This window comes from Streptomyces sp. NPDC037126, from assembly GCF_055605965.1.
Genome location: NZ_JBVJTD010000017.1, coordinates 111,926 through 205,511, shown reverse-complemented (window position 1 = coordinate 205,511; position 93,586 = coordinate 111,926). Strand labels below are relative to the sequence as shown.

75 protein-coding genes and 3 tRNA genes (1 of these 78 only partly in view) are annotated in these 93,586 nt (G+C 71.6%); 42 read left to right on the top strand and 36 right to left on the bottom strand.

The features are described from left to right. Window positions 1-507 precede the first annotated feature (507 nt). A complete protein-coding gene (locus tag ACZ7FF_RS31890) occupies window positions 508-765 on the bottom strand; it encodes a hypothetical protein (RefSeq protein WP_470816548.1) in 258 nt (85 codons plus the stop codon). Between the two features lie 327 nt (window positions 766-1,092). On the opposite strand from ACZ7FF_RS31890, the gene ACZ7FF_RS31885 reads away from it, so the two are divergent. Next, window positions 1,093-3,621, top strand: coding sequence for a helicase associated domain-containing protein (locus ACZ7FF_RS31885; RefSeq protein ID WP_470816546.1), 2,529 nt, complete (start codon window positions 1,093-1,095; stop codon window positions 3,619-3,621). Between the two features lie 1,263 nt (window positions 3,622-4,884). Here ACZ7FF_RS31885 and ACZ7FF_RS31880 read toward each other — a convergent pair. The 3 genes from ACZ7FF_RS31880 to ACZ7FF_RS31870 form a co-directional block, all read right to left on the bottom strand. Then, a complete protein-coding gene (locus ACZ7FF_RS31880; RefSeq protein WP_470816545.1) occupies window positions 4,885-5,118 on the bottom strand; it encodes a hypothetical protein in 234 nt (77 codons plus the stop codon). Between the two features lie 326 nt (window positions 5,119-5,444). Then, window positions 5,445-5,954, bottom strand: coding sequence for a hypothetical protein (locus ACZ7FF_RS31875; protein WP_470816542.1), 510 nt, complete (start codon window positions 5,952-5,954; stop codon window positions 5,445-5,447). Between the two features lie 90 nt (window positions 5,955-6,044). After that, window positions 6,045-6,782, bottom strand: a complete 738-nt coding sequence (locus ACZ7FF_RS31870) for a Crp/Fnr family transcriptional regulator (protein ID WP_470816540.1) — start codon at window positions 6,780-6,782, stop codon at window positions 6,045-6,047. Window positions 6,783-8,580: 1,798 nt separating this feature from the next. On the opposite strand from ACZ7FF_RS31870, the gene ACZ7FF_RS31865 reads away from it, so the two are divergent. Together ACZ7FF_RS31865 and ACZ7FF_RS31860 are read left to right on the top strand one after the other, a co-directional pair. Then, window positions 8,581-8,658 (top strand) — tRNA-Met (locus ACZ7FF_RS31865). A 321-nt stretch (window positions 8,659-8,979) separates the two neighbouring features. After that, entirely contained in the window at window positions 8,980-9,198 is a 219-nt protein-coding gene (locus tag ACZ7FF_RS31860) for a hypothetical protein (RefSeq protein WP_470816539.1), read from the top strand. A gap of 172 nt (window positions 9,199-9,370) precedes the next feature. Here the strand turns inward: ACZ7FF_RS31860 and ACZ7FF_RS31855 are convergent, their stop codons facing one another. Beyond that, complete coding sequence (locus ACZ7FF_RS31855; protein ID WP_470816537.1) at window positions 9,371-10,147, bottom strand: hypothetical protein; 777 nt, start codon at window positions 10,145-10,147, stop codon at window positions 9,371-9,373. A gap of 647 nt (window positions 10,148-10,794) precedes the next feature. On the opposite strand from ACZ7FF_RS31855, the gene ACZ7FF_RS31850 reads away from it, so the two are divergent. Next, on the top strand, window positions 10,795-13,914 hold the full coding sequence (locus ACZ7FF_RS31850; RefSeq protein WP_470816535.1) for an AfsR/SARP family transcriptional regulator: 3,120 nt from the start codon (window positions 10,795-10,797) through the stop codon (window positions 13,912-13,914). Here ACZ7FF_RS31850 and ACZ7FF_RS31845 read toward each other — a convergent pair. The 13 genes from ACZ7FF_RS31845 to ACZ7FF_RS31785 form a co-directional block, all read right to left on the bottom strand. Further along, window positions 13,887-14,087 carry a hypothetical protein gene (locus tag ACZ7FF_RS31845; protein ID WP_470816534.1) on the bottom strand — a complete coding sequence of 67 codons (201 nt, stop codon included), beginning with the start codon at window positions 14,085-14,087 and terminating at the stop codon, window positions 13,887-13,889. The genes ACZ7FF_RS31850 and ACZ7FF_RS31845 overlap by 28 nt on opposite strands. 82 nt (window positions 14,088-14,169) lie before the next feature. Continuing rightward, window positions 14,170-14,385, bottom strand: coding sequence for a hypothetical protein (locus ACZ7FF_RS31840; RefSeq protein WP_470816532.1), 216 nt, complete (start codon window positions 14,383-14,385; stop codon window positions 14,170-14,172). A gap of 126 nt (window positions 14,386-14,511) precedes the next feature. Next, entirely contained in the window at window positions 14,512-15,912 is a 1,401-nt protein-coding gene (locus ACZ7FF_RS31835; RefSeq protein WP_470816530.1) for a helix-turn-helix domain-containing protein, read from the bottom strand. Between the two features lie 137 nt (window positions 15,913-16,049). Beyond that, window positions 16,050-16,727, bottom strand: a complete 678-nt coding sequence (locus tag ACZ7FF_RS31830) for a PIG-L deacetylase family protein (RefSeq protein WP_470816529.1) — start codon at window positions 16,725-16,727, stop codon at window positions 16,050-16,052. Then, window positions 16,724-17,641, bottom strand: a complete 918-nt coding sequence (locus ACZ7FF_RS31825) for an NAD-dependent epimerase/dehydratase family protein (protein WP_470816528.1) — start codon at window positions 17,639-17,641, stop codon at window positions 16,724-16,726. Before ACZ7FF_RS31825 ends, ACZ7FF_RS31830 begins: the two co-directional genes overlap by 4 nt. 89 nt (window positions 17,642-17,730) lie before the next feature. After that, window positions 17,731-19,062, bottom strand: a complete 1,332-nt coding sequence (locus ACZ7FF_RS31820; RefSeq protein WP_470816526.1) for a UDP binding domain-containing protein — start codon at window positions 19,060-19,062, stop codon at window positions 17,731-17,733. A gap of 85 nt (window positions 19,063-19,147) precedes the next feature. Further along, window positions 19,148-20,407, bottom strand: a complete 1,260-nt coding sequence (locus ACZ7FF_RS31815) for an ATP phosphoribosyltransferase regulatory subunit (protein ID WP_470816524.1) — start codon at window positions 20,405-20,407, stop codon at window positions 19,148-19,150. A gap of 23 nt (window positions 20,408-20,430) precedes the next feature. After that, a complete protein-coding gene (locus ACZ7FF_RS31810; protein WP_470816523.1) occupies window positions 20,431-21,303 on the bottom strand; it encodes a hypothetical protein in 873 nt (290 codons plus the stop codon). Then, window positions 21,296-22,051, bottom strand: coding sequence for an ABC transporter permease (locus ACZ7FF_RS31805; protein ID WP_470816522.1), 756 nt, complete (start codon window positions 22,049-22,051; stop codon window positions 21,296-21,298). Before ACZ7FF_RS31805 ends, ACZ7FF_RS31810 begins: the two co-directional genes overlap by 8 nt. Next, on the bottom strand, window positions 22,051-22,989 hold the full coding sequence (locus tag ACZ7FF_RS31800; RefSeq protein WP_470816521.1) for an ABC transporter ATP-binding protein: 939 nt from the start codon (window positions 22,987-22,989) through the stop codon (window positions 22,051-22,053). Before ACZ7FF_RS31800 ends, ACZ7FF_RS31805 begins: the two co-directional genes overlap by 1 nt. Before the next feature lie 3 nt (window positions 22,990-22,992). Beyond that, the gene (locus ACZ7FF_RS31795) at window positions 22,993-24,114 is read right to left on the bottom strand and encodes a hypothetical protein (protein ID WP_470816519.1); all 1,122 of its coding nucleotides are present in this window, start codon (window positions 24,112-24,114) and stop codon (window positions 22,993-22,995) included. After that, entirely contained in the window at window positions 24,111-24,995 is an 885-nt protein-coding gene (locus ACZ7FF_RS31790; RefSeq protein WP_470816516.1) for a hypothetical protein, read from the bottom strand. The genes ACZ7FF_RS31795 and ACZ7FF_RS31790 overlap by 4 nt, the downstream gene beginning before the upstream one ends. Further along, window positions 24,992-26,221, bottom strand: a complete 1,230-nt coding sequence (locus ACZ7FF_RS31785; RefSeq protein ID WP_470816515.1) for a M16 family metallopeptidase — start codon at window positions 26,219-26,221, stop codon at window positions 24,992-24,994. Before ACZ7FF_RS31785 ends, ACZ7FF_RS31790 begins: the two co-directional genes overlap by 4 nt. Window positions 26,222-26,775: 554 nt before the next feature. Here ACZ7FF_RS31785 and ACZ7FF_RS31780 point away from each other — a divergent pair. From ACZ7FF_RS31780 to ACZ7FF_RS31725, 12 genes are all read left to right on the top strand, one after another. After that, window positions 26,776-27,687, top strand: coding sequence for a nucleoside-diphosphate kinase (locus ACZ7FF_RS31780; RefSeq protein WP_470816514.1), 912 nt, complete (start codon window positions 26,776-26,778; stop codon window positions 27,685-27,687). Next, window positions 27,684-29,366: a class I adenylate-forming enzyme family protein gene (locus ACZ7FF_RS31775; protein ID WP_470816512.1), complete on the top strand. Its 1,683-nt coding sequence runs from the start codon at window positions 27,684-27,686 to the stop codon at window positions 29,364-29,366. Before ACZ7FF_RS31780 ends, ACZ7FF_RS31775 begins: the two co-directional genes overlap by 4 nt. Further along, a complete protein-coding gene (locus ACZ7FF_RS31770) occupies window positions 29,363-30,280 on the top strand; it encodes a sugar phosphate isomerase/epimerase family protein (RefSeq protein WP_470816510.1) in 918 nt (305 codons plus the stop codon). The genes ACZ7FF_RS31775 and ACZ7FF_RS31770 overlap by 4 nt, the downstream gene beginning before the upstream one ends. Before the next feature lie 9 nt (window positions 30,281-30,289). Continuing rightward, window positions 30,290-31,717 carry a pentapeptide repeat-containing protein gene (locus tag ACZ7FF_RS31765; protein ID WP_470816509.1) on the top strand — a complete coding sequence of 476 codons (1,428 nt, stop codon included), beginning with the start codon at window positions 30,290-30,292 and terminating at the stop codon, window positions 31,715-31,717. Next, window positions 31,714-32,916: a DapH/DapD/GlmU-related protein gene (locus ACZ7FF_RS31760; protein ID WP_470816507.1), complete on the top strand. Its 1,203-nt coding sequence runs from the start codon at window positions 31,714-31,716 to the stop codon at window positions 32,914-32,916. Before ACZ7FF_RS31765 ends, ACZ7FF_RS31760 begins: the two co-directional genes overlap by 4 nt. Further along, a complete protein-coding gene (locus ACZ7FF_RS31755) occupies window positions 32,913-33,722 on the top strand; it encodes a class I SAM-dependent methyltransferase (protein WP_470816506.1) in 810 nt (269 codons plus the stop codon). The genes ACZ7FF_RS31760 and ACZ7FF_RS31755 overlap by 4 nt, the downstream gene beginning before the upstream one ends. Then, window positions 33,719-34,900 (top strand): pyridoxal phosphate-dependent aminotransferase, encoded by a 1,182-nt coding sequence (locus tag ACZ7FF_RS31750; protein ID WP_470816504.1) that lies wholly within the window; start codon window positions 33,719-33,721, stop codon window positions 34,898-34,900. The genes ACZ7FF_RS31755 and ACZ7FF_RS31750 overlap by 4 nt, the downstream gene beginning before the upstream one ends. Beyond that, window positions 34,897-36,021 (top strand): DegT/DnrJ/EryC1/StrS family aminotransferase, encoded by a 1,125-nt coding sequence (locus tag ACZ7FF_RS31745; RefSeq protein WP_470816503.1) that lies wholly within the window; start codon window positions 34,897-34,899, stop codon window positions 36,019-36,021. Before ACZ7FF_RS31750 ends, ACZ7FF_RS31745 begins: the two co-directional genes overlap by 4 nt. 16 nt (window positions 36,022-36,037) lie before the next feature. Further along, window positions 36,038-36,802: a YggS family pyridoxal phosphate-dependent enzyme gene (locus tag ACZ7FF_RS31740; RefSeq protein ID WP_470816502.1), complete on the top strand. Its 765-nt coding sequence runs from the start codon at window positions 36,038-36,040 to the stop codon at window positions 36,800-36,802. A 70-nt stretch (window positions 36,803-36,872) separates the two neighbouring features. After that, window positions 36,873-38,174 (top strand): histidine--tRNA ligase, encoded by a 1,302-nt coding sequence (hisS, locus tag ACZ7FF_RS31735; RefSeq protein ID WP_470816500.1) that lies wholly within the window; start codon window positions 36,873-36,875, stop codon window positions 38,172-38,174. Between the two features lie 419 nt (window positions 38,175-38,593). After that, window positions 38,594-38,917, top strand: a complete 324-nt coding sequence (locus ACZ7FF_RS31730) for a hypothetical protein (protein WP_470816498.1) — start codon at window positions 38,594-38,596, stop codon at window positions 38,915-38,917. A 179-nt stretch (window positions 38,918-39,096) separates the two neighbouring features. Further along, window positions 39,097-40,011 carry a trypsin-like serine peptidase gene (locus tag ACZ7FF_RS31725; RefSeq protein ID WP_470816497.1) on the top strand — a complete coding sequence of 305 codons (915 nt, stop codon included), beginning with the start codon at window positions 39,097-39,099 and terminating at the stop codon, window positions 40,009-40,011. A gap of 194 nt (window positions 40,012-40,205) precedes the next feature. On the opposite strand, the gene ACZ7FF_RS31720 is transcribed toward ACZ7FF_RS31725, so the two are convergent. The 4 genes from ACZ7FF_RS31720 to ACZ7FF_RS31705 form a co-directional block, all read right to left on the bottom strand. After that, a complete protein-coding gene (locus ACZ7FF_RS31720) occupies window positions 40,206-40,694 on the bottom strand; it encodes a CAP domain-containing protein (RefSeq protein ID WP_470816495.1) in 489 nt (162 codons plus the stop codon). 166 nt (window positions 40,695-40,860) lie between these two features. Beyond that, window positions 40,861-41,157, bottom strand: coding sequence for a DUF6233 domain-containing protein (locus ACZ7FF_RS31715; RefSeq protein WP_470816493.1), 297 nt, complete (start codon window positions 41,155-41,157; stop codon window positions 40,861-40,863). Window positions 41,158-41,255: 98 nt separating this feature from the next. After that, window positions 41,256-41,891 carry a hypothetical protein gene (locus ACZ7FF_RS31710; protein ID WP_470816492.1) on the bottom strand — a complete coding sequence of 212 codons (636 nt, stop codon included), beginning with the start codon at window positions 41,889-41,891 and terminating at the stop codon, window positions 41,256-41,258. Between the two features lie 135 nt (window positions 41,892-42,026). Continuing rightward, on the bottom strand, window positions 42,027-42,191 hold the full coding sequence (locus tag ACZ7FF_RS31705; RefSeq protein WP_470816491.1) for a hypothetical protein: 165 nt from the start codon (window positions 42,189-42,191) through the stop codon (window positions 42,027-42,029). Between the two features lie 657 nt (window positions 42,192-42,848). Between ACZ7FF_RS31705 and ACZ7FF_RS31700 the strand changes: the two genes are divergently transcribed. The 5 genes from ACZ7FF_RS31700 (at window position 42,849) to ACZ7FF_RS31680 (ending at window position 47,373) form a co-directional block, all read left to right on the top strand. After that, on the top strand, window positions 42,849-43,412 hold the full coding sequence (locus ACZ7FF_RS31700; RefSeq protein WP_470816490.1) for a hypothetical protein: 564 nt from the start codon (window positions 42,849-42,851) through the stop codon (window positions 43,410-43,412). Between the two features lie 318 nt (window positions 43,413-43,730). Then, window positions 43,731-44,171, top strand: coding sequence for a M91 family zinc metallopeptidase (locus tag ACZ7FF_RS31695; protein ID WP_470816489.1), 441 nt, complete (start codon window positions 43,731-43,733; stop codon window positions 44,169-44,171). Between the two features lie 10 nt (window positions 44,172-44,181). Next, window positions 44,182-44,442 (top strand): hypothetical protein, encoded by a 261-nt coding sequence (locus ACZ7FF_RS31690; protein ID WP_470816487.1) that lies wholly within the window; start codon window positions 44,182-44,184, stop codon window positions 44,440-44,442. Between the two features lie 739 nt (window positions 44,443-45,181). Continuing rightward, window positions 45,182-45,436: a hypothetical protein gene (locus ACZ7FF_RS31685; RefSeq protein WP_470816486.1), complete on the top strand. Its 255-nt coding sequence runs from the start codon at window positions 45,182-45,184 to the stop codon at window positions 45,434-45,436. Between the two features lie 65 nt (window positions 45,437-45,501). Then, entirely contained in the window at window positions 45,502-47,373 is a 1,872-nt protein-coding gene (locus ACZ7FF_RS31680) for an ABC transporter substrate-binding protein (protein WP_470816484.1), read from the top strand. A 204-nt stretch (window positions 47,374-47,577) separates the two neighbouring features. On the opposite strand, the gene ACZ7FF_RS31675 is transcribed toward ACZ7FF_RS31680, so the two are convergent. From ACZ7FF_RS31675 to ACZ7FF_RS31650, 6 genes are all read right to left on the bottom strand, one after another. Continuing rightward, window positions 47,578-49,737: a hypothetical protein gene (locus ACZ7FF_RS31675; protein WP_470816482.1), complete on the bottom strand. Its 2,160-nt coding sequence runs from the start codon at window positions 49,735-49,737 to the stop codon at window positions 47,578-47,580. A 750-nt stretch (window positions 49,738-50,487) separates the two neighbouring features. After that, a complete protein-coding gene (locus ACZ7FF_RS31670) occupies window positions 50,488-51,249 on the bottom strand; it encodes a G1 family glutamic endopeptidase (protein WP_470816480.1) in 762 nt (253 codons plus the stop codon). A gap of 697 nt (window positions 51,250-51,946) precedes the next feature. Continuing rightward, window positions 51,947-53,152, bottom strand: coding sequence for an RNA-guided endonuclease InsQ/TnpB family protein (locus tag ACZ7FF_RS31665; RefSeq protein ID WP_470816478.1), 1,206 nt, complete (start codon window positions 53,150-53,152; stop codon window positions 51,947-51,949). Window positions 53,153-53,422: 270 nt separating this feature from the next. Next, complete coding sequence (locus ACZ7FF_RS31660) at window positions 53,423-54,313, bottom strand: S41 family peptidase (RefSeq protein ID WP_470816476.1); 891 nt, start codon at window positions 54,311-54,313, stop codon at window positions 53,423-53,425. A gap of 8 nt (window positions 54,314-54,321) precedes the next feature. Further along, window positions 54,322-54,393, bottom strand: a tRNA-Ser gene (locus tag ACZ7FF_RS31655). 763 nt (window positions 54,394-55,156) lie between these two features. Beyond that, a tRNA-OTHER gene (locus tag ACZ7FF_RS31650) sits at window positions 55,157-55,269 on the bottom strand. A gap of 506 nt (window positions 55,270-55,775) precedes the next feature. On the opposite strand from ACZ7FF_RS31650, the gene ACZ7FF_RS31645 reads away from it, so the two are divergent. From ACZ7FF_RS31645 to ACZ7FF_RS31630, 4 genes are all read left to right on the top strand, one after another. Beyond that, the gene (locus ACZ7FF_RS31645; protein WP_470816474.1) at window positions 55,776-57,431 is read left to right on the top strand and encodes a ricin-type beta-trefoil lectin domain protein; all 1,656 of its coding nucleotides are present in this window, start codon (window positions 55,776-55,778) and stop codon (window positions 57,429-57,431) included. A 367-nt stretch (window positions 57,432-57,798) separates the two neighbouring features. After that, window positions 57,799-58,863 carry a DUF6424 family protein gene (locus ACZ7FF_RS31640; RefSeq protein ID WP_470816472.1) on the top strand — a complete coding sequence of 355 codons (1,065 nt, stop codon included), beginning with the start codon at window positions 57,799-57,801 and terminating at the stop codon, window positions 58,861-58,863. Between the two features lie 22 nt (window positions 58,864-58,885). Further along, window positions 58,886-59,392 (top strand): phospholipase effector Tle1 domain-containing protein, encoded by a 507-nt coding sequence (locus tag ACZ7FF_RS31635; RefSeq protein WP_470816470.1) that lies wholly within the window; start codon window positions 58,886-58,888, stop codon window positions 59,390-59,392. A gap of 436 nt (window positions 59,393-59,828) precedes the next feature. After that, window positions 59,829-60,080, top strand: a complete 252-nt coding sequence (locus ACZ7FF_RS31630) for a hypothetical protein (RefSeq protein ID WP_470816468.1) — start codon at window positions 59,829-59,831, stop codon at window positions 60,078-60,080. Window positions 60,081-60,162: 82 nt separating this feature from the next. Here ACZ7FF_RS31630 and ACZ7FF_RS31625 read toward each other — a convergent pair whose 3' ends face one another. Further along, the gene (locus ACZ7FF_RS31625) at window positions 60,163-60,744 is read right to left on the bottom strand and encodes a TetR/AcrR family transcriptional regulator (RefSeq protein ID WP_470816467.1); all 582 of its coding nucleotides are present in this window, start codon (window positions 60,742-60,744) and stop codon (window positions 60,163-60,165) included. Window positions 60,745-60,858: 114 nt separating this feature from the next. On the opposite strand from ACZ7FF_RS31625, the gene ACZ7FF_RS31620 reads away from it, so the two are divergent. The 4 genes from ACZ7FF_RS31620 (at window position 60,859) to ACZ7FF_RS31605 (ending at window position 63,844) form a co-directional block, all read left to right on the top strand. Continuing rightward, entirely contained in the window at window positions 60,859-61,239 is a 381-nt protein-coding gene (locus ACZ7FF_RS31620; protein WP_470816466.1) for a nuclear transport factor 2 family protein, read from the top strand. Between the two features lie 186 nt (window positions 61,240-61,425). Continuing rightward, window positions 61,426-61,854, top strand: a complete 429-nt coding sequence (locus ACZ7FF_RS31615; RefSeq protein WP_470816464.1) for an LmeA family phospholipid-binding protein — start codon at window positions 61,426-61,428, stop codon at window positions 61,852-61,854. Window positions 61,855-61,912: 58 nt separating this feature from the next. After that, on the top strand, window positions 61,913-62,425 hold the full coding sequence (locus ACZ7FF_RS31610) for a GNAT family N-acetyltransferase (protein ID WP_470816463.1): 513 nt from the start codon (window positions 61,913-61,915) through the stop codon (window positions 62,423-62,425). Window positions 62,426-62,812: 387 nt separating this feature from the next. Then, a complete protein-coding gene (locus tag ACZ7FF_RS31605; RefSeq protein ID WP_470816462.1) occupies window positions 62,813-63,844 on the top strand; it encodes a DUF8017 domain-containing protein in 1,032 nt (343 codons plus the stop codon). 492 nt (window positions 63,845-64,336) lie between these two features. On the opposite strand, the gene ACZ7FF_RS31600 is transcribed toward ACZ7FF_RS31605, so the two are convergent. From ACZ7FF_RS31600 to ACZ7FF_RS31585, 4 genes are all read right to left on the bottom strand, one after another. Then, window positions 64,337-64,501: a hypothetical protein gene (locus ACZ7FF_RS31600; RefSeq protein WP_470816460.1), complete on the bottom strand. Its 165-nt coding sequence runs from the start codon at window positions 64,499-64,501 to the stop codon at window positions 64,337-64,339. A 63-nt stretch (window positions 64,502-64,564) separates the two neighbouring features. Then, window positions 64,565-66,025, bottom strand: coding sequence for a hypothetical protein (locus ACZ7FF_RS31595; protein ID WP_470816458.1), 1,461 nt, complete (start codon window positions 66,023-66,025; stop codon window positions 64,565-64,567). Then, a complete protein-coding gene (locus tag ACZ7FF_RS31590) occupies window positions 66,022-67,830 on the bottom strand; it encodes a hypothetical protein (protein ID WP_470816456.1) in 1,809 nt (602 codons plus the stop codon). Before ACZ7FF_RS31590 ends, ACZ7FF_RS31595 begins: the two co-directional genes overlap by 4 nt. A gap of 1 nt (window position 67,831) precedes the next feature. Further along, window positions 67,832-71,677: a hypothetical protein gene (locus ACZ7FF_RS31585; RefSeq protein ID WP_470816455.1), complete on the bottom strand. Its 3,846-nt coding sequence runs from the start codon at window positions 71,675-71,677 to the stop codon at window positions 67,832-67,834. A 1,139-nt stretch (window positions 71,678-72,816) separates the two neighbouring features. Here ACZ7FF_RS31585 and ACZ7FF_RS31580 point away from each other — a divergent pair. The 8 genes from ACZ7FF_RS31580 to ACZ7FF_RS31545 all read left to right on the top strand — a co-directional run bounded on the left by ACZ7FF_RS31580 (window position 72,817) and on the right by ACZ7FF_RS31545 (window position 84,663). After that, on the top strand, window positions 72,817-74,109 hold the full coding sequence (locus ACZ7FF_RS31580; RefSeq protein WP_470816454.1) for a cytochrome ubiquinol oxidase subunit I: 1,293 nt from the start codon (window positions 72,817-72,819) through the stop codon (window positions 74,107-74,109). 286 nt (window positions 74,110-74,395) lie between these two features. Continuing rightward, window positions 74,396-75,418, top strand: a complete 1,023-nt coding sequence (locus tag ACZ7FF_RS31575) for a cytochrome d ubiquinol oxidase subunit II (RefSeq protein WP_470816452.1) — start codon at window positions 74,396-74,398, stop codon at window positions 75,416-75,418. A gap of 15 nt (window positions 75,419-75,433) precedes the next feature. Further along, entirely contained in the window at window positions 75,434-77,146 is a 1,713-nt protein-coding gene (cydD, locus tag ACZ7FF_RS31570) for a thiol reductant ABC exporter subunit CydD (protein ID WP_470816450.1), read from the top strand. Beyond that, window positions 77,140-78,891 carry a thiol reductant ABC exporter subunit CydC gene (cydC, locus tag ACZ7FF_RS31565; RefSeq protein WP_470816448.1) on the top strand — a complete coding sequence of 584 codons (1,752 nt, stop codon included), beginning with the start codon at window positions 77,140-77,142 and terminating at the stop codon, window positions 78,889-78,891. Before cydD ends, cydC begins: the two co-directional genes overlap by 7 nt. 399 nt (window positions 78,892-79,290) lie before the next feature. Then, the gene (gene asnB / locus ACZ7FF_RS31560) at window positions 79,291-81,093 is read left to right on the top strand and encodes an asparagine synthase (glutamine-hydrolyzing) (protein ID WP_470816447.1); all 1,803 of its coding nucleotides are present in this window, start codon (window positions 79,291-79,293) and stop codon (window positions 81,091-81,093) included. Further along, a complete protein-coding gene (locus ACZ7FF_RS31555; RefSeq protein WP_470816446.1) occupies window positions 81,090-82,136 on the top strand; it encodes a PrpF domain-containing protein in 1,047 nt (348 codons plus the stop codon). The genes asnB and ACZ7FF_RS31555 overlap by 4 nt, the downstream gene beginning before the upstream one ends. Continuing rightward, window positions 82,115-83,266, top strand: a complete 1,152-nt coding sequence (locus ACZ7FF_RS31550; protein ID WP_470816444.1) for an acyl-CoA dehydrogenase family protein — start codon at window positions 82,115-82,117, stop codon at window positions 83,264-83,266. The genes ACZ7FF_RS31555 and ACZ7FF_RS31550 overlap by 22 nt, the downstream gene beginning before the upstream one ends. Beyond that, the gene (locus tag ACZ7FF_RS31545) at window positions 83,254-84,663 is read left to right on the top strand and encodes a dihydroorotase (protein ID WP_470816443.1); all 1,410 of its coding nucleotides are present in this window, start codon (window positions 83,254-83,256) and stop codon (window positions 84,661-84,663) included. The genes ACZ7FF_RS31550 and ACZ7FF_RS31545 overlap by 13 nt, the downstream gene beginning before the upstream one ends. Window positions 84,664-84,870: 207 nt before the next feature. Here ACZ7FF_RS31545 and ACZ7FF_RS31540 read toward each other — a convergent pair whose 3' ends face one another. The 3 genes from ACZ7FF_RS31540 to ACZ7FF_RS31530 form a co-directional block, all read right to left on the bottom strand. Continuing rightward, window positions 84,871-86,097, bottom strand: a complete 1,227-nt coding sequence (locus tag ACZ7FF_RS31540; RefSeq protein WP_470816440.1) for an ATP-grasp domain-containing protein — start codon at window positions 86,095-86,097, stop codon at window positions 84,871-84,873. Next, on the bottom strand, window positions 86,094-87,383 hold the full coding sequence (locus tag ACZ7FF_RS31535; RefSeq protein ID WP_470816438.1) for an MFS transporter: 1,290 nt from the start codon (window positions 87,381-87,383) through the stop codon (window positions 86,094-86,096). The genes ACZ7FF_RS31540 and ACZ7FF_RS31535 overlap by 4 nt, the downstream gene beginning before the upstream one ends. 76 nt (window positions 87,384-87,459) lie before the next feature. Continuing rightward, complete coding sequence (locus tag ACZ7FF_RS31530; RefSeq protein WP_470816436.1) at window positions 87,460-88,275, bottom strand: helix-turn-helix domain-containing protein; 816 nt, start codon at window positions 88,273-88,275, stop codon at window positions 87,460-87,462. Between the two features lie 215 nt (window positions 88,276-88,490). On the opposite strand from ACZ7FF_RS31530, the gene ACZ7FF_RS31525 reads away from it, so the two are divergent. The 5 genes in view from ACZ7FF_RS31525 to ACZ7FF_RS31505 are tightly spaced (at most 4 nt apart) and all read left to right on the top strand, a layout consistent with a single transcriptional unit that may run on beyond the window. Further along, the gene (locus ACZ7FF_RS31525) at window positions 88,491-89,537 is read left to right on the top strand and encodes a PLP-dependent cysteine synthase family protein (protein ID WP_470816435.1); all 1,047 of its coding nucleotides are present in this window, start codon (window positions 88,491-88,493) and stop codon (window positions 89,535-89,537) included. Then, window positions 89,534-90,625 (top strand): methyltransferase, encoded by a 1,092-nt coding sequence (locus ACZ7FF_RS31520; protein WP_470816433.1) that lies wholly within the window; start codon window positions 89,534-89,536, stop codon window positions 90,623-90,625. The genes ACZ7FF_RS31525 and ACZ7FF_RS31520 overlap by 4 nt, the downstream gene beginning before the upstream one ends. Window positions 90,626-90,628: 3 nt before the next feature. Further along, the gene (locus tag ACZ7FF_RS31515; RefSeq protein WP_470816431.1) at window positions 90,629-92,026 is read left to right on the top strand and encodes an ATP-grasp domain-containing protein; all 1,398 of its coding nucleotides are present in this window, start codon (window positions 90,629-90,631) and stop codon (window positions 92,024-92,026) included. Window positions 92,027-92,030: 4 nt separating this feature from the next. Beyond that, complete coding sequence (locus ACZ7FF_RS31510) at window positions 92,031-92,909, top strand: TauD/TfdA dioxygenase family protein (protein ID WP_470816429.1); 879 nt, start codon at window positions 92,031-92,033, stop codon at window positions 92,907-92,909. A gap of 2 nt (window positions 92,910-92,911) precedes the next feature. Continuing rightward, on the top strand, window positions 92,912-93,586 hold the 5' portion of the coding sequence (locus ACZ7FF_RS31505; protein ID WP_470816427.1) for an HpcH/HpaI aldolase family protein. It continues 105 nt past the right edge of the window; the window shows 675 of its 780 coding nt (coding positions 1-675); its start codon is at window positions 92,912-92,914; its stop codon lies beyond the right edge, outside the window.

Here is a 93,586-nt window from a genome sequence, read left to right as displayed (position 1 = left end):
CCCCGCGGAGCGGGTCCCATCGCGCTGCGCGCGATGCAAGCGAACCCCCGTGCTGCGCACGGGGGTTGCGCTCCCGCTCCGCGTGAGCGCTAGCGGCTCGCTGCGCTCCCCACGCCATCCTGCTTGCTTCGCAAGCAGGATGGCGTGCCTTCCGCTGCGCTCCAGGCACGAGGCCGCATGCGCGGCCAGGCCCGGTGCTCGCATCGGGCCTGCGGTTCTCCGCTGCGCTTCGCACCGCAAGCCTTGCGCTGCGCGCAAGGCAACGGGCCACGCTCCGCGCGGCCCGAGCTGGCAGCAAGAAGGGGTGGTCTGTGCCCGAGCGGGGGCTTGAAGGTCAGGTTCGTTCCTGCTTGATCGGCGGTGCCCACGGCTTCACCGGGGGCACCGGGCCCTCCAGGGCGCTACGGAACTTCTCCTTCAGGCCTTTCGGTGGTGCTTCCTTCTCTTCCTGTGAGTGCATGAGCCGGGCTGTGGTCACTCGTATATGACACTCGCGGTGGCCCTGCCTCAACAGCACTGTCCACGCACCGTCCTGAGCGAGGAAAGCGTGCCGGGCCGGCTCGTCTCCCGGCCGCGCGTGGCGGGCCAGGCCGCCCGGCAGGTAGTCAGCGCCGCATCCTCGGCCGCCGCAACCGCCTGCGCCTCATCCTGGCCGATGTGGTGCGCGCCCACCAGCATCCACCGGTGCAGCTTCAGTTCCATGCCGTCAGGGCGCTCGGTTATCCGGGTGTCCTCTTCGATGAGGACGTACCACTCGGTGGTCATGGCCGGCGTCTACCTGTCTTCCCGGGGCCTGGCATGCCCACTTTTTTCTATGCACTGGGCGGGCGATAGAAATGACCCCGTGGCTGGAAACTATCATGTCGGCGTGTCCTGCTCTGTGCTGCTTCATTTTTGAACTGCGATAGACTTTGGAATTGAACAAGGCTACCGTTGATGGTGTCAGAAGGCGTGTTCCAGCTACCAGTCGCCGAGTCCGATCGGCCTGGTGCCCGTGCTTCGTCTTGGCCAACGCGCCGTCAATCACCAGCAGACCAAGGCATTCTTGCTCCACTGGTACCGCATCCGACACACAGCAGAGGGCCGGCCGGCATGGCAGTGAAGGAACTCCGACCCCATCAGCGAGAAGCCGTGGACGCGGTACTCCGTCACCTCGAATTCTCTGCACGATCGACGGTGCCAGAGCGGGGGCTGCGGACTCAGGTGGTCATGGCGACCGGGTCCGGGAAGACCCTCGTCGCGGTGCGCAGCGCGCAGGAGCTCCGAGCGGGCCGGGTTCTGGTGCTCGTGCCCTCGCTGGACCTGCTCGCACAGACGGAGGCCGCCTGGCGTGAGGGCGGCCGCACGGGACCGATGATCGGGGTCTCGTCCCTGCGCGGGGACGAGGTCGGCTTCCCGAACACCACGGACGTGGACGAGCTGATCGACTGGGTGCGGCCCTTCGACCGCGTCACGGTGTTCGCCACGTACGCCTCGCTCGGGCTCGGTACGCTCGAGCGCGCGCACGCCGCGGGCCTGCCGGGCTGGGATCTCATCGTGGTCGACGAGGCACACCGGACCTCGGGGCGGATCGGCAAGCCGTGGGCGGTCGTGCACGACAACACCCGGATCCCGGCGCTGCGCCGGCTGTACATGACGGCCACACCTCGGCTGTGGCAGCTGGACGAGGATGCCGAGGGCGCGCCGGGTGAGCTGGTCGCGTCCATGGCAGACGATCCGGACGGGCCGTTCGGCGCCCGCTGCTACACACTGACCCTGTCGGAGGCGATCGGCCGGGGGATCTGCGCGCCCTATCAGGTGGTGTGCGTGGACATCACCGACACCCAGCTCCAGGCCGCGCAGCTCCTCGGCGCCGAAGCACGCTCGGACCAGGTGCGTGGGGCCCGTCTCGCCGCGCTGCAGACCGCGCTGTTGAAGGCGTCCTCGGAGGAGGACTTCCGGCGCACTCTCGTCTTCCACCACGTGGTCAAGGAGGCCGAAGCCTTTGCGGCCGGCCTCTCCCAGGTCGCCGAGCAGCTGCGCGCCAGTGACCCCGGGCAGTACCCGCGCACCGTCTGGGCCGACTGGCTGTGCGGTGACCACCGGGCCGACCACCGCCGACGTGTGCTCGGTGAGTTCGCCGCCGGCACCGCCACCGACGGCACCGTGGTGCAGAAGAGCTTCCTGGGCTCGGTGAAGGTACTCGGCGAGGGCGTCGACACCCGGGAATGCGACTCCGTCTACTTCGCCGACGTCCGCGGCTCCATGCCCGACCTCGTCCAGGCCGTCGGCCGCGCCCTACGCCTGCACCCCGGCCAGGGCAAGACCGCCTCCCTCGTCGTCCCCGTCCTGCTCGGCCCCGGCGAGACAACCGACAACATGCTCACCAGCCGGGCCTACGGCGGCCTGGCCATGCTCCTGGAAGCGCTCAGAGCGCACGACACCCGGGTGGTGGAACAGCTCGCCGTACAGCAGGCCCGCAGCCGTGTCCACGGTGTCCAGAGCCGCAGCGGGGCCGAGGACGAGGGGACAGTAAGCGACCGCAGCGACCGGCTGTCCCTGCCGGCCCGAGCACTGCTGAAGTTCAGCACGCCACGTGATCCGGCCGCGCTCGCCGCGTTCATCAACCTGCGCGTCCTCAACCCCGAACACGCCTACTGGCGCCGCGGTATCGAAGCCGCCACCCTCTACACCCGCGAATACGGCGACCTGCGCGTGCCCTTCACCTACCGCGTCCCCCGCGGGGATGACGGCCAGGCGGTGGAGGCCGGCGGGTGGCCGGCCTCGCTCGCCGCCTTCCCGCTCGGGCAGTGGATCGCCGACGCCCGCCGCTTCCACGCCCGCGGCCGTCTGGACGCCGACCGCATCCACCAGCTGGAGAACCTCGGCATGGTCTGGAGCCACTACGACGTCGCCTGGGAACAGGGCCTCGCTGCCGCACGCGGATGGGCCGCCGAGACAGGCCACCTCCTGGCACCGACGGACGCCACCCACCGGGGCTACCGGATCGGTATCTGGCTGAAGAACCAAAGGGCCGCCGCCCGACGAGCAGCGGAGAACGAACAGCGGCGCGCCGAAGGGCTGCCCGTGCAGTCGTCGGTCGGGGCGCTGTCCGAGGAACGGCGCGAGCAGCTGGACGACATCGACCCGGCCTGGTGCCCGGCCTGGCCCGTGGGATGGCAACGCGCCTTCCACCTTGCCCGGCTCCACCTCGGGGCCGGTGGCACGCTGCCGGCCGAGCCCGGTGCCGTAGTGCACCAAGGCGAAGACCTCGGCAGGTGGGTGCGGACGGTCCGGTACGGCTGGGACAAACTGACAGGCGTCCAGCAATGGATGTGTGAGCAGGTCCTCGGGATCGAGCCCGAGGCCGAGGACGAGAAGCCGCCCCCGCGCCGCACGCAGGCCGACAGGTGGGCCCTCAACTACGCGGCCGCCCGCCAGTACTACGAACGCGAGGGACACCTACGGGTGCCGAGGAAGCACCTCGAACGCATCGTCGTCGGAGACGGCGGCAGCGGCGAGGACCAGGAGGAGCGGGAGCTCCGGCTTGGCGCCTGGATCGGGAACCAACGCAGCCGGGCCGCGACGCTGTCCCCGGAGCGGATGGTGCAGCTGTCCGCCATCGGCATGCGCTGGACATAGCCGCAGGACGCCACAAGCCGCCTTCGTACGAGTAGAAAGTCACAACGTAGCGAGCTTCGCCCCTCGTAGGCGTAGAAGGGTCAGTAGTCGATCACCGTCGTTCCTCGAGCGCTGAAGGCCCTCGTCTCACCGAGTCGAGGATCGGAGCCTGGATCGGCAACCAGTGCTCCCGGGCCGCAACGTTGGCGCCGGAACGGGTAGAACAGCTGTCCCGCATCGGCATGCGATGGACGTAGATGGGCGCAAGCTGGCCCGAACATCAGGCGTTGATTCCCCCGTCACCTCTGTGTAAGGTCCATCGGCGCCCTGGATCCAGATCGCAAGTCTCTCGGTGGCTGGTGCTGTACCGGCTGGGGCGTGAGCGCTAGCCCGTCGACTGCGGTCTGTCGGACTGCATCTGCCCGCTCTTTTCGTGGCCGAGATTTCGGCTGCGGCCCCGGACGCGGCGTCGTCGGTGGTGACGGGCGCGGCGGTGAAGCCGAACCGTGCGCGGCTCACCGACGCGCCCGCGCTTCAGCAGCCACCCGCGTGGATGTCGATGACCGTGTCCTGCGGACCTGCACCGACCGTGATCGCCCACGGCCCGTCCGGCGCCCTGCCGCTCCCGACGCTGTTATGCCCGCTCCTGAGGCGGCGCGCCCAGGAGCGGTGGGGGGTGGTGGCTTACACCTTCTCCGCTGTGGCGGCTCCTGGAGGTGCTGGCGTGGACGCCTGGGGCGTGCGGCCGGGTCGGGGTCGGGAGGTAGTGCCTCGTCGGTGGAACGCCGGTTGCTTCGACGAGCACGGTGATGCGGTCGGCGAAGTCGGAGCCGGGCAGGGGGATGTCTGAGTCGGGCGCGCGGAGTTCATCACGCATCTGATCGCGCAGGGCGCCCACGAGGGCATCGCGGAGGCCCGTGTCGGGGCGAGCGCATCGGACGGTCTCCGGGCATGAACGCGGAGCAAATCCGCCACGCGCGCGCCCTGTTTGCGCGGCCGGAGAACGCGATCACCTCGATTTGCGAAGCTGCTCGGGGTCTCCCGTACGACCTTGTACAAGTACGTGCTGGAGCTGGCGGCGGGGCGGGACGCGCTGGCTCCCGGGGTGGTTCCCTCGCCTGTCTGGTCCCGGAATCCCAGCTCGGACACGAGGGAACAACTAACCGGCCGGTAGCTAGGGCGAATCGGGCGTGATGCCCTGACCGTCGTATGCCGACCTGCGGAAACGATCGCAGGGGCCCGGGGATCCCCCGGGCCAGTATGAACGGCCTGTCCGGGGCGGGTTCAGCTGTGCCTGGTCTCTTGGGCGTCGCCGCGGGCCGGCGCCTCTGTGGTGCTCTCGGCCACCGGCTCAGCGGCGGCGGCCCGGCGCTTGCTCCACGTGTCATAGGCCACGGTCCCGGCGACGGTGAGGGCGCTGCCGATGATGACGCCCTGGCCGCGGTAGGAGTACCGCAGCGCGACGGGACCGCCGCGCTTGGCTGCTTCCTTGGCCAGTTCCGCATAGGCCCACGCCATGGTGCTACCTCAGTTCGTGTCGCTCGCTCGGAGACGGGTCGATGATCGCAGACGGACGCGCCGCGGGTGGAACGTTCGCGGATGCTCGTCCGGTGCGCGCCGCTCCTCCGCAGCGGGCCTGGCCCCCGCGCCGCTGCGCGACCCGGGCGCGCCGGAGCTGGGCGACGCTGGCACCGGAGTGAATCGAACAGCTCTCCAACATCGGTGTGGGCTGGTCTTGAGGGCCCGCAGAACCCGGGGCCGGGGATGACGCGGTGCGGAGACGGGGGTGGGCCGCACGGAGGATTCCGTGCGGCCCAGCCTCGCGTTCAGCTCGATGGCGTCGGTCAGACGCGCCGGAGCACGTTGATCTTCTGCCGAGCCGTGCTGATGGCACGCTCCAGCTCGATGCGGGCGGACTCCTGCTTCATGGCCCAGGTCATCTGGGTGCGGACCTCGGCGGGCGGGATCTTGGCCGCCGCCGGCATTTTGGGCAGGGCCGTGTCGAGGTAGATGGCCGCGCACTTGACGACCTTGTCCAGCTCGTCGCGGATGGACTCGGGGTGCTCGCGGCCTCTGATCATGTTGACGATCCGGGTCACCTCCGCGAAGTCTTCTGCACCGCACGGCGTCCTCGCGAGGCCGCACTGTTGCTTGTACAGGGCTTCGAGGTCCTCGGCGGGCACGACGAGGTCGGCTGTGTCCTCCTCCTTGCGGCGGACCTTCTGCACCCAGGCGAACGCCTTCTTGTGGTGGGTCAGCGTGAGCGAGCCGAGCCCGCCGGCGACGAACGACGAGATGCCCGTCGCGATGAGAGTGGCGTCGCCGGGGTCGGCGACGATCGAGCTGAGCTGCATGAGGGGTTCCTTGTGTAGGTGCTGAGGGCCGCACGCCCGGAGGTCGGGGTGGTGGGTGCGGCGTTGGGCGGTGGGTCCGGACGGTGACGATCAGGTGCAGACGGCGTTGTGGTGCAGGGCATCGAGATCGTGGACGGTGAACTTGCGGTATCCGGCTTCGATCGCGCCGTGGCGCCGCAGGCTGCCGATCGCGTTCTCCACGGTGGACACGCTGAGTTGGAGCGCTGCGGCCAGGTCCTTCTGGGTCAGGCCGCTGATGGTGGTGCTGCGCGAGACCGTGGGGTCGGGCTGGCCTGCTGTCTCGGCGAGGTGGGCCAGGAGCATGCTGACGCGCTGGAACGGGGGCTGCGCGAACATGGCGTAGATCCGCTCGTCCTGCCGGTTGCGGTCCTCCAGGCTGCGCAGCAGCGCCAGTTGGACCTCCGGACGCTGGCGCTGCAGGCGGTGCATGTAGCTGACGCGCCAGGGGACGACGTACGTCTTGGACATGCACGTGGTGGTGACCGACGAGTCGCGCGTGATCAGCTTCGCTTCGCCGACGACCTCACCGATGCCGCGGAACCGGGTGATCGTGGGGGTGCCGGGCACGGCGCCGAGAGGGTGGCGCTCTTGGCGGACGCATCCCTGCACGATGATGAAGAGGTGCTTGTCGTCCGCGGTGAGCGGGAGCATCTCGTCCCGGTTGTAGGAGCGGGCGCGCTGGTCCCAGTCCTTGCTCATGGTCTGCCAGGTCGACGCCGGCAGGTGCTTGAGGAAGCTGCCCTCGGGCATGGTCGTGCGGCCGAGAAGGAGGTCGCTCAGCCGGGGCGCGCTGGCCTTGACGGGCATCCGTCACACCCCCCTGCGGCGGTGCGGAGTGTTCCGGGAGGGGTTCAACGGCGCGGCGGGGCGCGCATCGTGACGGTGCGTTGCTTGCTCACTTCGGTGGATCGCGCGGCGCGGGGTGCGTGCGGCGATGCCACCGTTGACGGCGGTACGCATGGCGGCCTGTCCCTATGGGTGATGTAGGTAGGTGCGCCCCCGTGGCGGGGGCGCACCCGGTTTGGTGGATCCAGCGCCCTCTCCCGCGGGGTCCGCCGAGCCGTCGTGCTGTGGTGTGGCCGGGCGGCGCATGGTGAGAACGTCAGGCTCATCACGCTACCCCCAGCCGCAACGAAATCGCCACTTTCCTTCTGTCCGGTGCCCGCCTTTCCGTGGAACATCGGTGAAGAGTGCCAGACACCCTGATTCTGGGGTTTTTGGACCGGCTCCCGAGACTTGTGGAAGTGGGATGCATCACAGTGTCTTGGAATTCAGGGAAACGCCAGGCTTATACAAATATTCACGGCAGCCATTTCCTGCATATGCGCAGACGCGTACCGGAATGCCTATCAGATGAGCGCCACAAGACCCATATGAGGCGCGCCACATAATGGGGGAGGCCTCGGAGCACCACACTCCGAAGCCTCCCCAGAGGGCCTGGACCCACCAAGGCTCAGACCGGTACCCAGTTAACCATCGCGCACCAGCCAAGGACACGCCGACGCAAATCTCGCCCCCAAAGAAGCCCCAGTATTGGGGCGTTGCCCGGTCCCGTTTGCGCGAGCTTGGCCACCAGGACATCCGATCCGATGTGGAGCGTAACGTGGTCCGTTTTGTGAACTTAGCGTTTTAAAGTATTTATGTCCGCACATTCGGTCCCCGCGATCGCGACCACCGAAGAGCACTCCTAGCCATTTATGATCACCGTTTACTGGCCGACAGGAACTAGGAAGGGTGACCTAACCGTAGCCAACCTAAGGCCAAAGGTTCGGGGCCGGAACATGAACCCCCGGCGCAAATCGCACGCAAGCGGTAATCAATCAAAACCAAGGAATGACCGTCCAGCAATTCATACCCTTTCACGCGAGAAGAAAAAAGAATGACCAAAGCGTCGACGGGCATATCCTCGCGAACGTCCGAAGATGTGCCGCCGGCCATAATGTCGACTCATAGCCTTGACCACATCCAGCAGCCCAGCCGGCGACGCGGGGGCGCGCAGAAACTTTCCGCCCGTCAGAAGCGCTCGACAAGCGACCAGTTATCGCCAGACGGCGCCCCCACAGACTCACAAGTCACAGAAAATGTAAACCACGTCACTCCGCGTCACCGGCGCACAAGCAGCCGCACGCCGCCCCACAGGCAGCCGCCGCACCACCGGGTGCGCCATCGCAGCGAACCGCACGCCGCCGGCACGGCTGCAGCCCGAAGACCCCACTGCCGAGGGTGCACGCCGCCCCGGTGCTCCCGCCAGCCGTCGTCACGGGCCCGGTCGCCCTCCTCTCCGGGAAGACCGCACACAGGCCGCCACCCTCGCGTCGCTCCGGGACACGTAGGTGCACACACAGGTCGCCGCGAACGGCGTGTGCAACGCCGACACCGCCACGGCCGCGGCCGCCTCCCCGCCGCCGGAGTACCCGATGACATCCGGACACGACCTGCTGCGCCGTGCGCACCGAGAGAACTGTCGCCGCGTACCCGGCCCGCCGGCCGGTGCCACCGGGCCTGCGCCCCAGGGCCGGACGGAACCAGATACAACCCTTCGCCGCGCACAGCGCGAAAATCCCCTGCCCTGGCCCGACACCGTCCCCTACGCTGGGAAGCCCGACGCGGGGTGGAGCAGCTCGGTAGCTCGCTGGGCTCATAACCCAGAGGTCGCGCGGTTCAAATCCCGCCCCCGCTACCACCAGCCGGCCCTCTTCCGACCACACTCGTCCGGCAGCTTCCCCGCGCGCCGACGCTGGCGTCGCCCCGGCCTGCTCGCCGGTGGACAAGCGTGCGCGCTCCCGGGGGGACGCAGGCGGTTCATGTCCGGACGGCGTCGATGTCACCGGAGTTGACCAGCGCCGTCCTCAGCTCCCGCGTACCGACGGCGTGTTCGGCCCGGGCAGGACCACCGCGGCGTCCAGCAACAGCCGGCCTGCCGTCGCACGACCACGTCCCGCCACGTCCGGGCGGGGTGGGCCACCAGGCGCACGGCGAGCAACAGCGCGTCCACAGTGCCGGGGTGGACAGCAGCACACCCGACGACCAGGCCGGCGTCGGATTGGCGCGGGCAGTGCTCGGCGCTCACCCGCGCCAACTTCAACCCCACAGCCTCGCCGACGGCCGCACCGGCGAACGCGCTCGCCGCGGCCAGCGCTCCGGCGGACAGAGCGGCCGTGAGCGCGGCACGCCCCAGAGCCACGGCCGTGTCCACCTGCGCGGCCGCAGCCGACGGGAGTGAGCAGCCGACACCCGGCATCCAGGCGGCGATCATATTCAGCCGCCGGCGGGCGTCGTCCGCTCCGCCCGGGCCCGCCGCCAGGTCGACCCACAGGGCATCCGGATCGCCCAAACCTGTCGCGTGCTGGACGCCATACGCGCCGGACACCTCCTGACCGACGGGGGGACACCCGTCACTCCGTGCGGGTGTGACCGTTCTTGAGCACCCCGTAGTAGTCGCTGTAGGTGAGTTCCAGCTTGAACACCAGGCCGTACCGTTTACGGATGGCGGCGACCGTGGCGGCCTTCGGGTCACGTGCCACGCGGGACACGGGTGGGTCGTCGACGAGGCCGGCGTAGGGCTCCTCGACCAGCCGGCGCGGGGCGCCGTCGCGTGTCGTGTCCCAGGTCAGCGTCTGTCCGGAGGCGGCCAGCCTGGTCGGCTCGGGGGCCTTGAGGCCCTGGGGGTTCGGGCCGTGCCCCCGGTAGTAGGCGACGAGTTGCTTTCCGTGGTCGTCGTGCGTGAACGGGACAGGACTTCCGGATCCCGCCGACCGGGGACGGGCGTGGTCGCCCGCGGTCAGGATCCCGTCGAGGGTGTCGCTCACGTGCCTGGGGGCGGCGCCGTAGTAGGCGGTGATGTTCATCGAGCAGACGATCTTGTAGTCGTCGGTCTTCTGCTGGAAGAACCAGCCTGGTCCCGATCCCGGCACACACACGTCGTGCACCAGGACCAGGCCGAGCGACAGGGGCGTGCGGTCGGCGTACGCCCGCGCCACGTCCCGGAGTCGTTGCTCCGCCCGCTGCCGGGCCTGCACCGCCCGGCCGCTCTCCCCGAGCTTGCGCAGCTGCTTGTCGCTGACGGCACGGTCCGGGGTAGTGGAACAGGCCGAGACGGCGAACAGGACGATCACCGCCAACGAGCCCCACACGCTCTTCGAGCCGGCGGCACGCCGCGCGGAAGTCCTCATGCTTGTCCGCCCCCCCATCAGCAGCTGTCTCGACGTCGTCGTAGGCCCGGCCCGACCGTCACCGTGCACCAGGGCGGCCGGGCCGGGCATGAGTACGTGTACTCAGACGGCTACAGGCTCATGCCGATGCAGGGCCCTTGGGCGCGGAAGCGCGCGCGGGTTGCCGGTCAGGGCGTCGCGCCGTCGTGGCCGGAGCAGCCGAGGTCGTGAGTCGGGCCTTGGTCTGTCGTTGATCAGTGTCAGCCGCCCGTACGTCTCATAGCGTTCGCGGCTGTCCTCGCCGTCTATCAGATCGCCTGCGGGTTCCTGCTTGGTGCAGCATGCGAGATCCGCGCGCGCATCGGCGCGTTCCTCCGTTGGAGGAGCTCGTTGGCGAGTTCGGCTTCGGCTGGGGAGTCGGCGTGATCGGCTTGCGGATGTAGTCAGGTCTCCGACCGCTGCGTGCATCGCTGAGGATCGGCAGCCGGATCCTCCAGACCGGCACACCCGTTCCTCAGTCGCGCACCAAGTCGTGAAAGGTTGGATCCCCGGCCCGGCCGATGGCGTCTTAAAGGTGTCTGCGAGCGATCCTGTCTGCTTGTCCTACTGACCGTTGCAAGGGGAAACACCGGGTGGCTGGAGCATTCCGTTTCGAGATACTTGGCGCGGTGCGCGCGTACCGGGGGGACGTCGAGCTGCGTGTGGGACCGCCGCAGCAGCAGGCGTTGCTGTCGTTGCTGCTGCTGCGCGCCAACCAGCCCGTGTCCATGGCCCAGATCGTCGGCGCGCTGTGGGCGGACGCGCCGCCGACCCGGGCGGTGACCACCATCCGCACCTACGTCTGGCGGCTGCGCAAGCTGCTGGAGGCGGAGGGCGCGGCGCCGACCGTGCTGGAACTGGCCGGTGACGGCTACCGGTTGGCGGTGCCGGACGGGGCGCTGGATCTCAACCGTGCCGAGGAGCTGGCCGCCGGGGCCGCCCGCGCCGCGGCAGACGACCGGGTGCCGGAGGCCGCGGGGCTGCTGGCGCGGGCCCTGGACCTGTGGCAGGGGGAGCCGCTGGCGGGGGTGCCCGGGCCGTTCGCCGAGCGGCAGCGCGTCCGGCTGGAGGAGTTGCGGCTGACGCTGTGCGAGAAGCGCTTCGAACTCGCTCTGGCGCTGGGCCATCACCGTTCGGCCGTCCCGGATCTGGTCGAGCTGACCGATGCCCATCCGCTGCGGGAACGCCCCTACGGTCTGCTGATGCGTGCCTTGTACGGGGCGGGCCGTCAGGCCGACGCCCTCGCGGTGTTCAGCCGGGTGCGGGACCTGCTGATCGAGGAGCAGGGCATCGAGCCCGGTCCCGAACTGGCCGAGGTGCACCGGCGGATCCTGGCGGGCGATCCCGCGCTGGCCGGACCCGACCGGGACCTGCCGAGGCCGGCGCGGCCTCGGCCGCCGCGGGAGGGCGGCGAGGGCGGCGAGGGCGGGGGCGCGCCCGGGCGGGACGGCTGCGGGGACGGCGGGGGGACGGCGGCGGCGACGGCGGCCGTGTCCTTGGCGTGGCAGCCGGTGCCCGCCCAGCTGCCCTACGATGCGCCGGACTTCGTCGGCCGGGCCGAAGAGGTCGACGCCTGGCTCGCGCTGCTCACCGAACCGGTGCGCCGGGCGCCGGTCGTGCTGGCCGCCGCCGGGATGGGGGGTGTCGGCAAGACCTGCCTCACCCTGCACATCGCCCATCGGGCCCGGGCCCACTACCCCGACGGGCAGCTGCACACCGATCTGCGGGGCAGCGGGGCCGACCCGGCGAAACCGGGCTTCGTCCTGGCCGGGTTCCTGGCCGCGCTGGGCGTGCCCGAGGACGAGGTGCCCGACGGCGTCGAGGACCGCTGCCGGCTGTTCCGGTCGCTGGTGGACGGGCGGCGGCTGCTGATCGTCCTGGACAACGCGCGGGACGCCGCCCAGGTCCGCGAGCTGATCCCGGGGTCGTCGAGCTGCGCCGTCATCGTCACCAGCCGATCGCCCATGTTCGACCTTCCGCTGACGGCCCAGCTGCTGCTGGAGCCGTTCCGTTCCGGGGAGGCGCTGGACCTGCTCGGCTCGATCATCGGCCCGAAGCGGCTGGCGGTGCAGCGGGAGGACGCGCTGAAGCTGGTCGAGGCCTGCGGCCATCTGCCGCTCGCGGTGCGCATCGTGGCCACCCGGCTGGCGGCGCGGCCGGCCTGGACGGCGGCGACGCTGACCGCGCGGCTGGCGGACGAGCAGCGGCGCATCGCCGAGCTGCGGATCGGGGCGCTGGCGATCGACGCCGTCTTCGAACTGGGCTACGAGCAGCTCACCGTGGCGCAGGCGCGGGCCTTCAGGCTGGTCGCCCTGGCCGGTGCGGCGGACATCGGGGTGCCGGCGGCGGCTGCCGCGATGGGTGTCGACGAGGCCAGCGCGGAGGTGCTGCTGGAGTCGCTGACCGACGCGGCGATGCTGAAGTCCGCCAAGCCCGGCCGTTACGGGTACCACGATCTGGTGCGGGTCTTTGCCCGGCAGCGTGCGGAGTCACACGACCCTGGGGAGGCGGCGGCGGCTCTCGGCAGGCTGCTGGACTTCCTGCTGGCGACGGCCGTCAGCGCGTTCCCGCACGCGATTCCCGGGGACGCGGTGGCGGAGGCGTTCGGCCCTGTGAGATCGGCCGGGCTGGAGTTCCGTGACGTGCACGCCGCGCGTGCCTGGGTGGCGGCCGAGATCGACGGTCTGGTCGCGGCGGCGTTGAGCGCCGTCACGCTGCGGCTGCCGGACGCGACGCAGGACCGGCTCGGCAGTGCGGTCGACCTGCTGCTCGCGGTCAGCCCGTTCACCCATGCCGTGTGGTACGAGCGGATGACCCCGGTGGCGCTGGCGCTGGCCGAGACCGCGGAACTGACCGGCTGTCAGCGGATCGTGGGGCGGGCGCGGATGCTCTGCGGGGGCATCGCGTTGCGCGCGGACCGGATCGAGGACGCGGGGCGGCACGCGGGGCTGGCCGTCGAGGCGGCCCGTGTCGCGGGAGACGTGTACACGCTGCGTCAGGCCCTCAACGATCTGGGGCTCGTGGCGCAGTTCCTGCGTCGTTTCGAGGAGGCGGCGGCCTGCTACGACGAGGCGATCGCCCTGGCGCACGCCCTGGGCCATCACTCCGGTGCGGCGGTGACGACCGTCAACGCGGCGCTGGCCCGGGTGCGCAGCGGGCGGCCCGAGGAGGCCATTTCCTCGTGCGAGTCCGCGTTGTCGCTGATGCGGGAGCTGGGTGACAGTGTGGGCGTGGCCTATGCGCTGTATGTGCTCGCCTTGGCGCTGCACGAACTGGGCCGCTACGAGGAGGCGGTGGCCCGCTACGGCGAGGCGCTGACGGTGTGCCGGGCGGCCGGGCTGCGGGAGCGGGAGGCGCAGGTGCTCTACCGGTTGGCGGAGACCCTGCGCAGCACCGGGCGGCAGCGGGAGGCCGTGGAGCATGCGGCCGCGGCGGTCGCCCGCTGCGAGGAGGCGTGTTCCGAACGGGACCGGGCGCAGGCCCTGGTCGTCCTGGGGCGGGCGCTGGCCGATCTGGGGGAGGCGGAGCGGGCCAGGGAGCGTCTGGAGTCGGCGCGCGGTGTCTTCGCCCGTCTGGGGTTGCCCGACGCGGCCGACGTGTCGAAGCTGCTGGTCGGGCTGGCGGGGCGCGACGGCGGGGAGCAGGGGGGCGGGGCGGCGTACGGGGACGGCCGCCCGGGGCGGGAGGTGTCCGCGCCGGACGGCCGTGTGTCAGCCGTGGATCACATCTTCGCGTTCGGCGGGTCGTAGCTCGATCCGGTGTTGTTGACGTCGGTGCGCCAGTCGGCCTGGACGACGCTGTGCTCGCCTCCCGGCGTGCGGGTGTGCGCCGGGCCGGCGAGGGCGGAGCCGACGGTGCCGAGGGCGGTCGCGGCGAGCAGCGTCAGGCCGAGTGCCGTACAGGCGCGGGGCAGCTGAGACATGGGAGGTCCTCCTTGGCGGTCACCACCGGTGGTCTGCCGGTGGTCGATTTTGGGGGGGGTGTGCTGCTGCGGGCGGGTCGTGTCAGCAGCAGAGGGGGATGTCGTTGGTGGGCGAGGGGCTGTGGATCGCGGTCAGTGCGTCGCGGAACTCCGGTGCCGGCGCCGTGGTGAGCGCGGCGGGGAGCGCCGCCAGCAGCAGGGCCAGGACCGCCGTCCGGACGGCTCGGTGGTGCAACGGGCCGGTGACGGCCCCTCCGGGCGTGCGGGCACCCGTGGGGCGGGTGGAGGCGTTCGGCATGCGGAGCATCTGCTTTCGTCGGGGGAGGAACCGGTGAACGGTGCCGGGAAAGGGGCGGCCGCCCCTTTCCCGTGCGGTCTCCTGCGACGTTAGGCGCCGGCGATCAACGGGGATTCAGCAACCGATCTACGACCGGGTCGCGCGCCGGTGAGCGGTAGGTTCTTCGGCGGCTGCCGGTGCGCCGGGCTCCCCCGCGGTGGCGGCCCGGCCGATGGCGGGGAGCAGGCTGCTGCGCTGGCCGAGGCAGCGCAGGCTCTGCCGGTAGGCGCCCAGGGCGCGGTCGGTGTGTCCGGCGCGCTCCAGCAGGTCCCCGAGGTCGTTCCAGGCGGAGGCCGCCTGCCGGTCCGCCTCGGAGGCCTCCAGCAGCAGCGCGGCCCGTTCGCAGCCGGCCTCGGCCGCCGCCGCATCCCCGAGCTGCAGTTGGGCGCCGGCCAGCACCAGGAGGGTGCGCGCGCTCTCCAGCCGGTGTTCGCCGCCCAGCAGTTCCAGTGCCCGCCGGGCGTGCCGCTCGGCCTGGCCGGCGTCGGACTCCAGCAGGCACGCGCGGGCCAGCGCGGTCTCGCAGTACGCCCTGTCGACGGTGCTGCCGTGGTCCGCGAGGCTCTCGGCGCTGCGGGTCAGCTGCGCCTTGGCCTGCGCAAGGTCGCCGTCCTGCGTCTGCATCAGCACCGACGCGTAGGCGTTGCGCAGCCGGGACAGTGCCCGGGCGTCGTCGCCCTCGGAGTAGATGGCCAGGGCGCGTTCCAGCAGCAGCAGGGCGTCGGCGCAGGCGCCGTTGCGGTGGGCGACCACTCCGGCGTTCCAGTAGGCGGCGCCCAGGGCCTTGCGGTCGCTGATGCCCTCCGCCTCCTCGATGGCGGTGCGGGCCAGGGCGGCCGCGCGGTGCAGGTCGCCGCGCTCGCAGTGCAGGCCGACGAGTGTGGCCAGCAGTTCGACGCCCAGCACGGTCGGGGTGAGCTGGAGGCCGCGGGCCTCCTCCAGGGTGGCGGTGGCCAGGTCGATCGCGTGGGCCAGATCGCCCATCTCCCGGTAGCAGCGGCACAGTGCCACCGCCACCGCGAGCCGCGGGATCAGGGACTGCCCGTAGCCGGCGTGGTCCAGCAGCGCCTGGTAGCGGTCGGCGGCCTCCTCCAGCCGGCCCGCGTGCTCCAGGGCCTGGGCCACGCCGTACTCGGCGGACAGCCGGACATCGTCCTTCCCCGCCGCGGCGGCCTCGTCGCGGACCGCCGCGTAGGTGTCCAGGGCCGTCTTCGGGTCGCCGTTGCGCAGGCTGATCTCCGCGTAGCGCAGATCGGTCTGGAGGCTGTCGTGCCGTTCACTCGCGAGCAGTTCCAGCAGGTGTCCCGGGGCGCAGCCGAGCCGGGCGGCGATCTGTTCCAGGACTTCCGGGGAGGGGGTCCGCTTGCCCGCCTCCAGCAGCGAGATGTAGCTCGGGGAGAGTGTCGTGCCGGCCAGGTCCGTCTGCGACAGACCTGCCTCGCGGCGCAGCCGGCGGATCCGTGAACCCAGGGCCTGCGATTCCGCCATGATGCCTTCCCCTTATTGTGACTGACAGCAGGACATAGTGAGTGAATATACTCGGTCAATGCCTGGTGTTGCCAGGCCTGCATGTCGGCCGACAAGCGGGGTCGAGATTGAGCCGCTGCGGGGTCGTCTCCTACGGTTCAGCCGGCGGGGAGCAGCCCTCCGAGTCCGTGGGCACGCTCCACGACGAATCCCTCGGCGCGGTCGGTTCCGCTCAGGCTTCCGTGGAAGCGGTCCGCGGCCTCCACCGCCGCCAGGTCGAGGGGGCGGAAGCCCGGCCGGGCGGCACCGAAGGGTTCAAGGGCGCTCCGCTTGGCCGCGGCGTGGGCGGTGATGTCGACGAACGCCTGAGGGGCGAAGCGGGAGAAGGCGGGGGTGCGCATCTCGCCGGGCCGCATGCCGTAGAGGTCGGCGCGGCAGGTGCGGGTGGCGGCGGCGACCGCCCGGGCGGTGAGGCGGTGGTCGGCGTGGCCGTCGCCGCTCCAGTGGGTGAGCACCGCCCGGGGGGCGACTTCGGCGATCAGCCGGTCCACCGCGGCCACCAGGGCGATCTCGCCGATGTCGGCGACCTGCCGGTTCTCGCCGCCGGTCGGCCAGCGCAGTTCGTAGCCGAGGGTCGCGGCCGCCTGCTCGGTGTGGCGGGTGCGCTGCTCGGCTCCGGCGCCGGACTCCGGCAGCGAGAGGACGGCGGTGACCACCCGGACGCCGTGCGCGCCGAGGTGGGCGATGGTGCCGCCGGCGGCGATCTCCGCGTCGTCGGGGTGGGCGACCACCACCAGTACGGAGGCCGGCCGGTGCCCGGCGCCGTGTGCGGTCACACCTGCCATCCGTAGAAGGCCACGGTCTTGTCGATCTGTTCGGCGGGCAGCCGGGCGTACCACTCCAGGGTCTCGGCCAGGGAGGTGGTGTAGTCGCTCAGCCGCAGGTCGCCGAGGACGTCGCGCAGCTCGGTCATGTCGGCGGTGAGGACGGTGCGGGGCACCTCGCCGGGGCGCATCGGCAGGTGCTGGATGCCGGCGGCGTTGCCGAAGTGCTCGTTGACCGCGGTGGCCACCTCGTTGACGCTGACGCTGATGCCGCTGCCGCAGTCCGGGATCACGTCGGTGCGCTCGGTGCGGGTGAAGCGGATGGTCATGTCGGCGAGGTCGTGGGAGAAGACCATGTCCACGATCTGCTCGCCGTCGCCGTACACCTGGATGGGCAGGCCCCGCATGGCCTGGGCGGCGAAGGCGGGGACGATCTTGCGGATGGGGAGCAGCGACTGGCCGGGGCCGTAGGCGTTGTAGTAGCGCAGGGAGCAGATGCGGCTGGGGGCGGAGTCGTTGGCCATCTGGGCGAAGGACTCCGCCGCCGCCTTGGTGATGGTGTAGGTGTTCAGCCAGACGTTGGGCTTGCCGGGGTAGAAGACCCGGGGCACTCCGCAGGTGCCGGCCGCTTCGAAGACCTTGACCGTGCCGCCTATGTTGACGTCGATGGCCTCCTGCGGGGTCTCCTGGAGTTCGGAGGTGCCGAGCACGCCGGCCAGGTGGTAGACCTCCTCGGCGCCTTGGAAGGTCTTCATCAGCAGTTCGGAGTCGCGCACGTCGCCCTGCACGAAGCGGGCGTCGGGACTGAGGGCCTTGGTGCCGATGGGCACCAGGTCCAGGACCGTGACGTCGTGGCCCTCCTCGATCAGGCGGCAGGCGATGGTGCTGCCGAGGAATCCGCTTCCGCCTGTGACGACGGCTTTCATGGGGGTCTCCTTGGGTGGGTGTGCGAACGGACGGACGGGGGGCGGGCGGACGGGGGCGCGCCGCCCGGGGGTTCAGGGCCGGGGGCGGCTCAGGGCCGGGCGGCGGGGGTGCCCCATTCCGCGTAGGGGACGGCGGTGCCGCGCAGCGCGGCGCCGTAGCCGCCGAGGTTGTCCACCAGCGCCGGCGGGTCCTGGAGTGCGGAGAGGCGGGCGGGCAGGTCGGCGTAGAGGTCGTGCGGGGTGGCGGCGACCAGGGTGGCGAGGCCGCTGAGGTCGTCCGGCCAGTGCAGCGGGCGGGCGCCGGTGAGGGCGGTGATCTCCTCGGGGGTGAAGTAGGGGTCGTGCAGCAGGACGTCGGCGCCGCGGGCGAGCAGGTGCTCGGCGACTCGCGCGGCGGGCGAGCCCTCGACGATCCTGGCGTTGGGCGCGTAGCTGAGGCCGAGGATGCCGATGGGGCCGTCGGCGATCCGGAGGATCGATTCCGCGACGCGGGCCGGGTGGTCGCCGTCCCAGGCCATCGCGGCGGCGACCAGGGGCAGCGGGGTGTCCTCGTCCGGGCCGGCGGTCCCGTCGACGGCGAACCGGGGGCTGAGCGGGATGCAGTAGCCGCCGATGCCGATGGAGGGGTGGAAGGTGGGGACGTTCCACTTGGTGCCGGCCAGCCGCAGCACTTCGGGCACGTCCAGGCCGGGGTAGGCGTCGGCGAGCTGGTTGGTGAGGACCAGGTCCAGGTAGCGGTAGAGGTTCTCCACGGGCTTGGTGAGCCCGGCGTGCCGCCAGTCCGGAGCGGGGTGGACGACCTCGCTGATCGCCCCGTACAGCTCCCGGGCCAGCGGCAGGGATTCCGGTCGGGCGGTGCCCACCACCCGGGGCAGGGTGCGCAGGTTCATGTCGGGCGAGAGCATCCAGTCCCGGCGGGGCGCGGCCACCAGGTGCAGTGACGCGTCGTCGGCGGGGGCCGCGCCGAGCGCGGCGGGCACCAGGTCGTCGAGCCAGCGCAGGCTGACGGTGCTCTCCAGGGCGACGAGGGTCTCGCCGCCGGCGCGGGCCCGGCCGACGGCGGTCAGCACCGTGGTCAGCGGCCCGGTCACCGGCCGGCCGGCACGGTCGGTGTTGACGCAGACCAGGTGCACGCGGGCGGCGACGGCCGCGGTGTCGTCGGGGGACGCGGCGCGCAGCCGTCCGCCGCAGCGGGCGGCGGCGAGGGGGATGACGTCCTCGAAGCCCGGCAGCGGGACCACTCCGGCGTTGATCTCGCGCACCCGGTGCTCGTCGGTGTCGAGCACCGTGCAGGGGAATCCCGCCTCGGCCAGCGCGCACGCGGCGGACAGACCGATGAAGCCCGCCCCCCACACCGTGACGGGTTCCGTCCGGTCCTGCAGCGCCGCGATGAGCGGGCGGGGGGACGTCGAGGGCTGCATCGGCCTACTCCCTTGGGTCGAATCTAATTGACTGAATGATATTGACAGCTTTACAAGGCAGTCAATATCGCAGTCACAAACATTGTCAGCGGTGTTCGGACGCGGTCTGCAGTTCGGGCAGGTCGAGGTTTCTCGTGACCCCGGTGGTGGCCGCGTTCTGCAGGGTGAGCCGCCCCGTTTCGGCCTCCTTCTCCCCCACCAGCGCGAACCAGTGGGTAGGCCGGGCCGGGACCTGGCGGAGCTGGCGGCCCAGCCTGCGGGGCCGCCAGTGCTCCAGCACGTCGTACCCGGCCCCGCGCAGGTGCCGGGCGGCGTCCATGAAGGTGCGCAGGTCGGCGGAGGGCATGCGCATCAGGTGCACGCACTCCGCCTCGGGCACCGGTCCCAGCTCGGCCAGCAGGTTGACCGAGGCGCTGGTGCTCCAGCAACTGCTCAGCCCGATGTCCAGGGTGCGCACCATGTGGTGGTAGCCGCCGCCGTCGCCCAGCGTGCGGCCGTCGCCGGCGCGGGCCAGGAAGCACAACCCCGCCTGGTACTCCGGCGCGTGCTCCCAGTCCAGGCCGAACTCCACTCGGACCCCCAGCTCGTGGGCGATCGTCAGGACGGTCCGCAGGTGGGCCGTCCGCTCCACGGCCGCCGGCTCCGCCGCCGCCACGCGCCGGGGGGCCTCGTCCGGCGGCAGCCCCCGGCAGAGTGCGGAGAGGCGGTCCAGGCGCCGCAGGAACCGTTCGTGGGACGGCGCATCCGGCTGCGCCTCACGCGGCTCCCCGGTGCCGCGGCGGCGGCGGTGGAGCGCGGCGCGGGCCTCGGCCGGGCTCAGGCCCTCGTCGGCGGCGATCGCGTCGAGCACCCCGTAGTCGCAGTACTCCAGCCGGCCCCCGGCGACGGGTCCCAGGATCTGGAAGATCTCGGCCCAGAGCCGCAACAGGGTCAGGTCGGCGGCGAGTTCGTCGGTCTCGTTGCAGATGACCGCGACCGCCTGACTCCAGCCCCGGTGCCGCTTGCGCCGGTAGCGCGCGATGGGCACACAGGCCGCGCCGAGGGCGCTGGCGCCGCCGGTCAGCCGCCCCGACCCGGCCAGGGCCCGCAACACGGCCACCAGGGAGTCCGCGGTCAGGGCGAGCCGCCGGCCGGAGAGGTCCTCGAAGGCGAAGATGCGTCCGGTGGCCGCGGAGCCGAACTGCTCGAAGGTCTCCGCGTACCCGACCGGGGCCACCGTGACGGGCGCGAAGCCGAAGCTGCGCGTCACCGAGCGGAACGTCGCCTCGGCCCACACCCCTTGGGCGGCCTCCTCGCCCACCAGGTCGCTGAACCCGCGGGGCAGGGCCTCGAACGTGTGACTCATGTGTACCTCCCCTGGGAGCGCGCTCAGCGCAGCGACAGTGATCCGGTGCGGACGGTGTGCCGCAGCGCCCTGGTCAGCAGCAGCCAGGCCAGCAGGCCCCAGCCCGCGGCGACGGCGGCCTCGCCGGCCACCGCGCCCAGGTCGAGCGGGCCGCCCGCGGCCAGCGTCCGGGCGGCCGACAGGCCGTGGGTGAGCGGCAGGACCCGGGCCAGCAGGCCGGCGGCCCCGGACCCGGGCACCGCCGTGGTGACCCCGGCGAGCAGCATCAGCACGATGGTGGTGCCGGCGGTCAGATACATCCGGGAGCCGGGCCTGCGGACGCTGACGCTGGTCATGCACAGGGCCAGGCAGTAGCAGGACACGGTGCTGAGGCAGAGCACGGCGAGGATCACCGGCAGCGCCGCCCAGTGCAGCGGCACCCCCAGCAGCGGGGAGACCACGCACAGCGCGATGGTCGATGTCAGCAGGCCGTCCGCCATCCAGTGCAGGCCCCGCGAGGCCAGCACCAGGAAGGTGCTGCCCCGGCTGAGCAACAGGAACTGCAGGGTGCCGGAGACCCGTTCGCCGACGGTGGAGGAGACCACGCCCAGCGCGCCCAGCGGTCCGAGGACCGCGGCGTTGCCGAACGCGAGGTAGGCCTCGGCGGAGGGCGAGCCCACCAGCCGGCCCAGGCCGGCGAAGAACAGCACCTGGCAGATCAGGCGCACGGTCCAGCCGAAGAGCCAGGTCCGCAGGGTGAACATCGCGCGGTAGTCCTGGTAGCTCGCCAGCGCGCCGTAGGCGACCTGGCGTGCGGCGGCGCGCAGCCGCGCGGCCGGTGCCGGACGCCGGGCGGGGACCGGATCCGGGGCGGGGCCGCCGGGAGCGGGGCCGGTTCCGAGAGCGAGGTCAGTCATGGAGAACCACCCGTCCACTGCGTACGAAGGACAGCACCCGGCGTACGGCCCACAGCCCGGCGGCGGCCTGGAGGGCGACCAGGGCGCACAGCACGGCCAGCCGGGCGCCGAGGTCGCTCACCGGGCCGGCGGCGGCGTCGCGCAGCAGCTGCGCTCCCCAGGAGAGGAAGAAGCCGCGGGCGATCCAGCGCAGCGGCTCGGGGAGCGTCGCGACCGGCAGGATCAGCCCGCCCAGCAGGTAGAAGGGGTAGGTCAGGGCGTTCTGCAGGCTGCGGGCGGCGCGGACCAGGATCATCAGGCCGCTCATCAGCAGCGCCGTGGCCGCCACCCCGGTCGTCACCAGCGCCGCGACCAGCAGGGTGAGCCCCGGCCGGTCCACCCGGATCGGCAGTCCGAAGACCCAGCGGCCGACGAGGAACATCTCCCCGAGCACGGGCAGTGCGAGCGAGGTGGTCAGCAGGGTCCGCAGGGCCAGCGCGAGCAGGTAGCGGGAGGGCGTCAGCAGGGAGAGGCTCAGGGTGCCCTGGGCCCGGTCGTCGTCCACCGCCTGCGAGGCCACGAACACCGCGTGGGACCAGGCTCCCATCAGGAAGGCGGTCAGGGCCGTGGTGGTGGCCAGCCCGCCCTGGTGGTGCCCCTTCAGGAAGTGGAAGAAGACCAGCGAGTAGCACGGGATCACCACCAGGGTGGCGAAGAGCTGGGGTGAACGGATCAGCATCTGCGCCTGGGCGCGTACGAAGTGGAGCATCAGACCGCGAACTCCCGGTCGGTGATGACCGTGCGGTACAGCTCGGTGAGTCCCGGCGGGGCCACCGCGATCTCGGTGGCCCCGGCCTCCAGCAGGAGGGCCAGCGCCGCGGACTGGGCCTGCGGGCCGTCGAGCCGGGCGGTGAGGGAGCCCTGCTCGGTGACCTCGGTGCTGCCGGGCAGTTCCGCGATCCGGGCGGCGACCTCGGCACGGACGCCCTCGGCCCGGATCGTGCGCGGTGCGCCGATCCGGGCGAGCAGCTCGCCGGCGGCGCCGATGTGCAGGATGCGGCCGTGGTCGATGAGGGCGATGCGGGTGCAGACGTCCTGGGCCTCGTGCATGTCGTGCGTGGTCAGGACGACCGTGCAGCCCGCGTCCTTCAGTTCGTGCACGAGCTGGCGGAAGCCGGCCCCGGCGTGCGGGTCCATGCCGTTGGTCGGCTCGTCCATGATCAGCAGCGGGGGGCTGCTCAGCAGGGCCCGGGCGAGGTGGACGCGCTGGACCATGCCGCGCGAGAAGAGCTCGACGCGGTCGTCGGCGCGGGCACCGAGCCCGAAGCGCTCCAGCATCTCGTCGGTCCGCTGCCGGGCCTGCTTGCCGCCGAGGCCCTGCAGGGCGCCCCAGTACAACAGGTTCTGACGTGCCGTCAGGCGGCCGTACAGGCCCCGGTCGCCGCCCAGGACCAGGCCGATCAGCCGGCGGACCTCCTTGGGCCGGCGCACGACGTCGTGGCCGCCGATCCGGGCGGTTCCGGAGGTGGGCAGCAGCAGTGTGGTCAGGATGCGGGAGAGGGTGGTCTTGCCGGCGCCGTTCGGGCCGAGCAGACCGAGCACCTCCCCCTCCCCGATGCTGAAGGTCACCCCTTCCAGCGCGGTGACCTCGGCGCCGCGGCGGGGGGTGAACACCCGGCCGAGGTCTTGTACGTCGACGATCGCCACGGCTCAGCTCCCGCTTCCCGCGGGGGCCGCGGCCGTGCGCGGGGCGGGGCGTTCGGGCCACGGGGCGAGCGCGGACAGCGCGGCCTGTGCGGCCTCGTGGTCGGCGGGGTCGACGAGTTCACCGGTGACCAGCAGGAGGTCGGCCACCGGGGTGCGGCGCAGCAGCACCCCGTCGAGGTCGTGGTCCTCCATCGTGTCCCCGGTTCCGCGGCGCAGCGGTTCGGTGAGCTGGAAGCCGTACAGGCGCGGTGCGCCGGCGAGGGGTCCGGCGGCGGCCCGGCGGGCGCGTTCGAGGCGGGCGCTCTCGCGCAGGCCGTCCAGCAGCCGTGCCGGGACGACGGGTGCCAGCGCCGGGTGGCCGGTGGCCTTGAGGCAGAGCTCCTCCAGCTCGGGCGCCAGCGCGTGGTCGGCGGCGACCCGGGCCAGCGTGGCGGGGTCGGGGGCCGCGGGCGAGGTGAGGACGCAGACGAGGTCCAGTACGTCCTTCAGGGTGAAGTCGCGCTGGAAGCGCTCCTCCGCGACCGCCAGCACATCGGCGTGCACCTGCTCGGCGGGCAGTTCGGGCCGCAGCGGGACGCCCTGTTCGGGCAGTCCGCCGTAGGCGAAGGTGGTGACCTCCACCCCGCGGTCGAGGTCGAGCATCGGGTCCTCGCCGAGCCACCACACCGAGACCAGCAGGTCCCGCCGGCCGTCCGCGTCCAGCTGCGTCATCAGGACCTCGACCGCCTCCTGGCGGTCGAGCACCTCGGCCAGCACCCGCCACAGCGTCGCCTCGTCGGGGACGACGACGTCGAGGTCGCCGACCGAGCGCAGCAGGCCCTGCGGGTAGTAGCGGTTCAGGGAGGGGCCCTTGACGGTGCGTGCCCCGGGTACCGCGCGGACCGCCGCGTCCAGTTCCCGGTAGAGCTCGCACCTGCGGGTCATCCGGGCCAGTTCGGCCCGGGATCCCTCGCCCAGGGCCACCCCCTCGCGTTCGGCCAGGGAGAGCACCAGGGTCGAGACGACGGCGCCCTCCTGCCGTGCCCGCCGCAGCAGGTGGCGGGGGGCGAGGTCGCGGTCGACGTCCAGCAGCTCGTACAGCAGGTCGAGGCTGAGGGGGAAGGCGGAACGAGTCGGTGGGTTCACTGGGTCTCTTCCTGGTCCTGGGGTGCGGCCGCGTCCTTCGCGCTCGGGCGGGACGCGTGGCGGTACTGGTGGGTGCGGCGCCAGCCGCGGGCCTCCAGGGCCGCGGCGACGGCTCCGCTGCGGCCCGCTTCGTCGAGGCCGTGGCAGACGTTGCCCAGCAGGGGCAGCCCGAGGTCCTGCGCCAGGAGGGCGGAGGCCCGCACCAGGGCCGTGATCGCGCCGGGGCGCAGGACGGGGTCGTCGATCAGGATGTCGACGAGGTCCACGAAGTCCGTGCCGCTGGGGTCGTCGTGGGCGTCGACGCAGAGCGTGGCGTGGCCGACGGGGTGGTCGCCGCCGTCGGCGTACACGACGAAGGTGCGCCGGCCGGGAGAGTCCAGCAAAGCCTCCACGGCGGCCCGCACCTCCTGCGGCCGGGTGGTCAGGCCGCGGCCCGCGGCACCGGTGACCATGGCCCGGCGCAGCCAGTCGTGGACGGCGCGGTCGTGCTCGCGGGTCTCGTCCGGGGCGATCCTCGGCCCGGGGGAACGCGTGTCCCGCGGGGCGGGTGCGGCGTCGAAGGGCAGGGACAGGTAGCTGAGATGGGGGGTGAGTGCGGGGTGCGGGTCGTCGGCGCCGGGCACCCGGACGACCGCCTCGGTGCACTGCGGGAAGCGGGCGAAGAGGGCTTCGAGGAAGGCCGGCGCCGCGTGGAGCAGGCGCGGGTCGGCGTGCTCCACCAGGCACTGGTCGATTCCGGTGAGCGGCTCGTGGTAGGCGCCGGCCACGTAGACCAGGCCGTCGATGCGGTGGAGCAGGCCCGCCTCGTCGGCGGCGGCCAGGTAGTCGTCACAGGCGGTCAGGGCCGCGGTGGGCGCCGGGGCGGCGGGGTCGGCGGTCACGGGGCTCGGTCCGCCTCGGGCCGGACCACGGCGACCAGTTCGCGCGCCACCGCGGCCGCCGCGGCGGCGACCTCGTCCTCGGTGACCCGTGCGAGGGCCTCGATCTCCTGCTCGGGCAGGGTGACTTCGGCGGCCAGCACCCGGTCGGTGGCCAGCGCGACGGCGGCCTCCTGCTGGGACTCGGCGCGCAGCACGACCTCCACCACGGCCTGCCGGACGGCTGCCGAGAAGGCCTCCTCGCCCGGCCCGTCGGAGGCGATCTCGGCGAGCAGCGTGCGGAAGGAGTCCAGGAGCCGGGGGCCGTTGGCGGGGTCGACGCCGGCCAGCATCCGCCAGGCGCCGGTGTCGCTGTAGCTGCGGGACCAGGACTGGAAGGAGTAGGCGAGCGCCTCGTCGTTGCGGATGCGCGCGTAGAGCAGGGAGGCGGGGCTGGCTCCCATCAGATGGCCGAGCACGGTGTAGGCGTGCCGGCGCGGATCGCCGAGGCGTGGCGCCCGGCTGCCCGCCTGCAGCCAGCAGAACTCCTCGGGCCAGCGCTCCGGGGTGGTGGTGCGGACGGGCGGCGGGTCCTGGAGGGGGCGGGCGCCGAGGGGCGGCGCGGCCGGGAGGGTGCCGAGGTCCGCCTTGTCGAGGGCGGCGAGCAGTTCCTCGACGGGCAGTCCGCCGACGGCGCTCACCGCGACGGGCGCGCCGGACAGGGCCTGGCGGTGGGCGTCGCGCATGGCGTCCACCGTGATGCGGGCGATGCTCTCGGGGTCACCGCCGACCGGGGAGCCGAGCGGGTGGCCGGCGAACAGCCGGGCCAGGAAGGCCTCCTGGACCGCGTCGGCGGGGTCGGAGGCCGCGGCGCCCAGTTCCTGGAGGACGACCTGGCGCTCCCTGTCCAGGTGGGCGGCGGTGAGTTCGGGGCGGAGCAGGGCCGCGCCGATCCAGTCGATGACCTGTGGCGCGTCCTCGTTGAGCACCTGGGCGTAGATCACCAGGAGTTCGGGGCTGGTGAGGGCGTTGGAGTTGCCGCCGAGCCGCTCGATGCGCTCGCTCAGCGAGGGGCCGCCGTCCAACGGGACCGACATGACGAGGTGTTCGAGCATGTGTGTGGCACCGGCGACCCCCTCGGGGTCGTGCCGGGCACCCGATCCGAGGGCCACGCACACGGTGGTGGTGCGGCTGCCGGGGGTGTGGTCCACCAGTACGGGGACGTTCTGCATCAGGAGCTGTTCGGTCACGAGGGGAGGTCTCCGTCGCTGCGCGGTGCGGGCGGGGTGGGGCTGCGGGCGGTCCCGTCCGGGAGGCCGCCGGGAGCACCGCCGGGGACCGGGCCCGCGGACACGGCCGGGAACGCGGCGGCCGGGCTGCCGCCCGAACTGGGTCGGCAGCCCGGCGCTGGTCCTGCTTACTTGCCGGCGCGGACCTTGATCTTGTCGAGACGGGGGCGCAGGCCGACAGCGTGGTTACGGGTCATGATGACTCCTTCATTGTGTGAGTAATCCGCAAGGCATTCGTTCCCTTGCCGACGAAGCGATATGACCATGACCGAGACCATTGAGTCAAGTAGCTCTGTCAATAATCTCGGGAGCGGTCACACAGGCAACGGCACGGGCGGGCGCCGACACCCCAACAGAGCTGCGATACAGCAGCGTTGACCCATCGGGCGCCGCACACAGGGACGCATCCACCCGCCGTACAGGGAACTTGACTGCGTTTATTGACTAACCATGGCATGCCATGTCAATCTCGCGGTGCCAAGCATGCGAACGTAAAGGGGAATCCGTTGGGAAGCATGTCGGAGAGTCAGCACTCCCTGCTCCTGATCAAGCCGGACGGGGTCTCGCGGCGCCTCCAGCCCTTCATCCTCGACACGGTGCGCGACGCCGGGCTGACCGTCCTGTGCCACCACCGGATCCTGCTGGACGAGGACGACATCCGCCGGGCCTTCGCCGACATGCGACGCAGCGAGAACCCGCTGGAGCACCTCACCCTCGACCTCTGGTACGCGCACCGGCCCATGGAGGTGATCGTCGTCCGCGGCGGCGACGACACCATGGAGACGGCCGCCGCCGTCAAGCGCAAGGCACGCGCCGCCTACCGCCTCGGTGTGTGGGCCAACGTGGTCCACACACCGGACCACTGGGAGGAGTTCGCGCTCCAGCTCTCCGTCTTCGGGCAGGACTGCGCGGACTGCCAAGCCCTGCTGGGCGACACCGACTTCGGGCACTACCAGGACGTCCCGCAGGCCTACCCGCCCGGGATCCTGCTGCCCCCGCGGTGGCGCGATCCCGAGGCCCTGAGCACGGTCGTCGAGCCGTTGTGGCGCGACCCGGCCTCCTGCGTCTGGCGCCCCACCTACCCCCGTCTGTACGAGGCGCCGCACCCCGCGGACGGGCCGCGCGACCACGCCGTGTGCGTCACCCGCTCGCCCAACCAGCTCTCCTTCGACAACCTGGTCGCCGCCGTGATGGCCGCCCTGCCCGGCATGGACTTCCCGCAGGCCTTCGAGGTGATCTTCACCTCCCTGCACCACGCCGAGTTCCCGCTGGCCGCCGGCACGCTCGCGGAGTGCGAGGGCTACGCGGCGTCGCTGTGGGACACCGGCCTGCGCACCGTCGTCCGCGCGCTGGACGACGACTTCGTCTATCCCGCCGAGGACGGGCCCGGGCACCGGACCGCGGCCGCCCGGAAGGTTCCGGCATGAGGGCCCCCGCCGCCACCGCGCTCGCGGACACCGCCCCCCGGCGGCTCGACGCGCTCCTCGGGCGCGCCTGCGCCCGCTTCGCGGACCGCGTCGCCCTGGACGACGGCGAGGACGTCCTGGACTACCGCACCCTCGGTGAGCGCGGCCGCGGCATCGCCGCCGCGCTCACGCGGGCCGGACACCGGCGCGGGGAGCCCGTGCTCGTCGCCGTGGACAACCGGTGCGGCGACCTGGTGTGCGAACTCGGCGCCTGGGCCGCCGGGGCGGTCGTGGTCCCGGTGCACCGCGACTCCCCCGCCCTGGTGCTGCGTTCCACCGCCGAACGGGTCGGCGCCCGCCTGCTGCTCGGCGATCCGCGGCACCGCCCCGCGGCGTGGGAGGACGCCACCGGCCCGGCCGGCCATCCCTGGATCGGCGGGATCGTTCCCGACGCAGGGGCCGGTCCCGGTCCCCGCGGCGGCGCCCTGCCGCGGGTGCCGGCCGAACTGGACGCCGACCAGGCGCTGGTGGTCTTCACCTCCGGCTCGACCGGCCGCCCCAAGGGCGTGGTGCTCTCCCACCGCGTCCTGCACACCAAGCTCCGGGCGATCTCCTCGACACTGCCGTTCGAGGAGGGGCACAGCGCCCTGCACCTGCTGCACCTCAACTTCAGTTTCGGGCAGTGGACCTCCCTGCTCACCCTGGCCACCGGCGGGACCCTGCTGCTCACCCCGCGCTTCCGGGCCCGCGAGGTACTGGAGCGCCTCGCCGAACGGCCCGTCGAGCGGACCGCCGTCGTGCCCAGCATGCTGCGGCTGATCCGCCGCGAACTGGACGGGTCCCCGGACGCGGCCGCCCTGCTGCGGCGGCTTGCCGAGGTGGGCTCCCCCGGCACGTGGATCTGCGGCGGCGAACCCCTGCCCGCCGGACTGGGCCGCGGGATCAGGGCGCTGCTGCCGCACGCCGGGATCGCCGACGTCTTCGGGCTGAGCGAGAGCGCCACCTCCGACTTCATCCTCACGCCCGACCGCTACGACGACGAGGCCGGCACCATCGGGCGCCCCTCCCCCGGCGTGGAGTACCGCATCGTGCCGCCGGGCGGCGCCGCCGGCACCGGCCCGGACGCCGCGAGCGCCGCCGGCCCGGACAACGGTGCGGGCGTGACGGCAGCGGGCACCGGCGTGGCCGGTGAACTCTGGCTCCGCACGGACCATCTGATGACCGGGTACCTCGACGATGTGGCCGCCACCGCCGCCACCATGGCCGGGCCCTGGCTGCGCACCGGCGACCTCGCCCGGCACCGGCCCCAGGACGGCCTGGTGGAACTCGTCGGCCGCGCCAAGCAGCTCATCGTGCGCGGCGGCGCCAAGATCTCCCCGCTGGAGGTGGAGGAGGCCTACGCCGACCACCCCGACTGCGCCGCCGGCGTGGCCGTCGGAGTCCCCGACGCCCTGCTGGGCGAACGGCTGCACCTGCTGTTCGTGCCCCGCGCGGGCCGCACGCCCACCGAGGAGGAGCTGCGGGCCCACGGGCTGCGCCGGCTGGAGGCCCACAAGGTGCCCGAGCGGGTGCACCTCATCGACGAACCGCCGCTGGGGCGCACCGGCAAGACCGACCGGGCCGCGGCCGCGCGCATCGCCGCGGCATGTGCCGCCGCGGCGACCCCGGCCCCCGATGCCGCCCCGCGGGGTGCGGCATGACCCTGCTGGGCGTCTCCACCGGGGTGCTGGCCGACCGTACCGATCTGGCGGGGCTGCTCGCGTACGAGCCCGATGTCGTCGAGTTCTACAACTACCCCCGGTCGATGCTCGGCGCGATCGGCCGGTTCTGCGACCGCCACGGCATCCGGCCCGCGCTGCACACGCCCGTCCCCTACGACGAGCCGCGCCCGCTGCGCCGGTTCGCCCCGACCGGTCCGGACCCGGACGAGGCGGCGGCGGCGCTGCGCATGACCGGGGCCACGGTCCGCTGCGCGGCCGACCTCGGCGCGCTCCACGTGGTGGTGCACTTCCCGAGCCCCTATCCGCCCTACCCGGCCGCGGGGTTCGACAGCTGGTGCCGTGACTTCCTGGACGCCGTCTGCGGGCTGGCCCGCGAGCACGGGGTCCTCGTCCTGGTGGAGAACCTCTCCGCGCACCCGCTGCTGCACACGGCGGCGGACTACCGCGACGCCCTCGCCGGCCGCCCGGAGCTGGGGCTCTGCCTGGACCTCGGCCACGCCCACCTGCTCGGCCCCCGGCAGGGTCCGCTCGCCTACGCCAGGGCCCTGGGCGCCGCGGTGCGCAGCATGCACCTGTACAACACCACCGTCGCGCGGTATCCCGAGCACGGCCACGAACCCGCCCACGCCGGGCAGTCGGCCGCCGAGGGCTACCTGCCGATCGCCGAGGTGCTGCCCGCGCTGCTCGCCCTCACCGGCGCCCCCGCCGTCGTCCTGGAGCACCGGCCCCTGGCAGCCGGTGACCCGGGGCCCGGGGAGATCGGCCGGTGGATCCGGTCGGTGATCGGCCGCCGCCGGCCGGGCCCCCCGGAGGAGGACGGCCCTCCCCCGCGCGCGCCGGACGGTCCCGCCCGCCTCGCGCCCACCGGACCTCCCTGTCCCGCCCAACCCTGAGGAACCCCGATGCCCGACACCCCTTCGCTGGAACTGCTGCGGCGTCTGGCCGCCGCCGACGACGACCTGCGCCCCGCGCTCCTCAAACACGTCTCCGAGGCCACCCAGCGCCTGATCGACCGCACCGGCCGCGGCATGGACCTCACCGAGGCCGACCTGAGCGGTCTCGACCTGCGCGGGGCCGATCTGCGCCGTGCCACCCTCAACCGGGCTCTGCTGCACAGCACCCGCCTGCAGGAGGCGGACCTCTCCGAGGTCACCATGGTGTGTCCCGGTATGGAGCGCACCAACCTCGCCGGGGCCAGCCTGCGCTCCGCCTACGTCCACGCCCTCGCCGCGCAGACCTGCGTGTTCGACGGCGCCGACCTGACCGGGCTGCGGGACGCCACCGGCACCCTCTTCCACGGGTGCAGCATGCGCGGCACCCACCTGGACGACGGGCACCTGTCCGGCTCCTCGTTCTACCAGTGCGACCTGTCCGACGCCTCGATGCGCAACATGAACCTCCAGGGCGCGCTGATCAGCGAGTGCCTGCTGGACTCCGCCGCGCTGGACGGCTCCTGCGTCGACCAGCTCTCGATCACCAAGTCCAGCCTGCGCGAGGCCTCGCTGCGTTCGGTGGCCGGCCACGGTCTGGCCCTGCAGCGGCTCACGGCCGCCGACGGCCTGGTGCTCGCCGACGCGGGAGTGCCCCAGCTCCGGCTCACCGGCATCCAGGCGCACGGCTGGAGCGCGGCCGGGCTCACGGCACCCGACGGCGACTTCACCGACCTCGCCGTCACCGCCGCCGACCTCAGCGGCGCCCAGCTCACCGGGGCCCGCTGGGTGCGCTGCACCCTGCCGCAGGTCCGCCTCGGCGGGGCGTCGCTGAACAACGGCAGCATCGTGGAGAGCAGCCTGCGCGGGGCGGTCCTGACCGCCGCCCGCGGCGAGAACCTCCACATCGTGGAGAGCGACCTGTCCGACGCCGAGATGAGCACCTTCCTGGGCCGCTGCCTCACCGTGCGCGACTCCAGCCTCGCCGGGGCCAACCTGCGCCATGCCAACCTCTACCGGGCGATGATCACGGGTGATCCGCCGCGCGGCATGAGCCTGCGCCGCGCCGTCCTGGACGGTGCCACCCTCGTGCAGGCCTATGTCGCCGCGGACCTGCGCGAGGCCGGCCTGGTCGGCGCGAACTGCGCCTACAGCCGGTTCAGCCAGTCCGACCTGTCCGGTGCCCGGCTCGACGGTGCCGGGATGTACCAGTCCACCTGGGTGAAGACCGTGGTGACCGGCGCCAGTCTGACGGGTGTCAAGGCACCGGTGTTCACCGACCGCTGCCCGGGGCTGGCCGAGGCGCTGGAGCGCGACGGCGGGCCGGCCGCGCGCGAGTTCGCCGCCTTCGTCGCCAGCCTGGGCGCCGCGCTGGCGAAGGGCCGCAAGGGTTCGACGTGACCATCGACCAGAGCCCCGACGACGGATCGGCCGGCCGGCGCCGGCTGATCGAGGCCGGAGTGACGCTGGGGCCGGGCGTGCGCGCCTGGCTCGGCGCCAATGTCCTCATCGGCCGTGACGTGACCATCGGCGCCGGCACGGTCCTGGCCGCGGACACGCTCACACTGGGCGACGGCGTCACCATCGGGGAGAACTGCGACCTGCGCGCCGGGACCCTCTTCCTGGGGGACGCCGGCGAGTTGCAGGACTCGGTCACCGTGCTGGTCGCCGACGCCTTCGAGATCGAGGGCGGCGGGCGCATCGAGTCCGGGACCCGCATCACCTGCCGGTCCTTCCAGGCCGACCGGCTGCTCTACCTCGGCCAGGGCACCAGTGTCGGCTACGGCGGCACCACCGCCTCCACCTCGCACGTCGTCCTCGGCTCCCGGGTGGCGATCGGGCCGCACAGCATCCTCAACGCCAACCACCCCATCATCCTGGGCGACCAGGTCGGTTCCGGCTCGCACCTCACCGTGTGGACCCACGGATTCCACTTCGGTCACCGGCTCCTGGACGGCTACCCCGCGACCTTCGCGCCCGTGCGCATCGAGCGGAACGTGTGGCTCGCCTACCACGCCACGGTGCTCCCCGGGGTGACCATCGGCGCCGACACCATCGTCGCCTCCGGCAGCGTGGTCAGCCGCAGCCTGCCCGCCGGGGTGCTGGCGGGCGGTGTGCCCGCCGCCGTCAAGCGCACCCTGGATCCCCGGCCCCCGCAGGGCGCCGACGCCCACCGGTGCGTCGACGCGCTGCTCGACGACTGGATCGCCGAGCTCCAGTGGAAGGGCCTGACCGCCGAGCGCACCGCCGACGGCGGGATCGACGTCGCTGACGGCCACCGTGTGCTGCTGGTCACCGAGGACACCTGTCTCGACACGGTCAACGCCCACGCGGCCGACCGGCGGGGCTTCCATCTGCTCGCCGTGGAGGACCGTCCCGACCTGCGCCCCTGGACCGGCCGCAGCCGTGCCCTGTTCGAACTGCGCTCCGGGCGGCTGACCGGCGGCCTCGACGAGATCGGCCACGACCTGCGGGACTTCCTGCGCCGCAACGCCCTGCCCTGCGGCGACCAACTGCCCTTCCGCAGCCTGCCCGTCGAGGGATTCGCCCGGCTGGCCGCGCTCACCCGTAAGCCCACGACCACCGGGAACGGCCGATGACCACCACACCCCGACCCGCGCGGCACACGGACCTGCCCGGGCCCGCCGGCGGCCCGCGCAACCTGGACCTGCGCTACGCCGAGCGCCCCGTGGACAAGGACCACCCGCACTACTTCCCCTTCGTCGTCGACCACGCCGCGTCCTGGCTGGAGGACAACCCCGGCACAGCGGTGTGCGAAGTGGGCTGCGCGGCCGGAGCCTTCGCCCACTACCTCCTCGAACGTCACCCCGGAACCGACCTGACCTGTGTGGACATCCAGCCCGCCCTGGTCGAGCAGGCCCGGCTGCGGGTACCCGGCGCCCGCTTCGTGACCGGCGACGTACTGCGGCCCGACACCCTGCCCGCCGGACCGTTCACCACCGTCTTCATGGTGGCCCTGCACAGCCACTTCGACGACCCCCGGCAGTGGATCGACGCGCTGACGCGCCTGACCGCGCCCGGCGGACGCGCCTACGTCTTCGGCCTGTTCAACCCCGAGCCGGTGGACGTCGTCGTCCGGCTGCGCCACCCGGACGGTGACCCCGAGTGGCTGCCCGGCTGGAACCAGTTCTCCGTGCGGACGGTCGGCCGGCTGCTGGAGGAGGCCGGACTGCGGCACGTCTTGCACCGCTACCTGCCCGCCGCGGCCCGCGCACGACGGCCCGGGGACCCGCTGCGCTCGCACACCGTGCCCGACCCCGAGGCCGGCGCCGGAGCGGACCCGGCGCTGGTGTTCCTCAACGGCAGCCAGATGCTGCACCGTTTCGCGCTGCTGGAGATCCACCGGCCGGCGTCCGCGGCGGCCGGCAGCGGCGGCCGGCCGTGACCGGCCCGCGGCACCGGCCGCCCGGCGGTCCGCGGCGCGGCCGCCTCGCCGCCCACGGGCACAACGTCTTCGCCGAGATGTCGGCCCTGGCCGCGGAGCACGACGCCGTCAACCTCGGCCAGGGCTTCCCCGACACCGCGGGTCCCGACGCCGTCGTCGAATCCGCCGTGCGGGCCCTGCGCGCCGGCCACCACCAGTACCCGCCGGTCCCCGGCCTGCCCGGCCTGCGCCGCGCCGTCGCCGACCACCAACGGCGCTTCTACGGACTGGACATCGATCCCGGCCGGGAGGTCGTCGTCACCACCGGCGCCTCCGAGGCCCTGGCCGCGGCGCTGCTCGCGCTGACCTCGCCCGGTGACGAGATCGTGGCCCTGGAGCCCTTCTACGACTCCTACTCCGCCTGTGCCTCCCTGGCCGGGGCCACCCTGGTGCCGGTGCGACTGCACGCACCGGACTTCACCTTCGACACCCGGGACCTGGCCGCGGCGATCACCGGGCGCACGCGGGTCCTGCTGCTCAACACGCCCCACAACCCGACCGGCGCGGTCCTGTCCGCCGAGCAGCTGCACGAGGTGGCCGCGCTGGCCCGCGCCCACGATCTGCTGGTGATCTCCGACGAGGTCTACGAGCACCTGGTCTTCGAGGGGGTCCACCAGCCCGTCGCGGCGCTGCCCGGCATGTTCGAGCGGACCCTCACCGTGTCCTCGGCCGGCAAGTCCTTCTCCTTCACGGGCTGGAAGGTCGGCTGGGCGACCGGCCCCGCCGACCTGGTCACCGCCGTCCGCGAGGTCAAGCAGCACCTCTCCTTCGCGGGCGGCACCCCCTTCCAGCACGCCGTGGCCGACGCCCTGCGCCTGCCCGGGGAGTACTTCGCCACCGCCACGGACAGTCTGCGGCGGCGCCGGGATCTGATGACCGACGGGCTGCGCGCCCTCGGTTTCGACGTCCGGCCGCCGCGGGGCACGTACTTCGTCACCGCCGACATCACGCCCCTGGGCGAGCGGGACGGGCTGGAGTTCTGCCGCGCGCTGCCCCTGCGCTGCGGTGTCGCCGCCATCCCCCACCAGGTCTTCTACACCGACCCGGACGCCGGGCGCCGCCATGTCCGCTTCGCCTTCTGCAAGCGCGAGCGCGTGCTGCGCCAGGCACTGGACAGGCTGAAGGAGGGGTTGGGGTGATCCCGCCGCAGGCGATCCCGCCGCAGGCCGGGCCCCGGCACCCGGCCGGCGCAGCGCAGACCGGGCCCGTGGTCCCGCACAACGGGCCGCTGGTCACCGAGGACGACATCGCCGCCGTGACCGAGTCGCTGCGCTCGGGATGGCTCGCCTCCGGCCCCCGGACCGCCGCCCTGGAGGAGGCGTTCGCCGAGCGCTTCCGCCCCCGCCACGCCTGCGCCGTCTCCTCGGGCACCGCGGGGCTGAGGCTGGCGCTGCACGGCGCCGGGCTGGACGGCACCGGCGCCACCGTCGCCGTCCCCACCTACGGCTGCTCGGCCCTGCTCGACGCCGTGCTGGCCGCCGGCTGCACGCCGGTGGTCGTGGACGTCACCGAGCGGACGCTCACCCTCGATCCCGCACGGCTCGACCCGGCGGGCCGGCTCGACGCCGTCATCGCCGTGCACACCCACGGCCACCCCGCGGACCTGGACGCCCTGCGCCCCCTGGCCGCGCTGCTGGTGGAGGACTGCTGCCAGAGCCTGGGCGGCCTGGACCGGCGGGGGCGCCCCCTCGGGGGCATCGGGGACGCGGCGGTGTTCTCCTTCTACGCCACCAAGACGCTCGCCGCGGGCGAGGGCGGGATGCTGCTGCAGGCCGACCGCGCGGCCTGGGAGCGCGTCCGCGTCCACCAGGACCCGGCGGCCCGCGAGGTCTACACCCCGCGGTTCAACCACCGCCTCTCCGACCCGGCCGCCGCCCTGGCGCTCAGTCAGTTCCGGCGCCTGGACCGCATCACCGCGCACCGGCGCGCCCTGGCCGCCCGCTACACCGCCGCCCTGCCGCCGCACGTCGCACCCCCGCCCGGCCTGGCTCCCGGCCAGGTGCCCTACCGCTACTGCCTGCGGGCCGCCGGCCGCGGCCAGCAGCAGCGGTGGATCGGCCACCTGCGCGCCGCGGGCGTCCGCGCCGACCCTCTGATCCCCGCCCGGCACCTGCTGCACCGGCAACTGGGCCTGGAGCCGGGGGACTACCCGGTCGCCGAACGCGTCGTGGACAGCACCGTCTCGGTGCCGCTGTTCGCCGCGCTGACCGAAGAACAGGCTCACCGGGTGGCACAGGCCCTGACCGGCCTGCCGGACTGAACGAGGAGGAACCACTGTGACGACACCCCTGCCCCCCGCCCCCGACCGACACCTGGAACCCGGCGCCCGGACAGACCGGCGGGCCGTCCTGGCCCAGCGGCTGGCCGCCGTCCGCGCCCGGATCGCGGACGCCGCCCGGGCGGCCGGACGCGACGGCTCGGGGATCACCCTCATCACCGTCACCAAGAACCGGCCCGCCGAGGACGTCCGCCTGCTGGCCGGGCTGGGCGTGCGCGACGTGGGCGAGAACCAGGACCAGCAGGCGTCCGCGAAGGCGGCGGCCTGCGCCGACCTCTCCCCCGCCCCGTCCTGGCACTTCATCGGCCAGCTCCAGACCAACAAGGCCGCCTCGGTGGCCCGTTACGCCGACATGGTGCACTCCGTGGACCGTTCCTCCCTGGTGTCCGCGCTCGGCAAGGCCGCCCGCCGCGCCGAGCGGGAGCTGCGCTGCCTGATCCAGGTCAGCCTGGACGCGGGCCCCGGACGCGGCGGGGCCCACCCCGACGAGGTCCCCCGGCTCGCCGCGCTCATCGCCGAACAGCCCCTGCTCACCGTGGCCGGGGTGATGGCCGTCGCCCCGCCCCTGGAGCCGGCCGACCGGGCGTTCGCCCGGCTGCACGACGTCCGGGAGCGGCTGCTCGCCGACCACCCGGACGCCGGGGTGATGTCGGCCGGCATGAGCGGGGACCTGGAGGCCGCGATCGCCGCAGGTGCGACGCACGTCAGAGTGGGATCGGCCGTGGTGGGACCCCGCACGCCCGCGGGGACTCCCGCACCATAACTCTGACACCACGTCAATACCCCTTGTTACAATGCCCTTCACTACGCGTGACCCCCATAGGAGCCCCTCCGTGAGTCGTCTGCTGCCCACCGCTCCCTACCGCGGCACCAGGGATTTCCTCCCTGCCGAGATGTCCGTCCGACAGCAGGTGTTCAGCCATCTGTACGAGACGGTGGAGCGCTACGGCTACGGCCGCTACGACGGGCCGATCCTGGAGTCCGCGGAGATCTACGAGGCGAAGTCCGGCCAGGAGATCGCCAACCAGCAGCTGTACTCCCTCACCGACCGCGGCGGCCGCCGGATCGCGCTGCGCCCGGAGATGACCCCCTCGGTGGCCCGGATGATCGCGGCCAACGCCAACAGCCTCCAGTTCCCGGTGCGTTGGTACAGCCACGTCAACTGCCACCGCTACGAGCGGCCGCAGCGCGGCCGCACCCGTGAGCACTGGCAGCTCAACGTGGACATCTTCGGGTCCGACAGCCCGAACTGCGAGATCGAGATCTTCGAACTCATCCACGACGTGATGAGCTCGCTCGGCGCGACCCGCGACATGTGGCTGCTGCGGGTGGGCGACCGCGCCGTCCTCAACAGCATCCTGCGCGACGTGGTGAAGGTGCCCGAGAGCGCGCACCAGCAGACGATGGCCCTCATCGACCGCTGGGAGAAGGTGCCGAACGAGAAGCTGCGCGAGGAGGCCGCGGAGTTCGGCCTCGACGCCCGGATGTTCGACCTCCTGGAATCCACGCTGCGCTCCGGGGCCGAGGTGCTGTCCGCCCTCCCGGACGAGGTCCGCGAGACCTCCGCACTGGCGCAGGTGATGAAGAGCGAGGCCAGGGACCTCTTCGTCTTCGACCCCTTCATCGTGCGCGGCCTGCAGTACTACACCTCCACCGTCTTCGAGGTGTTCGACCGCTCGCCGGACAACAACCGCTCGCTCTTCGGCGGCGGCCGCTACGGCGACCTGGCCGGCCTCTTCACCAACCAGCGCATCCCCGGCATCGGCTTCGGGATGGGCGACGTCACCCTGCACGACTTCCTCGGCACCCACGGCCTGCTCCCCGAGGCCCGCAGCGAGGTGGACGTCAGCGTGATCCCCGTCGACGACGACCTGATCCCCGCCTCCCGCGAGGTCGCCCGCCGGCTCAGGCAGGCCGGGATCCGCACCTCGACCACGCTGGAGCCGCGCAAGCTGGGCAAGGAACTCTCGCGCGCCGACCGCGACGGCTCCCGCTTCGCGGTCATCGTCGGGCGCGACGAGTGGCAGCGCAAGGCCGTCGTCCTCAAGGACCTCAAGGGCGGCGCGCAGCACGAGATCGGGCTGGCCGACGTGGTCACCCACCTCACGGAGCGCCTGGCGGCTCCGGGGGCCTGACCCGCCCCCCCCGAGGCTGCTGTCCCGAACCCCACGCCCCGCTTGACGAAGGACACAGAGGCACCCCCGGGGAGCCGGGCTCTCCGCCCCTGCGCGCAGGCACCGCCGTGAAGACGCCCGCTCCCCCGGGGCCGCCGGACCTACCCGACGCACCCGGGGCACTCCCCCCTCCCCCACACCTTCCGGCGAACGCGGCCACGGCGGGCGGGGCCGCACGCCTCGGTCCGCCGAAGGAGTCCGGCCGCGCCGACGCTCCCGCATCGCTCCGCGGCCGACAGGCGCAAGCCCGAGACGACCCGGCACGTGCCGGGCAGGGGCCGGACACCGCGCTCCCCCGTCGCGCTCGACCGGCCCCCTGCTCCCGGCCGGACGTCGGCCGCCGCCCCCTTCCCTCTGAACTCCTGGAGAGTGAGCCCCAGATGAACGACGAGAAACGCCCGACCGGCGACGAACTGGTGGAAGGACTCCGCAAGGCGCTCGATGCCGACAGCGGCTGGATCCCCGCCCTCGCGGGCCCGAGGGGACCTGCCGGCGTGAGCACCGGTTCGGCGCTGGACGTGGTCGTGGCGCGGTTGTGGAAGTTCGCGACGGCGCCGACCACCCCTGAACACGTCGCCCGTCCGCTCGCGCGCGCGGCCGAGGCGGCCGACGCCGCCCTCGTCACGGACGGCGCAGCACGGTACGGGGCCCTGCACGCAGCGCACGGATGCGTGCTCCAGGCCTGGCAGGCGGCGGCCCGCTGAACCGGCCCTGAGCGGCAGAGGCGTTCACCGGCCCGGCGGCCCGGGCGTATCGGGGGCATGGCAGGGTTTGCCGCGTCCGTGGGGCGACATCGCAAGGATCGACGGCCGTAGGGGGTTCACGGGAAAATCTCGGTCAGTCGCAGCGCGTCTCTCACTTTCGTAAGACAGAGTCATCGGTGATGGAGCGCATCTCACGCATCATGGTCACCTTGCGTCCCGCGTTGCTCAGCGCCGTGGTGATGCTCACCCTGACCTCGTCCGTGGCGGCCGCCCAGGTCAGGTCCAGGTTCTCAGGGCCTGTGCCGGAGGTCCCATCCGCGCGCAGGGCAGGACCCGGGGCGTTTGGTGCATGCGGTCGCGAGGCGGTGAAGCGCCCGACAACGCAGCGCGCGTGCGTGCCGGCGATCGCGGAGCAGACGGGCCCTCCTACTCAGGCCCCGGGCACCACCGGCGCCGTCGTCGCCGATCGGCAGACGGTACGGGTCGGCGCGCTGTTCGGCGCGGACCGGGCCGACGATCTGTCCGGCGGGCACCTGTGCACGGCCTCGGTCGTGCACAGCCCCCAGGGCGACCTCATCGTCACCGCCGCACACTGCGTGAGCGACACCAGCACCGACCTGGTGTTCGTGCCGGGCTACCGGGACGGGCACGCGCCTTTCGGGGTGTGGAAGCTGGGGCACCGCTATCTGCCCGACGGATGGATCAAGGACCAGGACGATGACAGCGACCTGGCCTTCGCCACCGTCGGTGACCAGGACGGCAAGCCCATCGAGGACGTCGTCGGAGCCAACCGGTTCACGACCGGCACGGCCACCGGCACCACCGCCGTGACCGTCATCGGCTACCCCGACTCCCGCGAGACGCCCATCAGCTGCACCAACAAGCCGACCTCACACAGCAGCACCCAACAGCGCATCAACTGCCCCGACTTCACACACGGCACCAGCGGCAGCCCCTGGATCGACAATGAGGGCCAGGTCGTGGGCGTCCTCGGCGGCTACGACGAGGGCGGCGACACCGACGACGTGTCCTACAGCGTGACGCTGGGCGGCCAGGCGGCCGACCTGTACACATCAGCGATCCGTGCTCCGTGATCCGCGCGATGGCGCGGACATGACGGACGCCTTCACGCAGATCCGGGCGGCCGCACTCGCCCAGCTGCCGGCGGGCACCGGCCTCGATGGGGTTATGTGACCTGCCGGCCTGTCTCGGCCCGTTGATGTCTCATGCCGGACTCGGGGCCCGCTCGGGCGAAGGGCTCAGCCATCCTGAGGCGGATCGTCCACGTTCAGCGAGCACCGGCGGTGATGACAGCCGTCCATTTGGTGCCATCGGTGGTGTAGACGGCGCCAGCGTCCGTGGTTGTGCAATCCGTGAAGGCATTGCGGTGGGCATCTTGAAGCCATAGTCCGATCGCGGTCTGTGGCGAGGCGGAGCCCACGCCTCCAGCTTGGATCTCACCTATCGAGGCGCCGGTCCAGCCGTTGGCGGCGGCGCGGGACCCCGGGGTGGAGCCATCCGAACCGGTATGCCCGTCCTTCGTGCCATTTTGCATGATGTCGTCGGCGTGCGACTGTGCCGCAGCTTGCAGCCCGGGATTCAACACCCAGGCGGGACACCCGTTTTTCGCTCGTTCAGCGTTGGCTGCGGCGAGCATTCCGCCGTCATCCGCCCGGGCCAGTCCCGCACCGCCGAAAAGCAGAATCGCCGGTGCCGCAACGGCTGCGCTCACCGCCCAGACGACCAATCTGTTCTTCCGTTCGAGGGTGGTGGTCATGAGGTGCTCCTTTCCCACTCCGTGATTCGCGAGCGGCCTGGCCGAGCTGCTGTCTGCCCCAGAATCTGCCTGGAGTGCCTCGGCCACCGCGGCATAGGTGGGGATCAGCCGGTCCAGGCCGCAGACGGGCCACATCCTGACCGTCGCCTCGCCCAGGCAGCCGCGATCAACCTGCCGGTTCCGGCCGGCAGTGCGGACAGGCGGCAACGCCATCGGCGAGCGCCCGCAGCACAGTCGCCCGGTCTGCGCCCTTGTTGCGGCCGCCTGCATCGCAGCAGCCGCCGGCGTGCTCGTACACGGCGGCCGTATCGCGGTCGAGGCCGAGTTCGAGCAGCCAGTCCGGCGCGGGTGGCCGGCCCGCTGCACCCTGCTGGCGCCGCTGTTCGCACCGTTGTGCTCCTCGACGATGCGGCGGGGCGAAGCGCAGCGCCTCCAGACACGTCAGTGGCCGCTCATCGCTCATCTGCCTCGCCCTTCTCCTCCTCCGTCCGGTCCCAGCTTGCTCAAAAATTCGAACAGAAGGTCACCCAAGGGGCGGCGAGTACCCGGCCCGAGCGGGCTTCAGTCGATCCTGACGCAGTAGACGAACGGAACGCTGGCCGTGCTTCGACCCGACGTCAGATCGACTGCGTGAACCTGGGAGTTCGGGTTTCCGGGAGCGCACCGTCCAGGGAAGCCGGGGACGGAACCGAAGCTCCCGCCTGCGAATCCGGAGTGCCTGGCGGCCGTGACCGTCGAGGACTTGCTGACCGCGCCGGAGAACACGATGCGGACCGGGCTGTCTATGTTGAAGTGGTCGCCGCTGACCTTGAGGGTGCCGTTGTGTGAAGTGATCCACAGCCGCACCGCCAACCGCCGGTCATCGGCCTGACTGTTGTCGTAGCGCGCCTGCGCGCGGCTCTGCGGGGTCACGCAGGTGAGGTCGTCGGAGCCCCATGCCTCACGCCAGACATAGCCCTGCTCGCAGTAGCCGTTCGGGAGGGTCCGGCCGGGGGCAAGAGCCTTGTCGTTGGCGGTGTCCGTACGCGTCTGCGGTGTGACGCACACGAGATCGCTGGCACGCGCGACCCGCCAGACATATCCCTGTCTGCAGGTGTTGGGCCCGTAGTCCTGAGCGTTGGCGGCCGATGGTGCGATCAGCCCGCCGCCGATCCCGGCGGCAACCGCCATCGCCGAGGCAATGGATCGCCTGAACATAGTCATACCTCCACAGTTCCGAGGTCGCTATGGTTTTATCGTCCGCTTTCGTTGTGGAATCATCAAATCCTGCGGGTGGAAGTCCGGTCAGGCCTCACCGTACGACGCCACCCGACTCGGCCATCCGCAAGACCGTCAAGCGTCCGCGATCATCGCCGCGACGTCGTGCGCCCCGGACGGCAGTGCGGCCAGGAACTGGCCGTGCACGGCGTGGCGTTGGAGCGCGTAGCCGTGGGCGGACGCACGCAGGAGCGTCCCCTGCGTGGACGAGGCGCGGATCGCACCGGACAGGGCCGGCATCGCGCAGGCCGTATTCCAGGGCGTGCATGTGCGGCTCGATCAGAGCTTCAGGCGCGGGCAGCAGACCGGGGTCCGTGACCGTCACCGGCCTACGGCCGACTCCTCGAGCCCGGATCCGCCCAGCCTGCAAAGGCCGCCCCGACAGCGCCGTGACCAAGCGCGGCGGCCTCGCCGGCCAGGTGGACCCGACGGCACCGCCCAGCCAGTTGAGGAAGCAACTGATCGAACATCAACACCCGTACACCGAGCAGTAATTCAAATACAGGACCCCGCACTTCCGGAGTACTGCCGCTGCACCCGCCCGAGCGGACCTTCACGTCGCCTCAACAATGGATGCGTCTACTATCGAGAGTTCAACTTCTTTTGTGGGGCGGGGGTTGCGAAACAAAATCGTTCGAGGTTACCTGGATATGGGTGATAAGCCCCGGGAGCTGCATGCGTTCGCATGGATGGGGTCCCCCGCACACACAGCAACGCCGCCCCGAATCCTGACAGCACAGGACTGCGGCATGGAGACGCGGCCCAGTGCGGGTGGCACCGGGAACAGCCCCGAGGGGCACGATGCCAATCCAGTGCGGTCGTTTCCGCCAGGCCGGACAGCCGCCCTTCCAGGCGACGCAAGCTCGTTCAACAATGGCAGTCAGGAAGTGCGTAGCCATGATGAGCACTCTCAAGCGTTATGGCGGAACCGCCTTTGCCTCAGTGCTGTTGGCAGGGAGCATCGGCCTGCCGACCACGGCGGCCGCGGCCGATCCAGGCCTGTCGATGAAGCCGACCAACCTGGCAGGGTCGGTCACCCTCCCCCAATACACCGACAATTTCACCGTCAGCCGCGACATCAGATTCAACGGCGGCGTCCCGGTCGGCGGCTGGTCAGCCCTGACCCTGCACTCCGACGGGACATTCAACTGGACCGGACACGTACACAACTCAGGCGGCGTCGGATACAACTACAGTGAGGCTTGCGTTGTCCGCTTCGAAACGGGCGAGACCTACATCTTCGATGTCGGTGGAAGCATGGGCGGAATCTTCGGCAGGTCCCGCGACTTCAACTGGCAGCGGGACGGACAACTGCGAACTCTCCCCCGGGTGTGGAACGAGGCCTCGGGCTACACGGCGAACTGCTCGGCGCGAGCCAGTCTCGACGTCGACGGCACAGTCAAGACGGCGAAGGACGCCATCCCTTACGTCATGACGGTCCTCGCGGTCGTCGGCGCCTGATCCGCGCGGAGGGGCGACTGCGGTGCGATCAGCCCCTGAGGACAGCGCCCAGCACAGCAATGCCCCAAGGCAGGATCTTGACAGTCGTCGTACCGGACTCGGATGCCGAAGGAGGGCGAAGTCATGGGAAGTGCCCTCGAGCGTCATGGTGCTGTAGTCGTTGCTTCGGCATTCCGTTCCCGGCGCAGACCCCCCTCATCAGCGCGCTTCGCACTGCTGACGGCCCTCTCCGTCGCCGCCCTGATGCTGGGTACCGCCCCACAGGCCCAGGCCGTGATCAGCGTGAGCCCCACGGCGGCCACGGCTTTCAACAGGTGCATGAACAAGTACCGAGCCGAGGACGACAGCGGCGACCCCGCCAATATTGTCCGGTACCTCGAGTTCTCCCCGCACAAGGCGTCGATCGCCCTCAGCAACGGCGACACACTCACGAGGCCCGACAGCTGGGACGACGCGCAGAACGGGACGGGCACCAACAGCACCATCGCGTGGAACAGCACGAACACCCGGCCGCTGAGCGACGGCACCCCGAGCGATCCGTGCGCTCAGCTGTATCATGAGATGGCTCACGCACTGGACATGTCGCGTGGCACCCTCAACCTGCAGTGGTGCCGTGGAGCCCCCCGCATACAGACCGATGAGGTCGTAGCCGTCTTCGCGGAGAACGCGTACCGCTCGTACCAGGGCCTGCCCGTACGTACCGCGTACGGCACTGAGTCCGGCCCAGCGCAGCTACCAGACTCCGTGGACGACTGCTGATACTGCACAGATGCTCGGTGTGTCAGGGAAGGTACTCGTCCACTCGTGCGCCAGGCCGTCACAGGGGTGGCTGACAAAACCCGACACCGGGGACTGCCGGGCGGCGGCGAAGAGCGGGCGCTGCCGCTCGGCCGGCCGCCAGCAGGCGCTCGACGCGCTGCGCGGCCAGGTCGCGCGGCTGCTTCAGCAGGCGGGCCGGGTCGATGGTGAGGGGGAAGGGCTCGGTGAGGACATCGGACAGGTACCGCTCTTCGGCGACACGGCACGGTGAGCGGCGCCTCGGACACGGGCACGGCGAACGAAGCGCGCGCCGTCCTGAGCGCGCGCCATCGAAGTTCGAGCAGGGCGCGAGTCGGCGCACACCGGAGCGGATCGAGCGGCTCTCCGCCATCGGCATGCGCTGGGCGTAGGGGACGCACCGAATCTCGTTCCGGCTGAGCTGAATTGCGTGCCGGCTTCGACGCACGGAATTCGGTGCGGGCCGGAACGGCTATGTGCTCTTTGCCTGTCGAGACAGCGGTGAGGGGGCTCCAGCCGGTAATCAGGAGCCCCCTCTTCCTCCGCCGGTGGCACTGCCGGGACCCAGGAAGGGGAGGACGGCGGTTCGGTGGCGGAGATTCCACTTGTCCAGCTCACCATCGCCCCGACCGTCATGCAAGATCTTTTCGAGTTCGGAAGGGTTCGGAACAACGAAGATGCAGGTCAGCGCAGGTTTCCGGTCTACCATCCACCGGTTGCTGCCGCAGTTCCCGCATCATGAAGGCCCCTGGTTCCCGCCCGAACGGTTCGACTTCCTGTGGAGCAGGTCGCGGAGATGGGTTACGAACCGAGCGAAAACGAAAGCAACGGTCCGGTGAATGACGCCGGATGTTCGGGCTGTTTCCAGTCAGGCTCCCGGGGTTACCACGCCTTCCGCGTCGGCATTACAACTGGGTGGTGCCCGCAGCACGGCCGGTAACCGTCTGCGGGTATTCCTCGGCGCCTTTGCCGAGCCCAGGAAGGGGAGGACCATGTCACGACGTTCCACACGCCTGCGCCACCCGCAGGTCACTTCATCGAGCCAGGCCCTGTGCGGGGCCCAGCTCGCACCCGCTCACCGCATCACCGTCTACATCCTGATCCTGCTGGTGGTGGTCGTGCTCGTGAGCAGCGGGCACTCCGCCGGCGACGCCATCGGGCTGGTGGTGGCGGCCGGCGCCGCGGCCGCGCACACCGATTCCTGGCTGAGCGGACAGCGTCCCGCCGGCTCTGCCGGGGGTGCGTGATGACACAGCCGCCCGAAGACCAAGCCTCTCAGGACGGACAGGGCCTGTGGCCGGACCCGTCACGGGTGCGCCATGCGAAGGAGTTCCGCGAGGCGCTGACCCAGTTACGCAAGAGCCGCGACCTCAACCTCCGCGACCTGGAGAAGGCCAGCGACGACGGCACCAGGAAGCTGGCGACGGCCACGGTGTCGACGGTGCTCAGGATGGACGCGCTGCCCACCCGGGAGTTCACCGTCAAGTATCTGCGGGCCTGTGGCCTGAGCGAGGCAGAGCTCGAACCGTGGCTCACGCGGTGGGAACATCTGAACCGCGAGCAGACAGGCCACGCGCCGCAGGACAACGCGCCGGCGCCAGAAGACCGGGCCGGGACGACGAGCCGGCTTCGCATGCGCCTCAGGCCGCTTCCGGGCGGCCGCTGGGGGCTGCGTGCGGGCCTGGGCGCCTGCACCGTGATCGCTCTCGCCGCCGGGGTGGGCGCATGGCGGTTGCACGACCACCACGCGCACGAGAAGAAGATGCAGCAGGTGCGGCAGCTCGAGCGGTTCAAGAAGCAGCACTGCGACAGCCTCGACCCCGGCCTGGTCACGACCGGCCCGGAGTGCACCGGCATCACCGACGGCAGGCAGGACTCCGGCGTCTTCGGCGGCGACCTCGAGCCGGTCATGACCGCCATCGGCGCGGAGAACACCCACGTGGTGGCGGGCCGCGACTACGTCACGATCGCGTTCTTGACTCCGCTGACCTCCACGAGCGCCAACAGCCTCACCCTCGGCCAGGACGTCGCCGAACTGGAAGGCGCCTACACGGCGGTCGAGGAGGAGAACGCGAAGGACAGCAGGCCCAAGATCCGGCTCGTCGTGGCCAGCATGAGCAGCAGCGAGAAGTACTGGTCCCAGGCCGTCGACCGGCTCATCGACATGAAGCAGAAGGACCACCTGGTGGCGGTGGCCGGGCTCGGGCTCAGCCAGCAGGAATCGGTCGACGCCGCCCGGGCGCTGAGCAAGGCCGATCTGCCCATGGTCAGCGACCTCATCACCGCCGACGGATTCGACGCCACCGGCACCGTCGACGGCAAAGGGCCCATCAACGGACTGGCCGGGGTCGCCCTGACCAACGCGGACCAGCTCACCGCCATCGGCAAACAGCTCACCGGAGAACACACCGCCGCCCTGGTCAGCACAGACAAGACCCCCGGCGGCACCACGGACCTCTACACCGAATCACTCACCCACGACTTCCGCACCATCCAAGGACTGAAGAAATACCTCGACGACGCCGCCGACTTCTCCTTCGACCCGCGCGGCGGACCGGCCTCCGTCCTGCCCTCCATCAGCCAGAACCTGTGCAGCGCCGGCAAGACCGTCGACACCGTCTACTTCGCCGCCCGGCTCAAGTACCTGCCCGACTTCCTCGACGCACTGACCAACCGCTCCTGCCACACCCAGCACATCACCGTCATCACCGGATCCGACGCGGCCGCCCTCGACCCCAAGACACCGGCCCTGCACCAGGCCGACGCGCCCATCACCGTCCTGTACGCCTCCTTCCCCAGCCCCACCCAGCTCCACAGCACCGACAACACCGACCACGGCCTCTACGACACCTTCGTCAAAGACTTCACCTCCCCCCACCACGGCCGGCAGTTCCCCGCAAGCCGCCTCACCGACAGCTACTGGCCCCTCGTCGCCCACGACGCCGTCCTCACCACCGCAACAGCCCTGCACAACGCCGCCGCGAACGGCGCAGACACCGCAGCCGGCCTGCCCAACCGCTACGCCGTCAAAAACGAGCTCTACACCCTGCGCAACAACGCCGTAGCCGGAGCCAGCGGACACTTCGGCATCGACAAGAACGGCGACCGAACCAACACGGCCACCATCACCACCGTCCACCGCCTCGGCCCGCCCCTCGACGACAACACCCCGCACTCCGGCTGAACCACAGCACCAACCGTGCACGGCAAGACCCCACCCCAGGTCTGCCCCGGCCTTCGTCGTTGTCACCACCGCAACAGACGGCGCTCAGCCTCACCGGGCCCAACGGGTCCGGTGAGGCCGGGTGTCGTGGGTGTTCACGGCGGACCTGCCGCCACCGCAACCGAGATCGTCGCCGCGGGCCACGGCCTGAGCAGCAGCACCTGATCAGGCGCCCTCATGGGGTGCCCGGTCGAGGACAGACGCCAGCGCGGCACGCAGCCGTTCGTCCTCGCGGATCATCGCGTGGTCGGACCCGGAGACGACCAGGCGGCGGTCCCCGGTGGCGAGCGCGGCCAGCCGGTCGTGCTGCTCCGGCGTCAGGGCGGCGGCGCCGAGCGCCCGCAGGGCCTGGCAGGCGCCCTTGAGGTCGGCGCGGGTCTCGGCCGAGTGCAGCGCCGCCTCGGCGAGCCGGGCGCGGTCGAGGTCGGCAGGATCGGCGACGGCGAGCAGCCCGAGGACGGCCGAGGGTGCTTGGGCCGGGTCGTCGAGGAGAGCTTGGAGCCGGGCCGTCAGCGGGCGCCCGGCCGGGCCGAGCACGGCGATCTCGCGGGCGGCGCGGGCGGCCGTCCAGTGGAACCACTGCCGGCCCTCGCTTCTGTCGAACACCGAGGCCAGCACCGGGACGACCTCGGCCGCCTCACCGGCGATCCGCCACAGGGCGAGCGCCAGGGCGAGGTCGGTGTCCACCTCCGGCGTGGTGTCGCGGTCGATGGTGCGGCCGAGCGCCGTCCGCAGGGCCGGGGTGAGGCGGGCGGCCGCCGGGCCGAGGCCGGCCAAGGCGCGGGCGCCCTCGATGACGCCGCGCGCACCGGTGGCGAGCGCCGCCTCGGCGGCGGCGAGCAGCGGCCCGGTCTCACCGGTCAGCTCGTACAGGGCCTGCGCCACGAACAGCTTCCGGGCGTCGGCCCGCAGGGCGGTGGCGGTCTGCTCGCGCTGCTCCGGCCCGATGTCGGCGGCGACGGCGGTGATTGCGGTGGCAGCGTACTGGAACCGGGGCAGGACGGCGCACAGTTCGGGCAGCGCCTCGACGGCCTGTGGGCCCCATTGCCGCAGCAGGTGGACCAGCTGGGCGGTGTCGTTGTGGTCCTCGGTCGTCGAGCAACCGCAGTCCTTGCACCCCTCGGGACGCTCCAGCGCCTTGGCGGCCAGGCGAGCGCGGACCGCGGCGAACAGTTCCGGATCGAACGGGAAGGGCGCATCGGCCGGCGCGTGGGACCCGGCGGCGCACTGCATGGCGCGCGGGCGCCGGCCGAGGGCCCGGGCCAGCAGCGGGGCGGCGGCCTGCGGCGCCACCAGGACGAGGGCGGCGAGGGCCCGGTCGGCCGCCTCGTCGTCCGGCTGCGCGGCGAGTTCGGCGAGGACGGGCGCGGCCTCGGCGGCCGCCGGGCCGATCTTGCCCAGCAGCTGGGCGGCCGCCCAGTCGGCGGCGAGCGGGGCGATCGCGGGGATCAGCCGCTGCGGGGCGCTGCGGGACAGGGTGCAGGCGCGGTCGGCCGCCCACAGGGCCTCGGCCCGCACCTCGGGGCGCTCGTCACGCAGCGCGGCGTCGAGCAGCACGAGGGCACTCTCGCGGTCGGCGTCGGTGTCCCGCCCCAGCAGGATCCCGACGATAGAGCGCAGCGGCTCCCGGTGCTCGTCCGCGTAGCCGGACCTGGCCGTCTCGCGCGCGGGCAACAGGCCGAGGACCGCGTCGCGGTGCGCAGCGAGCCACGGCTCCTCGGCGTCCAACGCGGCGAACACGGCGGCCAGGCGCAGCGGCGCGGGCGTGTCCGGGCCGAGCAGGGCACGGGCCTCGGCGACGGCGCCCACGCGGTCCAACCGGCCGTACGCGGTGAGGAGTTCGGCCCGGACGGTGGACTCGGTCTCGGCGGCCAAGCGGGCACGGACGGCCGGCAGCGCGGTGCAGGTGTCCCGAGTGTGGCCGACCGTCCAGCCGGCCGCCTGCCGGACGGCGGCGTCCTCGTCGGCCAGCAGCGTGATGAGCAGCGGCAGTTGGGCGGCTACGGCGGCCCGGACGGCGCCCGGCTCGACGCCGTATTCGTCCTCGCTCTCCGCGAGACAGCCGAGCAGTCGGAGCGCGTCGACGGTCTGCCGGCCGGAGGCGGCGATTCGGGCGAGGTACGGGGTGGCGTCGACGCTGGCCGCGTACACGGTGCCCTGGTGCACGATCGAGCCGTACAGCTCGTCCAGTGCCTCCTCGGCGTCCGCACCGCCCTCGGCGAAGGTGCGCAACAACCCGGGCAGGTCCTCGGCGGGGCCGTAGGCGTGGCTGACGGTGGCCCAGGGGTGGGCGTCGAGCCCGGCGAGGGCGGTGGAGAGCTCCATGGCCGTGATCTTCGCAGGGACCTCCGACATCCGCTCAGACCAGGTGCCGCAGAAAGGCCCCGGGCCGTTCGAGGAAGCGGCGCCAGTGGTCGACGAGTTCGAGGTCCCGCCGGCGGGCGGTGCGGACCCCGTGCTCGCCGACCTCCAGCACGGCCGAACCAAAGCATCCGGCGCGCACGAGGGTGGGCCGCCGCGGAGAGCCTCTTCCTCGTCCTCATGGGCCGGACCGGGGAACGGGGCCTGCCCGGCGGCAAGCCGACATGGGGACCTGTGGGCCGGGCGGCGCCGGGCCGGGCGAACCTGGCCCGGACAGGCTGGGTCACCCGCCGCCGGGTGAGCCGCAAAGAGATCACCGCCCCCTGCCGCCGCGCCCCGCGGCGCCGTCAACGGCCCGGCGGCTGTGGCACCTGTTCGGTTACCCTTCGGCATGGCCGCTGCCGAGCCGTGCGTGAGTCGGTCAACGACCTTGCAGTGACCGGAGTTGATGCCGGAGCACGCTTCCGGCCGAGAGCCGCTCCGTACCCGCGATGCCCGAGGCGAACTGTGTGCCGACCGGCGAGCGGGTCGGCCGGCTGACGAAGCGGTCGCGGCGTGGGCACGGCCCGGGCCTGCGCGTTGCGTCGCCCTGCCAGCGCGGCGGTGCCGTGCTCCGGGTGGTCCGGGGGCCGAAATCGGGCCCCGCGAGCGGGATATGGGGCGGCCCCGGGACGCCGTGGCGCCCGGGGCCGCCCCGCCGAAGCGAGCTGTGGCTCAGCTGTGGTTGTAGGTGACCGAGAAGTTCTCCCCGCCGCTCAGGGAGGAGGTGGTGGCCTTGGTGGTGCTGCCCGACGCCATGTTGATCTTGTCGGGCGAGTAGTTGCCGATCGCCTGGCCGTTGGCGGTGGCGTTGGTGAAGCTCGCGGTGCCGAAGTTCGACAGCGGGAGCACGCCGGAAGAGCTGGACGGCGCCTCGGCTATGACCTCGGCGGACGCGTTGGACAGGCCGCTCTGCGACTTGGTCGTGGTCTTCGTCCACCCCTTGGTGGTGTCCGTGAGGGTGAGCGTGTACTTGGTTCCGCTGCGGGTGATCGTGGAGGTGAAGTGGTCACCGGCGCTGACCGGGTTGCTGTAGTTGACGGGGTACGCCGGGTACATCTCGTACCAGGACGAGTAGACCGCCCGGCCGCTTGAGCAGTCCGCTTCGGTGCCCGTCTGCTCCACGGAGTTGCTGCCGTCGCCGTCGATGCCTATCCAGAACGACGAGTACGTGGTCGATCTGGTGCAGCTGACCGCCGGCTGCACCCAGTTCGCGGAGACACTGGTGAACGTCGTGCCGGTCGCGGCGTAGCCGGCCCAGTTGGAGCTGGTGCTGTTCCTGATGCCACCGACCAATTGGTGGCTGCCGATGTGGCCGCTGACCGGGGTCATGCGCAGCGCCGGCGCGGCGACGGCGGCCGCGGGGGAGGTCGCCAGCGCGGACAGGACGGCGGCGGCTACGGCTGTGGCTGCGGTGAGGCGGATCGTGCCAGACATGCTGCTTCTTCTCGCGGGACTCGCGGTGCAGACGTAACTGGCGGCCACCAGTGGGGGGAGACGTGCGCCCGTGGTTGTCAGTGTGCAGTCAACATGAGTCCCGTTGTCACCCGGCTGCCGGGAATTCACAGCAAAGGACCTGCCAAGTAACGTCCACAAAAGGGTTGTTGACGGCAAAACCATCCCGACGGTGGGGTCGGGAGCCCGGTCATGCCCCGTCGTACAGCCCCTCCACCTCTCGACTGAAGCCCGCGAGGTTCCGCGAGCGCGAGCGGAAGGCATAGGCCACCGGCGTCCCGGCTCCGGGCCAGCCGCCGCAGCCCCAGCCCGATGCGAACGACCCCCTCGTCCTGCCCGAGCTCTTCGACGGCGGCGGCGAGGCCTGGTTCCCGCTACTGAAGCCGGTCATCGAGGCGCAGCCGGACGCCGCACGGTCCATCGGGAAGGGCCGCAGCCACGAGGTGGTCCCGGTTCGCGAGCTGACGTTCCAGGCACTCAACCGAACCCGCCGCACAAGTGGAAGGTTGTCGTCTTCGGTCAGAACCCGTACCTGCGGCCGGAGAGCGCCACGGGCATAGCCATGTTCGACAACACGTTCAGCGACTGGAAGGACAGCCGGTTCAGCCGGGTCGTCAGCATCCGGTGCCTCTTGACATCCTCCTCGCCCTGAAGGACGAGGATTCCCTTATGAGGGGGTTCAGCTGGTCGCCCAGCCTACGGGTTCCTGCTTCACAGACCGGCTGGTACCGGGGTCTCCACAGGCTGACAGGGCTTGTCCAGCCCCGAGAATGTTCTTCGCCGCGTTCACGTCGGCATGATCGGTGTTGCCGCATCCGGGATTCTTGCACCGAAAGACCGCTTGGCTCTCGCGGTTTCCTTCGGTGACGAACCCGCAGGCGTGGCAGCGCTGCGACGTGTACGCGGGATTGATCTTCACCACCCGTGTGCCGGTGTACCGGGCGGCGTTGGTAAGGGCGAGTTCGAGGCGGTGCCGCCCCTTGTCCAGGATGGCCCGGTTGAGCCCGGCCTTCTGCCGCACGTTGCGGCCGGGCTCGGCCACGGTGGCGGACGCAGAGGCGGACATGTTCTTGATCCGCAGGTCTTCGAGGACCACCAAGGCGTTCTTTACGACGAGCCGGGCGGCGGTCTGTGCGCAGAAGTCGCCACGCCGGTTGGACACCCGGGACATGATCCGGCCCATGGCCGTCCTCGTCTTGCGCCGGTTTGCACTGCCGCGCTCGGACCGGGCGAAGCGCTGTTGTAAACGCCGGTACCGGACGATCTCGCCGGCAGTAATGAACCGACGGTCGAAGAAATCGCCGTCAGAGGTGACGGCAGCTGTGGCCACGCCCCGGTCGACGCCGACCGCCGTGGACGGCATGGCGTGCTGCACGGGAGTGGTGGCTTGGTCGTCCACGAGGAACGACACAAACCACCGTCCGGCCTTGCGCGACAGGGTCGCGGAGCGGATCTCACCGCCTGGTGGGCGCGACCAGCGAAAGCGCACCCATCCCAGCTTCGGCAGCTTGGCCCGGCCCCACTTGCGGCCCAGCCGTTCCACCGTGATGAGGTTCCCGGCCGGGAAACGGAAGCTGGGAGACCACCGGGTCTTCGACCGCCACCGGACCTTGAACGTGCCGTGTTCTCGACACGCCCGGTCCAAATCCTTCAGAGTCTGCTGCAGCACATGCGAGGGCGCAGCCCTCAGCCACGCGTGCTCACGTTTAGCCTCGGCCAGCTCGGCTGCCTGTGGCACGTAGTTCATCCAGCTGCCGCGCCTGCCGTACTCGCGGCGCTGTTCCAAGCCGGTGTTCCACACCGCCCGGCAGATATCCGCAAACTCCTGGCACTGAGCGGCCTGTTCGGCCGTCAGTTCAAGCCGGTATCTGCGACCGGACAGCATGAGCCTCCCTCGACTGATGTGATCAACCTAGTGCACGCCACTGACAACGCAGTGAACTCCGCCGCTGCGCGGCTCCGGTGCGAGGATGAGCTAGCCCCCAGCTGAAGCAGGGGGCCTGCGCTCAAAAAGGCCGATCAGCCATGAAGGCAGCGCAGACATATTTTTCTCCAGTGATCACAGAGCGCAGCAACTCCATGATCACGGCACCTGTTACGTGCCCTATCCGCCCCCAGCCTTCCTGCCGCTTGTCTACAAAGCGTCGAACGCTGCTCAGCCGGTCCGCGTCCGCAGGTGCTCCAGCGCCGCCTTCAGCGCGTCCCCGGCCGCGACGGCCACGTCGGGCTCGACACCGGTGCCTTCCCAGTTGGTGCCGGTGACCGGGTTGATCGAGCGGGCGGCGGGAACGGCCACGGTGACGTGCGGAGCGACCGGAATGCGGTCCGTAGGGTGGGCACCACCGCGGGTGGTCTGGCCGATCAGGGTGGCGCGCCCCAGCACCTTCAGGTTGTAGGCCAGCTCCTCTCCGCCGGAGAAGGTCAGGTCGCTGGTCAGCACGGTGACCGGGCGGTCCAGGTAGCGCGGTGCGGCCAGGTGCCCGAGGGTCCAGTACTGGCGGGTCAAGCCCGTGGCCCGCTCGTAGATGTCGTTCAGGTGCACCCCGTCGTCGGCGAAGAAGTAGCTGCACCACAACTGCACGCCCTCCGGTGAGCCGCCCCGGCACTGCCGCAGATCGATGACCAACGCCTGGGTGGGGGCGAGCAGTTGCATGGCGGCTGCGGTCGCGGGACCACCCAGATCGGCGGGGGCGATCATGCGGAGGTCGAGGTAGCCGATGTTGTCGTCGAGCTGCTCCACCCGCCGGATGCCGTAGTTGCTCTCCCTGGCGTACTGCGCGAAGCGAGCGTGAGCGACGTCCTCCGGCTCCTCGTCCATCGACTGTGCTTCCTCGGTCCACAACAACCGCAGATGCCTGTCCGGACAGACCTTCTGGAGGTCGTCCGTGACGCGCTCGCACAGCTCCCGCACGTCCAGGTCCTGATATGCGCCTTCGTCCAGCCGGCGCCGGATCGCCGCGTCGATGGCAGCCGTCTTTTCGGGGAACACGTAACCGGCGGTGATCCGGGCCAGCGCGGCTTCGAGTATCTCGTGATGGGTCGTCATGCGCGCGATGGTAGGTCCGCGTCGAACGCGTGCCCAACGGATTTCAAGACCGTTCCCTTCGGCCGCTCGGGCAACCCACCTCCTGCCCCATCCACCAGGGGCGGAGCGGGTGCAGCGCACTGGCCTCCAGCCTCGCGCGGGGTTCGTGGTCCACACGGGGTCCACTGACTCTGTTTCCGCCCGCAGAGCGGCGACCTCCTGATCCGTAGGTTCGGGCACGTCGCTATGGAGACTGCCTCTGCCCCCTCAATCCGCTCGCACGGGCTGTGCGGCCGTGGGCCGTCCAGCCTGGACAGCGATTCGGGGTGGTCCGGTCTTGGAATCCATGGTCAGGACCCCGGTGCCGATGGTACCGGGGTTGTCGGGGCATGCCCGAACGGTGCGGCTTCAACTCCTATGCTCCTATGCGAAGTTCGAGAGGGTCACTGTTGCAGTCCGGTCGTCCCAATCCCAGTTCTGTCCTGTACCACCGAAAGTCAGCCACGACGATGGGTGCTGCCGAGCGAGCACCCGTCACGTGTGTCTCCAGCAACCCCCCACCGACCTCAGCCACGCTTCTTCCATTCGTCACGGCCCTCGGCTCTTTCCCGGCCTGGGCGTTGGCGACGCAGACGCCGGGCGGTGGCGCCTTCTCGTTGTCGTGGGCATGGTCCACGCTTCGGACCGTGCTAGGTCGCTGACCAGCAGGTTCCCGGCTCTCGTCCGCCGGTACTTGGTCCACGCCTGGTCCACACGCAGTGATCCACAACGCGACAGGGCCGAACCGAGGTGAGACAGGTCCCCATGCTGAAGGGGCGCCCCTCATCGAGGGACACCCCATCTGACCAGCAAGTCTCTGATCTGCGGAGGCGGGGGGATTCGAACCCACGGTGACGCTTTCACGTCACTCCCAGGGACCGGCGCCGACGCGGGGTGATCCGGTCGAGCCGGGCGAGGTCACGGTGCCGTACGCCTCCTCCCCGCCGGCGCGGGGACGTTCCGACGGCCGGGGTGTGTCGTGCGCACGGGGCGGCGGCTCGTCCGACAGGCCGAGCGTCCTCCACTTGTCGAGCCGCGGACTTCGGCACCCAGGCCGTTCTCAGTCCGTTGCGCAGCCTTGACGGTGTTGGTCTGGGCCAATAACGTCTGCCTCGCACAGAACTCCACATGGCTCAACACCGCCAAGCTTCACCAGAGTTGACGATGGCATCCGCCGGTTGGGGGACGAGAGCCCGGCCGTCCCCTGTGGGCCTGCCTGTCGACGGCAGCCCAGGTGCCGGCCGCCGCCCCGTTCGCCGTCATCCAGATCCGCAAGAGCGCGTGCACTGCTCACCGTTGACGGAGATCACCAGAGGCGGCACAGCGAACAGACGCGATCATGTCTTTTCCTCGGAAGGCCAGACCTATGCAATTACTCTCTGCGAGAGGAGAGCGCCGCGCGTGGAAGAGAGCGCTCTCACTGATTCCCGTCGTCGTCCTGACGGTGGCGGCCACCGTCAGCACGGCACCGAGCGCCCAGGCGGCGGTGCCCCCGGCGCCTTCGGGCTTCACGCTCACCTGGAGCGACGACTTCAACGGTGCGTCCGGCACCGGCATCGATCAGAGCCTGTGGAAGTACGACACCGGGCCGGGCAGCAACTTCGGCACCGGTGAGATCGAGACGATGACCAACAGCACCTCGAACGTCTACTACGACGGTCAGGGTCATCTGGTGCTCCAGGCGCTGCACTCGGGTTCCGACGCGCGCGGCGGATGGACCTCGGGGCGCGTGGAGACCCAGTCGGCGGGCTTCGGCGCCCCGGCGGGCGGTGTCGTACGCATCGAGTCCGTCCTCCAGCAGCCCAACGTCAACACCGCCAACGGCGCGGGCTACTGGCCTGCGTTCTGGATGCTCGGCGCGCCGCTGCGCGACGGTGTGACCTGGCCGAAGTCCGGCGAGGTCGACGTCATGGAGGACATCAACGGCCGCGGCTCCGTCTTCAGCACCCTGCACTGCGGTGTGAACCCGGGTGGGCCGTGCAACGAGTCGACCGGCATCGGCTCGGGCGAACGCGCCTGTTCGGGCTGCCAGACCGGCTTCCACGACTACGCGGCGGAGATCGACCGCTCGGTGTCGCCGGAGCAGATCAGGTTCTATCTCGACGGGAACAACTTCTTCACCGTCAACGCCAACCAGGTGGACGCCACGACCTGGTCCGACGCGGTCGACCACCCCTTCTTCATCATCTACGACCTGGCGATCGGCGGTGGCTTCCCGGACGCCTTCGGCGGGGGCCCGAACGCGTCCACGGTCTCCGGCGGCAAGCTGGTCGTCGACTCGGTGGCCGTCTACAACAAGGCGCCCGGCTCCGGAGGCGGTGGCGGCGGCGGTTCGGTGAGCGGCCAGACGATCACCGGGCCCGGCGGCAAGTGCGTGGACGTGGCGGGTGACGACACCGGCGGCGACGGCACCGCCGTCCAGCTGTGGGACTGCCAGTCGGCGGCCAAGGACCAGCACTGGACCTGGAGCGGCCAGACCCTGCAGACCCTCGGCAAGTGCCTGGACATCGCCGGCGGCAACAGCGCCGCCGGTACGAAGCTGCAGCTCGCCACGTGCAACAGCGGCGGCTACCAGTCGTGGGTGCGCCAGCCCGACGGCTCGCTGCGGAACCCGACCAGCGGCCGGTGCATCGACTCGCCGTCGGGTGCCACCGCGAACGGCACACGCCTGCAGATCTGGGACTGCAACGGCTCCGCCGCCCAGAAGTTCGCCATCGGCACCCCGATCTACGGGCCGGGCGGCAAGTGCGTGGACGTGGCGGGTGACGACACCGGCGGCGACGGCACCGCCGTCCAGCTCTGGGACTGCCAGCAGGCCACCTCGCTCGACCAGAAGTGGACCTGGAACGGCCAGACCCTGCGCACGCTGGGCAAGTGCCTGGACATCGCCGGCGGTGTGAACGCGGCCGGCACAAAGCTCCAGCTGGCCGACTGCAACGGCGGCGGCTATCAGAACTGGGTCGCCGACGCCGACGGCTCGATGTCCAATCCGACCACCGGCCGGTGCATCGACTCGCCGTCGGGTGCCACCGCGAACGGCACACGCCTGCAGATCTGGGACTGCAACGGCTCCGCCGCCCAGAAGTTCTCGCCGGCGTGAGCAAGCAGAGCCCTGTCTGACATGAGGCGGGGCGGATCGAAGGGCCGCACCTCAACGGGTGCGGCTCTTCGGTGTATGGCCGCCGCGCAGGTGATCCGCTGAGGCCCGTCCCAAGCTCTTGATCGCTTCGACGCCTGGAACAGGCCGCAGTACGCTGGTCGAGTAGTCGGAATACGTGTGCGCGGTGGACGCCGGTCGCCGTGTCACCGGCACTTCTCGGAGGTCGCTCGGCTCGGCACATGGTGGGTGCCGCGCGCGTGCCAGTGGCGCCTGTTCGCCGATCCCCGCCTGTGTTCTCGTGCCTTCGACGAAGCAGGGCCGGCTTTCCACGCACCGCGGCGGCCTTCCCGGTTGATCGACGCGCGATGTGCGACGTCTCGACCACCGTGCGGCAATACCAAAGGGCGGCACCGCGCGGTCGGTTGCCGCACGGCGGCCCGAAGCGGTCTCGGACGACTGCTGTCGAACGACTCGACCTAGGAGACATCCAGGGGGACACCGCCCCGCGAGCCGGGGAGCGATCCGTGGGGCCGGTCCGAGGAGACCAGCCATGGCACAACCCGAACTCCACCCCGGTGGCATCGAATCGGAGAGCCATCCGTGGCAGATCCGGCTCGTCGAGCATCCGAAGCGGTTCGAATCAGAGCACTTCCGTGCCGCCAAGGAAACGGCACACAGGATTCTCCGTCAGATGCATGACGCCGACCTGCCCTACGGTCCCCGGCCCGTCGACGCGGGGCCGGGACCGGACGGTGCCGAGCATTGGGAGATGCACCACGGAGGCAGCCTGTGGGTCAAGGGGGCCGAGCACTGGCTGATGTTCCGCGCCCGGGTCGGCATCGAGTGGAGCATGCAGTTCTGTGCCAACCCCGCGAAGGTCGACCGGCTCCGCCAAGAGGCCGCCGAGTTGATCGCCGCCTTCCCGCTCACCCTGCCGGCACTGGTACAGCTGGGCTACGAGCGGGCCGGGGAACTGCTGCGCACGCCGGTCAAGGACGCCGACGGGGTCGAGGCGTGGACCGATTCGCTGTTCAACTCATGCGTGCCGCTGAGCCGTGGGGACCATCAGGGCATCCTCCCCAAGGTGCCCGGGGAGCACCACTATCCCTGGCCGGTGAAAGGCGCGGACTTCGTCCGGTACGACGACTTCCAGCTGTGGGTGACCCTGCCGGACGGCAGCCACGGAGCCGTAACTCCGGTGGACCGCCGGGGCTCGGGTGACGGCACGGTCCGCCTGGCCTTCGTCGCCGAGGGAAGCGAGGCCGCCCCGTCGCTCGCGGAGGCCCAGGATCGCGGGCTGATGGCCGTCCTGCCGGCGAACAGCGACGCGGCCATGCAGGCCTTCGCCCGGCAGATCCCTCCCGGCCGGAGCACCGCCGCCGGTCCGCTCGCGGCCGACACGCCGCAGCCCGGCAACCGGGTGCACGGCTAGAGCGGAGTACGGACATGTCTCCGTGGTCTGCCTCGATGGCACGGGCTGCCAAGTGCGCGCGAACAACCCCACCCATGTGGTCCGGTTGATGGAGACGCAGGACGCGGACGATCCTGCCCGGCAGCTCGTCCACTACGGCCCCGGCGTAGGGACCAGTGTTCGGATTCAGCGGCGCGACCACGGCCGGACAGCTGCGGGTGCTCGGCAGGGAAAAACACCGGCCTCGGGGACGATGTGGCGGGCGGCGGCGCCCGCCCAACGGCGGACGCCGATCACCTGGGCGATCGCGAGCGCCGAGGAGCAACCGCTCCAGCTGCGCGGGGTGCAGACCGGGCCGACCGCCGACGCCGCCCGGCAGCTCCTGCGCAGCCTCCGCCCCAGCGCCTCCCTGACCGAGAACGCCTGGAAACGGACCGCCCCGGCGGCCGCGAACGCCGGGATGCCCCTGGAGGAGGTCGCCCAGTGGCCGGGAATGTCTCCCGACGGCTTGACGAGCACGCTGACGGCGGGCCGGGAAGAGTGCGGCTGAGAACGACTGGGGCGGGTACGTCGGCTGTTAGCCGATACCGCACTCGTTCGTGGCAGAAAGCCTGAAAACGGCGGCGCCTGTCGGCAGAAGCGGCTTGGCTGACGCAGGTGATCAGCGTAGGAGCAGCGGATTCGAGGCGGAGTTCCTCGGCCCGGTGGGGCAGTCGGTCCAGCAGCGGTGCGCACCACCGCCCCGCCCGTCGGCCGCGCAGTTTCACGTTCTCGCTCGCGTGCGCCGGGCTTGGGTAACCGCTGCACGCTTCAGAGGAGAGAACCGCTGTGGTCAAGGGAGACTCGAAGGGACAAAGGGCCCCATGGGCAAGAAAAAAGGACGTCCGCACGGCAACGGCCACACGACAAGGCCAGGCCGGAGAACGGCAAGGCCGGGCCAGAGGAGGGCCGGCCGACCCACGCGCGCCTCCGGCAAGCTCGTGCGCGTGTACCGCCGCTACCACGCGTGGCGCGCCCCGTTCCCGCTGTGGGCGCGGATCGGGTGCGACATCCTGTTCTGGGCCGTGATCGCCGCCGTGGCCTACGTGGCGATCGGCAGTCTGTGCGCAGCGATCCTCATCGCAGCTCCCCTTCTCGGCTTCTTCGGGCTCGCGTCGGGCAAGGAGTACGACGACGGCATCGACTGGAGCGATCACCGGATGGGAGGGCAGCCCAGGAACCCCGGGCCCAAAATCTAGAGTTCCTCGCCCTCGCCGCCACTGTCACCGGAGCACTCCCCCCGTTCCCGGCGTCCGGGGAGGCACGCCGGGCGAGTGGACATCACTGTTGCGGTCCGGAGGGGGCGCTGAACAGGTCGGCCACCAGGGCGCGGGCGTAGGTCTCGTCGGTGTCGGGCATGGAGAAGACGACGCGGAAGTAGAGCGGGGCGACGATCCGGTCGAGCAGCCGTTCGGGCGGGGGCGGCCGTTCGCCCCGGCCGCGGGAGGCTTCGAGGACCGTGTCGAGGCCGGCGGTGGCGCGTTGCAGGCATTCCCGCAGTCCGCTGCGGCGCTCGTCGATGTCGGGAGAGACCTCTGCCCGGAAGAACGCGATGCCGCCGGGCCGGGTCAGATCGTTCAGTGTCCGGATCGCGTAGGCCTCCAGGTCGGTCCGGAGGTCGCCGCTGGAGGAGGGCGGGCCGTCCGTGCCGCGCAGGGCCGCGACCTCAGCGAGCAGGGCCTGCAGGGTGCCCCAACGCCGGTAGATGGTGGTGGGGTTGACGCCGGCGCGCTCGGCCACCGCGGGGATCGTCAACTGGGCCGCGTCACGTTCGCCGGCCAGCTCGGTGAGGGCCTGGTGGACCGCCGCCTGGACGCGGGCGCTGCGGCCGCCGGGACGCTTGGCGGGAGGTTCGGCTTTCACACCACCCAGACTAACGCAGAGCCGATTGCTTTAGCGGGAGAAGGGGGCTAGTCTCGCTAAAGCAAATCAATCTGCTTTAGCTGGGCTATCACCATCACTCCTGAGGGGACCGCCATGACCACCACCGCCCGCGACCTCGGCCGGCGCTTCCACGCCGCACTCACCACCGGCGACTGGCCGGCCATCCGGTCCATGCTCCACGACGACGCCACCTGGACCCTGCCGGGCGACAACACCATCAGCGGCACCGTCGTCGGCGCGGACGCCGTGGTCGACCGCGCCCGGAAGATCGCTTCCTACGGCCTGTCCTTCGAACTGCTGCACGTCCTGGTCAGCCGCGAGAACATGGCCCTGTCCCTGCACAACACCGCCCAGCGCCCGGACGCGACCCTGGACGAGCACCTGACCACCGTCTGCCGCCTTCGGGACAGCAAGATCGCCGACATCGAGACCTACCTGTCCGACGTCCCCGGCATGAACGCCTTCTTCGTCTGACACAAACCCGGACCCCGGACACCTCCTGCCGGACATCGGGCCGCGGTGCGAGGCGAGGACTTGGAGACACCAACCCAACTCCGTTCACCGTCAGGGAACTTGTGAGGGCGGCCGACCTCATCGGCGTAAGGTCGGTGCCGTACGCGGGATTGACGAAGCCCTGGTTCGGGCGCCGAGGAGCCGTCGATGCTGGACCAGGATCTGCCGCGAGCCGCGCGCCTGACGGACGAACTGGCGTCACTGGCGGACGATCCGCTGGACGGCCTCCTTTCCGAGGACACCGCCGAAACTCGGCAAGAGGACGGCTCCGAGGAGCCGTGGGCGCCGCCCAACCATCGACGCGGCAGCCGCCGGCGCAACCGCGCCACCGGCCTGCCCACGATCGTCAGACTCCACGCCTGGGCCCTCACCCTCGCCTGCCTCGTCACCCTGGCCGATCGCTGGGCTCTGCTCTACGCGGAGCACAAGGCCTCGGAACGGCTCAAGGACGAACTGGACCTCGCCGCCGCCCCCGAGGTGCGCATCGGAGGCTTCCCGTTCCTCACCCACCCGTCCGCGCTGGTCGACCGGGCTGTCCGCGCCGCGGACGTGACACCGCCGTACGACTGCTGTTGATCACCACCGCACAATTCGTCGCGCGCGGCAGCACTCCCGTCGCGTAATGTCCCAGGTCATGACCGTGCTGCAGGGTGCCCTCGTCGTACTCCGTCCCGCCGTCACCGAGGACGTTCCCGCCCTGGCGGTCATCCGGGCAACCCCCGAGGTGCGTGCCCGGTGGAGGGGCGGAGACGATCTCGAGGCCGACGTCGCTGCCGACCTCGAAGACCCGGACTGCAACTGCCTGACCGTTCATCATCAGCAGCGGATCATCGGCATGATCCAGTGGCATTCCGAAGAAGAGCCGGACTACCGGCACGCCGGTATCGATCTCTTTCTCGATCCCACCGTGCACGGCAGCGGACTGGGCACCGACGCCGTACGCACACTGGCCCGCCACCTCATCGACGATCACGGCCACCACCGGCTCGTCATCGACCCGGCGGCCGACAACACCGCGGCGATCCGCTGCTACGAGAAGGTCGGGTTCCGGCCGGTCGGCATCATGCGGCAGTACGAGCGCGGCCCGGACGGCACCTGGCACGACGGTCTCCTGATGGACCTTCTGGCCGCCGAACTGACACGCTGACCCCTCCCCCGCGGCAGCGCGTCCGGATCGAACCGCGGACGGCTCATCGGTGCAGACGAGACGGGGCCTCCTAGCGCTCCAACTCACCGCCCGGTCGCTCGGGTGTGCCGCCGGGCACGGCGACACCGCCGCCACCGGACGTAGCGGCCGACAGTCTCGACGGCCTGCCGGACAAGTGGCTGAAGCGTGACGCAGTCCCATCACGAGATCAGTGATCCGCGTCGGCCGCTCGTCCAACTCCCGGGCGTGGACACCTGCCTCACCTCGTCCCGGTGACCGCGGCCTTTCCTGACCGAAGGAGCGCGTACCGGGGAGCAGCCCGCCTGCCGGGTCCTGGTGGCCAAGCCCGGGGCTCGCTCCTTGAAGACGTGCCGTATCGTACGGCGCATGTGGCCAGGAGAGCAGTCGTCGCAGGGCGCACGGAACCCGCAACAACCCCCGGCCGGGCACCAGTCGAACCCGTACCAGCAGCCTGGTCCCCGCCCGTTCCAGCCGAACCCGTACCAGCAGCCTGCCCACCCGAACCCGTACCAGGAGCCTGGCCCCGGCCCGTACCAGCCGAACTCCTACGGGCAGCCTCAGCCCTGGCAGGTGCCCACGCAACCAGGCGGCGGGCCCGTGCTCCCGCCGCCGGGTGGCGGCCGCAACCGGGCCGGACTCGTCGCCGTCATCGCCGCGGCGGCCGTCGTACTGGCGGCGGGCGTCACCGGATTCCTCGTGCTCGGCGGCCACAAGCACGACGGGGCCGACCCGAAGCCGACCAACTCCGCGTCGTCGTCGCAGAGTGCCGCCGACCCCAGGGGACTCGACACCCGGACTGCCACGATCAAGGGCTGGAAGGTCGTGACGAATCCGACCCAGGGAATCGCATTCGATGTCCCGCCCCGATGGGCGATCCAGTCGGCCGGCTGGGTCACATATGTCTCCAAGGACGGCGACCCGGACGACAAACCACTCATCGCGATACGCAATGTCGCGATGCTCCAGAAGAAGTGGTGCTCCTCGGATGAGAACCGGGACGGCACGCTGGAGGACACACCACTGGCCCAAGTGGGTACGAGGGGCAACAACGGTTACCGAAGCATTCAGGAGATCGCCGGTTCCGACCCGGAGACCTGGGTGTACGGGGCGTACGCCCAGCCTGACAAGACCAAGGCGAAGACGGGCGCCGTCGAGGCGTTCACCACGAACTCCGGCCTCAAGGGCAGTCTGGGCACTGCGTGGTCCGTCGGCGTGAGCAAGTCGAAGAAGTGTGCCACGGACGGCAAGGCATGGACCTTCGCCTTCAAGAACAGTGCAGGGGATCTGGTCTCCTGGTCGTTCTTCGGCGCCAAGAACGTGTCCGGCGAGGTGCCGGACGAGACCATACGGAAAATCGCCGGCACGGTACGGCTCTACAAGGCACCGTCGGACTCCTGAGTCCAAGTAGCCGGCGCGGGACGCGGTTTGCCTGCAGAACTCGCCGCCTCGCGCGGGTGCCAACGACTCGTGCCTGGTTGGCCGTGGCTCGGCGCTCGGTGGCTCGTTGAACTGTGCCTGATAGCCGCTCCTTGAAAGCGGCCGGTTCCTCCGTCACCACAGCGGACAGCGCCCGGCCGATGCATCGGCGGCGCTCCAGCGGGGGGAAAGAACGTCCCCGTCCGCATCGGTTCGCAGTTCCGGCATGTCAGCCGGCTGACGCCATCACCATCAGAGTGCCGATCGGTCATGCCGGATCCCATGTGCTCGCCGATGCCAGCCCCGCTGCGCGGATTCGTGTGCGCCATCGAATTACCGTGGCGTCGGGCCGCCAGGCCTGCGACGGCAGACCGGCCGGGGCTGGAGCGGCGGTGGCCGTCGATGCCGCGACGACGGCAGGGCCGGCTCCCCGCTTCGCGTGGGGAGCCGGCCCGGACGGGCCCTCCGTCAGGGCTACTTCCGCTTGCCGCCCAGCACCTTCATCAGGTCGACCAGGACCTTCAGCGCCTTCTCGTTAACGCTGGGGCCGGCCTCGGCGATCGCCCGCACCACCCGCACCGCCGCCACGGACAGGATCAGCACCCACAGCACCGCAACGACGCCCGCAACCATCGCCACCGACATTGGACTCCTCCACTGGTTCGGTTCTTGCTCACCTGTGGGGAAATCCCGGTCCCAAACCTATGCGGCGGACCAACGGCGCAGCCGGGCCCATTCGGCGAGCGTCGGCCGCCACTCCGCACTGGTCAGCCGCGGATCACCGGGCCGGGCCGGCTCCGCGTCGGGGCGGCCGGCGGCACGCGCCGCGCGGACCAGGCCGCGCATCCGGGCCGCCAGCCGGTCGGAGCCGAGGACCTCCTCGGACCGCTCCAGCGCGGCGACGGTGTCCCACTCCACGTCCTGGGCCCATCGTGCCAGCCCCCGGCGGTCCTCCCGGGCCAGGTGGTCGCGCAGGGCCACCAGGTCGCGGACCGCGTTGCGTTCGGCGCCGGCCTGCTCCGCGTCCGCACCGGTGCGGGGCGGCCCGGCCCAGGCCGGGTGGTAGACGTCGACGTGCAGGAGTTCGGGGTCGGCCGCCTCGCGCAGTCGGGCTCTGCCGCGCCAGTGGCCCGCTCGGCGCTCCAGCACGGCAACCGCCAGGGGCAGCGGCTGGCCGGACAGGTAGACCCGGAAGGTCAGCCGATCGTCGGTCCATGGAGAGGGGTGGCTCTCCTCGGCGTCCACCGCGACCTCGATCTCGGTGTCGGGGCCCGCGTCGTGCACCGTCCAGCGCACCGCCGTCTCGCGTGCGGACACCGTGTGCGGGGGCACCTGGCCCCAGTCCACGTTCGCGGTCCTCCATTCCTCGGTGTCCCGGGGGGCGCCCGTGTGGCGCTCGTAGACGAGGTCCTGCGCCACCAGGCGGCGCAGGACCTCGTCCATCGGGTCGGGGCCGTCGTCCGGGCCGGCCATCGCCTCGGCCCGGTCCGCGAGGTGGCGCAGACGGGCCATCAGCGCTGCGTCGTCGGGCAGTTCGGCGGTGCGCACCAAGGCGTCGCGCAGGGCCCCGGCCACCCACTGCTCCCCCGGCAGCACGCCGTCCAGCACCCTGGGCGCGAGCCGGGCCAGGTAGTCCGCCCGCCGCTCCAGCAGTGTCCGCGCGGTGTCCTCGGCGCCGTCCACCACGTCGGCCAACTCGCTCAGCAGCACGCCGGCCTCGATGTCCAGCAGTTCGGGGGCCAGCCGTGCCGGTGACCACCGGGCCAGCCACAGCAGGGTGGCCAGCCGTGCCACCGGCACCTGGTACGGGCCCGGGTGCCACGGCGCGGTGGACCGGGCCACGATCATGTCGGCCGGGTCGCCCGGTGCCACCGGTTGGAGGACGGCCTCGCGTCGCGCGCCGCGCACCGCCCGGGCCACTTCCTCGCCGTAGCTCAGCGGCAGCCAGCTGCCCTCGGCCTCCGCGGCGTCCAGCACGGCGTGCGGCGGCATGTCCGGGGCGAACGGATCGCAGACCAGCAGGCCGCCGGTGACGTGCAGCGGGGCGCTGCGCGGTGCGGGTCCCGGCAGAGTTCCCAGATGTGCCATGCCGAGGGTGTCCACCTCGATCGGAAGGACCACCGGGGCCGCGGGGCTCCCGGGCGGCGTCGTGGCGTGTGTCATCGTGCCCCTCCTGTTCCGGTTCCGCGTCGGTAGACGTTCCGGACGATGTCGCGGGCGAGCGTGAACGGGATCGCCGAGAACTCGACGGACTTCCCGTCCGGGGCTGTGCCCGTGTGTTTGACGCAGTAGGCGGAGTACAGCTCGTCCCAGGCCTGCTCCGCCCACGGCTTGTGCAGGGGGTCGACGAACCGCTCGACCCAGGCGTGGAGTTCGGCGCCCTCGGTGCCGTGGTCGGCGTTGCCGTCGACGACCGCGTCGATGACGAGTACGTCGATCTCCGGCTCGTGGTTCGGGCGGGGCGGGGCGTCGGCGGTGTAGGCGTCCGATATCTCGGTGATCGAGTGGCCGGCCGGCACGAAGTGCTCGGCCTCCAGGGGAACCCGGTCGTCCAGCACGAGCTTGATCTCTCCGGACAGGACCTGGATGAAGCGGGCCGCGGTGCCGCGGATCAGCTGCCGGAAGCGGTCCTGTGGGGCAGGTGGGCTCTCCTGGCGGATCTCGATGTTGTGCAGCGTCCGCCACAGCAGACGGGTGAAGCCCGGCACCGGTTCGTCCAACGCGCGCCGCACGGGCGCGTGCTGGGTGGCGCCCAGGCGGAGGGTCTGCTTGACGAACTCCCTGCCCTGCGCGATCCGGGCCAGTTCGACCATGAGCCGGGGGCCGGTGGCGGGGTTGTCCATGAGCGCCTTGGCGTGGTCCGCGCCCACCGCTGACGCGGCGAGGTTGCCCAGGCAGAGCACCGTGCGCAGGTCGTCGTCGGCGAGCCCCAGCGGCGCGCAGGCGCGTCGTGCCTCCGCGTGGGCTATCAGGGCCGCCGTCATGCCCTTGGTGTCCTCCCGGCCCGGGAGCCGGCGGATGGGTTGGTCCAGCCGCTGCCACAGCGAGCGGTCCAGCGGCCGGACCCCGCCCTCGGCACCGGCCAGGATCTCCCCGGCCCACCTGTGCTCCTCCGCCTCCTCCGCCGAGTCCGCCGCCGCGGTGTCCGGCACGCTTGCGCCGTTTCGGGCGTTGGCGTTGCCGACCGCTTCGCCGCCGACGTGTGGACGTTCGGGAACGGCGCGCTCCGACAGACCCGTCATGTGTGCCTGGGTGAGGTGGCGCTCCCACGGCCGTAATGCCGCGTATCTGCCCCACAGGCGGTCCCAGTCGGCGCCCGCCGGGGCGTCGAGCAGGGCCGCCACGGCGTCGCCGGTCGCCGCTCGGTCGGCCTCGCCGCCGCCGGTCCCGGTCGGCTCCGCCCAATGGGCCGAGATGATCGCCTCCAGTTCGGAGACCGCCTCCGGCCGCTGCAGCAGGGCCCTCAGCGCCGCGTTGGTCGGCGGGGATTGGTACGGATCGTCGTGCGTGAACTCCCGGTAGAGGCGTGCGCACTCGTCCGGGTCCACCGGGATGTCGCGTGCCGACAGATCCCAGCAGACCGGGTAGACACGGTCGGCGAGCGCGGCGACGGAGGGCAGCCGGGGCAGTCCGTCAGCCCTGCGGCGCGACTTCATCCCCGCATGGGCCTCACGCATGCCGGCCGCCCAGTCACCGGCCCTCTCCAACCGCTGCGACTGGCCCACGACCGCGGCCACCAGCAGTTCGGCTTGCTCGGCGGTGAGCACGCCGTTGAGCTTCTGACGGACCACCGGCCGCAGTGCGGGGGCGCAGTCGACGACCACGCGGTACAGCAGCGACCGCCAGATGCGGGCGGGCGCCACGGTCGGGGTGCCGGTCTTGCCGGTGAACTTGCGCCGGGTGGCGGCCGGCACCCGGGCCCAGGCCCGGGTCGCGGCGGACGTCACCGACTCGGAGTCGTCGTGCACGTCAGGCCTCCGAGGTCGTGCGGGTGGCCTCCCCCACCAGCCCGCGCAGCGAACGCAGGGCGGTGCGGACCTCGGCCAGGTAGCGGGTCGCGGAGAACGGCTGGCGCAGCGCGTCGGACAAGCCGGCCGGGTCGCCGCCGACGGTCTCCACCTCGACCTGGTACGGCAGCGCCAGCCGATGCAGCGCGGTGAAGTGCTGGCTCGGGGCGTAGATCGGAGTGGTCACCAGCAGCAGCCGGGCGCCGGGCCGCAGCTGCTCCATCCGCTCGGCGAAGAAGGCGTAGGTGTCGCCGGTGTGCGCCCTGCGGGCGCCGGGGTCGGAGGAGGGCGCCGCGGCGACGCGCACCGGGGTGCCGTCGGCTCGCGTGTAGTGGCGCACGCCCCAGGTCCCGCCCACGTCCGCCGTGCGCTCGCCTTCCTCATGGTCGGCCCCGCCGAGGCCGAAGGCGGCCCGGGTGCCGATGTCGAGCGCCTGGTACTCCTCGGCCAGTTCCGGGTGGCCGATCCGCTCGGCGAGCTTGAACTCGTCGTCGGAAGGGTCCTTCGAGCCCCGGAAGGGCCGGTGACCGCCGAGTGCCGTGACGCTCTTGGTCTTCACACGCCCTGAATCGAGCAACTGGGCGGCGTAGGCGGGGCGGTTGAAGCAGGCGCGGACCAGGCCGCCGAGCAGCAGGACATGGTCGTAGTCGGTGCTCCGCGGCGGCGGGCAGTCGTGCAGGCCGAGCGCGGCGGTCGCGGCGAGTACGACGTCCTCCTGGTGAGGCGTCATCGGCAGTTCCGCGCCCTCGTTGCGCTCCTGGTAGTCCGCGCGGTTCTGCCAGCGCTCGCTGAACGCGTACAGCGCCTCGACGCATTCGGCGAGGCCGCGGTCGCCGTCCATCAGCGACTTCTCGTCGCCGTCGAAGGCGGTGACCAGGGCGCGCATGGCGCTCGAGCGGATCCAGGCGTCGACGGCGGACAGCACGCCGTCGCCGGTGGCGAGGGGGACGGAGGGGAAGGTGAGCGGCATGGTGCGGGACTCGATTCCGGAGAGTTTGTCGAGCAGGAAGGGACCTAGGGCCTTGTCGATCCCGAGCTCCTTCACGGCGTTCGCCGCGGCGGAGCCGGGTTTGCCGGCCAGCACGCCGGCCAGGTCCAGCCGGGCCAGCGCGATCTTGGCGCTGAGTGTGACCGCCTTGACGGTGTTGCCGCCGTCCGTCTGGCCCTCTGCGTGGGCCCGCAGTTCGTCGGCCTCGCGGGCGTGGTCGGCGGCCTCGCGCAGCTGTGCGGTGCGCTGCTGGGGCGAGAGGGGCAACAGCAGCGCGCGGTAGTAGGCCACGATGCCGCGGCCGTGGACGCAGCAGGCGGCCTCTTCGAGGTAGCGGGTGTTCAGCCGCTTCTCGCGGATGTTGAGCACGCGCTGGTAGACGTCGTCGGCCGCGTCCAGGTGGCGGGAGCGGGCCTGCGGCACGTCGTGCTTGGCCAGTTGGACGAACAGGCCGCCCAGGTTGTACAGACTGCGGTCCCGGTCGGGGCTGTTCGGGCCGACCAGTTCGGCCCGGGCGTCGGCGCTCGCCCGCAGTATCCGCTCGGCTTCCAGGTAGGTCCCCAGCCTTTCGGCTTCCGGCAGGTGCTTGGCGCGCTTTTGGAGCGCCAGCCCGTACAGCGCCTCGGCGCGGGCTCCGGCGAGCCGGAACGCCGAGTGCAGCGCGGGGTCACCGGGCGGATCGGCGCACAGTGCCCGGCACTCCTCCATCAGCGCGATCGCACGGTCCAGTTCGGGCAGGGGCGGCTCGCTGGTGCGGGTGACCACGCGCGCTTCGGCGCGCAGCGCGTTGACGGCGATGAGCCTCGCGCCGGCCGGCCGGTCCACGGCCTGCCGCGCCTGGCCGGCCAGCCGGCGGAGCATCCTGGCGGCGGCTTGCTCGTTCTGCCGTTCCACCAGGCCGGCCAGCGCGTGCAACGCCCGGTCGGCAGCCTCCTGTTCGGGGTGCTCGCCGAGCAGGTCCTCGAGGGCTCCGGGTCCGTGGGGGCCGCTGACGTCCTCGGCCTCCAGCAGCAGACCGTACGGCGGAGCCACGTCCTCCTCGGGCAGCGGGCCGCCGGCATCCCGCAGGATCTCGTACCCGACGGTGTCGACGGTGGCGAACAGCTGCTCCAGCACGGTGCCGACCAGCGCGGCGGCGCGCGGGGCGGCGCCGCCGCGCACGTCCTCTCGGACGGCGTCGCGCATCAGCCGGTGCATGAGGATCCGGCCCTCGCGCAGGTCCACCATGCCGAGCCGGTCCAGCTGGGCGGCGGCGGTGCGGATGCGCGCCGGGTCGGCGGCCTCTCCGCGAGCGCTGAGCGCGGCGGCGACCACCGGCGCCACGGTGTCGAGATCCATGCCGGACGGCGGCAGCCAGGCCAGGGCGGCGGCCAGACCGAGCGCGGCCCGGTCGTCGGGCGCGGCGGCGGCCAACTCCTCGCGGACCGCCGCCCAGAAGGCGTGCGGCGCTCGGTCGGCGTCGACCTCTCCCCGACCGGTCCACCAGTCGCGGCCGCCGGCCGCACCGCGGAACCGCTGGCTGGCGCCGATCAGCAGCGGCCGGCCGGCCAGCGCCTCCAACGGGACGTTCGGGCCGAGCCGTTCGACGACGTCCTCCTTCGGCAGCGGTCCCAGGCGGCGCACCGTGACGCCGGGCCGGTGTTCCAGCCATCTGGGGTCCGTGGTGGTGACGATGACCAACTGTCCCAGCTGGGGCTGCGGTTCGGGCATGGCGGTGAGCTCGCCCGGAGCGACGTCGACGTTGTCGAGGACCACGACCCAGGAGCCGGGCGCGTTCCGCAGCCGGGCCTTGGCGAGCTTGGCGAACGTGGAGCGGGAGAGGCGGTCCACTTCGGCCGGGTCCTGACCGGTCTCGCTCATCTCCGCGTCGCCGAGCTCCGCGGTCAGTACGGCGTTGTCGTTGGCGGTCAGGAACCAGCCCGCTCCGTGCTGCGCCTTGGCCGCGATCTGGTGCGCCAGCATCGACTTGCCGGTGCCCTGCTCGCCCTGGAGGACCACCGTGCCGGTGGCGCCGACCAGTTCGTCCAGCAGGTTCTGCCGGGCTGCGTAGGGGAAGAAGCGCGGCCGGGCCGCCAGGCGACGCGTGATCGCGGGCATCTGCCGTTCCGGCTGGAAGGCGAACGGCTGGTACCTGTCGGCGTGGAGCGCGATGACGTCGATCATCACGAGGCTGCGGTATCCGGTGCCGAGCAGTTGGGCGCGGCCCTGGGCGCAGGCGGTCGCGAAGTCGGCGCCCGGCTTGCTGCAGGCCTGCGTCACGTCGATCACCAGCACGTCCGGGTTCAGGGCGGCGGCGTTCGGCTTCCAGCGGTAGACGTGCTCCTCGCCGTCCCTTGTGACGGCGTCCTCCAGCGGCCTGCACCTGCGGCGGGCGTCGTCCCGGCGCTGGACGCCGAGTTCGGGCGTGCGGAACACGGGGCGCAGGTCGACCAGGAGCAGCGCGTGGCCGGACCGCTCACCGTCCGAGGCGCCGAGCACGATGTACGGCCGGAGACGCTTGTGCTTGCACATCGCCGCGAACAGCAGCACCAGGTCCAGGCAGGTCGCGCAGCCGCGGTCCACCGTCCGGACATCCCGGATGATCTGCTCGGTCCCGGCCCCCACCGGAACCTTCTCGTAGGCGATCCTCTTGTCCCGCAGCGTCTCGTAGAGGTCGGCGAGCAGACCGCGTGGGTCTTCCTCGCGCTCGTGCTGGCCGCCTTCCACCCACAGGCCGTGTCGGGTGAGCGGAGCGATCTCCGCGTTGGCGTACCGGGCGAGGCGCTGGTACGCGTCGTCGGCCTGCGGGTTCCACGGGCCCCAGGTGTCGTCTGTCTCCATGCGACGTCTCCCCTCGAACTGTGCATGTCGTGCGTCTGCTTGTGGCGCTCCCAAAAAAGCGGTCGGCCGGCGATGCGCCGGCGAGCCGGGTGCGGCTCACGAGGGTCGCGGGCCATGCCGACCGGCCGGGGCGGGCAGCGGCGGACAGGTGACCGCCGCTCGCGGCAACTCCCCCGCCGCCGTCGCCGCGTTCCTCCGCATCCGCGTCCACCGGCCGGAGTCGCCGGTGTGGCCCGAGGGCTGTCGGGCCTTCCCGCGGTGGCGGACGGAGAACGCCGTCACCGGGCTTCGCGCCGTGCCTACGACGGCGCGGAGGACACGGGCGTGACGAGGGTCTATCTGCTCGGGCGGTGGGCGCACCAGTCGCACAAGGCGCTGTGGGCCGGGGAGTTCGACATCCACCGCGGGGAGCTGCTGGACACCCCCTGAGCCGGCATGGTGTGGCAACCGGGTGAAGCGGCGTGGGCCGCCACGCTCGTACGCGTATCGCCGAGGCGTGGCCGGACCCGAATCGTCCGGCGCAACGGTCCCCATCGAATCAGCCACGTGCCCCCCACCGGCTCTCCCCGACACCGCAGCGTAAGGGTACGAACATGGGACAGTCGATCACTTCGCCGGAAATCATGACATCCTGGGAGACTCCCGGGTGACCTGGAGACGAGCCGGTACGTGTGCCGTGGCAGGCGCTCCGGACGACCTCGGTCAGGAGCTCGGCGTCCTGGTCCCCGACGAGGGGACGCACCACCGACTGAGCTCCGCGCCAGGGCGCGTTCCCCGCAGGCGGCGGGCCCTCGGGCTCGTGCGGCGCTGACCTGTGACTCAAGGGAGGCTCGACCGTCGACTGGTTCGATGAAGGCCTCAGGAATGGAGCAGCCGGCCGTCACCGGCTCGATGCCCGCACCGCGCAGGGACCGGATGCACCGGATCCCCTGCCCGGCCGGCCGAGCGGCGCGCGCCAGAGGAATCAGGGGATGGACGTGCCCGAGGTCGCCGGTGCTCGCGAAAGGGATTCCCAGCCGGCCACCCACACCCCTGCCGATGACCGTATATCTAGCATCGATTGCAAAACGAGTGCTGCTAACATCCCTGTGCGCACGCGGCCTTGGCGGCCAAACCGATCTCTTTGGGGTGACTAGGACATGGGAACCGTCGGACTGGCACGCACCCAGTTCGCCTTAACGGTGGGGGTGCACTACCTGCTCGTCGCGCTGACCCTCGGGCTCGTGGTCATGGTGGCGATCTGCCACACCCGCTGGGTCCGCACGGGCGACCCGGCGCTCCGGCAGGCCACGAAGTACTGGGGCACGCTCTACGTCATCAACTACGCGGTCGGCATCGGCGCGGGCATCGCCATGGAGTACCAGCTCAGCGCCAACTGGTCGGGCCTGGAGAACATGGGCGCCGGAGTGTTCGGCGCGCCGCTCGCCGTGGAGACCGTGGTCGCGTTCTTCGTGGAGTCGACCTTCCTCGCGCTGTGGATCTTCGGCTGGCAGCGGCTGCCCGCGAAGGTGCATCTGGCCTGCATCTGGATCGTCGCCGCGGCCGCGTACCTCTCCGTCGTCTGGGCCCTGCTGGCCAACGGCTTCATGAACAACCCCGTGGCGTACGAGATGCGCGACGGCACCCTCCAACTGACCGACCCGCTCGCCCTGTTCACCAACCCCAACGCGTGGATCGCCATCCTGCACATCACCGGCGGGGCCGCCGCGGTCGGTGGATTCTTCATGCTCGGTGTCTCGGTGATGCTGCGCCGGCGCGGCCGGGCCGACGACACGTTCCTACGGCACTCGATGCGCATGGGCGCCCACGCGGGCTTCTGGGGCGCCCTGCTGGTCGGCCTCAGCGGTGCGGTGCAGATCGACCGGATCGCCGGGCAGCAGCCGATCAAGCAGGCGCTGCTGGACGGCGACAGTGAGCGGATCGCCGCGTTCCAGCGGGAGCTGACGGAGCGTTTCGGGGATTCCGGGCTGCCGCCGGGGCCGGTGGTGCAGTACAGCGCCTACGCGATGATGGCCGTCGGGTTCGTTCTGCTGCTCGTCTCCGTGTGGACCCTGATCGCCCTGCGCGGCGACCGGATGCTCACGTCGAAGCCGCTGCATCGAGTGCTGCGGATCACCATGGTGCTGCCCTTCGTGGCGAACATCGCCGGCTGGCTGGTGCGCGAGATCGGCCGGCAGCCGTTCGTCATCAACGACATCCTCACCACCCGGCAGGCCTTGACCCCCTCGCTCACCGCCACCCAACTGACCGTCTCCCTGGTGGTGTTGGGGGCGGTCGTCACGACCCTGCTGATCCTCGACTGGTGGCTGCTCGGCAAAGCGGCGATGCGCGGCCCCGCGCGGGCCGATCTGTGGGCACAGGAGTCCGGCTCGGGCGAACGCCCCGGTCCCGGCGGCACGCTCGACGACGAGCGCGACAGCGTCCTGCTCTAGGGCCTGTCCGGCGGATCAGGTCGCACCGTGGTGACCCACCCCCTTCCGCAGTGGTGAACGGGGCCCGGTGCGTGCCGCCGCAAGGCGGAGAAGGGCGTCCCCGCGGAGCGCCGGCAACCGACGACGCGGCAGATGTGCCTGCCACGGCCACGTCGGCCGCTCCGCGGCGGCCGCGACCGCGACAAGATCCGCCGCACAGCCCCCGGAGCCTGCCGACCACGGCGCCCGCCGACTCGTCCGGGCTCGGCCCGTCCCGCATCTCACGCTGCAAAGGAGCACACCGGCCATGAATTACCCGACCTTGTGGACCATCGGGTTCATCGCCTTGTTCACCGGCTATCTGACGCTCGCCGGAACCAACTACGGAGTGGGCACGACCCTGTTGTTCACGGCCCGTGGCGACCGGGAACGCCGTCAGGTGCTCGGCGGCCTCGGCCCGTTCCTGCTCGCCAACGAGTCCTGGCTGCTGGTCTCCCTCGGCATCCTGGTGGGCACCATGCCGGGCCTGGAGAGCCAACTCCTGGTCGGTGCGGCGCCGTTCGCCCTGCTGGCCATGACCGGCGCGCTGGTCCTCACCAGCGCCGTGATGCTTCGCAGCCGGCACCCCGAGGCCACCGTGCGCAGGCGGTGGGACGGCGTGATCTGCGCGGCCGGCACGGCGGCGGCGTTCGGCTGGGGAGCGTTCCTGGTCGCCGTCGCAGGGTCGCTCGACCTCGACGCCGGCGGCCATGTCCTGGGCAGCGGCGCGGCGTTCACCCCGTACGCCCTGCTCGGCGGGGTGAGTGCCGTCGCGCTGCTCGGTGCGCACGGCTGCGCCTTCACCGCCGCCCGCACCACCGGGGCGGTCGCCGCCCGCGCCACCGTGCTCGCCCGGCGGCTGTGCGGCGTCGGCTGCCTGCTCGTCGTCGTGACATGCCTCGCCTCCTGGGCCGGCGGGCACACCGGCGGGGTGGCGCTGCACCGGCCGGTCCTCGCGCTGCTGCTGCTCGCGCTCGCCGTGCTCGCCCTGCCGCCGGCCGTCCGCGCGCTGTCCGCCGGACAGCCCTGGCGGGCGTACGCGGCCACGGCCGTCGCGGTGGGGCTCGCGCCGGTCGCCGTGTTCGCGGCCAAGTACCCGTATCTGGCGACCCCCGCGCGGTCCGGGGTGCGGCCCGTCGCCGTCCAGGACCTCGCCGCGGACAGCACCGCACTGGCGCTGGTCACCTGGACCGCGGGCCCGGTCCTGGTGCTGGTGATCGCCGTACAGCTGCGGATGTGGTGGCTGCTGCGCGCTCCCGCGAACCGGTCCACGGCACCCGCCTTCCACTGACGCCCCGGGGGACGCATGAAGCACGGACCGCTCGATGCCGAACTGGTGCGGATCCACCCGCGCGTGAAGGTGTTCCTGCTGGTGTGCACGGCCGGTGCGGCGCTCGGCGGCGCGCTGGTCGTCGCCCAGTCGCTGCTCCTCGCCCGGGTACTGGCCGCCCTCTTCGACGGCGGCTCCCGCGAGGCCTTCGCCACGGTGTCGACGCCCCTGGTCGCCGGGGTCGTCGCGGCCCGGTGCGCGCTCGTCTGGTGGGAGCGCTGGTATCCGGCGCGGGAGGCGACGCGGGTGCAGCAGGCGTTGCGCGGCGAACTGGTCGAGGCCGCGGGCCGGGGCCGGATCCGGGGCTCGGGGCCGTCGCCCGCCGCCGTGGTGGCCGTGCTGACGCGCGGCGCGGACGCGCTGGACGGGTACGTCTCGGGCGCCGTGGCCGTGCTGCCGCACGCCGTCGTGGTGCCGCCCGCCGTCGTGTGCACGCTGCTGTTCCTCGATGTGCCCTCCGGGCTCACCGTGCTGGTCACCCTCCCCTTCGTCCCGCTGGTGCTCGCCGTCGTCGGACTGCACACCAAGGCGCGTACCGAGCGGCACTGGAAGGTGCTGCTGCGGCTGGGTGAGCGCTTCCGTCAGGCGGTCGGCGGACTCACCACCCTGCGGGTGTTCGGGCGGCAGGACGACGCGGCCCGGCGGATCCGCGCGGCCGCCGCCGAGCACCGGGTGGTCACGATGGCCGCCCTGCGGCAGGCGTTCCTGTCGTCCTTCGTCCTCGAGACCATGACCACGCTGGCCGTCGCCCTGATCGCGGTGCCGGTCGGCTTCCGGCTGCTCGCCGGGGACATGTCGCTCAGCGCGGGCCTCGCCGTCCTGCTGCTCACACCGGAGGCGTACCGCCCGCTGCGCTCCCTGGCGCTGCGCTTCCACGCGAGCCAGGAGGGCCGGGCCGTGCTCGACCAGGCCCGCCGGATCAGGGAGGCCGCCCCCGCTCCGATGCGGCCCGCCGCATCGGAGCCGCACCCGGTGCCCGTGCCCAGCCCGGCCCGGCACCCTGTCGTCCTGGACCGGCTGACGGTCGGGTTCCCGGGCGGGCCCCCCGCGCTGACCGAGGTGTCGCTGACGCTCGAACCCGGCCGCTGCCATGCGCTGACCGGGCCCAGCGGCGCGGGCAAGAGCACGCTGCTGCGCACCCTCGCCGGCCAGCTCGCACCGCTCGACGGCGAGATCCGCATCGGGTCCCACCCGCTGCCGTACGTCCCCGATGCCGCCTGGACCGACGCGCTCGGGGTGGTGCCGCAGCGGCCGCACCTGTTCGCCATGTCCCTCGCGGACAACGTCCGCCTCGGCCGCCCCGACGCCGGCCCCGAAGAGGTGTGGCAGGCGCTGGCCGCGGCGGGGGCCGCCGACTTCGTGGCGGCACTGCCCGACGGCCCGGCGACCCCGCTCGGCGACGGCGGCGCCGTGCTCAGCGCCGGTGAACGGCAACGGATCGCGCTGGCCCGCGCCCTGCTGCGCAAGCCGGCGCTGCTGCTGCTCGACGAGCCCACCGCGCGTCTCGACGGGGAGACGGAGCAGCGGGTGCTCGACGCCCTGCGCGCCCTCGCCGGGAACGAGAGCACCACGGTGCTGGTGGTCACCCATCGCCCCCGGGTCATGGAACACGCGGACACGGTGTTCCACGCCGCTGACGGCTCGGTCGACGTCCAGCCGCGCCTGCTGGAAGGACAGCCGACATGGTGAGGCGTTCAGCCCCCGCACTGCTACCGACCCGCCTGGTCCTCGCGGCCCTCGCGACGGCGCTGTGCGAGGCGTCGGCGGTGGCCCTGACCGCCACCGCTGCCTGGCTCATCTGCCGGGCCTCCGAGCAACCCCCGCTCGCCGCCCTGTCGTTGGCGGTGGTCGCGGTCCGCGCCCTGGCGATCGTGCGCGGCACGCTGCGCTACGGCGAGCGGCTGGCCGGACATGACGCGGCGCTGCGGATCATGGAGCGGGTGCGCGGCCGGTTCTTCGACGCCCTGGAGCCGCTGGCCCCGTCCGGGCAGCCCGCGTTCCGCCGTGGCGACCTGCTCACCCGGCTGCTCGCGGACGTGGAGGCGGTGCAGGACCTGGTGATCCGGGTGGTGCTGCCCGGACTCGCGGCGCTCACGGTCGGCGCCGGTGTCACCGTCTGGGTGTGGCTGCAACTGCCCGCGGCCGGTGCCGTGTTGGGCTGCGGTCTGCTGGTGGGCTCGGTGCTGCTGCCGGTGGCGGCGGCTGTCGCCCTGGACCGGGCGCGGGTGCGTCTGGTGCGGGCCCGCGGCACGCTGGCGGTGCGCAGCGTGGACTTCATCGAGGGGGCCGAGGACCTCGCGGTCTGCGGGGCGTCGGCCGCCGCCACCGAGCGCGAGCGCGCCGCCGCGCGGAGCGTCGCCCGGCTGGAACGCTCCGTGGCGCTGCGCGGGGCCACCGCCGGCGCCGCGGGGCTCCTGGTCCGGCTGGTGACGACCGGTGCGGTGGCGGTGCTCGCCGCGAGGGCCCAGGACGCCGGGCGGCTCGGCCCGGTCGCCGTCGCCGTCCTCACCCTGACCGCGCTCGCCGCCGTGGAGACGAGCGCTCCCGTGCAGGCTGCGGCGGAGCGGCTCGGTGAACTCGGCCATGGGCTGCGGCGGTTGCGGGAAGTACTGCGCGCCCGCCCGCCCGTGCCCGAGCCCGCCCGTCCGCGCCCGGTGCCGGCGGGCCCCCTCACCCTGGAGTTCGACGACGTCACCGTGGTGCCCCCGGGAGCGTCCCGGGCGGCCCTGAGCGGATTCGGCCTGTCCCTGCCCCCGGGGCGCAAGGTCGCCCTGGTCGGGCCGAGCGGCGCGGGCAAGAGCACCGTGCTCGCCGCCGCGCTGGGGTTCGTCCGCCCCGGGGCGGGACGGGTGACGCTGAACGGTGTGCCGGTCGAGCAGACAGCGGGCCGGCAGCTGCGGCCCCGTCTCGTGTGCGGGCTCACACAGGAGCACTACGTCTTCGCCGGCACGGTCCGCTCCGTGCTCAGGATCGGCCGGCCGGACGCCGAGGACGCCGAGCTGTGGTCCGCCCTGGAGCGGGCGGGTGCCGCCGCGTGGATCCGCGGCCTGCCGGGCGGCCTGGACACCGAAGTGCGGGACGACGCGGCCGAGTTGGCGGGCGGCCAGCGCCAGCGGCTGGCGCTGGCCGCCGCCCTGCTCGCCGATCCCCGCGTCCTCGTCCTGGACGAACCCACCGAGTCCGTCGATCCCCGAACGGCCGACGCCCTGCTCCGCGACACCCTGGCCGCGGCGGGCGACCGGGCCCTCCTCCTGGTCAGCCACCGCCTCCGCGGCCTCGAGTCCGCCGACGAGATCGTGGTGCTGCGCGCGGGGCACGTCGTCCAGCGCGGCAGCCACACCGAACTCCTCGCCCAGGAGGGCTACTACCGCGACCAGTACACCGCCGAACGCGAGGCCGAGCAGCGCACGGCGCCCGGGCTCACCGTGCGGTGAGCCCGGGGGCCGATGTACGGCAGAGCCGGCTTCCTGCTGCTCCGCGCATAAGCCCTGCACGCCGAACGTCACCCGCGGCCGCCTCGGGCGGCTCGCCCGCCATGGCTTCCCCTCCCCCGTGCGGACCGGGCCGCCACCAGGAAGGGCCTCGAAATCCGCTGACTTCGTGTCTCCGCGAGGGATTCCTCGTATCTCCTGCCGGATCTGCGCTCGAGCCCGCTTCTAGGTCGAGCTGGTCAACTTGGGGCAATGCATGGGGTGAACGAGGACCGGTTCCCTTCTCGGTGAAAGCAAAAACCGGCAGGAGCCGCACGCCGATCCAGGAGACGAATTCGACCTACCGTCGCATCGGTACTGATAGTCCAGTTCCAATTAATTCACACAGGCGAGAGTCGGGCGATGTGTCGGATATTTGGCCACTTTAATGGCGTGGTGACCCCACGCGAACTTCAGACGGTCGGCGCGCTTCAGCGGCACGGCGGCCCCGATGGCCAGGGCAGCGTGCACGACGCGATGTGGTCCGTCGGGAACAACCGGCTGGCCATCATGGATCTGGACGGCGGCCGGCAGCCGTACGAACTCCTGGACGGTCGCATACGAATCGTCTTCAACGGCGAGATCTACAACCACGACGAGCTCCGACAGCGGCTGCGGGCGCGGGGTTACACCTTTTCCGACCGCTGCGACGGGTCGATTCTCCCGGCGTTGTACGACGTGTACGGCGACGATTTCACCGAGCACTTGGACGGCATGTACGCGATCGCCGTCCTCGACCAGCGCGCCGAGCCGCGGCTGGTGCTCGCCACCGATCACGTGGGCATGAAGCCGTTGTACTACCGGTGGGATCCGGCGTCGGGAGCGCTTCATTTCTCCTCGGAGATCCCCGCCCTGCTCGCGTTCGACGCGGTGTCGAGCACCGTCTGGGCGCCGGGTCTGGACGCGTACCTCGCGACGAAGACGCCCTTCGGCGAGCAGACGATGTTCGCCGACATCAAGGTGTTGCCGCCGGCGGCCACGGCGGTCTGCGACCGGGCCTCGGGGTTGCGCGTCCTGCGCCGGAAGCCGCCCCGGCCGGGCCCGTTGCCCGGCGACGACACACCCGGCCGGCTGCGCGCGCTGCTTCGGAACGAGGTGCGCCGGCTCCGGGTGGCCGACGTCCCGCTCGCCTCGATCACCTCCGGCGGGCTCGACTCCGGCCTGGTCACGGCGTTCGCCGCAGAGGACGGCAGCGACCTGCACACCTTCAACCTCTCCTACAAGGGCTCCTGGCCCGGGGACGAGCGGCGGTACGCGCGCCAGATCGCGGAGCGGACCGGAGCGGTCTACCACCAGGTGGAGATCGATCCGGCCGCCTTCCCCGACCTGATGGCGGACGTCGTGTGGCACCTGGGCCAGCCGAACGCCGACCCGATCACGCTCAGCACCTACGCCCTGTTCCGCGCCGTACGGGAGGCCGGCTTCAAGGTGGCGCTGACCGGCGACGGCGCGGACGAGGTCTTCGGCGGCTACGACCGGATGCGCGCGGCGGCGCAGGCCCCCGGACAGTGGCGTGCGGCGTACTCGGATGCCCTCGCCGTCGCCCCCGCGCGGCTGAGAGGCCTGCTCTACACCAGGGACTACGCCGCCGAGGTGGACCTGGCGGCGCCGCTTCCCGAGGGGGCGAGTCATCTCCTTCGCGACGACGGCGACGATCCGTTGGGGCGGATCACGGCGTTCGAGATGGAGTACCGCCTGCCCGCGTATCACCTGCGCCGCGTGGATCACCTGAGCATGGCGCACTCGGTCGAGGTGCGGCTGCCGTACTGCCAGCGCGACGTCGTCGCCTTCGGGCGGGCGCTGCCCGACCGCATGCGCATCAGCGGCGGGCGGGTCAAGCGGGCGCTCTACTCCGCCGCCTCCGGACTGCTGCCCAAGGATGTCCTGAACCGCCCCAAGCAGCCCTTCACCCTGCCTCTCACCGCGATGCTCACCCCTGGGCAGCCGCTGTGGGACTTCGCCGGGGACATGCTCGGCGCGAGCCGGCTGCGCGCTGCGGGCCAGCTCGACCCCGGCGCCGTGCGGAACCTCTTCACAGCCCAGGCCGGCCGTCCGGACGACACCGCGGCGCTGACGATCTGGGCCCTGCTGGTGCACGAGGTCTGGCGGGAGCAGTTCCGGCCGGGCGCACGGGCGGGGGCCGTGAGGGGAGCGATGGTCGCGTGATCGGTCACATCGCTTATGCGTCCGGGAGTCCCTGCCCCACCCTCGTCCTCGACGCGCGGCAGTTTCCGAGAGAGCGGGGGCCGCTCCTGGAGGCCCTCACCGAGGTCCGCCGGCGGCTGGTTCTGGCCGGCGGGGCGCACATACTCAAGATCGCGCTGATCGAGCCGTCGTCGCACCCGCTGTTCGATCTCGACTACCGCTTCATCCAGGCGCTTCCGGACGGTTTGGCGCGGTTCGATCTGCGCGGCTCGTGCGGGCACTCCGTGCTGTGCTCCGTGATGGCCGCCGGGCGGTCCGGGATGCTTCCCCGGCAGGGCCCCGGGGACCGGGTCCGGGTGCACGTCCTCAACAACGGCGATCACCTCGTGTGCGAGACCGAGGAGGCCGACCGGGAGACCGCCAGGTGCACGATGTACTTCCTGCACACTCCCCCGGTCCCGGTGGCAGGTCTGCTGCTGCGGGACGAGCCGCAGACGACTCTCGACGTGGAAGACGAGAAGGTGACCGTCTCCATGGTCTCCTCCGGCAATCCGTACGTCTTCGTCGGGGCGCGGGAAGCCGGGGTGACCGACGCCGCGGAACTGTTCACCGGGGGGCCCGACCTGTTCGACCGGCTGGAACGGATCCGTGGGGCGGCGGCCCGGTTGCTCGACTGGTCGCCCGACGGGGCGTTCCCCAAGATCGCGGTCGTCGTGCCCGACGGGGCCGGCCGGATAGCGGCTCGGGCCGTGACCGTGCCCGGCTGGCATCCCACGCTGGCGCTGACCGGCGCGGTCTGCCTGGGGGCGGCGAGTTGCATTCCGGGGACGATTCCATGGCTCGCGGCACGGGACGTGGGATGTCTCGGCGGGCAGGTGGACATCCGGACCACCGGCGGGAGCACGGCGGTCACCGCCACCACCCGGATCGGCGACGGCCGCACCGAACTCGCCTGGGTCGCCGTGGGCAACAAGACCGTCCGGTACCACGGCCCGTTCTTCCCCGAATCGCTCACCCGTTTCCAACCCAGGGAGTTCGGAGAATGTCTGTCGCTTCCAGCCTGATCCGCACAGAGGACGTCGTCCGCACGGTCGGGCCCACCCTCGCGCCGCCGGTCCTGGACATGTTGCGCGAGTCCGATGCCCAAGCCGCCGTCATCGGCAAGCCCGACAGGTCGGTGCTGTCGAGACTGCGGGCTTCGGGACTGCTCGCTACCGCCGTCCCGGAGGCGTACGGAGGCGCCGGGGGTGACGCCGCGGCTGTGAACCGGGTCGTGGAGCAGGTGGCGACGGTGAACCCGTCCGTGGCGATCATCTTGTTCCAGCATTTCGCGGTGTGCGCGCGCATCGACGAGTGGGGCACCGACGAGCAGAAGGCGAGGTACCTGCCGGCTCTGGCCTCGGGCGAGTTCCTCGCGGCTTCGGCGTGGAGTGAGACGGGGGCGGGTGCCGCCAAGAAGCGGCTGGCGTCCACCGCCGAGCGACTCCCGGGCGATCGATGGCTGTTGAGCGGCGCGAAGGCGTTCACCACCGGCGCCGGTGTCGCGGACCTCTACCTCGTGCTCGTGCAGACGTCGGAGGAACAGGACGACCCGCGCAGCAGTTACGGCTCGGCCGGCCAGACCTTCTTCCTCGTGCACGGCGACAACCCCGGGCTGATCCCCGATCTGAGCCTGGAACTGGTCGGCATGCGCGGATCCGCGACGGGCTTCGTCCGGCTCAGCGGCTGCGAGGTCGCCGACGGCGATCGCCTGGGACCGCTCGGGCAGGCGACGGCCGTCATCGCCGGCGTGCGGGAGAGCGGCGCGACGCTCGGCGCGGTGTCGATCGGCATCGCCCAGGCGGTGTACGACCTCGCCGCCGGACACCGTGCCCGCCTCGACGGGACACGGGCCCAGACCGTCCGGCACGAGATGGTCGCGCTCAGCACGCTGCTGGAGTCGGCGCGTGCCTTCGTCGTGCGCGCGGGCCATCGGTCGTCGGACGATCCGGGCCGGACCACGCTGCAGGCCAAGCTGCACGCCTCGGCCGCCGCCGAGCAGATGTGCCTGGAGGTCTCCCGCATGCTCGGCTCTGCCGGTTACGTCGTCGACCACCGGCTGAACCGGTTGACCGCTGACGCCCGGGCGGTCGCCCTGATGGGCCCGACCAACGAGCTGTGCCGAGAGTTGGTGGCGCAGTCATGGGAGAGCTGAGCCGGGAGCGTGCCGATCTCGTGGTGACCGGGCGCCTCGTCACGCCGACGGGGGTGCGGCCGGGCGCGGTCGTCGTGTCCGCGGGCCGGATCGGCGCCATCACCGACATCGACGAGGCCGCCCCGGGGGTGCCACGGCTCGATGCCGGCGACGCCTACGTGCTGCCCGGGCTGATCGACTCGCATGTGCACTTCCGCACGCCGGGCCTGGAGCACAAGGAGGACTGGGAGCACGCCGGCCGGGCCGCCGTGGCGGGCGGCGTCACCACGGTCATCGACATGCCGAACACGAAGCCTCCGGGACTGACGCCGGAAGCGATAGCGGCGAAGGCCGCGTTGGTGGCCGGGTCGTCGCTGGTCGACTACCGGTTCCATCTGGGCGCCGACCCGGAACGGCCCGAACTGCTCGCCGACCTCGACCCCGCGATCGCCACCAGTGCCAAGGTCTTCATGGCCGGGCACCAGACCGCGCCGACGGTCGTGCGGGACCGGGACCAGCTGGAGAGGATCTTCACCGCCGCCGCTGCCGGCGGTGTGCAACTGGTGCTGCACGCCGAGCGGGACACCCTGTTCACGCTGCTCGACGGCGTGCGGGGGCGGCTTCGGGACTACGCCGCCTACGAACGGTCACGGCCGCGCAGCAGCGGAATCGCGGCCGTGGCGGATGTCATCGAGCTGGTGCGCCGCCACGGAACGAAGGCGCACATCCTGCACGTGTCCAGCGCGGAGGAGGTCGACCTGCTCGCGGCCGCGCACGCCGACGGGCTGCCGCTCACCTTCGAGGTGACCGCGCACCACCTGTCGTTCACCGACCACGACACGCTGCGGACCGGAGCGCGTACCCGCCTGTCGCCGGCCATCCGTTCCACGGCCGACCAGGACCGGCTCTGGGCGGCGTTGCGCCGCGGCGAGGTCGCCACACTGGGCAGTGACCACGCTCCGCACACCAGGGCGGAGAAGCTCCTGCCGATCCCGGACGCTCCGCCCGGGATTCCCGGCGTGCAGGAGCTCGCCGTCGCCGTCTGGACGGGGATGCGCCGACGGTGGCTCGACGAGTCCTCCGACGTGGCGATCATGCGGCTCGTCGATCACCTCGCGGCCAGGCCGGCAGCGCTCTTCCGGCTGCCGGGGAAGGGCCGCCTGGAGCAGGGCGCCGACGCGGACCTGACGATCTTCGGGCCGGATGATCCGTGGATGCTCTCCGCGCACGACATACACGCCAAGTGCGGCTGGTCGGCCTATGAGGGATGGACGATGGCCGGCAAGGTGCTGACCACCATCAGGGCGGGAGAGGTGGTCTGGGACGCGGGCGACCGGAGCTTCGGCAGCCCCACCGGGCGCTGGCTCGCGGCCGACATGTCGCGGCGAGCGCTCGCCACGGAGAGCGTCCGCCCATGACGTACCGGGGCCGTCGGGGGCCGCTGACCGCGCCCCCGGCGCCCTGGCGACGTGCCCGCGCGCACGCGGTCGTGACTGCGGCGCTCGGGCGCCCCGGACGTCATCGGCGAGAGCGGTCGGCAGCGGCCCAGGGCCTGGGTCCGCGGCTTCCCGTCCACGCGGAGAACCGTGTCCCGCCCCGGCGGGCCGGGACACGGACCGGGCTCGTCACGGACCTTGGTGGTCCGAGGGGCCGGGGGCCGTCGTGGCGCGCAACAGGCCGCGCACGACGGCGATCCGGCGGTCCGCTTCCTGCTCGGACGCGGCGTCGATCACGACATGGCCGTGCCGGCTTCCGGAGTTCCTGATCTCCGGGACCGTGTCGCCCGGCGCGAAGGGGAACTTCAGCTCGTGCACGAAGGGGAGCGCACGGATGGCGTCCAGCCCCTCCACGGATACGAGCCGTCCGGGACGGAGTTGGAAGAAGGAGACGCACCCCACCCGGTGGGCGGCGTCGACCTGGATCGGTTTGCCGATGAGCGCGCGGAAGACGGCCGCCTCGATGTCGAACCCGGAGGCGAGCGCGATGGCTCGGTGGATCCGATCGCCCGGGGCGCGGGTCTGCGACTCGACGATTCTCGGACCGTCCGGCGTCAGGATGACCTCGGTGTGCGCCGGGCCGAACCGGTAGCCGGTCTCGTTCAGGAACCGCAGGACCAGGTCGGTGACCGCGGCCCGATCGGGTCCGGCCATGGACGCGGGGTGCACGTGCCCGATCTCGGTGAAGCCGGGCGGCGGCGTCTTCCGCTTGGCCGTGACGCCCACGAGGTGGTGGGATCCCTGCGCGGTCAGCGTTTCGACGCTGAACTCGGGCCCGCGCAGGTACTCCTCGATCAGCACGGGACCCGCATAGCCCTGGTCGGCGAGCTGCTCCTCCCAGTCGTCCATGTCCCGCGCCTCGTGGATGAGCCGTACGCCGCGGCTGCCGGAGAGAAGAGCCGGCTTGGCCACGACGGGCAGCTCGAACTCCGCCAGCAACGCCCGGGCCTCCCGCGCCGATTCGGCCACGCGCGCCCGCACCGGCGACAGACCCCGCTCGCGCAGCAGCTGCCGCATCGCCGTCTTGTCGTTGATGACGCGCAGCGCCGCCGGTGGATTCGGGGCGAGCCCCAGCGCGTGCGCCTCCTCGCAGACCGGTAGCTGGGTGTCCTCGTTGCCCAGGTGCAGAACATGTGAGACGCCCAGCCGCGTGGCCGTCTCGGCCACCAGCCGGCGCAGCCCGGCGATGTCCCGGAAGTCGGTGAACAGGAGTTCCTCGGAGTAGCGCGCGACCTCGTCCCGGTGGTCCTGCGGGATGCGGTCCGGGTCCCAGATGGAGAAGACCCGAAAGCCCTCCTCGGTGGCCTTGCGCACGTACGCCCGCCACGGCATCACCATGAGGATCTTGTCTGTCATCGCTGCGCTCCGTTTTCCTGGGCGAGGAGGGGCTGCGGGGCGGCCGTGCGCGCGTCGCGCTCGCGGAAGAGGGACCGGTAGAGGAGCATCGCGCCGGCTCCGAAGAGCCCGAAGAGCACGCTCATTCCGACCGCCGGGACCAGCACGCCGATGGCCAGGCAGAGCGAGGCGACGATCATCCCCAGCTGTACGTTGATCTGGTACACGGCCATGTACCTGCTCCGGTCCTCGGCGGGCACCAGATCGGCCAGCAGGACCTGCCGGATCGGCACCGACATGATCTCGCCGACGGTGAGCACCACCGCGGCCGCGAGCAGCAGCCAGGGGGCGTTGCTCGCTCCCCAGACCATGTATCCGGCGGTGAAGAGGGTGATGCCGCCGAAGATGCGCTGCCGGTCGGACAGGCGGCCGAACAGCCACGCGGCGAACAGCGCCAGGCAGACCACGATGAGGGTGTTGGCCGCCCGGAGGATGCCGAGCATCTCGACGCCGTCGACGGTCGGCCGCCACGGGCCGATGCCGAGGAGCTGGTGCCGCCCGAACTCCTTGCTGAGGCGCACGGCGATGTAGTACGAGATCTGGATCTCGACGCTCCGGATCAGCAGGGCGGACAGGACCAGTCGGGCGAGGACGTTGTCGCGCAGCGCCGTCATGTAGCTGCCCAGCAGCGTCTTCAGCCAGCCTCGGTCCTGCACCTGGCCGGCGTGGCCGAGCGGTGCGGTCTCGCTGATCGCGACCAGGGTGACGAGTGCGATGAGGCTCGCCAGCACGGCGGCGCCGGCGAGGAGGTAGAAGAAGTACCCGCCGAAGGCGAAGCCGCCCACGAGGGAACCCAGGAGGAACGCCACGTTGATCGACCAGTAGTTGATCGTGTAGATCTGCGCACGCGTCTGTGGGGTGGAGATGTCCACCATCATCGCGTCGTTGGCGGGTACCGCGATGCCGAAGAGGCTGGTGCTGAGCAGATAGCAGCAGAAGGTCGCGGTTCCCGAGTGCCACCACGGCGAGTTCGCCAGCGCGAGCAGCACGAGGGCCGCGGCGCTGCCGATCTCGCCGGCCAGGAGGGTGGGGCGCCGGCCGAGGGTGTCGGACATGTGGCCGCCGACGAACGCGCACCCGACGACGGCGACGGCGATCGCGAAGGTCATGAGTCCCGCCGTCGCGGCGCCGTACAGGTGCGAGAAGTGGATCACCATCAGCGGGGCGAGCATGATGTCCAGGAACTTCCGGACGAACCCGACTCCGATTCGCAGCTTCAGGTTCCGGTGCACGTCGGCGGTGATCATGTATACCTCGAAATCTTGGTCGGACGGCGAAGGGGGCCGGCGTCCGAGGCCGATGTCAGCCGACCGGGCATGCTGTTCAGCCGACCTGGTCCGCGGCCGGACGGGACGTGGGGAGCGAGCGCAGATCCGGCAGCGCGAGCAGGATCGGCGGATCGGTCGGCCTGGTCGGCCGCAGGCGCATCGACACGAGAAGGGCCGTATGAGCCCCGACCGTCACCGAATCGCGCCGGCCCACGAACAGCGGCTGGTGGGGGCGTTGGCCCCGGCCGGTGGCACGCGCGGCCGCGACGGCATGGACGAACCACGTGCCGGGCGGGACGTTCGGCAGGACACAGCGCAAGGGGTGGCCGTCGGCCGCATCGACGATCTTCGCGGCGACGGGCGGGCTCTGCAGGATGGGGGACGGGAAGATCCCCGCGTACACCCGCAGGCCCGAGCACCCGCCGGGAAAGGAAATCGTCACGGCCGCCGTGCCGCGTGACGAAGGCACGTTGTTCTTCGGCGGGAGAAGATCGAGTACGGTGCCCTCAACGAGGTGACGGAACTGGCTCGGTGGCATGCCGACACTTTGCGTGAAGTAGTTCGTGAACGACCCCAGGCTCTGATATCCGACGGCGGACGAGATGTCCGTGATGGTTCTCGAGGTATTGATCAGCAGGTGTTTTGCCTGATGGATGCGTACCGCGGAGAGAAACCGGCCAGGGGTGACACCGGTGATGTCCCGAAATGTTCGGGCGAAGTGGAAGCGGCTGAGCAGGGCGGTCTTCGAGAGCTCGTCCAGCGAGACCGGCTCGCTGTACCTCTCCCAGATGTACTCGATTGCCCGTTCTATAGATTCACGGGTGGCGCCGTCGTGGGTCTCGGGCGCTGCCCGGCATCTGGCTGCTGTCACGACCGATATTCTGCGGCGCCGCAATCTCGCTCCGGTCGAGCACGGCTCGAGCACCGCTCGAACCGGGATGGGACGGCCGCGGCGGGCCGGGGTGTCAGCAATATGGGATATGGCTTGGACTTTCCGCCCAGCGCATGCTGTGAAGCATGCGAGGCGCCCGTCATTCCCGCCGGCGGAAGCTGCCGGGGGGAACGAGACGGCGGAGAGGAATTCCAATGGACGAGGTCCGGAAGATTTTGGCGCCGGTAGTGGACGAACTACTGAAGCCGTTCAATCAGGTCGCCGAGACCGAGCTGCAGAGCGTGGCCGCCATCCATGAACGGTATCCAGGGCTGGCCCGATTTCGTGAGCGGCTCGGGGACACGCCGCTCATCGAGGTCCCGTCGAGGCCCGGTGGCGCGACCATTCTCGCGAAGTGCGAATGGGGAAATCCGGCGGGCTCGGTAAAGGACCGCGTGGCGTACGCGCTGGTGTGCGACGCCATCAGGCGCCACGGAGAACGGCCGGCGGAGGAGCTCCGGTTGGTGGAGTACTCGGGCGGGAACCTGGGTCTGGCGCTGTCGTACCTGTGCGCGGAAGCGGACATCCCCCTGCGCCTGGTCGTGGCGTCGTTCACGTCGGACAGCGTGCTGGACACGTTGCGCTCCCGCGGGACCACGGTGGACATCGCTCCGCAGGAGGAGGGCTTCCTCGGCACGATCAGGCAGGCGCTGCGGATCGCGGACGGCGACGGCTCCTGGCGGCTTCTGTTCCAGCACGTCAACCCCGTCAACCTGACCATGCATCAGGCGACGACGGGCACGGAGATCGTGAAACAGCTGGACGGCCGCAGGCCGCACACCTGGGTCGCCGCCATCGGTACGGGCGGAACCCTCATCGGAGTGCTGAACATGCTGCGCACCGTCAGCCCCGGCGTCCGGGCGGTGGGCGTCACGCCGGCGGAGTCCCCGTACGGGCACGGCGGGGCTCCGGCGACCCCCCAGGGACTGTGCGGCACCGGTGGACTCGGATACGGCCTCAAGCAGCCGTTCGTGAGGGCGTACGAGGACGACGTCGCCGCGCACTACCAGGTCTCCTATCCGGAAGCACTCGAGGGCGCCGCGGAGTTCTTCAGCCTGACCGGCACGCGGATCGGCACGTCCGCCTCGGCGAACTGGCTGGTCGCGCGCAAGATCGCCGCGGAGCTACCCCCCGAGGAGCTGGTGGTCACCATGTTCGCCGACGCCGGAAATCCCGAGCAGTGGAAGGCGATAGGGACATGACCACGCCCGCGAGAGCACCGGCGGGGTCCGAGCACGTCCTGGAGCGGTTCCGGGACCTTGCGGTCGGCCCGACCAGGTTCATGACCGTGTACGCCTGCTACGAGCTCGGGGTCCTGGACCAGCTCCGGGAAAACGACGGTGCCGGGGTGTCGGCCGCGCACATGGCCGCGGTGGCCGGCGTCCGGCCGGACGCCGTCGAGCAACTGCTGCACCTGCTCGTCAAGGAAGACCTCGTCACGTACGACGAGAGCACCGGCGGCTACCGGGCCGGCGGCCTCGCCCGCCTCTCCGACGACGAGTTCGCCCGGGCCATGCGCCTGATGACCATGATCAAAGAGGTCTGTCTGCGGCAGCTCTACCACCTGGCCGACAGCGTCCGGACGGGAACGGTGGTGGGCCTGGAGAAGATCTTCGGGTTCAAGGGCAACCTCTACGAGGCGTGCGCCGAGCACGACGGGCTCCGTGCCGCGTGGTCCGCGATGATGGATCAGACCACGTCCCTCATCGACCCCTGGTTCTTCGAGAACGTCGACATCGAGTACGGCAGCAAGGTGCTCGACCTGGCGGGGCATACCGGACTGGGCGCGATCCTGACGTGCAAGTACAACCCGGAGAAGAACCTGCAGGTGGCCTGCTTCGATTTTCCGGAGAAGCAGGACGACGCGCTGGAGAACTTCCGCGCGCACGGTGTCGAGGAATCCTGCTCCTTCATCGGCGGCGACGTGTACGACGGCCTTCCCAAGGGCTTTGAAGTCGTCCTGGTGAAGCACTTCCTGGATCAGCTCGGCAAGGAGAACGTATTCCGCGTTCTTCGCGCCGTGCACGAGTGCCTGGAACCCGGCGGCCGGATCTACGCCCTGGTCCCGACCTATCCGGAGGACGTGAAGGACTCGAGCCAGGCGGATTTCTTCCCGGCGTACTTCCTTGGCTGCAGCACGGCCGAGGGCGGTCCGCAGAAGGTCTCCACCTACAAGCAGTGGATGGAGGAATGTGGTTTCACTTCCGTAGAGGTGATCACGCACGAGGCGCACCTGCGGCCCCCCGAGATGATCCATGTGCATACTATTCTATGCGGAGTAAAGGAATAGTCGGTGAAAAAGCGCATCCTGCTGGTGCACAGCAAGAGCGGTCCGCCCCTTGATTTCGCGCTGCCCCGGCTGGCCGCCCGGGGCGAGGTCCACGTGCTCGCGCTCCGGCCGCTGCCGGCCGGGGCAAAGGAGTTCTGCGCCTCGGTCGTTCCCGCCCATGAGCGGCGGCTGAAGGGGGACGAGCTGGTCGACGCGATCGTCGAGGCGGCCGTCCGTGTCGGTGCGGACGCGCTGTGCGGCCTGTCGGAGTACACGGTGGTTCCGGTGGCGCTGGCGGCCGACCGGCTGGGCCTTCCCGGCCCGGGTGCGGGGGCGGCGTCATCGCGCGACAAGCGGCTGATGCGGGACGCGTGGGCGAAGGCCGGGGTGCCGCAACCGGCATACCAGGCCGTGGCCTCGGCGGCGGACCTGCGCCGGGCCTTCCGCGAGTTACGGCCGCCGCTGTTGCTGAAGTCGGCGTGGGGCGCCGGCTCGACCGCGCAGCTCGTCATCTCCTCCGAGGAGCAGATCGAGCCGGCGTGGCAGGAGGCGACGACGGTGATGAGGACGGCGGACGCGGCGAACGTCCTGATGCTGGAGGTGCCGGGTGCCGAGAACGACTTCCTCGCCGAGGAGATCATCCCGGGGACGACGCGGTCATGGTGGGAGGACGGCAGCGGCTACGGCGACTATCTGAGCGTGGAGGGAATCGTCGTCGAGGGGGTCTACCACCCTGTTTGTATAACGTCGAGGCTGCCGACGATCCCGCCCTTCATGGAGCTGTGCAACATCGCGCCGTGCGAACTGCCGGTACCGCTGCAGCGTGCGGTCGAATCGGTGGCTCGCGCCGCGGTCGACGCGCTCGGGCTGCGAACGTGCGGTACGCACACGGAGATCAAGCTGATGGAGGACGGGGGGCTCGCGCTGATCGAGTCCGCCGCGCGATTCGGCGGCGCCATGATCCTCGCGCAGATCGAGCACGTCTACGGCTGTGATCTGGTCGGGATGCTGGCGGATGCGCTGCTCGGACTCCCGACCGACCCGCCGGATTCCATGCTGACCCCGCAAGACGCCACGGGCGCCGCCTGCACGCTGTCCCTTCTCGCCACGAACGCCGTGGGCGAGCCCTGGTCGAAGGACCTGGTCTGGGACAGTCGCGGGGTCGACTGGCCGTCCTTGGCGACTCCCGGCACGAGCATCGAGACGGTGCCGGGACTGACGATCCCGGACGGGACACCCATGCCGAAATACGAGCTCAGCGGCGGGAAGTTGGGGCTCGGCGGAGTTCTCTACATGGAGTCGGCGGATCCCGGGACGCTCGTGCACGACGCGTACGCGGTTCTGAACGGCCTGGAGGATGCGCTGGCGCGGGGACGGCATGCGCAGACCACTCCCGTGGTCCGGGAAAGAAGTGGGGGTTGAGTACATGAGCGGCATCGACATCCGGCGCATCGGCGGCCGCATAGGCGCCGAGATCACCGGTATCGACTTGGGTGCCACGATCTCGGACCAGCTGTTCTCCGAGATCAAGAAGGCGTTCCTTGATTACAAGGTGCTGTTCTTCCGCCGTCAGGAGATCAGCGACGAGCAGCAGTTGGCCTTCGCCGGCCGATTCGGCCCGCTCACCCACCGGCATCCGCTGATGCGGACCGCCGAGCAGAGCCCGCAGGTCCTCGTCGTGGACGGGGAGGACCAACGGGCCAACCACTGGCATTGCGACATCAGCTTCACCGAGGCCCCGTCGCTGGGAACCACGCTGCGCAGTGTGGTGCTGCCGCCCTACGGCGGAGACACGCTGGTGGCAAGCGGCGAGGCCGGCTACCGGGCCCTGCCCGCCGAGTTGCGGGAGATCGCCGATCGGCTGTGGGCGGTGCACACCAACCGGGCCGAACAGCCGCGCCTCGCCACCCAGCGTGGTGACGAGGTGCGCCGGGCCTTTTTGGCCAAGCGGTTCGAGACCGCGCACCCGGTCGTCCGCGTCCACCCGGAGACGGGCGAACCCTCCCTGTTCCTGGGCGGCTTCGCCCAGCGGCTGGTGGGAATGAGCCTGCGGGAGTCGCGGCCGATCATCGACGTGCTGCAGTCCTACGCACTGCGTCCGGAACACCAGGTCCGCTGGAACTGGCGGCCGGGAGACGTGCTCATTTTCGACAATCGCTGCACGCAGCACTATGGCGTCGACGACTACGACGGCCACCGGCGGCTGCTGCACCGGGTCTCGGTCACCGGCGACGTGCCGGTCGGCCTGGACGGCAGACGCAGCTACACGATCCATACCGACGACGGTGATGAGGGAGGGCAATAGACATGGCGTTGCCGGATTCGTTTGCGCGGCGGCTCCGCGCCCGCGAGCAGCTTGCCGGTTACTGGATCTCGTGCGACAACCCGGTCGCGGTCGAACGCATCGCCCGGCTCGGCTACGACTACATCGGGGTCGACGGCCAGCACGGCGTGCTGTCGCAGTCGGGGTGGAACGCCGCGATGCTGGCGGTGGACGCGGGACAACGCGCGGCGGGCCTGATCCGGGTTCCCTCCGTGGACCCCGTCGCCATCGGTGCCGCTCTGGACACCGGAGCGCGTGGCGTGATCGTGCCCATGGTCGAATCGCCGGAACAGGCGGCGATGGCGGTGCGGGCCACGAGGCACTGGCCGGCCGGAACCCGCAGTCTGGCCGGCCCCGTGCGGGCCCAGTTCCGGCTCGGTGACGTCCCGGCCGAGATCGACGAGGGCGTGGTCTGCATCGTCATGATCGAGACGATGGCTGCCATGGACGACCTGGAGAAGATCTGCGCGACTCCGGGCCTGGACGCCGTCTACCTGGGACCGGCCGACCTGTCCGTGGCACTCGGCGGACGCTACTTCGGTGATCCCGCGGTGCAGCCGGCGCTGCTGGAGGCGACGGCCGCCATTGCCGAAGCCGCACGACACGCGGGTATCGCAAGCGGCATCCACTGCATGGACGGGCAGAGCGCGGCCCGGTGG

Coding starts and splice junctions, on each gene's coding strand:
- ACZ7FF_RS31840 (WP_470816532.1), bottom strand. CDS start 14,385: ATGCCGAACGCCTCCACCCGCCCCACGGGTGCCCGCACGCCCGGAGGG.
- ACZ7FF_RS31585 (WP_470816455.1), bottom strand. CDS start 71,677: ATGGAGACAGACGACACCTGGGGCCCGTGGAACCCGCAGGCCGACGAC.
- ACZ7FF_RS31610 (WP_470816463.1), top strand. CDS start 61,913: ATGACCGTGCTGCAGGGTGCCCTCGTCGTACTCCGTCCCGCCGTCACC.
- ACZ7FF_RS31715 (WP_470816493.1), bottom strand. CDS start 41,157: ATGAGCGATGAGCGGCCACTGACGTGTCTGGAGGCGCTGCGCTTCGCC.
- ACZ7FF_RS31685 (WP_470816486.1), top strand. CDS start 45,182: ATGTCACGACGTTCCACACGCCTGCGCCACCCGCAGGTCACTTCATCG.
- ACZ7FF_RS31605 (WP_470816462.1), top strand. CDS start 62,813: ATGTGGCCAGGAGAGCAGTCGTCGCAGGGCGCACGGAACCCGCAACAA.
- ACZ7FF_RS31620 (WP_470816466.1), top strand. CDS start 60,859: ATGACCACCACCGCCCGCGACCTCGGCCGGCGCTTCCACGCCGCACTC.
- ACZ7FF_RS31520 (WP_470816433.1), top strand. CDS start 89,534: ATGACCACGCCCGCGAGAGCACCGGCGGGGTCCGAGCACGTCCTGGAG.
- ACZ7FF_RS31755 (WP_470816506.1), top strand. CDS start 32,913: ATGACCACCACACCCCGACCCGCGCGGCACACGGACCTGCCCGGGCCC.
- ACZ7FF_RS31775 (WP_470816512.1), top strand. CDS start 27,684: ATGAGGGCCCCCGCCGCCACCGCGCTCGCGGACACCGCCCCCCGGCGG.
- ACZ7FF_RS31690 (WP_470816487.1), top strand. CDS start 44,182: ATGCTCGGTGTGTCAGGGAAGGTACTCGTCCACTCGTGCGCCAGGCCG.
- ACZ7FF_RS31820 (WP_470816526.1), bottom strand. CDS start 19,062: ATGCAGCCCTCGACGTCCCCCCGCCCGCTCATCGCGGCGCTGCAGGAC.
- ACZ7FF_RS31725 (WP_470816497.1), top strand. CDS start 39,097: ATGGAGCGCATCTCACGCATCATGGTCACCTTGCGTCCCGCGTTGCTC.
- ACZ7FF_RS31535 (WP_470816438.1), bottom strand. CDS start 87,383: ATGATCACCGCCGACGTGCACCGGAACCTGAAGCTGCGAATCGGAGTC.
- ACZ7FF_RS31545 (WP_470816443.1), top strand. CDS start 83,254: ATGGGAGAGCTGAGCCGGGAGCGTGCCGATCTCGTGGTGACCGGGCGC.
- ACZ7FF_RS31705 (WP_470816491.1), bottom strand. CDS start 42,191: ATGCCGGCCCTGTCCGGTGCGATCCGCGCCTCGTCCACGCAGGGGACG.
- ACZ7FF_RS31845 (WP_470816534.1), bottom strand. CDS start 14,087: ATGTCTCAGCTGCCCCGCGCCTGTACGGCACTCGGCCTGACGCTGCTC.
- ACZ7FF_RS31765 (WP_470816509.1), top strand. CDS start 30,290: ATGCCCGACACCCCTTCGCTGGAACTGCTGCGGCGTCTGGCCGCCGCC.
- asnB (WP_470816447.1), top strand. CDS start 79,291: ATGTGTCGGATATTTGGCCACTTTAATGGCGTGGTGACCCCACGCGAA.
- ACZ7FF_RS31595 (WP_470816458.1), bottom strand. CDS start 66,025: ATGACACACGCCACGACGCCGCCCGGGAGCCCCGCGGCCCCGGTGGTC.
- ACZ7FF_RS31670 (WP_470816480.1), bottom strand. CDS start 51,249: ATGTCTGGCACGATCCGCCTCACCGCAGCCACAGCCGTAGCCGCCGCC.
- ACZ7FF_RS31575 (WP_470816452.1), top strand. CDS start 74,396: ATGAATTACCCGACCTTGTGGACCATCGGGTTCATCGCCTTGTTCACC.
- ACZ7FF_RS31615 (WP_470816464.1), top strand. CDS start 61,426: ATGCTGGACCAGGATCTGCCGCGAGCCGCGCGCCTGACGGACGAACTG.
- ACZ7FF_RS31815 (WP_470816524.1), bottom strand. CDS start 20,407: ATGAGTCACACGTTCGAGGCCCTGCCCCGCGGGTTCAGCGACCTGGTG.
- ACZ7FF_RS31700 (WP_470816490.1), top strand. CDS start 42,849: ATGATGAGCACTCTCAAGCGTTATGGCGGAACCGCCTTTGCCTCAGTG.
- cydC (WP_470816448.1), top strand. CDS start 77,140: ATGGTGAGGCGTTCAGCCCCCGCACTGCTACCGACCCGCCTGGTCCTC.
- ACZ7FF_RS31855 (WP_470816537.1), bottom strand. CDS start 10,147: ATGAGGACTTCCGCGCGGCGTGCCGCCGGCTCGAAGAGCGTGTGGGGC.
- ACZ7FF_RS31550 (WP_470816444.1), top strand. CDS start 82,115: ATGTCTGTCGCTTCCAGCCTGATCCGCACAGAGGACGTCGTCCGCACG.
- ACZ7FF_RS31695 (WP_470816489.1), top strand. CDS start 43,731: ATGAACAAGTACCGAGCCGAGGACGACAGCGGCGACCCCGCCAATATT.
- ACZ7FF_RS31770 (WP_470816510.1), top strand. CDS start 29,363: ATGACCCTGCTGGGCGTCTCCACCGGGGTGCTGGCCGACCGTACCGAT.
- ACZ7FF_RS31890 (WP_470816548.1), bottom strand. CDS start 765: ATGACCACCGAGTGGTACGTCCTCATCGAAGAGGACACCCGGATAACC.
- ACZ7FF_RS31825 (WP_470816528.1), bottom strand. CDS start 17,641: ATGAAAGCCGTCGTCACAGGCGGAAGCGGATTCCTCGGCAGCACCATC.
- ACZ7FF_RS31510 (WP_470816429.1), top strand. CDS start 92,031: ATGAGCGGCATCGACATCCGGCGCATCGGCGGCCGCATAGGCGCCGAG.
- ACZ7FF_RS31810 (WP_470816523.1), bottom strand. CDS start 21,303: ATGACTGACCTCGCTCTCGGAACCGGCCCCGCTCCCGGCGGCCCCGCC.
- cydD (WP_470816450.1), top strand. CDS start 75,434: ATGAAGCACGGACCGCTCGATGCCGAACTGGTGCGGATCCACCCGCGC.
- ACZ7FF_RS31880 (WP_470816545.1), bottom strand. CDS start 5,118: ATGGCGTGGGCCTATGCGGAACTGGCCAAGGAAGCAGCCAAGCGCGGC.
- ACZ7FF_RS31710 (WP_470816492.1), bottom strand. CDS start 41,891: ATGTTCAGGCGATCCATTGCCTCGGCGATGGCGGTTGCCGCCGGGATC.
- ACZ7FF_RS31540 (WP_470816440.1), bottom strand. CDS start 86,097: ATGACAGACAAGATCCTCATGGTGATGCCGTGGCGGGCGTACGTGCGC.
- ACZ7FF_RS31660 (WP_470816476.1), bottom strand. CDS start 54,313: ATGACGACCCATCACGAGATACTCGAAGCCGCGCTGGCCCGGATCACC.
- ACZ7FF_RS31780 (WP_470816514.1), top strand. CDS start 26,776: ATGTCGGAGAGTCAGCACTCCCTGCTCCTGATCAAGCCGGACGGGGTC.
- ACZ7FF_RS31730 (WP_470816498.1), top strand. CDS start 38,594: ATGAACGACGAGAAACGCCCGACCGGCGACGAACTGGTGGAAGGACTC.
- ACZ7FF_RS31720 (WP_470816495.1), bottom strand. CDS start 40,694: ATGACCACCACCCTCGAACGGAAGAACAGATTGGTCGTCTGGGCGGTG.
- ACZ7FF_RS31870 (WP_470816540.1), bottom strand. CDS start 6,782: ATGCCCGTCAAGGCCAGCGCGCCCCGGCTGAGCGACCTCCTTCTCGGC.
- ACZ7FF_RS31665 (WP_470816478.1), bottom strand. CDS start 53,152: ATGCTGTCCGGTCGCAGATACCGGCTTGAACTGACGGCCGAACAGGCC.
- ACZ7FF_RS31835 (WP_470816530.1), bottom strand. CDS start 15,912: ATGGCGGAATCGCAGGCCCTGGGTTCACGGATCCGCCGGCTGCGCCGC.
- ACZ7FF_RS31875 (WP_470816542.1), bottom strand. CDS start 5,954: ATGCAGCTCAGCTCGATCGTCGCCGACCCCGGCGACGCCACTCTCATC.
- ACZ7FF_RS31525 (WP_470816435.1), top strand. CDS start 88,491: ATGGACGAGGTCCGGAAGATTTTGGCGCCGGTAGTGGACGAACTACTG.
- ACZ7FF_RS31580 (WP_470816454.1), top strand. CDS start 72,817: ATGGGAACCGTCGGACTGGCACGCACCCAGTTCGCCTTAACGGTGGGG.
- ACZ7FF_RS31805 (WP_470816522.1), bottom strand. CDS start 22,051: ATGCTCCACTTCGTACGCGCCCAGGCGCAGATGCTGATCCGTTCACCC.
- ACZ7FF_RS31675 (WP_470816482.1), bottom strand. CDS start 49,737: ATGGAGCTCTCCACCGCCCTCGCCGGGCTCGACGCCCACCCCTGGGCC.
- ACZ7FF_RS31885 (WP_470816546.1), top strand. CDS start 1,093: ATGGCAGTGAAGGAACTCCGACCCCATCAGCGAGAAGCCGTGGACGCG.